A 115,343-nucleotide genomic window follows, 5' to 3' on the forward strand; every position below is an offset into this window, starting at 1 on the left:
TTTCAAAGGTTTAAAAAATGGTTCATCGGAGATGCGCCAGCCCAAACTTCCGCCCGGAAATAATCCCCATTCTTTGCCTGAGTAGTACAAGTAAGAACCATCATAACGACCCAGGATTTCCAACAGGTATTTCCCTTTATAGTTATAGTTCAAACGACCAATAAAACCTGCTCTTGCTTCATATAACCATTCATCGCCAATTCCACTAAGTTCGGAGATAGTGTTTACCAAAGGAATATAGTTGTTGGTTGGGTTGGAGCCGATGGTTGTAAGAGTTCGGTCCCAATCAGAGCGTTCGTAGCCTGCCATTACGGAGAAGTTATGATCGCCGATTTGCTTGGTATAATCCAGTTGAAATTGTCCGGATCTGGCTACGGCAACACGGTCGGTTTTGTAGCGCCATCTTGAATTGGTTCCGTTACTGCGTACGTATTGGCCATTTTCATACCGGTAAACGTCGTAGCTGTATTGAAAACCATCAAATTTGTTATTGGTGTAATTGTAAGATACGATACCTTTTGCTGTTAAACCAAATTTGGTTTTGTAGGTTGCGGTCATGTTCACATTTCCGCTCATAAAGCTATTGTCTTTGTATCCTGCAATATCGCGGCTAAAAATAGCCGGATTATAGGCAAACTCATTGGTTTGGTTAGGATAGAGCGGATTATCGTTGGCATAAGGCCCGACTGTTGGTCGGTTTTTGAAGATGGCCAGGATCGAAGAAAAATAACCATCTCCACCAGGTAGCCCCACATCCTGAGTCTTCTCCTGACGCGCTGAGATTTGTGTACCTATGGTAAGGCCTTCAAGAACTGTAGCTTCGAGATTGGCCTGTAAATTGGTGCGCTTGTAGTTAAAATCCTTGATCATTGCATCCTGCTGCAGATTACCTACCGATACAAAATAGTTAGATTTTTTGCCTCCACCAGTAATGTTGGCATTGATGTATCTTTGAGGGATGTCTTTACGGATGATCATGTCGGCATAGTCGTAACCCTGATAACCTGGTTCCGTACCGGCCTGCCATTTCGCGAGTTCTGCGCGGGTGTATACTGCATTCGGATCGCGGCCTTCATTCTGTGCTGCTTCTACCAAACCTCTGGTGTATTGGGCGGCTGTTGCCATTTCAGGGAAACGGGTGAGGTTTTGCCAGCCCAGGTATCCATTTACATTGATTTTTACCGACTCATCTTTTGAACCTTTTTTCGTGGTAATTAATACAACGCCTTTAGAAGCCCTGAAGCCATAAACGGCTGCGGCAGCATCTTTAAGGATGGATATACTTTCAATATCTTCGAGGTTTAAAGAGTTAAAAATATCTGCGCCTGAAGCATTTTGAGTTCCTACCCAGTCTGTTCCGGTCTGGCCGCCGTAGGCAACACCATCGATAACAAACAATGGATTACCCATATTACGGACTTCTATACTCGCACCACGTCCGGGGCGTGCATCTTTGGCACGAACAGAAATACCCTGTACCTTACCGGCAAGTGCCCCTGCGGTAGAAGTTGACGAGGTACGTACCACATCTTCTGATTTCAGGTTACTTACCGCTCCGGTGATGTTTCGTTTGGATTGTTTGCCGTAACCTACTACCACTACATCATCCAGTCCCTGATCGTCGCTTTCCATTTTAATGGTAAACTGCGTTCTGTCGCCAATAGTGATGGTTTGGTTTTTAAAGCCAATGTAGGTTACCAGGAAGGTACCCTTGCTTGCGTTAAGGGTAAATCGTCCCTGACCATCTGTTGTTGTAATTTCTTTCGGGACTGCACCAGGAACGACAATGGTTACGCCGGTTAGGGGTTCATTGGTGTCGCTCAGTACTTGTCCGGAAATCTTGCGTTGCGCATAAGTGTATGAAGGGATTCCCCATACCATCAGGCAGAAAAAGAAAATTTTCAGGATTCTCATGTTATATTTGGTTTTTGTTTAAAAGCGTACTGGTTATGCATTATTTATCCATACAGGCGATGTTTGATTCCATTCCGTAATTAAGGGAATCTGATCAACAGGAAAGCTTTCCAGGGGAAGAAGCAAACGACTCATCTGTGAAGGATTTATAATTGGTTATCGGAATCAAACATAGGCCATTGACCAATCTGCGGACATATACAAATCCGTCAATTAACGACTAATATTTCGTCAAAAACGGTGTTTTCTACGTTTGAGGCTTCTTTTTCTGGTATTCGGAGGGTAGCTGACCAAATTCTTCCCTGAAGCATTGCCGGAAGTAAATGGAGCTGTTGATGCCCACCATCAGGGCTACTTCGGTTACGTTATACTGGCCTGAACGCAGCAGCTGAGCAGCTTTCTGAATCCTGATTTTGCGTACCAGCTGGTTGATATTTTTACCGGTAAGTCCTTTTAATTTTCTGTAGAGTGTAGACTGGCTCATGTTCATTTTTTCGGCCAGGGTTGCTGCATCGAGTATCTCATCCTGAATGCATCCTTCTACGAGGTTAACAAATTCCTGTACAAAAGCATTTTCACGCCACAGGTTTTGTTCCGTTTCGGCACTTGCAGGGGTGACACCTTTTTTATCGGTAGAAAGCCGGCCCAGTACTTCAGCATATACGGCTCTGCGTTTGAGAAGCAGGTTTTCTATCCGTTTAAGGAGTAGTTTTGGACTCACGGGTTTGGTCAGGTAGGAATCTACGCCGAGGCTATATCCCCGTTCTTTGTCGGCTTCGGTGTCTTTTGCGGTTAAAAATATCGTTGGGATATGACTTGTTTCCATTTGTTGCTTCATTTTTTCGAGCATGGTAAAGCCATCCATGTCAGGCATCATCACATCACTTAAAATTAAATCAGGGATTTGACTCTTTGCCAGTTCAAAGCCCTGACTACCATTTCCGGCAGTAAACACTTCATAGTTTGCAGCGAGTACAGTGGTCAGGTACTCACGCAGGTCCATTTCATCTTCAACGAGCAGGATAACCGGGCGGCTATCGGCATTTTTTGCCAGAGCAGGTAAATCTGTTCCCGTTCCGGTTTCCGGTAAGGCAGGTGCAACGGCATTGGTGAGCAAGCGTACGCAAAATTCACTTCCTTTTCCAGGCTCACTTTTAACAGATATTTTGCCATGGTGTATCGCGGCCAGTTCTTTAACCAGGGAGAGGCCCACGCCTGTGCCGTGACTCACTGACTTAGGAACCTGGTAATAGCGATCGAATATTTTACCAAGATGTTCAGGGGCAATTCCACAACCTGTATCCTCTACACAAATCAGGGCACTGGTACTGAGCGGATCCTGTTCGTATCGCAGGCGGACTTCGATACTTCCCGATGTGGTATACTTGCAGGCATTGGACATAAGGTTATCCAGAATCAATTGCACAATTTCTGCGTCGAAAATAGTTTTAATATCTTCCTGTTCAATCTTGCAGCGAATTTCCAGGTTGCTGTTGGTATCGGCTTCGCTGTATTTCTGCACAATATGTTGTACCAGTTCACCTAAAAAATCTTCACCCAAAACCAATGGTTTATATTGTGATTCTACCTTACGGAATTCAAGCAACTGATTTACCAGTGAGAACAGCCTGTTGGCATTTTTCTGAACCATCAGCACGCCTTCTCTATGTTTTGTGGCCAGCTTCTCTTCATGAAGGAGGTCTTCGAGTGGCCCAAGAATGAGGGTTAAGGGTGTGCGCAGTTCGTGGGTGATGTTGGTGTAGAAATTCATCCTTTCCATGTTTAATTTCCCATCCTGCTCAATCTGCAGTTTTTTTACCCGAAGCTCGGCCTCGGCATATACTTTTCTGATGTGAAATAAAACCAGGGTGATGATAACTGAGATAAGCACCAGTGCGTAGATTATTATGGCCAGGGTACTGAGGTAAAAAGGGGGGGAAACCCTGATCAGGAGTTTTTTATAATCCTGCGACCAGGTTTCATTTTTTAGCCTGGTACGGATGCGCAGTTCATAGCTGCCGTGTGGGATGTTCCTGAAATCGAGGTTTTTCTCATCGCCCAGAAATACCCATTTTTCATCCCGTCCGTGAAGCTGATAACTAAACTCTACCATATCGTGCAGGGCATAGTCCATTACCGCCAGTTCCACACGGAAGCTGTTTTCATCATGATTAAGCGCGATTTCTTCGGAAATTCCCGGGTATTTTTCGGATTGTGCATGCGTTTCACCGGTATTGAATACCATAAAGCGGCTGATTTTAATAGGGGATTCTGGCAGGGTAAGTGGAATGTTTAAAGGATTAAAATGGCATACGCCAGCCGGCATTCCGAAGAAGATTTGTCCTGCCGGGTCTTTCCCCACGCTGTTAATGGTGAAACCACCGAGTGGTAAACCGAATGCCTGATCATAGCTTAAGAACCGTTTTTTTTCTGGAATATAACGCAAAATTCCTGAGCGTGTGGCGCACCAGATGTTTCCACCGGCATCTTCTGCAATGGCGTTTATGGTTAGCCAGGCATCGCCTCCCGGTGGGATGATGTTTTGGATATGACCTGGTAAGGTATTGGCTTTGTGGAATGCGATACCTTCGTTGGTGGCAATCCAGATGTTATTTTGTTTATCGGCAAAGAGCTGGTTGATGGTGTTGCTGTTGATGCCCTGACCCTTAGAAATTCTTTGAATCAGTTTTCCATCGTGGTTAAATATGTAAATCCCCTGTCCATAGGTACCAATCCACATGTTTCCCTTATTGTCTTCTATGAGTGTGCGGGGGGCATAATCTCCCAGCATGGGTGTGTTGGTTACAACTTTTTTGAAAGATCCGGTGCGGGGATTGTGAATGAAAAGCCCTTCTTCGGCTGCAAAACAAATATTTCCCTCTTTGTCTTCAACGATGGCCCTTACGGAAGACATTTTTTCTCCGGCATTGATTTTTTTCCAGGCTTGGGTTTTTGGGTCATAAAAGGATACACCACCATTCTGTAAACCATACCATTTGTTGTTATCGCTATCCTGCAAGCCGGAGAGCAGAAAGTCGTCTGCGATGCCACTGTTACGCATATTTTTCCTGCTCACTTTCCCATTGGCATCAATTTGGAGAATGCCATCACCAACAGTACCTAACCAGACACTATTGTCGCGATTATTAAGTATGCTCGTCACCGTAGCAGGTTTGCCTTCTGCCTGCATCAAATTTTCTGTTGATAATATGGAGAAGAAAGGTTTTACGTGACTGACGAACGCGATACCACCGCTGTATATGCCCATCCAGATATTGCCAAACTGATCGAGATCGATGCTTTGCACAGATGAGGTATTTCCTCTTTTAAGATAGAAAGGGGTGATGGAGGTGATTTTCGGCATCACTGCCTTTGCAAGGTCATTTGTTTTGAGGATGAACAGCTGCGATGATTCTGCGCCAATCCATATGTCCCCGTTAATTTCTTTGATGGAGTAGACAAATGGTTCGAGGCCATTTCTGCTTTTTTCTGAGAGGCTGACCCTTTGAATTTGCCGGGTTGAAGGATGATAGATGGCCAGTCCCTTTCTGGTTCCAATCCAGATGTTGTTGAACTTGTCGCAGAAAAGCGATTTGACTTCGTTATCAGGGAGCAAATTTCCAGCGGTGCTAAGCACAGTAACGGAATGGCTTTTGGGATCCAGGATGGACACGCCCTTATTGACATGGCCAATGTACAGTTTACCTGTTTGATCTTCTGCCAGCGACCAGATGCTATTTTCGGGTAAACCCGGAATATTTTTTCTGTTGAAACGTTTAAAGATTTTTTTTACCGGGTCGAATTGCTGTACCCCCTGATGGTAGGTTGCCAGCCATAGGTTACCATTAGCCGATTTGATGATGTCGGTAATGTCGTTTGTAGCCAGCGATTGGGGATCTTTATCGCTGTGCAGGTAATAGGAAAACTGGTTGGTTCTGGTATCGTAAACATTTAATCCGTTAGCACGGGTACCAATGTAGAGCTTATCGTTATCGTACAGCAATGTGTTGATTTCGTTGCTGTTTACAGAAGAACCATCAGATTTTTCAGACTTGTAAAAATGCTTGAAGGAATTGCTTGCAAAACGGTTGAGTCCCATTTCGGTGGCAATCCACACAAAGCCATCGTGATCGTGCACGACATCGATTACCTGCTGGCTGGACAAACCTTCCTGCAGGGAAAGATATTTCGCCTGGTTGGGCTGGGCCCACAGCGAAATGGAGTACATGCAAAGTACGATGATCAACCTCAACCTCATTTCCATAGCTTCAATAAATCGTAACCGGGTTTTTTCCGGCTATTTTCCTACCAATACTGTTCCGCCATCAGGCAGCATTTTGAATTTAACCTGCCGGGCTTTATTGAGCTTAATTTGTTTCAGCTGAGGTGAACGGTCTGCAGCATCATCGTAAACTGAAACGTCGGTACCGGTTAAGAATGGAAGGGTAACGGTGATGATCTTTTCAGTTTTTTCTGCATTGATTGCTGCTACGTACCATTGATCTCCATGGCGGCGGGCGATGACGCAATATTTTCCGGGGTATCCATCGATGAAAAGGGTGTTATCCCAGGTTGTGGGTACGTTTTTCATAAAATCTATTATAGGAGCCGAGACATCTGTCAGGTTATTTGGGGTAATGCCAAAGTTTTGCACCGGGCTTTGAAAAAGTACAGCGGTGGCAATCTGAAAAGTTTCAGTGGTTTTTCTGGTGGTGCCACCATCGTTTTTCTTATTGTGGCGCTTGTTTAAGAGTACGGGGCCGAATTCCATTGCCCCAACCGCATTGCGGATGAACGGGTGCAGGCTGGCATTGAATGCTTCCATATCATTGGCATGTTGGGTAAAGATGAGGTTCTCAGAAGCCAGCACCGCTTCGCTGCCCACATAATTGGGATACATGCGTTCCCATCCACGCGGAAGGGTACAGCCGTGGAATATTACGGTTAGGCCAAATGTATTGGCATCCGAAAGGATATCTTCGTAGAGTTTCATGGTTTCCTGCTTATCGCCACCGAAGAAATCTACTTTAATGCCTTTAACACCCATGCGCTGCATCCAGGCCATTTCTTGTTTTCTCGCTGAGGCCATATTCATCCGGCCTTTAGGGTCTTGAGGGGCATCATTCCAGAATCCGTTGGAATTGTACCAGAGGCATATGCCAACGTTTTTAGTTTTCGCATAGGCGATAAGCTCTTCCGTTTTTTTATAGCCAATATTTTTTTCCCATCCACCATCGATCAGGGCAAATTCATAACCCATATCGGCGGCCAGATCGATAAATGTTTTCTGGTCATCGTATTTAATACTGGCGTCCTGCCATAACAACCAGCTCCAGGTAGAGCGGCCAAAAGTATATTTTTTTGAAGCCTCGTACTGTGGTTCAACGACATCGAAAGGGATGGTTGTTTCTGCAATGGGCTTTAGGGTGCTGCCAACGGTAATGGTTCGCCAGGGCGTGTTTCCGGGGAGCGGAATGGTTGGATTTGCGCGGCCCATTCCATTATTTTCACCGGGTTCAGGGAAAGCTATTTTGTAATTTCCATCTGTTGTGCCTTCGCTTAGCTTTGATCCACAGTATAATGAATTCACGCCTGTTTCGGAGAGTAGTACCCACCCTTTGTCGCCAAGATGGAAAAGGGCAGGGAAGGTGTAACCTACACCATATTTTGATGGTACTCCCATTGCCTGATCGGGATTGTATTCTTCCTCATAACTGGGTTTGGTTTTCATCCACCCGATCATTGGTGTGGCCTGAGGGGTTAAAAAAGTAGTGGTTTGGGCTGGGAATTTATATCCGCTCAGTTCCTCTTCAATTACAAAGTTGGCTGGTTCGCCTGTTTGCGGAATCTGGTACCTGAAAGCGATATTGTTATTGCTTACCCGGAATACTACCTCAATTTTATTCTTTTTTGTATTCTCAAAGGTGCAGGTTAGTTCATTGGCCTGATAACTGACGTTGCTGATCTTGATTTTGGGCTCGGTATAACTTTGATCAATCTCCCGCAGCTTTTTACTGGTAAGTTTAAGACCTGATGATAAGTCCATCTGTTTTCCTTTAAGTCCTAATGGCGACCATTCCAGCATTTCTTTGCCGGCAAGGTTTACATTGTAAAAAAGTTTTCCCTGTTCAATGTTGATTTTGACCAATAGTTTTTGATCCGGACTTGTGACGCTCAGTTCCTGTGCAAACGACAGCGTATATGAACCATTAAGTACAAGGGCAAAGAGGATGAATTTCAGGTGTTTCATTTTGGTGTTTCGGTTAGGATGATTCCGAAAGATATTCATCGATTAAACGCGTTGGAAATGACCTGCGCATTCAATGATTTCTATCCTTTTCCGGGAATATTTGGTTTTGTTATCTGATCAGTTTTGAGAGACAAATATTAGGATTATTTTTAAATGTTATTGTAACGTTTATAACAATTTTTTTCGTTTTTGATATTGGGCTGCGCTTCAATTGTACGTTTACAGCGTCTGAGGCTAATATTGCCAACTACTAAAACGTTTAAACAAAAATTGCAATTCTGGTTATTTTATAAATGAAATCTCTTATTTTAGGCGAATCTGACAGCGCTCAATTTTCCGGATAATAACTTACACAAATGCTAAAGAAAACAATTACGATGTGTATTGCAGGCTTGATGACCTCAGCCGCAGTTTATGCACAGCAAAAATCCTTAACGAGTTACGTCAATCCTTTTATTGGTTCTGAAGACCATGGTCACGTTTTTGTGGGGGCGAATGTGCCTTTTGGTGCCGTACAACTTGGTCCTTCGCAAATAGGGCGGAGCTGGGATAAATTTAATGGCTGGGACTGGTGTTCGGGCTACAATTATCTGAGTCAGGAAATTCTTGGTTTTACGCATACCCACCTTAGTGGAACGGGTATAGGTGATTTAAACGACATTATGGTTGTTCCGGCAAATGGCGCTGTACAGCTTTATCCAATGAAGTTTGATCATCCTGAAACCGGTTACGGTTCAATGTTCAGCAAAAAAACAGAGGTATGCCACCCGGGCTATTATGCTGTTCACCTCGACAAATATGATGTTGACGCAAAGCTTACAGCGACAGAACGTGTGGGTATTCATCAGTATCATTACAATAAAACAGACAATGCTCACCTTTTAATTGATCTTGGTTTTTCGATGAACTGGGATAAACCGGTGAAGACCTTCATCAGAAAAGTAAACGACTCGACCTACACCGGCTACCGGTTTTCGAAAGGTTGGTCAAGCGATCAGCGCCTGTATTTTGCGATAAGAACTTCACAGCCTATTACTAAGTCGGCTTTTTACGCAGACAGCACACTTCAGGCATCACAGCAGGTTGAAGGTTTGCATTCGAAAGTGGCTTTGTTCTTCGATGCGGCTAAAAATCCTGATTTGACAGTGAAGGTAGCTTTGTCGCCGGTAAGTGAAGAAAATGCCCTGGCCAATATGAAGGCAGAGGCAGCATCCGGCAGTTTCAGTAAATATCAAAAACAGGCCGATCAGGTTTGGGAAAAGACCCTTTCTAAAATTAATGTATCCGATAAAAGTGAGCGGAATAAAGAGATCTTTTATACCGCACTTTTCCATATGTATTATGGTCCTACTTTATTTAATGATGCCAATGGGGATTACCGGGGTACGGATAAGAAAGTTTATTCGCGCGCGCCGTTTAAAAACCTCACCACCATGTCGTTATGGGATATTTATCGTGGATGGAGCCCGTTTATGACTATTGTTCAGCCTGACATGGTTAAACAGATTACCAAGTCGATGCTGGCCATTCATCAACAGCAAGGGCGGCTTCCGGTTTGGCCTTTGGTGGGTAGTGAAACCGATTGTATGGTGGGTAATCCGGCGATAATTATTCTGGCCGATGCCTTTGGAAAAGGGCTTATTGATGCTTCACAAAAAGAAGAAGTTTATCAGGCTATGAAACATACAGCTACACGGGATTCGATGGGGCTTCAATATTTGAATAAACTGAGCTATATCCCATCGGATAAAATGCATGAATCGGTAGCATGGGCGATGGAATATGCTGTTGCTGATGCAGGTATTGCAAAAGTGGCGAAGGCGTTAGGGAAAAAGGAAGATGCGGCATACTTTACGAAAAGAAGTGAACTTTACAAGCTTTACTTTGATAAGGCCGCAGGCTTTTTCAATGGTCGTTTAGCCGATGGCTCTTTCAAGCGCCCACTTGATCCTGTATTTTCAAAACCTGAAACTTCCGACTTTACTGAGGGAAATGCCTGGCAATACTTGTTTTTTGTTCCTCAGGATGTGAATAGCCTGATTAATGTACTTGGTGGGAAACAGGATTTCAAAAAGCGTTTGGATAGTTTGTTCACCATGTCGTCTAAGCAACATGCCAGTGCGGCACCTGATATTTCGGGGCTGATTGGTCAATACGCACATGGAAATGAACCTAGTCACCACATTACCTATATCTATAATTATATCGGCGAACCTTCGAGGACAGCTGAACTGGTGCGTGAGGTGATGGATAAGTTTTATACCACTAAGCCTGATGGCTTAAGTGGTAATGAGGATGTGGGACAAATGAGTGCCTGGTATGCTTTTAGTGCTCTGGGTATGTACTCTGTTAATCCTATTGAAGGAAAGTATGTATTTGGTTCGCCGTTATTTAACAGTGCAACGATCGATTTGGGAAACCAGAAAACTTTTATGATCACATCGGTGAATAATAGCGCTCAAAACAAGTATATCCAAAAGGTTGAATTAAACGGAAAGCCTTATCCTTACACCTATATTCTGCATAAAGATGTGTTGAAAGGTGGCAAGCTGACATTCTACATGGGTGCTAAGCCGGGGAGTGTTTACGGTGTAGGTGCCGGGGCGAGGCCGTAATGTTAATTGGGTCATTGGATGAATGAGATCCAGGTTGCTTAACAAAAAAATCCTGTAAGTTTTTGCTTACAGGATTTTTTTTTGAGCGCGTTAATTGCAGATCGATTGGGCTGGCATCTTCTGCCATCCCGTTATATTCTATTGCCATCCCGGGTTCTGTTTCAGATTGGGATTACGCTGCAAATCATTCAATGGAATCGGGTAGTAGTAATTGCGGTCGCTCCATTTTCTAGGGATTTCATTCATCCAGGTTAGTTCCCCTGATGTACCGTTTTTGAGTAGTTGTGAGTTTACCGCTGTACCTACTCTTGCTGAAACATTGACATAAGTTACGCCGTTTACACGTGGATCGGGAATAGTTCCCTGATAAAAAGCTACGTCGAGCACGCCATCTTCATTTAGATCGAGAGGGGTAGTTAAAGCCGGAACATAAAAGCCATTCCATTCCTGTTCCATTAGCGGGCCTCTTTTCCATCTTAACAAATCCGCAAAACGAAGACCTTCAAGACTCAGTTCAATACCGCGTTCTCTTCTCACTTCGAGAATAGTAGCATCGCTAATACCGGGGAAATAGTTAGCAACCAGATAAGGATCAACTATTGTAGGTTTGGTGGTTAGGCCTGCCGTAATTCCTGCTCTCGACCTTAATGCACCTACCGTTAACGCCCAGTCGGCATCCGTTAATGTTCCGAGTTCAGCTTTTGCTTCGGCGTAGTTTAAAAGTACTTCTGCATAACGGAATAGCGAAACGGCATTGGTATTTAAGGCACCAGCATCATAATAGGTATCATCAAGTGTCCATTTTATGGGCTGATAGCCTGTGAAGGTGTAAGAGAAAACAGGAGGAGCGGGCACTGCCACCCCATTTGTAATTCTTTTATAATCACCCAGACGGATGGTTTGTTTCAGGCGCAAGTCGCGGTTCTTTACTTCATCTTTAAACAACATGGTCCGGTAAGCCGGGTTGTTGGTGAAAGGCGTTCCGTCTAGATTTAAATAGGTATTGATAAAGGTGCGCGTGAAGCTGGCTTTGGCACCGTAGGTACCACTTGTCCACCACCAGTTGGCTTCATTAAGTACACCCAGGTTCAGGTCGGCTACCGCAGACTGGATTACTTCGCCTACAATAGGGGTATTGCTGTTGAATACCTGTCGGTAAGAAACACCGGGGCCTCCGTTGGTATTGATAGAATAAGTTTTGCTTTTGATAATCTGATCGGCAGCATTAACTGCTTCCTGTAGCCATCTGTTTGCTGTAGCGGTAAGACCAAGCTCATCATGATACTTTCTAAAAGTACCTTCGAAAAGGCATACTCTTGATTTGAAAGCACTGGCTACCGATTTTGTAATGGTTGTGCGGCTGGCATCATCCTGAGCTGAAATGTTTGCGATAGCGAAGTTAAGATCGGCCAATACTGAATCCATCACTAGTTCGCGCTTATCGCGACCTGCATATAACTGAGGGTCGTCGGCGTTTAAGGCTTTATTAATCCAGGGCACATCGCCAAAGCGTTTTACTTTCTCCATATAAAAGTAAGCCCTGAAATAGCGTGCGATACCGATGTAGTTATTGCGGATAGTTGCCGGAACTGCGGGATCGTTACAGTTCTGGATAAAGTAGTTGATGTTTCTTAAATCGGTCCAGGTCCATCCAGAGCTGTTGCTTGCACTGAAACCACCTTCACGAATAAAATCTTCAACTGCTTTTACAGCCAGATAATCAGACATGGCATCTTTGCTCGTGGAGTTTTTCGGCATAAAATCCATTCCGTAAAAGGAATTGGTATATAATTTCAATCCGTTTTCGGTACCAAAAACAGCTTGTTTTGTGGGTGTAGCCTCGGGTTGCTGATCGAGCTTTTTACAGGCCGCGAGTACTGTGCAGGCCAATAAAAAGAATATAGATAATTTTTTCATATTGATTGTGTAATGATCCTTAATTAAAATCCAATGTTTAAACCCAGTGAGAAACTTTTCATTAAAGGATAGTTATAGCCATCACCATTGGTATTACCGGCATTCAAATCCTGATCAGAAGGCACGGCATTCTCCACATCTATTGTGTTTTTTACGATTTTGTACATTGGTGAGTAAGTGAAGAGGTTTTCGCCTGAGAAGAATACTTTGGCAAAACGTGCACCTACTTTATTAACCCATTTATTTGGTAAGGTATAACCCACCTGTAAGTTCTTCATACGGATATAGGCTACATTCTGCAGGTAGCGCGTTTGTGCTACACCGAGCGTACGATTGGTGTTGCTGGACGCGGCCCTTGACATGGTACGCGGGAAATAGGCATCAGTGTTGGTTGGCGTCCACATGTTTCCCAAATGAAAGGTTGGGATGTTGTTGTATGGCCTGTTGTATTGCCCCCAGAACATTTCGCTCTCCGTACTCGGGTACCATTGCTGTTTTCCAACTCCCTGGAAGAAAACTGAGAAGGAGATGTTATTCCATTCTGCACCCAGGTTTACACCATACATATATCTTGGTGCTGAATTTCCGATGATTCTACGGTCGCCCGATTTACCTACCTTATTTTCGCCGACGTTAATAAAGCCATCACCATTCAGGTCTTTCAGTTTAATATCACCGGGGAACCACAGACCAGAAGGAGAGGCACGCATTTGTGGATCCTGTTTAGCATGTGATGCGATATCTGCCGCATCGATAAAGAATCCTTCGGTTTCATAACCCCATATTTCACCAAGGGTTTGTCCTTCATAGTAATCGCTTAACAGTTTATCCGGGTTATTGTATTTATCAATTTTTGTTTTGTTATCCGCCAGTGTGAGTCGGATGTTATATTTAAATGGTTTCTCATCATTACCAATTCTATCGGCCCAGGATATTGAGGCTTCCCAGCCGCGCGTGGTTAAATCGGCATAATTACCTTTTGGAGGATTAGCGCCGAATACTGCCGGAGGGGTAAGTCCGGTGGTAAACATATCAGTGGTTTTACGCACATAGGCATCGCCAGTGAAATTCAAACGTCCGGAGAGCATGGATAAATCTAAGCCAACGTTGGTGGTGGTAGAGGTTTCCCAGGTTAATCCATCTGGTAGAACCACCGGGTTTTTGGTTGTTTGCGGGCGTGAGCCGTTTAGTATGACCCCGGATTGTGTCACATTGAACTGATCCTGAAAAGCATAGGACGCAATGTTACCGTTTCCTAATGAGCCATAAGATGCTCTGATTTTGAGGTCAGAAATAAGTTTATCAGATACCTTCCAGAATGATTCCTTGTTGATTCTCCATCCGGCTGATACAGAAGGGAAAAATCCGTAACGTTGATTGGACGGAAATTTTGATGATCCATCATAGCGTGCATTTACTTCAATCAGGTAACGGTCTTTAAAGCCGTAGTTCAACCTTGAGAAGCCGCCAAGGATTGCCCATTGCTCATAGCCACCATTCGTGGTAATTGCTTGCCCTAAGGCCAGGTTTAAATCTGTAGCGTCTTCGAAAATGATCCCGTTTCGTTGAACGGCTACGCGGTTGTAGGTAGACTGCTCATAATTGTAACCCACCATTGCTTTAAGGTAGTGGTCTGCTCCGAACTTGTTTTCAAATTCAGCGAAAATGTTTGTAGCGATGTAATTGGTTTCCCGGGTATCGAATAATAAGTCGTTTGTGGTGGTACCTACAAAGGCTGTTACCCCTCGGGAATTGCTATAAGGTACCTGAACCCGCTTTTGTTCGATATTGTTATTGGTATTGCGGAATGTAAAATCGGCGTTTACGCGAAATTTATTGTTGAAAAAATTGGTTCTTAATCCGGTAATGTTTCTGAATACGGCACGTTTGGTATCGATTCCATTTTTGCCATAGAAGAAATCGCCTACGGTGTAGGCAGATGAGAATGTAAGTGAGCCATCGGGATTAAACAAGGGCATGGTAGGGTGGCCTTCATCTGCAATATTTCTCCAGATTCCACCACCTTCACCTACGTTGATTGGGTTGTGGTAATTCATTACTGAATAATCTGCATTGTTTTCTACGCTCAGCCATGGGAAAACCTGAATGGTTCCACGGGCACGGATATTTTTCATGCTATAGTCATCGCTGTTGTATCTGAACAATCCGTCCTGATCTAAAAAGCGACCAGATACCAGAAATGTGGCCTTGTCACTTCCGCCACTTACAGATAGATTATTTTCGAAAGCATTAGTATTGTCTTTGTACAACTCGCCGTAATAATCGGTACTGCCATAGTAAGTATACTGACCAGTAGTTGGGTTAACGTCGATTGTACTGTAGGGTTGTCCGGATTCCACGCGTCTTTTAAATTCATCGAGATATGCCTGAGAGAACACCTGTGTTTTATTGGCATTTTGTGGAAAGGCACCATCGCCATTTACAAATGCTTCGGCAAACATTTTTGCCCAGGTATAGCCGTCTGTTACCAGATCAGGCCGTACGATGGGAGATTTAGAGGCAAAGTTTGAGGTGTATGAAACGCTGGTACGTCCTTTTTCACCCTTTTTTGTTGTAATTAGAACTACTCCGAATACACCTCTTGCACCATAAATGGCAGCTGAGGCCGCATCTTTAAGAATGGATACGGTTTCGATGTCGTTTGGATTCAACAGTGATGGGTCGCCCTCAAAACCATCGATCAGCACTAAGGCATTACCACCCTGGCCAATAGAGGTTGTTCCCCTGATGTTGTAACTGGGTGACTGCGTTGGCTTACCATCCATCATTTTCAGGTTGAGGTTTGGCAGCAAACCCTGCAGGCCTTGTGAAAGGTTGGTGATTGGTCTGTTTTCGATACTTTTTGCGGTAATCTGATCCACGGCCCCCGTGGCATTTTCTCTTTTTTGCGTACCGTAACCTACTACCAGCACTTCGTTGAGTGTGCCTGATTCGCCTTTCAGGGTAATGCTTAAAGGCGTGTTTTCATTGTCTTTAACCACCACTTTATTGAAAGTGAGTGTGGTGTAGGAAATAAATGAAACAGAGATGTTATAGGTACCTGCCGGAACATTTACACTGAATGATCCGTCGCCAGCACTTTGTACTACTTTAGTTAATTCCCTGATCAGGATGCTGGCTCCGGGTAGGGGTTCTCCTTTTTCGTCGACTACTTTTCCACTAATGGTTCCTGTGGCAAGCTTATCGGCAGCATGATTGTTAATTGGTAAATTCACATTAGTCGCGGCAGAGGCGGGAATATTGTTCAAGAGCATACATGCAATGGAAGCATAAACCACAACCTTCTGCCTAGACAGTAAAGGTTTTTTCATTTTAATTAGTAATTAGTTAAAAAGGGAAATTTGTTATCGGTTTCCTTGGAATTGCTGCAAAGCTAGGGGACGTGTGTAAAGGGGAGGTTAAGTTACTTTTATCTTTACGGGTTTGTAATTTTAGTTTAAATCGATTTACTTCCGTGCAAAAGATGTCTTAACTGCAGAAATAGAAAGGGGGCCAGCAAGCTCGAAATTAAGACTGGCCTGGTTCAGCATTCAGGAGTAAGGTGAGCGTGAACTAATTTCCCATTCTATTTCTTTAGTAGGTTAATTTTATTATGTTAGTAAATCGAAATATCCTTATGCCGTTAAAAAAAGTCCAACATCACGAAACCAGTAGTATGGAATGGAGCTCCTTTAAGGAGGGCGATTGGAATGCCTATATGCAACTTTATAATGCTCATTTTAAGGCGCTTAATAACTATGGCTATAAATTTACCCGGGATGTAAGCCTGATTGAGGATGCAGTACACGATCTTTTTGTTCATCTATGGGCCAAAAGAAGTCAGCTGGGGGATCCGGTTTCGGTTAAAAATTATCTTTATAAATCGCTGCGGAACTTATTGTTCAGGAAGATGGAAACGCAGCAGCGCTTTGTAAAGATAGAGTCCGATGAAGATTATCCTTTCAACTTCGAAGTATCGTTTGATACGGTTTTTATAGCCAATGAGTCGAAAAAAGACTTACAGAGGAAGTTAAAGGAAGCGATTCAAACCTTATCTGCCAGGCAACAGGAAATTATTTATCTGAGATTTTATGAGGGTTTGAGTTATGAAGAGGCTGCAGATATCATGAATTTAAATATCAGTTCTACCTATAAACTGCTGTATAAGGCCATTGGTAAACTTCAGGAACGTGTTAAACTGGTTGATTTGATGATGATTTTGACTGTTTTCGCTTCTAAAAAAGCACTTTTAGAAATTAATTAATTTTTTTTAAAAAAAAGTAGGGATAATTTAGGCGGGTTCATGTATATAGGGAGTATAATAACTTGCTGATATGGATTTTTCTAGATTTACACATTATACTTTTGAGGATTTTTTGAACGATGATGTCTTCGTGGCATTTGTTATTGGGCAAAATGCTTCGGATTTAGTGGCCTGGGAAAAATTCAGAGCGGAATATCCATATAAAAGCAAAGTAGCTCTTGCGGCATTCGATACCATTTCCACTTATCGCAATCAAAGAGTATTTAGCAACGATGCTGCCCAGCAATCTGTTTTCGAAAAAATAGCTGAGACCATCACGGCAAGCCAGCCAACAGTCAAAAAACTTTCTTTCTCCACTTTCTTCAGGGTTGCTGCAGTTTTCGCTGTAGTGATTTTACCGGCTGTCCTTTACTTTACTTTTTGGAATAAGGATGCGGTAAAAACCGATTATGGCATGATCAAAACCATCACTTTGCCTGACGGATCGGAAGTAACGCTGAACGGTAATTCGAAAATCAGTTATGCCGCAGACTTTGGCCAGGGGGCAAGGGAAGTTTGGATTGACGGTGAAGCGTTATTTAAGGTTAAGCACATCAACATTGATACGAACAATATCAAGCCCTCAGAAAAATTTATCGTGCATAGCGGCGACATGAACATTGAAGTATTAGGAACCACCTTCAATGTAAAGCGCAGGCATGAAAAAACCAGTGTAGGGCTGCTGACGGGAAAGATCAGGGTGGATTACGATGACGAAGCCCAAAACCGGAAGCAGTTTGTGATGAAGCCTGGTGACCTGATAAAGTATGGTGGCGAAAGCAGTCTTGTTCATCAGAAAATGGTTAACCCGCAACATTTAACCGCCTGGATCAACCGTCAGCTGGTATTTGAAAATGCCAGTCTGGAAGAGATGATCGGCGTATTAAAAGACGACCTGGGCTACGATGTTATTTTGGGCGATGAGAAGCTCAACGGGCTCAGGGTTGAAGGAGAAATTAATGTAGGCAGTGTTAAAGAACTGCTTCAGATTTTATCGACCACCTTGCATGTAAATATTACAACACACAATAAGAAAATAACCATTACCCAGTAGTAAGGGTAGGATTTAAGTGCTTGAATCCTATCCTGGCTATAGAAACAACAAAAGAATTAACCAACAAAACCTAAACTAAACAGGATTATGAGATTACTCTACCTTAGGAGGGTGGCTAAATACGGCTGCCTTACTATGATGCTCTGCGCGTGTACGTTATTTTGTTCGGCCCAGCTGATGGCCCGCAACGTGGCCCATGCGAACGGCGTAAAAGCGCAAACCATTAATACTAATAAAATATCACTTAAAAATGCCGTACAAATTATTAAAACACGGTTTGATATTAAAATAGCTTACAAGGCTGGCATTCTGGAGAACAAAGACAGCAACCTTACTGAAACACAACTGATGGCGTTTGGAGATGCCAAGACGGCCTTAACTTTTGCTCTGGATGGCTCAACACTTGATTTCAATAAGATCAGTGATTCGCAGTACATCATTGTAAATGCCACAGTGGCTAATGCAGCTGATGTGATTAAAGGAACAGTGATTTCAGCCAGCGACAACCTTGCATTGATCGGCGCGACCGTTTATATTAAAGGAACCAAGACGGGTGCATCGACTGATACACAGGGACAATTCAGCCTTACTATCCCAAACGAACTGGTTGGAAAACCCATCATTTTAAGCATTGCATCGGTAGGTTATGAAACGCTTGAAGTTCCGGTAACTGATTTCAAATCGCCTGTGAGTGTGAAGTTGAAAGAGAGTGCCAGCAGCTTAAACGATGTGGTGGTTACGGCTTTAGGAATCAAACGTGACAGCAAAGCATTGGGTTATGCCGTTACAGAAGTGAAAGGATCGGAGTTTACTCAAGCCAGGGAAAATAACGTTGCCAACGCTTTAACCGGTAAAATTGCTGGTGTGAATGCTACTGGTTTGTCAACCGGTCCGGGTGGGTCGAGCCGGGTAATTATCCGTGGTAATGGTTCATTTAATGGTAACAATCAACCGCTATACGTAGTGAATGGTATGCCGATTGATAATAGTGTACCAGGGGGTGCTGCGACTACAAACGGACTGGCAACAAACGTTGACAGGGGAGATGGAATTTCCAGCATCAATCCCGATGATATTGAAAGTATAACCGTATTGAAAGGCGGTACTGCAGCGGCTTTATACGGCTCTCGTGCGAGTAATGGTGTAATTTTAATTACCACTAAAAAAGGAACCAAGCAAAAAGGCATTGGTGTAGATTACAATTCGACGTTTACAATTGAAAATGCGATTAACGATAACGATTACCAGTATGAATATGGGCAGGGGTTAAACGGAGTAAAGCCGATGACTAAGAATGATGCCATTGCAACGGGTCGTTTGTCATTTGGAGCGAAGATAGACGGTTCTGATTATGTGGCTGCAGACGGATTGACCCATCCATATAGCGCAGTTAAAAATAACATCGATAACTTTTATTCTACAGGTACAAACTTTACGAATACCGTTGCTTTTTCGGGCGGTACTGATGGCATTGTTTACCGTTTATCTTTATCGGATTTAGATAGCAAAGGGATCATCTCTACAACTAAATTTAAACGACAAACGGCCAACTTAAATATCAATGCAAAGATTACTGATAAGATCAAAGTTGAAGGTTTGGCCCAATACAACCTGGAAAGAGGTTATGGACGAACCTTGGCGGGGGACGCTTTGGGTAACCCGAACTGGACGCCGTATGAAGTAGCCAATACGGTAGATGTGCGCTGGCTGGCCCCAGGTTACGATGCTGCGGGAAATCAAACCCCGTGGAACGATGCCGGTATTGCTACAAACGGGTATTTTGTGATGAACAAATATCAGCAAAATGACGTGAAGAACAGATTTATAGGCCAGGGATCTATCACCTATGATATTGTTAAGAACTTTCAGTTAAAGGGGGTAATCAGCCGCGACTTTTACAACTATAACTATGTGAATATTTTGCCAACGGGGGATATTTATATTCCTAAGGGTCAGTATTCGGGTATTAAATCGGACGTTTCGGAGACAAACTCACTTATTACGGGAAATTATAAAAACCGCATTGCTGATAAAATCGGAATTTCCATTTTGGGTGGAGCGAACAGCCGCCGTTTCGAAAATAAACAGTTGAATATGGATGGAAATACTTTTACCATTCCATATTTCTACAGCTATAAAAACCTGGCTACTGCGAGTACCATTCCTACGTATCAAAGAATGAGAACAAATTCAGTATTCGGGTCGGCTGACGTAGATTATAAAAGCATTTTGTTTTTAACGTATACGGCACGTAATGACTGGTTTTCTACTTTAAGTCCTGATAACAACAGTATATTATATCAAAGTGTCGGGGGCAGTTTTGTGGTTTCTGATGCGTTTAAGCTTCCTTCATCCATCGATATTCTGAGGGTCCGTGCATCATGGGCTGAAGTAGGTGGTGGCGCTGCCGATCCGTATAAAATTAATTTAAGTTACAGTAATGTTCCAAGTGCCGGACAGCCGCTCCAGAATGTGACGACTAACGACATTACCAACCCGAGTTTGAAACCCTATACCTCCACCACTTACGAGGCTGGTGTAGAACTGAAAATGTTTAAAGGCCGTTTAGGTTTAGATTTTACGGCCTATAGCCGCAAAACCAGTGATGACATTCTCAATGCAGCCATCTCATCTACTTCAGGATATAATAATGCTGTATTGAACGTTGGTGAACTGAGTAATAAAGGAGTTGAGTTTTTATTAACAGGATCTCCTGTTCAGGGTGATAAATTTGGCTGGAACATCAGCTATAATGTTGCTTACAATAAAAGTAAAGTGATTAAGCTGGTTGAAGGTACTAATACTTTTCAAATGGCCACTTCTGTAGGTAACTGGGGTTACATTAATCAAACGGTTGGTAGTTCTTATGGAACGATAGTGGGGACTAAGATATTAAGGAATAACGCGGGGGATATTGTATATAATTCAGCAACGAAGCGTCCGGTTGCAACAGGTTTACAGGAACTTGGAGATGGCGTAGCGCCTTTAACCATGGGATTAACTCAGGATTTCAGGTTCGGTAATTTTAACCTGAGTTTTCTGATTGATGGTAAATTTGGAAATAAAGTATTTTCGATTAAGGAGGTTTACGCTACCCGTTTGGGTTTAATGAAGAGCACCTTACCCGGTCGGGAAAATGGCTTAACCATTTCAGGTGTTGACCAGGCCGGTAATCCGTATTCTGCTTTAATTCCGGTAAGCGATTTGCGTGCCTACTACAATGATATGCGTAATTATTCTGAATTGTTTGTGCATGATGGAGGGTTTATCAAGCTCCGTCAGGCCATTTTATCTTACAATATTCCGGTTAAAAAACTGGATTTCTTAAAGATACAATCGGCGAGTATTTCATTCGTTGCGCGGAATATCCTGACCTTCTATAAACGAACCGACAATTTCGATCCTGAATCGAGTTATACAAATGGTAATGCACAGGGTTTCGAATCAATCGGATTACCACGCACACGTACCTTTGGTTTAAACTTAATGGTCAAATTTTAATAATGAACGATGAAAACTTTTACAAATAAATATAAATCAGCTGCTTGCGTAGTGTTATTAAGTACGCTTTTAGCATCATGTACAAAAGACTTTCAGGAAATTAATACTGATCCTGAATCTTCAACATCTGTTCAGCCTGCTTTCATTTTCACGAAAGCGCAATATGACGGAGCCAAGAATAATCTTAATCTGTTATTGGGTACCATGCAATACACGACGAGTTTCAATGATGTTGCTGGTTTCGGTTCAAAGTATGTTTCCAGTCAGAGTCAGCAATCTGCGGCGCAGTTCAGCAATGCTTATTATCAGGAAATTAATGAACTTGCACTGGTAATTAATGCCGTGAAAGACAATCCGGAGCAGGTAAATTTACTGGCTGCTGCACGAATATGGAAAGCATACTGCTTTAGCCGCATTACCGATTTGTATGGTGATGTTCCTTATTCTGAAGCGGCCCAAGGCTATACCAACTCGAACTATAAACCTGCTTACGATGCACAGCGGAGCATTTATCTGGACCTGCTTAAGGAACTGGACGAATCGGCATTAAGTTTAAATGCAGCTAAAGGTACCTTCGGTCAGGCTGATTTGATTTATGCGGGTAATACCGTTAAATGGAAAAAATTTGCTTATTCACTCATGCTTCGTTTAGGCATGCGCTTAACTAAAGTAGATGTTGCCTTAGCTGAAACCTGGGTGAAGAAAGCGATAGCTGGCGGTGTGATTACTGATGATGCTGACATTGCTAAAATTACATATATGAGTGCCGGGCAGGATATTAACAAAAACCCGATTGCTTTAAGTTTGTATAACAGTGATTATATTAAGGCTGATGGTGTGAGCAATGCGGAGGGTGGGAAATACCAGAATACATTTATTACCTATATGAAAAACAACAAGGATCCGCGTTTAGGTATACTATCGGTTGTTTATGTAAATGGTGTTCCAGATACTTCACTGGCGGTACAAAAGGGAATGCCGGCTACCTTAAGCGCCAAACCTGCTGATTTCGTGACTTATTCTGAGCCCAACCAGAAAACAGTGCTCGCCCAGGGTGGTGCAAAACTGATTTATACCACCGCTGAAACCAATTTCCTTTTGGCAGAGGCTGTTTTGCGGGGCTGGAATACCGGTGGTGTTGCAGCTACGCTATACGAAACAGGTATCCGGGCTGCCATGAAGCAATGGGCAATTATCGCACCGGCGGATGGCATTATCAGCGATTTGCAGATCAATACCTATATCAAGTACCATCCGTTCAATACAGCGGGAACTTTTGAGGCTAAAATGCAGCAGATTTACACCGAGTATTGGCTGGCTGCCTTTCCGGACGCGCAGGAGGCTTTTGCCAGTTACAGAAGAACCGGTTACCCGGCTTTAGTACCGGTTGTGTATGTGGGTAATGCAACGGGAGGCAGGATCTTCAGAAGAATGTTATACCCGCTTTCTGAGCAGAATTTAAACCGCGCATCGCTTGATGCTGCTATCGCCCGTCAGGGAGCTGATGATTTTATGACCCGCATCTGGTGGGATAAACTGTAATATATTCATGATATCCGGCAGGGCTTTCCAGGCGCTGCCGGATTGATTAAAACATCCGAATGATATACCGAATATTTTTAATCTGCCTGTTTTTTGCGGGTACGGTTTCTGCGCAGCGTAATGATGTGGTGGAAGATGAAACCTCGAGCAGTTATAATTTAAACAAACCTGAGCGTGAGGAATGGCTGCGCAACACCGGTGCAGGTTTATTTATCCACTTTAATGTTGATGTCCAGCTGGGTGTAGTGATCAGTCACTCACTGGTTGGCGCCTCTGATGATTACACAGATCGTTATTTCAGCGAGCTGCCTAAAACTTTTGATCCCTCATCTTTTAATCCTAAAGAAATTGCCGAACTGGCCAAACTGGCTGGTATGAAATACATCGTGTTTACCACTAAGCACCATGCAGGTTTCTGTTTCTGGGATACCAAAACCACAGACTTTAAAATTACCAATACACCCTATAAAAAAGACCTGCTGAAAGAGTTTGTAAAAGCTACACGGGAAGCCGGACTGGATGTAGGCTTTTATTTTTCTCCGGAAGACTTCAATTTTCTTTATAAGCATAAGATTCCTATCAGCAGAAATATTACCAACCTTGACGCAGGTATAAAGAAAGAATATGCAGAATACAACCGTAAGCAAACGGAAGAGCTGATGCAGAATTATGGTAAGATAGATGTATTGTTTATTGATGGTGACCCCAAGGAAACGGTAAAGGAAACTGCATGGAAAATGCAACCTGATATTCTGATTACCCGTGGTGCAATATTAACCCCGGAGCAAACCCTGCCAGGCGCCAAGATTACTCAACCCTGGTTATCGCCGATTACCATCGGTACTGCGTGGCAGTACCAGCCCACCAACGAACGGTACAAGTCGGGTTCACAATTAATTGAGTTACTGATTGAAGCCCGCTCGAAGGGTGGTTCGTTGTTACTGAATGTTGGGCCTAAAGCAAATGGTGCTTTAGCAAATGAGCAGGAGGACCGTTTGCGTGAAATGGGGGGATGGTATTTTATTAACCATGAAGCTATGGATGATGTGCGCAGCTGGGTGGTGAGTAAAGAGCAGAATATTTATTTTACGCAAAAAGCACCTGGAACATTATTTGCCATTGTGATGGACGCTAAAAACTGGAAAGAGGGAGAACGTAGGACTTTTCTGCTGAAGTCTGCGAAGGCCACTAATGAGACCAGGATTAGCGTATTGGGGCAAAACAGCCGGATTATAGAATATAAACCCGATCTGGATGTGGCCTCAAGATTTAAACAAACAGCAAATGGACTTGAGCTTTCTGTGGTGAAGGCACAACGTATCTACGATGATCACCGGTGGCCGAATCCGGTTGTGATTAAACTAAAAAATGTTGAACCGGTTTTTGCGGATGCAGCGATGGTTCAGAGTGGCGACTACAAGGTTGCAGCAGGTACTGCATCGCTAAATGGCAAGGTGCTTAATTATACCAAAATTAAACCCCAGCGGGCAAGATTTTATTACCGCCCTTATCTTGGGCAGGTAGAAACACTTTACGCGGGCGACTGGAAAATGAGCCCGTGGGTGAATATTAAGGCGGATGGAACTTTCTCCGGAACGCTCACATTACCAAAAGGTGCATACGAATATAAAGCCATTGTGGAACAGCAAAATGTAATTATAGAAGGCGAAAACAAAGTTTTAAACTTACCTTAGGTGGTAGTAAAAGGTTTTACGATGAAATACCTTATGAATCAATTTCTGGCGAATAAAGTGAAATGCATTTCCTGGCTTTTGGTTTTGTGGGTTCAGGTTTTCGCAGCCCGGGTTTGTGCACAAAGCTTTAGCGGTTCAGGAATTATCCCTAAGCCTGTTGTTGAGCTGAGACAGTCGGGTAGCTTTTTGATTCAGAAAACAACCCGGTTGTATGTTGCCGGTGCTACGAAGCTGAGTACTTCATTTTTTGATCAGTACCTTGAAGATTTATCGGGTTTTTCATTGTTGCGAAGCAATAAAGCGGAGCCTAAGGGTATCAACCTGATCGTTGATGCGGGATTGAAGTTGAAGTCTGAGGCGTACCTGCTCGATGTTTCCAGTCGAAATATTACTATAAAAGCGATTGATGAAAGAGGTCTCTTTTATGGTTTACAGTCGCTGGTGCAGCTAATCAGAAATAAAGGGAAGGTTATTACCGTACCGGGATATCACATTGAGGACGCACCTCGTTTTGCTTACCGGGGTATGCATCTGGATGTGGCACGGCATTTTTTCAGTGTTGAAGTCATTAAAAAATGGCTGGACGTACTGGCTTTCTACAAGATCAATACTTTTCACTGGCATTTAACTGACGACCAGGGCTGGCGGATTGAGATTAAAAAATATCCCTTACTGCAAAGCCGGTCGGCCTATCGCAATGAGACCCTTATCGGGCATAAAAGGGCTAATCCGCACCGTTTTGATGGTAAAAGATATGGTGGCTACTACACACAGGAAGAAATACAAGACATTGTTTCTTATGCCGCTGCACGCCAGATTACGACCATTCCGGAGATTGAAATGCCGGGACATGCTCAGGCAGTATTGGCGGCCTATCCCAACCTGGGTTGTACAGGAGGCCCTTACCAAACCGCAACTTACTGGGGTGTTTTTGACGATGTTTTTTGTTCAGGCAATGAAGAAACCTTTCACTTTCTTGAGGGGGTGCTGGACGAAGTCATCCCGTTGTTTCCATCGGTCTACATTCATATTGGTGGCGATGAGTGTCCGAAAACCCGCTGGCATGATTGCCCGAAATGCCAGAAAAGAATTAAAGAGGAGAAGCTAAAAGACGAGCATGGATTGCAATCGTATTTTATCGCCCGTATGGAGCGATACCTGAATGCTAAGGGGAAAAAGATTATTGGCTGGGATGAAATTCTGGAAGGTGGACTGGCACCCGATGCTACCGTAATGAGTTGGAGGGGATTGGAAGGTGGCATTGCTGCCGCCAAACTGAAACACGATGTGATTATGACGCCTGAAAAGTTTCTTTATCTCGATTACTATCAGTCGCTCAACAAAAGTGAACAAATTGCTGCAGGTGGCTATCTGCCCCTACGGAAGGTTTATGATTACGAACCCATGCCTGCCGAATTGAATGCAGAAGAACAGCAATATATCAAAGGGGTGCAAGCGAATGTGTGGAGCGAATATCTTGGCGATGCATACAAAGCGGAGTATATGATATTTCCGCGTGTGATTGCCCTTGCTGAAACGGCCTGGTCGGCAAAAGCGCAGAAGGACTATCCTGATTTTCTGGCTCGCTTACTGGCGAATGGGCGGTTTTTGAAAAAACTGAACTATTCGACCGCTTATTATGACATCGCTTGTGAAAGTGTGGACGCTGCGAAGGGGTTTAAGCTCAGTACTGATTTGCCAAATGCCGAAATCCGTTATACTTTAAACGGTAAAAATCCAGGTACGACCAGTCAAATATATCGCAGTTTGATTGTAATTGACAAAACCGGAACATTGAAAGCTCAGCTTTTTAAGGCCGGTAAACCCGTTGGGAAGTTGTTTGAACAGGCGATAGTTAAAAGTATGGCTTCAGGTAAAAAAGTTATACTTAACACTGCGGGGCAGGGCAATTATAATATTGATCCCCAGCGCTTAACCAATGGTATTCAGGGTTCTTATTTATATAATAATGGACAGTGGCTGGGATTAAGCGGAGGTGACTTTGAGGCGATAGTTGATTTAGGTGAAGAAAAGACCGTGCGTGAGGTGGGCATCAATACATTGAATTATCAGTGGCAAAAGATGCATCCGCCTAAATTGCTTGTGGTGGAGGTTTCTACAAATGAGCAATCGTTTAAAGAAGTATCGAGGCAAACGGTTTTTAGCCAGGAAGGAATTAACAGGATTCTGCACCAGCTTAATCCTGTTCAAGCCCGTTACGTACGCATCAAAGCCAGCAATGTTGGCGTTATACCTGATGGTTTTTATGGTGCCGGAACAAAAGCCTGGTTAATGTTGGACGAAATTATTGTAAATTAAATGACTATACTAATCGTTTTGCTTTGCATTGCGCTGTTAATCGTACTAATCTCGGTTTTTAAGGTCAATGCTTTTATTTCTTTTTTGCTGGTGTCGTTTCTTGCCGGGCTGGCGCTGGGTTTACCGCCCGCAAAAATTCCTGCTAGCATAGAAAAGGGGATCGGCGACGTACTGGGATCATTGGCCATTATCATTACGGCAGGAGCAATGCTGGGTAAACTGGTGGCTGAAAGTGGTGCAGCACAAAAGATTGCCCAGGTAAGTATGCAGGTATTCGGGCAAAAGTACATTCAATGGGCTATGGTGCTCACGGGATTTCTGATTGGTATTCCGCTGTACTACGGTATAGGCTTTGTGCTGATGGTGCCGCTGATCTTTTCGGTAGTGTATCGTTACAAACTACCTGCCTTATACATTGGTTTACCCATGTTGGCTGCGTTATCAGTTACCCACGGTTTTTTGCCCCCGCATCCCTCGCCGGCTGCTTTGGTTGTGCAATTTGAAGCGGATATGGGGCTGACGTTGTTGTACGGTCTGGCGGTTTCCATTCCGGCGATTATTATTGGCGGCCCCATATTTTCGCGGACTTTAAAAAATATCACTGCGGTGCCTATTGCTTCTTTCAGCGCTGTTGAAATCGCTGACCAGGATCTGCCAAGCGGATTTAAAAGTTTTTTCACCGCCTTACTGCCGGTTATTTTACTGGCTGCAGCATCTTTCTTTCCGCTTCTACTAAGTGCTGATTCAGCCATTTTGCCTTATATACTATTTGCAGGACATCCATCTGTGGTGATGCTGATTGTATTGATTGTGGCTACCTGGTTGCTGGGTTTATCTCAAGGGAGAAAGATTAGTGAAATTATGGGGATTTACGGTGATGCGGTGAAAGACATTGCCCTGATTTTATTGATTATTGCCGGTTCCGGCGCTTTAAAACAGGTTTTGACAGAGAGCGGCGTGAGCAACCAGATTGCGGGTTATCTCCAGCATGTTGAACTGGAACCACTTTTCCTGGCCTGGCTGATTGCTGCGGTGATCCGCTTTTGTGTGGGTTCTGCCACCGTTGCGGTTTTAACCACTGCAGGGATTATTGTGCCACTGATGGAGCAAACACATACCAATCCAAACCTCATGGTATTGGCGGTAGGTGCCGGGAGCCTGATGTTCTCGCACGTAAATGATGCCGGCTTCTGGATGTTTAAAGAATATTTTGGCTTAAGTTTAAAAGACACTTTTAAATCATGGGCATTAATGGAATCAATAGTTGGCATTGTTGGTTTACTTGCCATACTTTTACTACACCTGATTATAGCTTAATTATAACACCTATATAAAAATGGAAAATTTAACTCCCGACGAACGCTTCGAACAATTAAAATTAAACCTGCCACCAGCACCAGCACCACTGGGTGTTTATAAGCCTTTTTTGGTTGATGGAAAATATTTGTATCTGAGCGGACATGGACCAGTTCAGGGCGACAAATCATTAATTATCGGCCGTATCGGGTCAGATTTAAATCAGGACGAGGGTAAGCTTGCAGCTTTGCAGGTAGGTTTAACCATGTTATCGACTATTAAAGCCAATTTAGGCAGCCTGAACAAAGTTAAACGGGTAATTAAAGTATTGGGTATGGTAAACTGCACACCCGACTTCGAAAAACACCCATTCATCATTAACGGATGCAGTGAGCTTTTTGCAAAAGTATGGGGTGAGGAAAACGGGATTGGCGTTCGCAGTGCAGTAGGATTTGGCTCTTTGCCAGACAATATCCCGGTAGAGATTGAGGCTTTATTCGAATTGTTTTAAAGATGGAAAAGGAGCAAGCCTGGTACCTGCTGCCTGATGAAGCGCATATTGAAACGCCATCCCTTATTTTTTATGAGGAGCGTTTAACGGCCAACATCAGTTTGCTGAAAAGCATGATTAACCGGATTGAGCGGTTACGGCCGCATGTGAAGACTTATAAGTGCAGGGAAATTACCAGGCTGCTGTTATCGGCAGGCATCAATAAGTTTAAGTGTGCTACCATCGCTGAGGCAGAAATGCTGGCTTTAGATAGGGTACCTGATGTTTTGCTTGCCTATCAGCCTGTGGCTGAAAATATGAGCCGGTTGTTTAAGCTTAAATGTCGGTACCCTGATACGGCATTCAGCTGCCTCGCAGATAACCTGGAAATAGCCCGGCAACTTTCTGCAAAGGCTGTAGAAGAGGGCGCTGAATTGGATGTGTACATCGATTTGAATGTGGGAATGAACCGAACAGGCCTACTTTCCGGAATGGCTTTAAGTTTAGTGGAAAACCTTCAGCATCTTCCGGGTATAACTGTTGTTGGATTGCATGCTTATGATGGTCATATCCATGATGCAGCGGTGGAGGCAAGGATGGAGAAATCGGCACCTGTTATCAAACAGTTACTGGATTTGCGGGAAAAGGTTGAAGCGCATTTAGGCTATGGCATTACCATTGTTGCCGGCGGTACGCCTACTTTCCCCATCTACGCTGCAGAAACAGATTTTGAGTGTAGTCCCGGTACTTTTATCCTTTGGGATAAAGGCTACCAGGATGCTTATCCGGAACAGCCTTTTCAAACCGCTGCGCTGGTAGCGAGCAGAGTAGTCTCACTTCCGGATGAGGGGTTGGTATGTACTGACCTCGGTCACAAAGCGGTTGCAGCAGAAAAGGAATTGAGGAACCGCGTGTTTTTTATTAATGCACCGTTGCTTGAGGTTCAAAGTCAGAGTGAAGAGCATCTGGTATTAAGTACTGCCGAACCTGAGGCCTACTTGCCTGGCGACATGCTATATGGATTACCTTATCATGTTTGTCCAACAGTGGCGCTGCACGAAAGTGCAATTTGCCTGAGAACAGATCGATCCCTTGATTACTGGGATATCATTTCCCGAAAAAGAAAAATTACCATTTAAGAAATAAGCATGTTTACAATAGACGCCCATTTGGATTTGAGCATGAATGCTTTGGAGTGGAACCGTGATTTAACACAGGAGGTTTCATCGATCAATAATCGGGAAGAGGGTTTAACTGATAAGCCCGACCGGGCATTGGCAACGGTGTCGCTTCCGGAGTTGCGAAAAGGAAATATTGGTTTGGTGGTAGCTACCCAGATTGCGAGATATGTGTCACCCGATAATCATCTGCCTGGCTGGCACTCGCCGGAGCAGGCCTGGGCCCAAACACAGGGTCAGTTGGCTTGGTATAAAGCCATGGAAGATGCGGGTGAAATGTTTCAGGTACATAACCTGGAGACGCTGGAGAAACACCTTTCTTTGTGGCAGAATGATCAGCCTGCAGGTGAAAAACCAGTGGGCTACATTTTGAGTCTGGAAGGTGCGGATTCTTATGTTACGCCGCAACATCTGGAACGGGCATGGGAGAATGGTCTCCGGGCAGTTGGGCCGGCGCATTATGGCCCCGGCAGGTACGCGCAGGGGACAGATACTACAGGTAAGATGACCCCATTGGGGCATGAATTGCTGAAGGAAATGGAGAGATTAAATGTTATCTTAGACGCAACGCATTTATGTGACGACAGTTTCTGGGATGCATTGGGCCGTTTTCGCGGACATATCTGGGCTTCGCACAACAACTGCCGTAGTCTGGTTAACCATAACCGGCAGTACAGCGATGAACAGATTAAAGCACTTGTTGACAGAGGTGCTGTGATTGGTGCAGCGCTTGATGCGTGGATGATGGTTCCGGATTGGCAAAGGGGACTTTCGCAACCTAGGACGATGAACTGTAATTTGGAGGTGATGATTGATCATATTGATCACATATGCCAGCTTGCAGGCAACGCATTGCACGTGGGCATAGGTTCAGACCTGGACGGCGCCTTTGGCAGAGAGCAGTGTCCTTACGACCTGGAAACCATTGCTGACTTACAGAAAGTGCCGGATTTATTTAAAAAACGAGGTTACACCGATACTGATGTCGAAAACCTGATGCATGGAAACTGGCTACGTTTCCTGAGGAAGGCCTGGGCATAATATTTAGCTGATATGAATAAAAAACTACAAATTACCCTATGCCTGAGTCTGGCATTTTCAACATTTAACATTCCGGGCTTTGCACAAACGAAAGGCACGCTTCCCTTATATAAGAATGCAAAAGCACCTGTAGAAAGCCGGATTAAGGATTTACTTTCTCGGATGACTGTTGAGGAAAAAGTGGGACAGATTTCCATGCCATTGGGCTGGCCTATGTATACCAAGAATGGTAATGAGGTTGAAGTAAGTGAGGCCTTTAAAAAATCGTTAAAGGAATCGTATACGGGAATGTTGTGGGCAACACTGCGTGCGGATCCCTGGACTAAAAAGACCCTGGCAAATGGATTAAATCCTGAACTTGCAGCAAAAGCAACGAATGCCATCCAGAAATATGCGATTGAAAATACGCGTTTGGGTATCCCTGTACTACTTTCTGAGGAGGCTACTCATGGTCATATGGCGATTGGTACAACCGTTTTTCCAACTTCAATAGGGCAGAGCAGTACATTTGATCCTGAGTTAATTGAGAAAATGGCTGAGGCAATTGCTGAAGAAACACGGGTGCAAGGCGGACATATTGGTTATGGCCCGGTGCTGGATTTGGCTCGCGAACCGCGGTGGTCTAGGGTGGAAGAAACCTACGGTGAAGACCATGTACTGATCAGCCGGATGGGTGAGGGTATGGTCCGTGGATTACAGGGGAAGTCGATTAATAGCGGTGTGAATGTAGTGGCGACCTTAAAACACCTGGCTGCTTATGGTGCTCCGGAGGGTGGGCATAATGGAAGCAGCATCAACCTTGGCTTGCGGACGTTACATCAGTTTTATTTACCCCAGTTTAAGGCTGCTGTAAAAGCGGGCGTACTATCGGTAATGACCTCTTATAATTCTATTGACGGTATTCCGTGTTCTTCTAATGAGATGCTGATGAAAGATGTTTTACGTCAGGATTGGGGCTTTAAAGGTTTTGTAGTTTCGGACTTAAACAGCATTTCAGGGCTAAAAGCCAACCATCATGTTGCGGCAACCGATGCCGATGCGGCTTCATTGGCCATTAATGCGGGGTTGGATGCTGATTTAAGCGGGATAGGTTATGGAAAATCCCTGCTGGATGCCATTAAACAGGGTAAAGTTTCTGGTCAGGTACTGGATACTGCCGTGAGCAGGGTGCTGCGGATTAAGTTTAGGATGGGTTTATTTGAAAATCCTTATGTTGATCCGCAGGTGGCCAAACAAAAGGTACGGGATGCTGAGAAAATCAGGATTGCCCGCGAGGTTGCGCGTGAATCGGTAATTCTATTAAAGAACCAGAATCAACTGCTGCCGCTAAGTAAAAAATTAAAAAGCATTGCGGTGATAGGTCCTAATGCCGACAATGTGTATAACCAGTTAGGCGACTATACCGCGCCGCAGGAAGAGGGTAATGTGGTTACCGTTTTGCAGGGTATTAAAAATAAGCTGGGTGAGACAACCAAAATCAACTATGTAAAAGGTTGTGGCATCCGTGATACGCTTTCGAGTAATATCGATGACGCGGTATCGGCAGCGAAGAAATCTGATGCGGTGGTGATTGTATTGGGTGGTTCGAGCGCGCGGGATTTTAAAACGGAATACATTGAAACCGGCGCTGCGAAAGTGGATGCAAAAGCACAAACGGTTAGTGATATGGAAAGCGGTGAAGGTTATGACCGTGCAACACTTGATTTAATGGGCGACCAGATGAAGTTGCTGAAAGCAGTTATGAAAACAGGGAAACCTGTTGTGCTGGTATTGATTAAAGGCAGGCCTTTAAACTTAAACTGGGCTGCTGAACATGTCCCTTCGATACTTGATGCCTGGTATCCGGGGCAAGAAGGTGGTAATGCCATTGCTGATGTCCTTTTCGGCGATTACAATCCTGCAGGAAGGTTAACGATTTCGGTACCTAAATCTGTTGGACAGCTACCGGTTTATTATAATGCGCGCTATCCTGAGAAACATGATTACATTGAAATGGATGCCAAACCCTTATATTCTTTTGGATTTGGTTTGAGCTATACCACTTTTGGCTACCAAAATCTTCAGATGGTTGCGAATAAGGGACAAAAAGCGGTGAGTGTTAAAATTGATGTAAAAAATACCGGATCTGTTGATGGCGAGGAGGTGGTACAGCTTTATCTACAGCATAAAAAATCGTCGGTTGTATTGCCTGGTAAACAACTGATAAAGTTTAAAAGAGTTGCTTTGAAGGCAGGGGAACAAAAGACGCTGAGTTTTATTTTGAATGAATCGGATCTTGAAATTTATAATCAAAAAATGCAATGGGTGGTAGAACCGGGTGCTTATCATTTAATGGTAGGTGGTTCGTCAGATGAAATTAAACTGGATGGCGACTTTGTGATTCAGTAGGCCATTTGGCGACGGTTCATTTGATCTTAATCCAGGGGGCGTAGCAAAAAAATAGGGCGATCAACCATTACAGCTGACCGCCCTTAAATTAACGCTCTCGGAACAAAGGTACAATTAATTTTGAATTATGCAAAAATATTAAATTTTGTATGATTAGTATTACTTTTAAATGAGAAGTAGCCGATGTGCCGATTTTTCTTTCTGCTCAGATTTCGCCTCAGAAACGTGATTTCGGCTTAATCTTTGTGAAGGGTATGACTTAATGTTTAAACCTATTTTATATCCAGAAGATGAACAAATTTCAAGCCCTATCCTGTAAAACATTCTCTTATTTTCTCATTTTAGCTGTGCTTTTCTTTTCTGCATGTTCAGAGACGCCGGAAAGATTTTTTGATATTGCCATATTGAACACGAATATGATCAATGATTTTGCCAGTCCGGATCTTGCAAGGCACATTAATGACGAAACCAAAGAATTCCCTGACATCCCATCGAGTAAAAAGAAGGGCAATGAAGCCGTTACCAACATCACCAATAAGATTTTATATCTGGAGCAGTCGCTCGACAAAGTGAAGAAGCTATCTGTTTCCGGCGATGAAGAACAGGAAATCAAAGCGCAGTCCACATCATTGTACGAACTGGTTATCCCGGTCTATAAAAATGAGTACATGGCTTATGCGAAACTTTGTGATGCTAAAGGCAGCCAATCGGCTAAAGAAGTATTGATCAAAGATATTGATCAGAAGTATGGAATGCGTTTTGAGCAAAATTATAATCGTTTGATGGAGAAGGGCAAAGCATATGCGCAGGAACATGGTATTCAGGTGAACTGGGGCCAGTAGGGTATAAAAAAATCCCTTACAGACATGTAAGGGATTTAAATTCGATTTTTGATGTACTCAGAGCGGGAATCGAACCCGCACGCCTGTTAAGGGCACAGGATTTTAAGTCCTGCGTGTCTACCAGTTCCACCATCTGAGCATTTGGTTGATTCCGAAACCGGAAGCCAAATTTAAAAATAAATGCCTCCTGGTAGGAAGGCATTTAGAGCGAAAGACGAGATTCGAACTCGCGACCCCGACCTTGGCAAGGTCGTGCTCTACCAACTGAGCTACTTTCGCATGAACAAAACCGATATGCTGTTTCGTTTTGGTGATGCAAATATAGAGAGATTTATATTTCTGTCAAGGGATTTTTTATTAAAAATTTAATATTTAATTTAAATTGCTGGCTTTCAGGGCAACAAAAATTAAATCATTTTCAAATCCTCTTCCCTGAAGATAGCTGATGAGTTTCATTTTTCTTTTCAAAGGGTTTGATTCTTTTATGGAAGCCGCTTTTTTCTCAGCCAAAAGCGTTAAGGTTTCCAGGTAATCTTCATCACTCATACTATATAAAGCTTTCTGAAGAATCCGGTCGGGAACACCTTTAAGCTTTAGACCCTGTTTTATTTTAACCCGTCCCCACTTTTTAATACGGAATTTTCCTGAAGCATATTGTAGCGCAAAGCGTTCCTCATTTAAGTAGTTATTGGTAATCAGGTCGGAAAGAATCTCTTCCAGCTCATCGCCGCGCATTCCCCACTCTACCAGTTTATACCTGACTTCTTTTTGAGACCGTTCCTGATATACACAAAAACTTTCAGCCTTGGCTGATGCCTGTTTTTTATCTAATATTGCTGTCTCTTCTTTACCGCTTTTCATAATTATTTACTGAAATTCGTAAAAATAAAAACCTTTAGCATATTTTTCTTAATATAATCACATGCCGGACCCAATATATACCCTCTCAACCGTAGCCGAAATTTTAAATGCAAATGCGCACCTGGTTGATCCAGAAGCAGTTGTTCAATACCTGGTTATTGATAGCCGTTCGATATTCATGCCTGAGCACACTTTGTTTTTCGCCTTGGCTTCGCACCGGAACGGACATGAGTTTATATCGGATGCATATAGTAAGAACATTAGAAATTTCGTGATCAGTGATGTAGCCTATGTTAGGGAGTATGTTGATTGCAACTTTATTGTTGTTGAAAATGTGTTACTGGCTCTTCAAAAACTGGCCATTGCCCACCGGAATTTTTTTAAACTCGATACTATTGGTATCACTGGGAGCAACGGTAAAACAATTGTTAAGGAGTGGCTCTATCAGCTGTTGGCTGCCGATTATAATATTGTAAGGAGTCCGAAGAGCTATAATTCTCAAATCGGTGTACCATTATCGGTTTGGCAGATTGATACTGATCATACACTTGGAATTTTTGAAGCAGGCATATCTGCCCTTAATGAAATGGAGTTGCTGGCCGATATCATTCAGCCAAAAATTGGCATTTTAACCAATATCGGCGAGGCACATGCGGAAGGCTTTGCTTCAAAGAAACAAAAGTTAAAAGAGAAATTGAAGCTGTTTGAAAACAGTGATCTCTTTATTTATTCGCCTGATTATGTAAATGAGGTGAACTTTAAGGCGCTGCCCGGCAAACGAAAGTTTAGCTGGAGCACTAAGGCTGAAGCCGATCTTCGTATCATTGCGGTTGAACCTATTGAAAGTAACTGTTACCTGAGGGCTATATTTGAGGATAGGGAGATTGAGTGTATGCTTCCCTTTAAAGATAAGGCTTCAATAGAGAATGGCATGATCTGCTGGGCTACTTTATTAGCTATGGGTTATAGCGCACAGCAGGCAGATTCGCGTTTGGAAAAGCTGAGTCATGTAAGTATGCGGCTGGAACTCAAAAACGGTATTAACCAATGTTCGATCATCGATGATTCTTATAGTGCTGACATTTCTTCGCTGGCCATAGCGCTCGACTTTCTCAATCAGCAGAATCAGCATGCGAAGAAAACTGTTATTCTTTCTGACTTATTTGAAACGGGCAGAGAGGATGAGGATTTGTATGGTGAAATTGCCGGTTTACTGGCACAGAAAAATGTGAATCGGCTGATAGGTATCGGAACGCAGATTACGCAGTTTTCGACACTTTTTGAAATGGAGACACAGTTTTTTGAGAATACTTCAGCATTTATAGAGGCGTTTCCGGGTTTAGTATTTAATCACGAAACGGTTTTGGTTAAAGGAGCCCGCCGTTTTGAATTTGGGCGGATCAGTAAATTGCTAACGCAAAAAATCCACGACACGGTTTTAGAGATTGATTTAAATGCCATGGTTGGCAATCTGCAGTTTTATCGTTCTAAATTAAAATCAGGAGTAAAAATTATGGCGATGGTTAAGGCCTTCTCTTATGGAAGCGGAAGTTTTGAGATTGCCAATTTGCTACAATTTCACAAGGTGGATTATCTGGCCGTGGCCTATGCAGATGAAGGGATAGCACTGAGAAAAGCCGGGATTAGCTTACCTATTATGGTAATGAGTCCTGAGGAATCAGCGTTTGAAGCGATAGTCAAATACAATCTGGAGCCTGAAATCTACAGCATCGGGATACTGAACAGCTTCCTTAATGCACTATCTGATTATGACTTTGATTATCCGGTACACATCAAAATTGATAGCGGTATGCATAGATTGGGCTTTGACGAGCGTGAAATTGATCAGCTCCTGATCTCAATTAAAGATTCTCAGCGGATAAAGGTAAAGAGTATCTTCTCTCACCTGGTAGCAAGTGCAGAAGCGGAGCATGATGGTTTTACGCAACTGCAGATTGATCGTTTTGGAGTTACTGCTGCAAAACTTATTGATAGTTTGGGCTACAGGCCTTTGCTGCATATTTCGAATACCTCGGGTATTAGTCGCTGGCCCGATGCACAACTGGATATGGTTCGTTTGGGAATAGGTTTGTATGGTTTCGATTCAGGTATTTTAGCGAATAAAGGCTTGCAAACCACTATGGTGCTTAAAACTACGGTGACCCAGGTAAAGGAACTTGCTGCCGGAGAAACAGTTGGGTATAGCAGGAGAGGGGTAATGCCGGACGGGGGGAAAATTGCTACGGTTAAAATTGGGTATGCTGATGGTTACACTCGTGCTTTTGGAAATGGGATAGGAAAAATGTTAATTAACGGTCAGCTGGTACCTACTATTGGTTCGATTTGTATGGATATGACTATGCTTGATGTAACCGGTATTGATGTAAAGCCTGGCGATGAGGCGATTGTCTTCGATCATGAGCACAATATCATGACGCTTGCTGAGGAAATTAATACCATCCCTTATGAAATACTGACCAGTATTTCCCAGCGTGTGAAGCGGGTTTACTTTTATGAATAGCTGCTTGTTCTGATGAACAATAAACCAATGCAATTTCTAAAGAATTTTTGAATAAGTTTGCAGCATGAATAAGATCGGGAAAGCTATTTTAAACTATATCATAAAAGGTTTATTAATTGTCGTACCCATTGCTGTGAGTATTTTTATAGTGGTGTGGGCAGTGACAACTGTAGATAGCTGGCTGAATGTGAATAATATTCTGGGGGTGAATCCTAAAACTGGAGAAAGCCGCAATATTCCTGGTTTAGGTTTACTTACTGTTTTGGCCATTATTTTAATGGCTGGTATTTTTGTAACGAATCTGGTTACTGAGCCGATGTACAACTGGTTTCAACGGATGATGCAACGAATGCCGCTGTTTAATTTTATTTATTCTTCCATAAAAGATTTAACTGAAGCGTTTGTTGGTGACGAAAAGAAGTTCAACCATCCGGTTTTGGTTGAAGTAGAAGGCGGGTTGAAGAAAATCGGATTTCTAACACAGCCACATCTCGAAAAACTGGATTTGCCCGATGAGGTAGCTGTTTATTTTCCGCTGTCATATTCTTTTGCCGGCCAGCTTTGTATTGTTAAAAAGGAGCGGGTTAAAGATTTAAATATGAGTGCTGCTGATGCGATGAAACTGGTGGTGAGCGGCGGTGTAAGCGGACTTTAAAAAATATTCCGTCCACTAAACAGGAGGATCGTGATGATGAGAAAAGCAAGTAAAATCCTGGTGTAGTATTCACGGATAAATAAGCCGGTTAAAACCAGCAAGTCATCATCGATATTGCTATGAATTAAACCGCTTCCTGACGATGAGTTGTAGATAATCTGTTTATCTGTATGGTTGTTCAATGACCACCTGCTTAACCAACTGTTTTGAAAACCCCAGTCAAATACTTCGCCGGAGGGGAACTGTACTTTGGCTTTAAAATTTAACCAGTCATAGCGGATAGTCGCGATGATCTCGTTCTGGTTGTTTAGAATCTGTGTTTCAGGATTTGAATAACCCTGGCTTCTCAAAAGATAAATTTCCTTTTGTGTAGTGGCAAATGCTGAATTTTTTAGCGAGTTAAAGTTGATTGAAAATTTAGGCGTAGCATGATCAAACACCTGATAATGGCTGTCGAATAAACCTTTTCTCCAATTTAATATTTGCTCCATCAACTTACCGTGCCTTTATTGTTAAGACTGCGGAATAAACGAATCGTTACAGAAATTGTTTGTTAAATAAAAAAGCCCCCATAAAGTGTCTGACTTTGTGGGAGCTTTATATCGATTAGCCTTTTACATCAGGAACATTCCAGTTTATTTTCCTGATTAGAAGTTAGGTTTAAGGACATATTTGTCGTAGAACCTGAAAATATGTTCGGCAGCTTCTTCAGCTGTGTCTACTAAACGGAAGAGGTTTAAATCTTCTTCGTGTATGTTATGTTCTTTCTCGAGCATGGTATTTTTAATCCAGTCGATTAATCCGCTCCAATAATCTTTTCCAAGCAATACGATTGGAAAGCGGGCAATTTTACCGGTCTGAATTAAAGTTAAGGCTTCAAAGAGTTCATCCATAGTACCAAATCCACCCGGAAGAACCACAAAGCCCTGGCTGTATTTCATGAACATTACCTTGCGGACAAAGAAGTAATCAAATTCCAATAGTTTATTGTGATCGATATATTTGTTATGGAACTGCTCGAAAGGAAGTTCTATATTCAGACCCACTGACTTGCCACCATTGGTATGTGCACCCTTATTTCCGGCTTCCATAATTCCCGGGCCACCTCCGGTAATCACCCCATATCCACGATCGGTTAATAACTTACCGCACTGTTCCGCCAGTTGATAATACCTGTTTGTTTGCGCGGTCCGTGCAGAACCATATATCGTAACACAGGGGCCTATCTTGGCCAATTTCTCGAATCCATCTACAAATTCGGCCATGATTTTAAAAATCTGCCATGAATCTGTTACTTTAATTTCCTGCCAATCCTTATTTTCAAAAGCACTTCTTATTTTTTCTTCACTCGTCATAAATTCTGTATTCTAATATTAAAATCTGGTTTGCGCGTCTGTTTTTTTACTGATGAAAAGCAAACCAATAAATGTGATTAAACCGTTGATTAAGATCAGTTCAACACTGAAAACGTAGCCACCAAATAACTCTTTGGAGTAGCTTGAAAGCAAGTAACATAAAAAAGGCGATAATACGCAAACAATTGGTACTATTTTATCGTGCAAACCTCTGTTTTTTACGAAGAGTCCGAAGCTGTATAAGCCCAAAAGTGGCCCGTAGGTATAGGAAGCGATGGTGAAAATTAAACTAACTACCGACGAACTGTTTACGGCATTGATTACTATTATCACCAGAAACATGAGTACCGAGAAAGCAACGTGTACAGTATGACGTTTCTTCACCGCGTCTTTCGCATTGATGTTATCTTTTTTCGCCATTCCCAGGAAGTCGACACAAAATGACGTTGTTAATGCGGTAAGGGCCGAGTCTGTTGTGGCAAAGGTAGCGGCCGTTAAACCCAGCATAAATATAATGGCGGGTATCGCCCCGAGGTTGTTCAGGGCTATCTCCGGAAATAATAAATCTGTTCTGGGCTTCCCGGTGATGTGATCAAGGGGAATATCTATTCCGTTTTTAGCAGCGAAAATATACAGTAGTGCACCAACGCTCAGGAAGAAGACATTTAAAATTACGAATACACCCGTAAAGGTGAACATGTTCTTTTGTGCTTCTTTGATGGTTCCCATGCTCAGGTTTTTCTGCATTAAATCCTGATCCAAGCCTGTCATGGCGATAGTAACGAAAATGCCACCTATAAACTGTTTACCAAAATAAAACTTGTTGGTCAGGAAATCTTCCAGAAAAAATATTTTTGAATAGCTGCTGTTTTTTACCGTTTCAAATGCCTGTGGGATATTGAAATCAAGGCTATTGCAAATGAAATAGATGGTTAAGAAAACTGATAAAACCAGGAAAAATGTTTGCAGGGTATCGGTGATGATAATGGTTTTTAATCCGCCCTTAAAGGTGTATGACCAGATGAGCGCCAGGGAAATCAGCACTGTTAACCAAAATGGAACATGATAATTGTCGAAGATGAAGCGCTGGAGCACGATTACTACCAGATACAATCTGGTAGCAGAACCAAGCGTACGGCTTAACAGGAAGATGGATGCTGCGGTTTTGTAACTGTAATGGCCTAATCGCTGCTCTATATAACTGTAAATGGAGGTTAAATTCATTCTGTAATACAGCGGCAATAACACTGTACAGATGATGATAAAGCCAACGGCATTCCCCAGTACGAATTGAAAATATTGAAACTGATTGCCTGCGGGGGCACCCACTTCACCGGGAACGGAGATAAAAGTTACCCCTGAAAGCGCAGTTCCAATCATTCCAAATGCAACCAGATACCATTTTGAGTTTCTGTTGGCAACGAAAAATGAATTGTTATCCGAAGAATCTTTAGAGGTGACAAAGGAGATGATAATGAGCAGTAGAAAGTAACCGATCAGGAAGCATAACAGTATGGTTGGCGACATAGATTTGTTTTAAGAAGATAAATGTATGAAATTACTAATTAAATCAATAGTTAGATAGTTCATTAATTCAATTGCTCATTAGCAATTTGTTCAATATTTCATTGAGCATTTAGCCGGCAAACTAATGCCTGTTCGATCAATGAACTAATAAACATTTTTACATATTTTTGCGCTATGAATTTTTCATCCAAACTGCTTGAAGATGCAGTAAACGAATTCTCGAAATTACCTGGTGTGGGACAGAAGACGGCGTTGAGGTTAGTTTTACATCTTTTAAATAAGGAACAGGAGGAGGTGAACCAGTTTGGAAATACGCTGATTAAGTTAAAGCAGCAGATTAAAAATTGCAGCATTTGCTACAATATCTCAGATCACACGATTTGCGAGATTTGCACTTCACATAAGCGGGATAAGGAAACCATTTGTGTGGTTGAAGATACGCGCGATGTAATGGCTATTGAAAATACCGGGCAATATTTTGGGGTGTACCATGTTTTGGGCGGGTTAATCTCTCCGATGGATGGCGTTGGTCCTGCTGATTTGTACATTGATTCGCTCGTTCAACGTGTTGGAACCGGTGATGTTAAAGAAGTAATCCTGGCCTTGAGCCCTAATATGGAAGGTGATACTACCTTGTTTTACCTGTATAAAAGATTGAAGGAATTTAATATTCCGATTACCACCATCGCCAGAGGAATTGCCTTTGGCGGAGAATTGGAATATACCGATGAAATTACCCTTGGACGTTCGATTGTTACCCGTGTGCCTTATGAAAATGCGATGATGAAGTAGTGTTGAAGATCAGGGGTAAATGCAGCAAGTAAAAACTAAACAACAACCATTTAATGAAAGATAAAGTTATCATCATCACCGGTGCATCAAGCGGAATTGGAAAAGCTTGTGCCGAGGAATTTGCTAAACGTGGCGCAAATCTTGTTTTGGCTGCCCGTCAATATGTTACGTTATGTGAAATTACCGCTGATCTGGAAAAACGATACGGTATAAGGGCTGTTGCTGTTCAGGCAGACGTAAGCAAAGAGGAGGATTGCGAACTGATCATCAAACAAGCACTTGTTTCATTTCAAAAAATAGATATTCTCGTTAATAACGCAGGATTATCTATGCGTGCTTTGTTTAACGATCTGGATTTATCAGTACTAAAGAATTTAATGGATGTTAATTTCTGGGGCACGGTTTATTGTACAAAATATGCTTTACCGGAGATATTGAAAGCAAAGGGTACTGTTGTGGGCGTTTCATCAATTGCCGGTTTCAGGGGATTGCCAGGACGTACGGGTTATTCTGCATCAAAATTTGCAATGAATGGCTTTCTTGAGTCCCTGAGGACAGAACTTTTGAAAACCGGTGTGAACGTATTAGTAGCCTGTCCGGGATTTACGGCCTCGAATATCCGCGTTACAGCTTTATCAAAAGATGGCGCTGCGCACGGAGAAACTAGCATGGACGAAGGAAAAATGATGACATCTGAAGAGGTTGCAGGTATTATAGCAGATGGTGTTGAAAAACGCAAACGCACTTTGGTGATGACAGGTCAGGGTAAGCTAGCCGTTTGGATGAACAAGCTGTTTCCTGCTTTTGTAGACAAAAAGGTTTTTGATTTATTTTCAAAGGAGAAAAACCCATTGATCTAGATTAAAGTTGAAGTGTTAGATGTGGGTTTTGGGCGTCTAGCCAAAAATGATTCCTGTATTTTAAAAGTTGGGGCAACCTGATTATTGCAATCCGTTTGCCGAACTTTTTCGTTTGTTAAGTGTTGACTGAAAAAAAATCAATATGCTTCAAAAACTAGTTTTAGTAATGCTCTTATTCCAAACCATTATATCCTCAGCACAAGTAAAAGCAGTTAAAAATATCAATTACGCGGGCACTACTGCCGAGAAAAATACGCTCAACATCTTCTATAAAAACGACAGCGTAGCGGATAAGCCTGTTTTGATTTTTATACATGGCGGTTCATGGAGTAGCGGAAAAAAAGAGACTTACTGGTGGCTGGGGCGTAATTTTGCCAGAAAAGGAATTGTCACAGTGATCATTAATTATCCTCTGGCTCCAGATGCTCAATATGGTAAAATGGCCGATGATTGTGCTTTAGCTGTAAAGTGGGTAAAGGAGAACATTTCCGGATATCAGGCCAGTGCAAATATGCTTTTTGTAATGGGTCATTCTGCAGGCGCGCATTTAGCAGAACTCATCAACAGTGATCCGAAATATTTTCAGCATGCCGGGATCAAAAACCCAATTAAAGGAGTGATTTTAAATGACCCTTTTGGTTTGGATATTCACGAATATTTGACTGAAGCTGAAAAGGATGACTATTATTACGATTTCTTAAGAACTTTTACCAACCAGCCAGCGGTTTGGAAAACAGCGTCTCCACTGGAATATGTTAGTCACATCAAAAATCCACATTTGCTTTTTTATGGCAGTAAAACCTACGGTGCAATTAAGCTGCAAACCCCGAGGCTGTATGAAAAATTAAAAGCGAATAAGGTTCCTGTGGAAATCAGGGAAATTAAAGGTAAAAGTCATGTGCCTATGATTAGTCAGATGATATTTGGTGGGAACGATTTGTACAAAGACATTGTAACGTTTATCAATCATCAATCCTAAGCTGTTCGGTACTGTCTAATAAGCTGTAGTCCATTACTGTTTTCCCCTCTTCATTATGGTAATGCATAATTCTAAATTTCGCGTTCCATTCTATGTCTTCATCCTGATAGCTTGTCCGGGTATGTATTGTTTGTGCAAAGGTATCATCGAACGCCCTTAAAATCACAAAGATCTCCACCTCCGCAATTTTGAGTTCGTCTAAACTTTTTTCAAAAACCGGACTGTCTTCATTAACCGGATGCACTAATGTCCAGTTCAGGGAGAGTACGCTGATTTTGCTACGCTCCAGTTCCAACGGATAAAAACTCCTTTTGAGTTTTCCATCAACAGTCTCATTATAGGTCATGAACATTTGTGCTTCTACATCAATCAGGGCATTTTTCCTGAGATTAGCCAAACGGCACATGAGTCCGGTTTTACCTTGGTATGGTGCAACAACCATTTTCTTGCTGAAGATGACTTTTGATGTCGGTCGGCTGAACCGTCCATACAGTAAGCCTGTAGCCAATGCAAAGGCCAGCAAACCGAGCATGCTTTCAAACGCCGCTAAAATACTGGTAATAAAACCCTGAGGTGAGATGTGTCCGTAACCCACTGTGGAAATGGTTTGTGCAGAGAAGAAGAATGCATCGAAAAACTGGTCGCGCAATGTTGTACCCTTGGCGCCATCTAAGTTTTCGATGCCTACAACATTATAGGCAAAGGCAAAAAAGGTATTTACTATGAGGTAAGTAACCAGAATAACCAGGAAAAATCTTGACCAGCTCATGGTGACCAGGCGCGTATAAGTATCATCAAATTTAAACCATGGTAAACCTGTACGCTCGATATTCGGCGTTCCATCGGTATTTAGCACGCGTTGATTTTTAATAACCGGACTTGAGCCGAAACCCAGATCATCATTGAACTGTACTTTTCTCTTGAAAAAAGCCATATATTTTTAGAAAGATTTTGGAATTATAAAAAAGTATGTCAATATTTGCTTTATACAAACATGATAATTAAAAACTTAAATAACAATTGGTGGTGGCATAACGAAATTCGTTAGGCACATTCTATTGTTATATATTTCAAAATATTTTACAAAAAACGAAAAGGATTGCCCAAAAAGCAATCCTTTTTTTATGCGATTTTTTTACAGGCCTAGGGTTCTGCAATCAAGGAATAAATTAATAAACGGTTTGAGAAATACGAACCAGCGCTTGAAAACATTAATATGAAAAGAATATTAAACCATTTATTTGAAAATAAGAGTTTCAGCAGAGAAGAGGCAAAGAATATCCTGATCTCGATTACACAGGGTGAATTTAATTCTTCACAGATTGCCGCGTTTATTACTGCCTATGCCATGCGTAACATTACCGTTGATGAGCTACAGGGTTTTCGGGATGCGATGCTCGATTTAGGGATCAAAGCTGACTTTTCTGATTATGAACTCATTGATTTATGTGGTACAGGTGGCGATGGAAAAGATACCTTCAATATTTCCACCCTGTCTTCTTTTGTGGTTGCAGGTGCAGGTCACAAGGTGGCTAAGCATGGTAATTATGGTGTATCATCGGGTTGTGGTTCGTCAAATGTGATGGAATATCTGGGCTATAATTTTACTAACGACCAGGATACGCTGAAAAGGAACCTGGATGCGGCAGGCATTTGTTTTCTGCATGCTCCTTTATTTAACCCGGCGATGAAAATTGTAGCCCCTATCCGTAAGGAATTAGGTGTAAAAACCTTTTTTAATATGCTTGGACCAATGGTTAATCCTTCACAGCCCAAATATCAGATGGTTGGGGTTTTTAGCCTGGAACTGGCTAGGTTATATGCCTATTTGTATCAGGATACCACGAAAAACTATACCATTGTACATGCACTGGAAGGCTACGATGAAGTTTCGCTTACCTGTGATGTAAAAACGTTTACGAATAAGGGGGAACAGATTTTAACGCTTAATGATATGGGTTTTGAAAAAGTTCCGGTAAATGCGATTAAAGGAGGAGATACCGTTGAATCATCAGCCAGAATATTCATGGATGTTTTAAACGGAACAGCAACGGATGTTCAGAACAATGTGGTTTTATGCAACTCGGCACTGGCCATCAGAACCATTAAGCCGACATGCTCTTTCGCCGATTGTTATTATGAAGCGGAAGAATCGTTAGCCAGCAAAAAAGCCCTGGAGAGTTTCAAAAAGCTGGTAGCGTAATGAAAGAAGTTAAGTTAAAGGTTTGTGGAATGACACTGGCCGCAAATATTGCCGCAGTAGCCAGTTTGCATCCGGATTACATGGGTTTTATTTTTTATGATCAGTCGCCAAGGATGATTACCGATGTTTCTGCTGAACTGATTAAATATATCCCTGCCGAAATTAAGAGTGTTGGTGTTTTTGTTAATGAGGAACTGGCGGTGGTGAAAAAGAAGGTTCAGGATTATCAATTAAAGGCAGTCCAGTTGCATGGTCAGGAAACTGTGGAGTACTGCGAAGACTTAAAAAACAGTTTTAACCAACTGGAGGTGATCAAAGCATTTGGAGTGGATGAGCACTTCGACTTTAGGGTTTTAAACGGTTATCAGAAAGTAACAGATTATTTTCTGTTCGATACTAAAACCAAAGCGTACGGCGGATCTGGTAAAACTTTTGACTGGAAGATTCTGGAGCACTACACCCTTGATCAACCTTACTTTTTAAGTGGAGGAATTGACCTGGAACATGCGGCGGCAATAGCTAAAATAGAAGATGTACGATTATATGCCCTTGATATTAATAGCCGGTTTGAAGTGGAGCCGGGCATCAAGAATGCCGGTAAAATAAAAGAATTTATAACAGCAGTAAAATAAGCAAGTTTATACTGATTCGCGACTATCAGAGAGCATTTAAAATAACTGTTCACATTAAATCTTCGCTTTTCAGGCTAACAAAATTTACAGATATGAAATACAAAGTAAACGAAAAAGGATATTACGGAGATTTTGGGGGCGCATATATTCCTGAAATGCTTTATCCAAACGTAGAGGAATTGCGTCAAAATTATTTAAAGATTATTGATGATGCTGATTTTCAGAAAGAATTTCATCAATTGTTGAGAGACTATGTGGGTAGGCCTTCTCCGCTATATCTGGCTAAAAGATATTCCGAGCGGTTCGGTGCCAATATTTTCCTTAAAAGGGAGGATTTAAACCACACGGGGGCACATAAGATTAATAACACGGTGGGTCAGATTTTACTTGCTGAGAAGCTTGGTAAAAAAAGAATCATTGCTGAAACAGGTGCGGGACAGCATGGGGTTGCTACAGCTACTGTATGTGCCTTACGTAATTTAGAATGCGTAATTTATATGGGCGAAGTGGATATTGAGCGCCAGGCACCTAATGTTGCCCGCATGAAAATGCTGGGTGCAAAGGTTGTTCCGGCAAGTTCGGGAAGTAAAACTTTAAAAGATGCCACTAACGAAGCCATGCGCGACTGGATCAACAACCCGGTGGATACCCATTACATCATCGGCTCGGTTGTTGGTCCGCATCCATACCCGGATATGGTAGCTATTTTTCAATCGATTATCTCTGAGGAGACTAAAAAACAGTTACTTGAACAAACCGGCAGCGAACAACCAGATTATGTATTGGCTTGCGTTGGAGGGGGAAGTAACGCAATGGGTATGTTTTATCATTTCATGGATGACGAAGATGTAAAGTTAATTGCTGTTGAAGCAGCTGGCAAGGGTGTTTCAAGCGGATTATCTGCTGCGACAACCTACCTGGGTAAGGAAGGTGTTTTACACGGCAGCAGAAGTATTTTAATGCAAACAGCAGATGGTCAGGTAGTAGAACCGCATTCGGTTTCTGCGGGTTTAGATTATCCGGGAATCGGCCCTCAGCATGCACATTTGTTTAAAACAGGCCGCGGGCAATATGTTTCCATTACCGACGAGGAAAGTTTAGATGCGGGTTTACTGTGTACGCAACTGGAAGGAATAATTCCGGCGATTGAAAGTGCACATGCATTGGCTTACCTCGAAAAAATGAAATTCAAGGGTGGGGAAAATGTTGTCGTCTGCCTGTCAGGACGAGGCGACAAGGATCTAGATACTTACATTAAATATTTCAATTTATAAGCCTAAATCCCTTCAAGGGGAATACAGTGGTTAATCTTTAAACAATTAAAAGCCCCTTTGGGGGTTGGGGTTATGAACAGAATTAAACAACTCTTCGAAGAGAAGAAAAATATATTATCAATTTACTATACAGCTGGTTATCCTAATACCGGCGATACCATACGAATTGCTGAAGCATTGGAGAAATCAGGTGCAGATATGCTTGAAATTGGTTTCCCATACTCCGATCCGGTTGCCGACGGACCAGTTATTCAGGCAAGCAGCAAGCAGTCGTTAGACCAGGGAATGACGCTCAAACTTCTTTTCGAGCAGTTAAAAGATCTACGTAAAAGTGTAACTATACCTGTTTTGCTAATGGGCTATGTAAATCCGGTGTTGCAATTTGGTGTAGAAAATTTTTGTAAAGCCTGTGCAGAAGTGGGGGTAGACGGGTGTATTGTTCCTGATTTGCCAATGGTTGAATACGAGGAGTTTTACAAAGGTTGTTTTGAAGAGCACAATCTAAGTAATGTGTTTTTGATCACACCGCAAACTGCTGAAGAACGAATTCACAAGATTGATGGATTAACCAATGGCTTTATTTATCTTTTATCGTCTTCAGCAACTACAGGAAAAAACCTTGAGGTAGGGGATACCACAGAAACTTATTTCAGCAGAATTCAAAATATGAAGCTGAAAAACCCTGCGATGATTGGTTTCGGAATCAGCGACAAGCAAACTTTCGATAAAGCGTGTTCATATGCTAATGGTGCAATCATTGGTACAGCATTCGTGAAAGCGATAGCGGATGGAAATATCGAGGAGAATGTTGATGATTTTATGAAGCAATTTAAGCCTTAGGTTACCCTGCAATTAAATTATAATGTTTCTATTTTTGACCCATAAAAGGAATGTAAGGTATATTTAAGCAGATTGGCTTATTAAAAACTTACATTCCTTATATGGTTAGTTAACTCAAGAACTAAATTCAAGTAGCCGATTCCGTGATTGAACAAGTGTCTATTTATCATTTCATCCATCTTTAACGTTTAGAAAACGATTTGACAATTCAATGATTGTGAATCTCTGAAATGGTTTTACCTTTGCTTAACAGTGTTAGATTATTTATCACTAAGCAATTCCAGTCATGGGAAGTAAGGAAAGAATTTTACGTTTAAAAGAAGAAACCAGAACCAGTATTCTGGATGCAGCCCTGAACATTGTTCAAACTGAGGGATGGCAGGCTTTGAGTATGCGTAAAATTGCTGATCAGATTGAATATACAGCGCCCATAATTTATGAATACTTTCCAAACAAGGAAGGGATTTTACTGGAACTGACCAGAAGGGGTTACCAGATTTTAGGTAAGGATATCCGTGAAGCCAGAGACAAATATGAATCAGCTGCAGACCAAATGGAAGCCATGTGGATTGCCTATTGGAACTTTGCATTTACCCACAAAGAATTTTATCAGCTGATGTATGGTGTTGATATGGTTTGTTGTACGGTGAAGAACTCTATGACTGAAGCGGAGCAGGTTTCTGCAATGCTAGGTGATGTGATTGAATCTTTATTTATCAAGCAACCTGTTTCTGAAAACGACATTTGCATGAAATATTACACCTATTGGTCGATTATCCATGGATTGATTTCTATTAACCTGGTTCGCCCGAATGGAAGAACTACAGACGAACTAAACCAGCAAATATTGAAAGATGCCATTAAAGGTATTACACTTTCTATTAATAGTTAATTTTTTTTTACCCGCTAATCTAACGCTGTTAGATTATTTATATACCATAAATCCACTATAATTTTTAATCATATGAATGCTATCCATCGTCTTTTCATGTTACTTAACAGTGTTAAACAGTTTAATCAGGTTAAGGCTCTAATTATTATTTCATCGCTCTCAATCATTTTGGTGAGCTGTAAATCTGCTCCCGATCAGACTGCAGCGGCTCCGCCACCGCCGGTTTTACCAGTTAGCCTTGTTAACGAGAGTACTGAAACCACTTTCATTGAATATCCAGCTGCTATTCAGGGTGCAGTAGATATTGAGGTTCGTCCTCAGGTAAGTGGTTATTTACAAAGTGTTTTAGTTAATGAGGGGGCTTATGTAACGGCCGGACAAACACTTTTTAAAATTAATGAAAACCCTTACCGCGAGGCTCTAAATAATGCAAAGGCAAGTTTACACGCTGCCGAAGCAGCAATATTAAATGCTCAGCTGGAAGTTGATAAGTTAACCCCGCTGGTACAAAACAAGGTAGTTTCTGAATTTCAACTGAAAACCGCAAAAACAGCTTACAAAATTGCGCAGGCCAATGCTGAGCAAGCCAAAGCAAGCGTAGCATCGGCACAGATTAATTTAGGCTATACCAATGTGAAAGCCACAGTGAGTGGCTACATCGGCAGAATTCCTAAGAAACAAGGTAGTTTAGTTTCTCCGTCCGACCAGGTTGCGTTAACCCAGTTGTCTGATATCCATGAAGTGCATGTCTATTTCGCTTTAGCTGAAAACGATTTCAATAGCTTCAATGCGAATTATCCTGGTAATAATCCAGCCGACAGGATCAAGCACCTTCCGGCGGTTGAATTGGTTTTGGCAGATAACTCCATCTATCCTATAAAAGGTAAAATAGACATGATTGACGGTCAGTTTGACAAAAATACCGGAGCAATTACGCTGAGGGCAAGTTTTCCTAATGCAAGCGGCAGTCTTCGTTCTGGCAATACAGGTAAACTCCGTTTAGGGTTGAAACACGACGATGCCATTCTCATTCCTCAATCGGCCACCGTAGAAATGCAGGATAAGGTTTTTGTTTTTGCACTAAACAAAGGTAATAAAGTAAGTAAAATGCCAATTACAGTTGTAGGTAAAAGCGGTAATAATTACCTGGTAAAGGATGGTGTGAAACCAGGCGACCAGATTGTGTTGAGCGGCCTGGACCGTTTACAGGAAGGTCAGGTGATCACACCGGAAAAAGCAACAGATAAAGCGGCAAAACTAAAGCGCTGATAAACCAGTGAGAATTGCTAAAGGCGAAATCAAATCGGTGGAAAGCCTGATGCACGAACAAATTACAAGAACAAATACTAAACAAATAAATAATGTTCAAGATATTTATACAAAGACCGGTACTGGCAACCGTAATCTCCATTTTATTGGTGATACTGGGGGTACTTGGTCTGGCGAAACTACCCCTTCAACAGTTTCCCGATATTGCCCCACCATCCGTTTTGGTAACGGCAGTATACCCTGGAGCGAATGCTGAAACGGTTCTACGTTCAGTAGCACCATCTCTCGAAGAATCGATAAATGGTGTGGAAAATATGACTTACATGAGTTCTACAGCCAGTAATGACGGTTCACTGGCGATTACGGTTTTCTTTAAACTGGGAACCAATGCTGACCAGGCTGCTGTTAACGTTCAAAACAGGGTTGCGCAGGCAACCAGCCAGTTGCCGGCGGAGGTTGTACAGCAGGGTGTAACCACTGCCAAACAGCAAAATAGTTTCATTATGGCTATTGGAATGTACACAGACGATGAGTCAAAATACGACCAGACTTTCGTAGCCAACTATGCTCAGATTAATATTATACCAGAAATCAAGCGTATCCCGGGTGTAGGTTCTGCAGCGATTTTTGGCGGAGTAAAAGATTATTCAATGCGTGTTTGGTTAAACCCATCGCAGATGGCAACTTATCAGGTTACGCCAAATGAAATTATGAGAGCCATTCAGGATAAAAGTTTAGAGGCTGCCCCGGGTAAGTTTGGGGAGAAAAGTAAAGAAGTTTTCGAATACGTAATCAAATATAAAGGCAAATTAACTAAACCTGAAGAGTATGAAAACATTGCTATCCGTGCTAATGCTGATGGTTCGATACTGCATCTGAAAGATGTTGCAAGAATTGAACTTGGTGCTTACTCTTACAATAGTATTACCAGAATCAACGGTAAAAAAGCGATTGTAATCGGGATCATTCAACTGGCCGGTTCCAACTCGAATGATATCCAGGTGGCGATAAACAAGCTCATGGAAAAGTCGGAGAAAACCTTTCCGGCAGGTATTAAAAAGAATATCTTTTATAGTACCAAAGTTTCTCTTGATCAGTCTATAGAGCAGGTTGAACATACATTGGTTGAAGCCTTTATACTTGTTTTCATTGTGGTGTTTCTCTTCTTGCAGGATTTCAGGTCTACCTTGATTCCGGCGATCGCTGTTCCGGTAGCCATTCTGGGTACATTCTTCTTTATGCAGTTGTTTGGATTTTCTATCAATCTGTTAACCCTGTTTGCGCTAATTCTGGCTATTGGTATTGTGGTGGATGACGCAATTGTAGTTGTGGAAGCCGTACACGCCAAAATGGAACATAAACATTTAGGTCCGAAAGCAGCAACGCACGAGGCTATGCACGAAATTACCGGGGCAATCATTTCCATCACCCTGGTAATGGCTGCGGTATTCCTGCCAGTTGGATTTATGGAAGGGTCAACAGGCGTTTTCTACCGACAGTTTGCGTTTACGATGGCGATTGCGATTGTGATTTCTGCAGTGAATGCATTGACGTTGAGTCCGGCGTTAGCAGCTTTGTTTTTGAAAGATAATCATTCTACCCATAGTGATAAACCTGAGGAAAAACCAAACTTTAAGCAGCGTTTTTTCAACGGATTTAATCACAGTTTCAATTCATTAACCAATCGTTATGTTGGAGGATTAAAGTTTTTAGTTCGCCATAAGTGGTTAAGTATGGGTGGACTGGCTTTAATTACCTTGGTTACCGTTTTTATGGTCAAAACGACTCCCGCAGGATTTATCCCGACGGAAGATCAGGGTTTTATTGCCATTGCAGTGAATACGCCGTCCGGAACATCATTGGATGGAACACAAAAAGTAATGACTCAAGCGGAGGATGTATTAAGCAAACTGGATGCTTCGAGAGATGTGACTGCAGTTTCTGGATTTAATCTCTTAACCAATTCAACCAGCCCTTCATCTGCTGTAGTATTTGTTTTGCTTAAGTCAAACAAGGAACGCGGGGCGGTGAAGAATATCGACGAAATTATGAACCAGGTTCGTGGTAAGCTTAGTGCCATTTCCGGAGGCAGTTTCTTTGTATTTAGTTTTCCAACCGTACCAGGCTTTAGTAATGTGGAAGCTTTGGATATGGTTCTTCAAGATAAAACAGGGGGTAAGCTGGATAAATTCAGTGGTATTTCGCAGCAGTTTATCGGGGAATTGATGAAACGTCCGGAAATTGCTGTGGCCTTTACCAGTTTCAAAGCGGATTATCCGCAATTGCAACTGGATATCAACGATGAAAAGGCTGATCAGCTGGGCGTGAATGTGAAAGACATTTTGCAAACCATGCAGACGTATTTCGGTAGCGCGCAGGCATCTGATTTCAACAGGTTTGGTAAATATTACCGTGTTGTTGTACAGGCTGATGTTCAGGACCGGGCAGACCCGTCCACTATCGATCATGTTTTTGTAAAGAGTAGCAGGGGAGAAATGGTACCCATTAACACTTTGGTAAAACTGAGCAGAGTTTATGGTTCAGAAACCGCCTCTCGCTACAACCTTTTCAACTCTATCTCGATTAATGCGATTCCAAAGCCTGGTTTTAGTTCGGGTGATGCGATTAAGGCAATCGAAGAGACTGCGGAGAAACAACTTCCGGCAGGATACAGCTATGAGTTTTCCGGACAAACACGTGAAGAAATCGCCTCAGGCGGTCAGTCGACAGTGATTTTCCTGTTGTGTTTGGTATTTATTTATTTCTTACTTTCAGCACAATATGAGAGTTATATTCTTCCCTTAGCCGTTATATTATCTATCCCTGCCGGAATATTTGGTGTATTCGTTGCCATTGGATTAACGGGTATTGAGAACAATATTTATGTTCAGGTGGCACTGATTATGCTCATCGGCTTACTCGCTAAAAACGCCATCCTGATTGTTGAATTTGCGGTGCAGCGGCGAAGAGGCGGTCAGCCTTTAGTTGCCTCGGCTTTAGAAGCAGCAAAATCGAGGTTGCGTCCGATCATCATGACTTCGCTTGCCTTCATTGTGGGCTTGGTTCCCATGATGGGCGCCACAGGGCCATCAGCTCAGGGTAACCACTCCATTAGTATAGGGGCTGCCGGAGGAATGATTTCGGGTGTTATCCTGGGACTGTTCATTATTCCGGTACTCTTCGTCATCTTCCAGGCTATCCAGGAGAAATTTTCAAAAAAATCACAAGAGGTAATTCATGACCATCAGGAATCACCTATAAATCACGTTGTTTATGAAACGGTTTAATATTATTGCCATTTTGCTCCTTGCACTAATCTGGAGCGGCTGTTCAGTTTCTAAAGATCTATCCCTGCCAAATGTGGTGCCGGGACTATTCAGAAACACCATTCAAAAAGATTCTTCAAGTGTGGGCGATTTGCCTTTGAAGAGCTTCATTAATGATTTAACGGTTCAGCATTTAATCGATACGGCTTTGGCTAAAAACTACGATATGCAGATTGCGTTAAAAAATATCGATGCTGCCGAAGTGTTGTTCAAGCAATCAAAACTGGGTTATTTACCAGAATTAAAGTTGCAGGTTGCAGCGAGTTCGAGTCGCCCATCTGATAACAGCTTAAACGGGTTAAGTTTGAACCAATTTACCGGATCAACCCATATTGAAGATTACAGTGCTAATTTAGGACTGATTTGGGAGGCGGATATCTGGGGTAAAATCCGTAATCAAAAAGCCGGCGCTTTGGCCAGTTTTTTGCAAACCGAGGAAGCACGCAAAGCTGTTCAAACGCGTTTGGTTGCCAACGTAGCCCAAGGCTACTATAATTTGTTGATGCTTGATGCTCAACTGGAGATTGCGCAGAAGAACCTGAAGCTGAGTGACAGTACCCTTAGGATCATCAATTTACAATTTGATGCAGGGCAGGTGACTTCTCTTGCTATTCAGCAAGCTGAAGCGCAACAATTGATTGCAGCACAGTTAATTCCCCGTTTGGAGCAGAATGTAACCTTGCAGGAAAATGCGCTGAGCGTTTTAATAGGTACATTGCCGCAGTCCATTACCCGTACCAGCCGACTGGATAAAATGTTGATTCCTCAGGAATTAAACGCTGGAATTCCTTCGTCATTGTTAAGCCGCAGGCCAGATATCAAATCGGCCGAATTGGCACTGAATGTTGCCAATGCAAAAGTTGGTGTAGCAAAAGCAAGCTTGTACCCATCACTTGTGATTACAGCCAGCGGTGGGGTAAATTCATTTAAAGCCAGCAATTGGTTTAGTATGCCGGCTTCATTGTTTGGATTGGTTTCAGGCGGGATCACTCAGCCTGTTTTCCAGCGAGGACAGTTAAAATCGAATTTAGCGCTGGCTAAAATAGACCGCGAGAAATCAGTTATTCAATTTCGCCAATCTGTTTTAAATGCAGTAGGAGAGGTATCGGATGAACTGACTAAAGTGGAGAAGCTGAAATCTCAATACAGTATTGCTGAAAAGCGTGCACGTACTCTACAACAGGCTTCGAAAAATGCAAGCTTGCTATTTAAAAGCGGCATGGCAAATTATCTGGAAGTAATTACTGCACAAGGTAATTTACTACAAAGTGAGCTGGAACTGGCTTCCATCAAAACTGAACAGCTTAATGCTGTTGTAGGCTTGTATCGCTCTTTAGGTGGCGGTTGGAATTAGGATTACTTGTTAGCTGTTCCAGCGGGTATTGACTTAACTGGCAGAAAACATATTACCAACTTCTGGAAATATTCGGGTTACGTTCGGCTGTTTTTTTGGAGGCAGCCGAATGTTTTCCGGGAACCATAGCTATACCATGTCCGGTCTTTCTTCGGTAAAAGAACTGTGATATTTTTTTGAATTTTGAGAAGGAAGTGGTAAATTAGAATATCATCCCACTGACTCAAGCTAAGTTACAAAAAAAATATATGGCAATAGCAAACGGGATGAACAGATTTCGCGGATCACTTAGCGATTTTGTATTTTACACAAGGGGCAAGAAACAGGTGGTGAGGAAAAAAGCCACCAGTTATAAGCTTTCTGAAAACACGATCAAAAGCGGTCGTGATTTTGGTGAGGCTACACGCAATGCCTCCTACCTACGCAAGGCTTTCAAAAGCCTGGTAAAACATTACGGTAACGACGACTTCCACAACCGGCTCAACAAAAATTTTACGCGCGTATTCAACAGTATTCCTTCTGAAATGCTCGGCAACAAGCATTTAAATCAGGGAAACCTGAAGTTGCTTGAAGGATTTCAATTTAATACCGGCAGAAAGTTTGCTTCGCTCTGTTATGCGCGATTGGGTGTTAATATCGATCCGGCAAATTTTATTACATTTACTTGGGAGAAACCAAAAGATGAGCACTTTTTTAGACTTGTTCCAAATGCTACAAGGACTTACATCCAGATGATGGTATTTCAATATGACCTGGACGATGGCGGGCAGTATGAATGTATTCGTCTGAATGATCTGGTGATTGAGCCAGGTAAACCTATTGATCCGAAAATAAGTTTAAAACTGGAAGTCGATCTCAAGGGCGAAAAGGCCTTAATTGTTGCTGCCGGGATTTATCACGATACCAAAGGTACCCGAAGTTACGATAAGCGTTACTTTGGCTGTATGATCACCCACGCGTTGCATTTGAAGGAAGGGGTGGAAGTACCTTTTGTTGAAGCGAAGGAAGAGAAAATTAAAGATAAGGAAGAAACAGGGGTTGGGACATGGGGTAGTTCGCTGAATTTGGAATGAGGTCCAATAGATTGTCTAATACAGAACATTGCAGACAGGCAGACCGCGAAAATTTATTTCCTTAATAGTTTCAGAAATAAAAATCCGGCCGTGCCTGATAAAACCGAAGCAGTTAGGATGGCAAATTTCGCCTCTGAAATTTGCAAAGCATCATCAAAAGATAGCATTGCAATAAATATCGACATGGTGAAGCCGATACCAGCCAGCATTCCTAATCCGATCAGGTGTTTCCAGTTTGTCTGGTGGGGTAAAATTGCCCATTTTAACTTTACCGCTAACCAGCTAAATGTGGTCACGCCAATTGTTTTTCCTAAGAAAAGGCCAGCTAGAATACCTGCTCCCAGCGGAGAAATTAAACCTGAAAGCATTCCTTTTACAAAGGTAATATTAGTATTAGCCAGGGCAAAAACAGGCATAATCAGGTAATTTACAGGAACCGTTAATGCATGTTCCAGATGCTCTAAAGGGGATAATTCAGTTGTATCGTTTGTGGGGATGGTGAAGGCTAAAAGTACACCAGCAATGGTGGCATGGATTCCGGAATGGTGAATAAAATACCAAAGAAATATGCCGGGCAGGAGGTAAAAAACTAAATGCTTAATTCCGAAATAATTCATCAGCATCAATATCACCAAAACTCCTCCAGCCATGGCCAGATAAAGGAAATGGATCTCACTGGTGTAGAAAACAGCAATAACCACAATAGCGCCCAAATCATCTACAATGGCCAATGCAGCAAGAAATATTTTTAAACCGGATGGTACACTTTTCCCTAATAATGCTATAATTGCCAGGGCGAAAGCAATATCTGTTGCCATGGGAATGCCCCAGCCTCCTGAAGATGGGGTACCCTGGTTAAATAACATATAAATCAGGGCAGGTACAATCATGCCACCTAAAGCAGCAATTACCGGCAATGTTGCACTTTTAACAGAAGAGAGCTCACCCCCAATTAATTCCCGTTTAATTTCCAATCCGACAAGTAAAAAAAATATTGCCATTAAGGCGTCGTTGATCCAGGCGAGAATACTAAACTTTATAGCTCCATAACCTATTTGGTTTGCCAGGAATTGCTCAAAACTTTCATGTAGAGGACTATTGGCGATCAGGAGGGAGAGGGCGACACAAAACAAAAGCAGCAAACCGCCAACCTGTCCTGATTTAAAAAAACGTTTGAATATCTCGAAGTTAATCCCTTTTGCCATGGACGTAAAAATAGGCAAAAGTTAAGGTGCGGACTGCAGATTGGAAGATTATTTATGAAAAAGCCGCAGACCCATAGATTAAAAATCTGAGAATCTGCGGCTTTAGGATGATCAGGTTGACTACGGTTTTTTCCCGATATTTACCCGGATATTCACTTCAAAATCCCCATCGGTATAACCACTAATTGCTGATGTTGCCGTATTATAGTAAGCCATGAAATATAAAGCAGATTTATAGTTCATTCCAAACCCAACTGTTGCGTTCTGCGTGTTGTGGTACATCGCCATTACATACAGTTTATCGTTAGCGAAGTTGGCGTTCAATCCTGCATCCCAAAGATTTTTGTAGTTCTTAATGCCTCTGAAAACAGCTTTGGGTTCTAAACTGATTCCATTGATTCCAGTCCCTAGACCAAACTTATAGCCTACTGCAGAATAAAATGTAGGCTTATCCGCAATGTTTAAGTCGTCGTTCCTGAAAACAGAACGCATGTTAGGAATAGCCCCTTCAACGGTTAAACCTTTTGAGGTGTAGGATACACCAAAATCACCATCGAAATAATAACCTCTGTCGTTGAAACGGGCTATGGAGGGATCATTGATATCGCTATTGCGAACGCTGCTTAAATCCAGCCTGTCCTGGCTGGCCCCAAACGAAATACCAAAGTTCAGCTTTTGATCTTCATTACTCAGAGGGAGGTGATAGGCGAATGTTCCAACTATTTTAGTGCGTTGAATTCCACCTGCTTTTTCATTGTAGAAGTTTGCTCCCCAGCCAACTTTACCTACCTGCTCATCGAGTGTTACACTCTGGGTAAGCGGTGCCCCTGGAATGTTCGACCATTGCTTACGGAAACTTCCATTGATGTTAAAACCTTCATTAATACCTGCCATAGATGGGTTGATGAGGTAACGGTTCTGGAAATATTGTGCGTTTAAAGGGAGGATCTGTGCTTTTATGCTGTTACAAAATAATGTGCCTGCTGCAAATAGAAACGTTACGCGACTTATTTGCTTTATGTTTTGAGTAATTGCTTTCATGTCTGTAATTAGTTTCTGATAATGTTGATGAATCCTTTAAATGTGCCTACACCTGTTCCGAGGTCGACTATGTAGTAATAGGTTCCTTCGGCGAGTGGGCTTCCGTTTACCGTTCCATCCCAATCGTTGACATAAGTTTGTTTGGTGTACAGTACACGTCCGGTTTTATCAAAAATGGTTACCTTATTGTTTGGATAGTAATCGATATTTTTAATGATGAACTTATCGTTATAGCCATCCCCGTTAGGGGTAACCAGCGTACTGGCTTCCAGCTTATAGTCGTCGATTACGGTAATTGAAATGCTTTGATCGGAAATGCAACCGCTTGCATTGGTAACCACCACTCTATAAGTACCGCTTTGTTTGGGGCGGATGGTTAATGCTGCGGTATTCTGGCCACTCACCACATCGGCACCTGTCCAGCTGTATTGTGTTCCTCCTGTTGCCGTTAATACGATGGCATCTCCTTTAGAAATTGAAATACCTTTGTTGCTGTTAATGGTAATCACGGGCAATGGATTTACCACCACTGTGGCCGTGCCCGTTTGGGTCTGGGATGCATAGGCATCGGTAACGCTTACCAGGCTGTACACAAATGTTCCTGCTGAGCCTGTCGGCACACTTACTGTTGCAGTGGTGCCACTTGCAGTTACCGTTCTGTTGCTACTGCCATTCACTGTATAAGTGAAAGTGTACGGAGCTGTTCCGTTTGAACCTGTAAAGGTAACTTGTGGGGAAGAACTGAAATTACATACGGAGGTAGTTCCGGAGACTGCTGCCAATGGCAAAGGACGGATGGTTACTGTAGTAGAGACATTTTGTACCTGGGTACTATACGTATCACGAATGCTGGTTATGGTATAAACAAATGTTCCCACTGCTGTGGTGGGTGCAGTTACGGTTGCTGTATTGGTTGTTGATGTCAACGTTCTGCTGCTTCCGTTATTTATGTTATAGGTAAAAGTGAAGGGTGCAGTACCAGCAGCAGCTGTAAAGGTGATTACAGGCGCAGTTCCGTTTAAAGGAGCTGAAACGCTGGCACTCAAAGTTGCAACCGGTTTAGCATAAATATGCAGATTTGCAGGTCTGTAATTAATGGCATAGTTTGTATTTAACCCCAGTGTACCTTGTGTAATCGCATAATCACCCGCTGTTTCTCCACCAATCCGGGTCAAGTTACCTGTAAAGGTATCGGCACCAACTAATGTTGGGGTTGAGGTGAAGGTGAAAGCCGGGTCAACGGTCGATTCGACTTTCGTTTTTGCATCAGCAGTTACCGTAATCGTTTTTGGCGATATGGTTAATATTTGTTGTTTTGCTAATGCAGGATTAAAAAAGGTATCGCCAGGCTGATTGGCAGTAATGGTTACTGTACCGGCTTTCAAAATATGCACATCACTGTTGGTTATCGTTGCAATATTGGTATCACTACTCGTATACGTGATATTAATGGCCGTGTTATCACTTGTTGCACCAGCAGCAAAATCGGGATCACCATAGGTTACCGTTTTAGTAGCTGTGAAAGTGATATTCTGATTTTTCTTTACTGTGGCATCATCGCGAGAATACCAGATTGGTGAGGTAATGATCCTACTACCATCGGCTTCTACTATATCTGCGTAATAATATCCTGTAGCTAAATTTGCTAGTGCATTGTCCGTGTAGGTCAAGTTTGTAGAAGAGCTTGTTGTTAATTCTACCGGGTTTACACCACTGCCTGGTGTGCCATAAAGAATTTTAATGCTGGTTACCGGACTGGTTGTAATGGAATTCACTTCAATTAAAGGTGCGCCTGCCGTTTTGAATACACTTCCAACCGGTTGTTTATTGATTGTGAAAACGATTTTAGCAGCCGAATCCTGTGATGCATAGAAACGCATTTTTTTAATAGCATCTAATAAATCATTCTCCGTAAGGGCGGGAGCCAGCACGACCAGGCGGGCTCTGGTATGCCGGCCAAATGTTAAGTTATGATTATCGTGATCGATACTTGCTCCCAGGTGATAGCCTCTGGCCAGCATGCGGTTATAATAGCTCAGGTAACTCATTGAGCTGGCCGGATCCGAGTAGGTAGTATTGGTGGAAAATGCAGGGCCGCTTTCCAAAGCGGTTCCAACGATTGCACTGTCGGCACTCAAATCGTAAGTAGCTGAAATATTGTTGAAATCTGTTGTATTCGGGTGAGCCAATGTTGCCACTGCGTTTAAGCCGTGCCTGTTGATAATTCTGAACAGTCCGGTACTACCCATATAAACACTTTTAGGCACATATATCTGGTTTTCTCCAGATTCCCAACCGATCAAAGAGTCGATACCATAAACAATGACGTGACCACCACCACTGATGACACCCCATTCCATACCATGTAATGCCACAAAATTGGATGTGGTAGCCTTTTTAGCTGCGTCAATTCCTGGCTGCCAGTTTGCTAATGACATTCCGGCCTGTGTATGATTATGTTCTGATATCCCCAGGAAATCAAGGTTCATTGAGTTCTTAGCGAAGGCATAATCATCTTCCGGTTTTTTTGTTAAATCGTCTTTATTTCCATCCGAATAGCTACTGTGACTATGTAAGTTACCGTAGTAGAAGTTTAGTTTATTTACATCGAGTATGCCCGTTTTAAAGGTTCCCTGTAAAGGTTGACTAGTTAAATAAAGCGGGCCACCTGCGCATGCGCTGTTTACAGCATAAACGAAAAAATAATAATTGGTATTTTGTGTTAAACCATTCCTGATAAATGTGCCACCTGCGCCACGTTTTACAACAACACCGCCACCGATCATGTCGCCAACATTATAAACGGTTTGGTTTACAGGGTTTGCTGATAATGAATTAACCGTGCTCATTACCACCAGGTACTCATCGCTTGCGCCGTTTGGCGTAAAAGCTGCCTGTATGAAATTGTAATTGGATGAGGTGATGGTGAAATTAGTTGGCTGAGCTGCTGGTGTTGTACAAGGTAATAATGTTCTGGTTGTTTGCGTACCAGAAAGGATATTTGAGGTCAGATATTTAGGTCCTCCTGTACATGAAAGGTTATTTAACGGAATAACAAAATAGGTATAGTTCGTTGAACTTGTAAGGTTATTATCGGTGAAGGTATTGGCTACAATTTTATTTACCACTATGCCACCACCAAAGGATGAGCCAATGGCATAAGCTGTTCCATCTGCTGGCAGGGCAGTTAATGTGGTATTCAGGCTCCTGATAATCAGGTATTCATTTGCGTCGGTTGATTTTACGAAAGTTCCGGTGATGCTACCTGTGGTTACACCAGTAAAAACTAATGAAGTGGCAGCCACCGTTGGTGCCGAACAAACGGGTAAATTTGGCGGAAAATGCACGCCCAGGCGATCTGCATCGTCATCGTCAATTGCATTCTGAACTGTTGCTATTGGTGTTCTGGTCCAATCACTTTCTAAAAATATAGGTGCCGGAGCAGTAACATTTAAACTTCTAACGTAGGAAACATCCTTCGCGTTAACACCCTGGCCAAAAGCATCAATAATATTGTTATTGGCATCAAGTAAAGCTACACCATCATTACCATTAAAGTTAATGACCGTGTTGCTGTTCAATATTGCACTTGATGAAGTTAAATAGGTAACTTCAGTCCCATTGCCTGTGTTACCCAGGAGGACAGAACCTTGTGCAGGTATCGTGAAATTCAGGTTGACAATCTGAGATGGCGTACCGGTGATGTTAATGTTTCCAGCGTCTCCCGAAATGTTATATAAAGCAAGTTTTAGCTGTGGTGAAGCAGTATTGACAGGTGCATTACTCAGGTTGGTCAGTTCAATCCATTTATTGACTGAGGTACCTTCGTAATACTGACTGATGATAACCGGGGCACTAACCAGCGGAGGGTTTGCTGTTGTAGCATCTACACTGGAAACAACGGTTTGTAAATTTGCAGCCGCATCCTGCGCCACAACGTATAGGGTATAAGAAGTGCCGACACTAAGACCTGTGATGGATGCTGAAGCATCTGTGTTGGCTGTGTTGGTGAAGCTTCCAGATTTTAAAGCTGTTGCGCCTGTTCCATCCTGTCCGGCTTTCACCTGGGCAGCTGTCGGGGCAGTGGTTGTTGTTAAGGCCAAAACATAGTAAGTCGTCCCGGCTTCATTGATGTTATTGGTGAAATCAACCGATGTAGTGGTAACGTTGCTGGTTTTAGGGTAGGTTGCTGCGGTAACTGGTGGTGTTACGTCGGCAGCCCCCAAAGTGCTAAAACTTAAAGTTGAAAAGCTGGTTTGCAGGTTAGCTGTAGCGGCTGCGTCTTCTGCAGTAACATAAATTCTGTAGGCAGTAGAAAGCGTTAAGCCCGCGATTGTTGTGGAAGCATCGACACCAAGAGTATTCGCAAAAGAACCTGATTTGAATGCATCATTGTTATTGCCATCTTTTCCAGCCTTAATCTGCGCAGAGGTTGTTGGAGCTGTTCCTGTAGCAGGAATGAGAACGTAGTACGTTTTTCCGGCCTCATTAATGTTAGAAGTTAAGTTAACCGTAGTACTGGTAATCAAAGAGGTTTTCGGGTATCCGGATGCATAAGTCGGAGGGGTCGTATCAACCGTACCAGATGCTGTAATGGTTCCGCCAATACTGAAACCGGCTCTGTCGGCAGCTGGCGAATTAAATCCCCAGCCACCTGTAGACGTTTGTCCACTGGCATAGTAACGGATTGTAATTGTAGTTCCTGCCTGTACATTTTGAAGGGCCGCAATGCCTGAAAGATTTACGGTTGGTGAGGCTGCAGGTGCTACTGTTGCTGCGGTAATGCTGATTGGACTTCCAATTAACGTAAAACTGGTGCCGTTGAGACTATAAGCATATTGAGTGCTTGCACCGGGACTGGCATAATAAGTTGCTGTACCTGCAAAAAGCGCATCAAGCGACGATAAAGAAATTTGTTTGCCAGCAGCAGCGGTTAGGGTAACCTGGAAGTAATCTGTATTTGTAGTAGAGATTCCGTTGTTCTGAAATCCCTGAGTTCTAAAAGAGTTATTTCCTGCGCTTGCAGGAGCTGTTGTTCCTCTGGTTAAAACCGGAGCTGCTGTTAAGCCTGCATCAAATTTGTTAGCGGTTGAGGTCGCAACCATAGTTTGTCCAGTGAAATCCCAGGAAGCTATTTGCGCAATAGTTACCGTTGGGAAATAAAAGACAATAATTAAGAATAGAAGTAAAATTTTTTTCATACAATTTTTATAGGGATATCAAATGTTTTGATAAATCAGTTTAAGGTGCAAATGGAATGCACCAAAGAAAACTCAGGCTTTGATTAACTTAGGGAGTAAAGTTTTACCATTAAGCGTGTTAAAGTGACTATTAGACGATTCAGATTTCATTCCATTTAGCACCGAATAAAATCTTAAGAATATTGAAATAAATTTGCCTTAATACTGCAAATGTTTCGGTATTGGATTAGGTTTTAGATCTTATTTTTTACCATAGGGAATGATTAGGATGTGAAAATAGGTCTTGATTGTTAAATGGGTATTAACATTGTATTAATGATAGGTATTTTCAGTTAGTTTGGCAATGATGCTTGTTTTCAAGACTAAATTTAGCTATTTTATTGGTGTTTCCTTATGGTGTTGATAACTTATCCTAATACAGCTGACTGGATTACAGAAAATCTTCAATATTTCCTTTTCCTTCACGAATCACTTCGAATTCTCCGGTAGTACAATCTATCACCGTAGAGGCTTCATTGTCGCCGTACCCTCCGTCAATTACCAAATCCACCAGATTCTCATATTTTTCATGAATCAATTCCGGATCTGTAGAATATTCGATCAATTCATCATCATCTTTAATGGAGGTAGATAGGATTGGATTGCCCAGTTCCTTCACAATGCATCGCGCTATATTATTGTCGGGAACACGTATACCAACCGTTTTCTTATTTGAGCTGAGTAACTTCGGTACGTTATTATTTGCGTTAAAAATGAACGTAAAGGGGCCTGGTAAAGCTTTTTTTAGTACTCTGAATGTGGTGTTGTCGATAGGCTTAATAAAATCTGATATGTGTTTCAAATCATGGCAGATGAATGAGAAGTTTGCTTTTTCCGGCTTAATTCCCCGGATGCGGGCAATCTTCTCAATGGCTTTGGGATTAGTGATGTCGCAACCTAAACCGTAAATGGTATCTGTAGGATAGATAATGATTCCACCTTTTTTCAATACGTCTACCACCTGTTCAATGGCCCTTTCATTTGGATTTTCCGGATAGATTTTAATAAGCATAGCGTAAAAATAACAATTTAATGGTGTTGGTTGTTTAATAATCCTAATCTTTGTATTAACAAAACATACGCTAATCTGTCATTATGAGAAAAGCTTTCGTCGCGATTGCCGCATTTCTAATCGCCCTTACCATTATGCTGGGCTTGTACCATCCTTTCTTATGGTGGACATTCATCTTCACAGGTCCTTTCGTGATCCTTGGAATCTATGATTTATACCAGCCTAAGCATAGTATTGTGCGCAACTATCCGGTATTTGGCCGTTTGCGTTATTTCATGGAAGAACTGCGCCCGAAAGTATACCAGTATTTTGTAGAAAGCGATACAAACGGTACGCCTTATAACCGTTTGAACAGGTCGCTAATTTATCAGCGGGCAAAAACGGATAATGATACGATTCCTTTCGGAACGCAATTAAACGTTTATGAAAACAACTATGAGTGGTTGAGTCACAGCATCGCTGCGATTTCGCACCATGAGTTAAACTCCGATCCGAGGGTGATGGTTGGAGGACCAGATTGCAAGCAGCCTTATTCTGCCAGTATCTATAATATTTCGGCGATGAGTTTTGGTTCATTAAGTCAAAATGCTATTCTGGCCCTAAATGGTGGAGCTAAACTCGGCAATTTCGCCCATAATACAGGAGAGGGCGGTATCAGTGATTATCACCGTCAGCCAGCAGGCGACTTAATCTGGCAAATTGGTACAGGATATTTCGGTTGCAGGAATGATGATGGTACATTTAACTACGAAGCTTACTCGGAACGTGCACACTCAGATCAGGTAAAAATGATTGAGATTAAGCTTTCGCAGGGGGCAAAACCGGGCCACGGAGGTATGTTGCCAGCCAAAAAAGTTACGGCCGAAGTTGCCAGGATTCGTTTGGTACCGGAAGGAAAAGACGTATTATCTCCACCTGCACACTCTGCGTTTAACACGCCTATCGGACTTTTGGAATTTGTAAAGCGCCTGCGTGATTTATCCGGAGGAAAACCTGTTGGCTTTAAATTATGTATTGGCCGCAAAAGCGAGTTTTACGCGATTTGTAAAGCGATGATTGAAACCGGTATTTATCCTGATTTTATTACTGTAGATGGTGGAGAAGGCGGAACAGGTGCAGCGCCGCAGGAATTCTCAAACTCTGTGGGTATGCCTTTACGTGAGGGAGTTGTTTTTGTTTATGATGTTTTAAATGGCTTTGACCTTAAAAAACACATCAAAATTATTGCTTCAGGAAAAGTGGCTACGGGTTTTGACCTGGTAAAAAATATCGCATTAGGTGCAGATATGTGTAATGCAGCCAGAGGAATGATGTTTGCCCTGGGGTGTATTCAGGCCCTGGAATGCAACAGCAATACCTGCCCAACAGGAGTTGCCACGCAAGACCAGAGTTTAATGAAGGGACTTGTGGTAGAAGATAAAAAAGTAAGGGTTAAAAACTTCCACAATTTAACTGTTGCCAGTGCTGTAGAATTACTTGGTGCTGCAGGATTGCGCGAGCCCCATCAGTTAAGCAGGGCATATATCAATAGGAGAGTAAGTTCGAGTGTAATGCAAAGCTATCTGGAAACCTATCCTTATATTCCTGCAGGAAGTTTACTGCAAACGCCTTATCCGACTCGTTTCGAATTAGGTATGGCCTTAAGTAGCTCAAAAAGCTTTGCGCCAACGGATTACAAGGTTTCTGCTGTTGATTATTCACACGCAAACCCTTATGGGGATACGATGAGTGAGAATTGAGATTTCAGACACTAGAGTTGAGCTGTTAAAAAATCATAAGGCCCCTGAATTGCTAAATTCAGGGGCCTTGTTGTATGTAGATATCTTAGTAAGTAATAACCTGTTCTTCCAGATGTTCCGGTAAATCGCGGTAATTGTATTTCTGTCCGCGTAACTGTGGTTGGAAGCCGGCGGCCTTTATGGACTGCTGGATACCGTTTGCTGTGAAGCGGTGTGGGGCTCCGGCTGCAGATACCACGTTCTCTTCAATCATAATGGAACCGAAATCGTTGGCACCGGCATGTAAGCATAGTTGCGCGGTCGTTTTACCAACAGTTAGCCAGCTTGCCTGTATGTTTTTAATGTTTGGAAGCATGATTCTGCTCAGCGCAATCATACGGATATATTCATCGGCTGTAACCGTGTTGCTGATGCCACGTAATCTCTTCAATAACGTGCCATCATCCTGGAAAGGCCAGGGTATAAAGGCAAGGAAGCCATTAGCATCAGCAGGCTTTTCACTTTGCACCTGACGGATCCAAACTAAATGTTCGAAGCGTTCTTCAATGGTTTCGACATGGCCAAACATCATGGTAGCAGACGTAGTGATGTCTAACTGATGACAGGCCCGCATCACATCGAGCCATTCCTGACCACCACATTTTCCTTTAGAAATTAACCTCCTTACACGGTCGTTTAAGATTTCCGCACCCGCGCCTGGTAAAGAATCCATGCCAGCTTCTTTTAAAACTTTTAGCACTTCGGTATGGCTGATGCCTTCCAGTTTAGCCACGTGTGCAATTTCCGGGGGGCCTAAAGCATGCAGTTTTAAATCGGGATAAAGTTCTTTCAGTTTTTTAAACAGGTCGGCATAAAATGCCAGGCCTAAATCAGGGTGATGACCACCCTGCAATAATAACTGATCACCTCCTAAACGGAAGGTTTCTTCAATTTTCACTTTATAGGTTTCGATGTCAGTGATATAGCTCTCATCGTGACCCGGGCGGCGAAAGAAATTACAGAATTTACAGTTTGCAATGCAAACATTGGTCGTGTTTACATTCCGGTCGATTTGCCAGGTTACTTTACCGCCTGGAACCTGTATTTTTCTAAGTTCGTTAGCTACGAACATCAGAGAGGCTGTGTCGGCATGGTGGTATAAATGTACACCTTCTTCAAGGCTCAGGAATTCAAAATGTAGTGCCCGCTGTAGTAAATCGGCTGTATTCATGGTACAAAGATAGTTAAAAGGGCTTGAAGGCGGAAGGTGTATGGTTGGCGGTTTGTAAAAAAAACGGTTAGCCACATTTAGCTGTTTCGTTTTGCCTTAAAATAATATCTTTACGGTTCTAAAAAATAATATGGTAGATTTTAATCGTTTTACACTCGCCAATGGATTAAAGGTTTTAGTGCATGAAGATGCCACTACGCCCATGGCAGTTTTAAATATTTTATATGATGTTGGTGCGAGGGATGAGGATCCGGAAAAAACCGGATTTGCACATTTATTTGAGCACCTGATGTTTGGTGGTTCGGTGAACATTCCAAATTACGACGAACCTTTGCAAAGAGTAGGTGGTGAGAACAATGCTTTTACCAGCAATGATATCACCAATTATTACATCACCCTTCCTGCGGAGAACATCGAAACGGCATTCTGGCTGGAGAGCGACAGGATGTTAAGTCTGGCCTTCTCGGAGAAAAGTTTAGAAACGCAACGGAATGTAGTTTCCGAAGAATTTAAACAGCGTTACCTCAACCAGCCTTATGGAGATGTTTGGTTGAAATTAAGACCATTGGCCTATAAAAAACATGCTTATCGCTGGGCTACTATCGGGAAGGAGCTATCCCATATTGAAAATGCAACAATGGAAGATGTAAAAGCATTCTTTAAAAAGCACTACACCCCACAGAATGCGATTCTGGTTGTAGGGGGAAATGTGAAAACTGAAGATGTTAAAAAGCTAGCTGAGAAATGGTTCGAGCCTATCCCGGCAGGCAACCAGTATGTGCGCAACCTGATTCAGGAAGATGTGCAGACTGAAGCCAGAACAGAAACGGTGAGGGCAAATGTTCCGCTGAATGCCATTTACATAGCTTTTAAAATGCCGGAGCGTTTGAGCAAGGATTACTACGCTTTCGACCTCCTGTCGGATATTTTATCACGCGGACAATCGTCACGTTTGTACACGAGTTTATTAAAAGAGCAACAACTGTTCAGTGATATCAATGCGTATATTTCGAGTAGCCTGGATGCCGGACTGTTTATTGTGGAAGGCAAACTGGTAGAAGGTGTAGCTGTTGAGGCGGCAGAAAAGGCAATCTGGGCCGAACTTGATAAACTAAAATCAGAATTGGTATCGGATAATGAACTTACTAAAGTTAAAAATAAGGTAGAATCAGTTCTGGTGTTTTCTGAAATGGGTTTGCTTGATAAAGCTATGAACCTTGCTTATTACGAACTGCTTGGTGATGCCAGCTTGTTAAACCAGGAAACAGAGGCTTTTCTGCAAGTTACCGCAGAAGACATCAAAAGAATTTCTAAGGATACTTTTGATCAAAATTCATCATCAACCTTGTACTATTTAACAGAAGAGCATGCTTAACCGACAACAAGCGCCTGACTTTAAACAGGTTTCAACTATAAATTTCATTCATCCGGAGAAACAACAGCTGGATAATGGCGTCCCTGTTTTCACAGTATATTCCGGAGAGCAGGATTTAGTCAGGATTGAATTCATTTTTAACAATGTAAACTGGAGTATTGATAAGCCACTGCAGGCCATCGCGGTTAGTGCCATGCTTAATAACGGTACCAAGAAGTTAAGTTCCAAAGAAATAGCTGAAAAGATTGACTTCTACGGTGCCTTTTTCCAGACGGAATATGTTCAGGATCAATCGAGCGTAACGTTATATACCCTGAACAAGCATCTGGCATCGGTCCTGCCGATTGTGAAGGAGGTGATTTCTGAAAGCGAATTTCCTCAGCATGAGCTGGATATTTACATTCAGAACCAGAAGCAAAAGCTTCAGGTAAACCTGAAAAAGAATGATGTTTTATCGCGTAAGGAGTTTGCCCATGCTTTATTTGGCGATACGGCTTATGGTGTTGATATTCAGGCCAGGCATTATGATGCACTTCAGCGCGATGATCTGGTTGAATATTTTAAAGCGGCTTACGCACCGAACAATTGTACGATTATTGTATCAGGAAAGTTTGAGCCTGAAAGTTTTGAACTGTTAAATGCAGCGTTTGGAAGTAACTGGGCACCGAGCACTGCGGTAAAAAACAGTTTTAGTTTTACCAGTTCTGAAAAGCAGTTTGTTTACAGAGAACGTCCGGAAGCTTTACAATCGGCAATCAGGATGGGGAAAATCGCGATAAACCGGAAGCATGAAGATTTTCCGGGTTTGCAAATTGTCAATACCGTTCTCGGCGGGTATTTCGGATCGAGGCTTATGAATAACATTCGTGAAGATAAGGGCTACACTTATGGCATTGGCTCTGGAATTTCATCTTTGAGCGATGCAGGATACCTTTTTATTGCTACTGAAGTAGGGGCAGATGTTTGTGCAGATGCGCTGAAAGAGATTTACAAAGAAGTAGATTTATTGAAAAACGAGCCGGTGGGAGCGGAAGAGCTTAATCTGGTGAAAAACTACATGCTTGGCTCCATGCTGGGCAGCCTGGAAAATGTATTTTCACATGCGGATAAGTTTAAAAATATCTATTTCGCAGGCTTGAATTACGACTACTACAACAGGTACATTCAAATTGTAAAAAACATTACTGCCGAAGAAATCAAAGCACTGGCCAATAAATACCTTACAACCGAAGATTTTGTCGAAGTTGTAACCGGAAAAAAATAGATTTGCTTATCAGCTAGTTTGCCGGTATATCAGGCAAACTAGCTGAAAAACAGTAGTTATCTATATTGGCATAAATATGCCGTTGGCGTAGTTGCTTTTACTTTGAAGGATGAATTTGCAGGAACTTCGAAACGAGTTCCTGCATTGAAAGTTTTCCAATCGTTGCTTTCCGGAAGAAGTGCTGTCAACTCACCTTCAATGACGTGCATCATTTTCTTTTGTGCAGTTCCAAATTCATATTCGCCCGGGTTAATTACGCCTACTGTAGATCTGCCTTCCGCAGATTCATATCCCAATGATTTCACGTTACCCTCGAAATATTGATTTTCTTTAATATTGCTCATATTCTTTATAGTGCTTTAGCTAATACTGCTTTTTGTTTATCGTTGCTGCGGTTTGCGCAAAGCTACTGTAACTGATTCCGGCGCATAGCAGTAGAATCAGAACTTTGAGAGCGGTTTTCTGCATTTTAATTAGTTTGAATGGTTAGTACAATTATAAAAAACATAATTAAGGATTTATAGCGTTTTAACATTTTATTCAGTTAGATTCCGGTTTCGTAGTAAATCCATAAGGAATAATTCAGAATTGTCAGCCGACGCTAATATTTATCCATATTTACTGCCACACTTTGATTTTCCTGGTTTTTTCGTATCTTTGCCTGGCAAATAATAAATCGTAATTTATTTGCTATGCAACTCGACTCCACAAAATTTATTGCTACAGGTTTAACATATGACGACGTACTTCTGGTACCGGCATATTCTGAAATTCTGCCCCGCGACGTAAATACATCCACTTTTTTAACAAAAAAAATCAAGTTAAATGTTCCATTGATTTCTGCAGCTATGGATACGGTAACTGAAGCTGAACTGGCTATCGCTATTGCACAAAATGGCGGAATTGGTATGTTACACAAAAACATGACGATTGACAGACAGGCGGATGAAGTTAGAAAAGTAAAACGCTCAGAAAGTGGAATGATTCAGGATCCGGTTACTTTACTTGAATCTGCCGTAGTTGCCGATGCTTTCAAAATTATGAAAGAACATAAAATTGGTGGTATTCCGGTGGTAAGCAGCGACAATAAGCTGGTGGGGATTATTACCAACCGTGATTTACGTTTTCAAAAAAATATGTCGAGACCAATTGCAGAGGTAATGACAAAAGAGAACCTGATCACTGCCCCAGAAGGAACGAATCTTGTGCAGGCTGAGGAGATTCTTCAGAATTACAAAATCGAGAAACTTCCGGTAGTGAGTAAAGATGGCTATTTAAGCGGCTTAATTACCTTCAAAGATATTTCAAAAGTTAAAAATTACCCCGTTGCCTGCAAAGATGAACGTGGCCGCCTTCGTGTAGGCGCTGCGGTTGGTGTAACTGCTGATACCTTACAGCGTGTAGACGCTCTGGTAGCTGCAGGTGTAGATGTCATTACGATCGATACCGCTCACGGTCATTCGAAAGGGGTAGTAGATAAATTAAAAGAAGTTAAAGCAAAATATCCAGACCTGCAGGTTATTGTTGGAAACATTGCAACCGGCGCTGCTGCCAGATTTTTAGCAGAAGCGGGTGCTGATGCCGTTAAGGTAGGTATCGGACCGGGTTCAATTTGTACCACCAGAATTATTGCAGGTGTTGGGGTTCCACAATTGTATGCTGTTTACGAATGTGCTAAAGCATTAAAAGGTACTGGTGTTCCGGTTATTGCCGATGGTGGTATCAAGCATACGGGTGATATTGCAAAGGCTATTGCCTCCGGAGCAAGTACGGTTATGGCCGGCTCGTTATTCGCAGGGGTTGAGGAATCACCAGGTGAAACGATCATCTACGAGGGACGTAAATTTAAGTCGTATCGCGGAATGGGATCAATCGAAGCCATGGAGCAAGGTTCTAAAGACCGGTATTTCCAGGATGTGGAAGACGATATTAAAAAATTGGTACCGGAAGGAATTGTTGGACGCGTGCCTTTCAAAGGAACGCTGGCAGAAGTAATGTATCAATATATCGGTGGTTTACGTGCCAGTATGGGCTACTGTGGTGCTGCAAGTATCGACGCTTTACAAGAAGCTCAGTTTGTTCAGATTACGGCTGCAGGGATGCGTGAAAGTCATCCACACGATATTACCATCACTAAAGAGGCTCCAAACTATACGAGGTAGTTTAAAGCATAAAAAGTGTTTTATCGTCCTTTAACGGGATAATCATAGTTATAAAGAACGGAGCATCATGATGATGTCTCCGTTTTTTTTGATCACCATTTACCCGCCAGTGTCCGCTATCCCTGGCTTCCATTAGCATCTTACCATGCCTGTTGATTAAATATTTGCAAAATAAAATTTGGCAATTGTGTTTTTTTAATATATTTGTCGACTAAATCCATAGAGTTTATCTAAACCAATATGAACCAATACATTTACTTTCCCGCAAATCGTTGTTGTTGCTGCTCAGGCGTGCTTAACATCCGTTTACGAACGGGCCAATAATTAAATATCTAAACCGAACATATTTTAACAATCATGAATAAAAACATACTAACGCTTCTAATCTTTTTACTGTCGGCAGGGATTGCTGCGGCACAAACGCCCATTAAGGGAATCATTAAAGCTGCCAATGGCATTACCATCCCGAATGCAACAGTGAAAATCAGGGGTACAAATATTACTACAAGTGCAGATGCTAATGGTGCTTTTACCATTGATGCAAAACAGCAGCCACCATTTTATATCCAGATTAGCTCTGTTGGTTATAAAGCTCAGGATTTTCAGGTTTTGAAGTTTCAGGAAACACCAATTGAACTGGTTCTTCTGGAAGATACGCAACTCGATGAAATTGTGGTAACCTCCCGCAGACGTTCGGAGGTGTTGCAGGATGTGCCTATCCCCATTACGGTAATAGGGGGGCAGGCTGCTGAGAATTCAGGAGCCTTTAACGTTAACCGTTTGAAGGAGCTGGTTCCATCGGTACAACTATATGCTTCCAATGCCAGAAACACTACCCTGAACATCAGGGGCCTTGGTTCTACCTTTGGATTAACCAATGATGGTATTGATCCGGGAGTTGGATTTTATGTAGATGGTGTATACCATGCCCGTCCGGCAGCAACTTCAACCGATTTTCTTGATATTGAGCAAATTGAAGTACTGCGTGGCCCTCAGGGTACGCTGTTTGGAAAAAATACAACAGCTGGTGCATTTAATATCACTACAACGAAGCCTACGCAAACACCTACTGCAAAAGTTGAGGTAAGTGTAGGTAATTACAATTTTATTCAGGCCAAAACCTCGGTATCAGGTGGTGTTGCAAAAAATCTTGCAGCGAAAATTTCCATTTCAGGAACCCAACGTGATGGTACGATCTGGAACACGAGGGAAGAAAGACTATACAGCGGTCAGAACAACCTGGGCTTTAAAGGTCAGCTGTACTACACCCCATCAGATAAGCTTAAAATTTTATTAAGCGGTGATGTAAGTGTTCAGCATCCTGCAGGTTATCCACTTGTAATTGCCGGGGTGACTACAACAGAGAGAAGTGCTTACCGTCAGTATGCAAGAATAGTTTCTGATCTTGGATATCAGCAGCCAAAAGTAGATCCTGCGGCGAGGGAAATTAATACTAACACTGCATGGAGGCATAACCAGTCCATTGGGGGAATTTCATTGAACGTAGATTATAAAATTGGTAACGGAACATTAACCTCAACAACAGCGTGGAGATTCTGGAACTGGGATCCGACAAATGACCGTGACTTTTCTGAATTGGCAGCATTGACCAAATCGCAAGGTAACTCCCGCCACGACCAATATTCACAGGAAATCAGGTATGCCGGTAACATTACTGAAAAGCTAAGCGGAGTAATCGGAGTATATGCCCTCAGCCAGAACCTGAAAGGTTTGGACCAAACTGAAGAGGTAGGTAAAGACCAGTGGAGATTTGTCCAAACCAGTAATACCGGTTCGCAAGCACTTTACTCTACTCCAGGATTGTTAGACGGATTTGGCATAAAAACCAATTCAGTGATTAAATCTTTAAGTACGGCTATTTTTGGTCAGGTTGATTGGGAAGTACTGGAGCACTTACACGTGCTTCCCGGATTGAGGTTTACCTATGATAAAAAAGATGTTGACTACAATCGTGTAACTTATGGCGGTTTGCAAACAACTGATGCCGCATTACTGGCTCTAAAAGCAGCAGTATATAGCAACCAGCAATTTGTAACCAGTACCGACAATAAAAATCTTTCAGGAAACTTTACCGTATCCTATCGTCCGACACACAGTTTAAATGTTTTCGGAACATTTTCTACAGCATACAAACCGGTTGGTGTAAACGTTGGTGGTTTACCAACTACTTCAAACGGCCAGGCAGATTTATCAGTGGCAGTAGTGAAACCAGAGTATGTGGAACATTATGAACTGGGAGCTAAAACCAAACCGTTTAAAGGTGCTATATTAAATATCACCGCATTTAATACCGATATTAAAGACTATCAAACCAACGTACAATCGCCACAGTTAGGCGTAAACAGAGGTTATCTGGCTAATGCAGAAAAAGTAAATGTTAAAGGTTTGGAGATTGACGGAACTTATCAGCTGGAAAGATTTTTAACATTAAATGCAGCTGTTGCTTATCTTGACGGTAAATATGTAAAGTTTACCAATGCACCACTTCCGCTGGAAGAAACCGGGCACACCGAAACTGTGAATGGCGTGGCTACACAGGTGGCATTTAAAGATGCTTCAGGCGGCCGTTTGCCAGGGATTTCGAAATGGAATATTTCAGGAGGAACAGAGTTAAGTACTCCAGGAAACCTGGCAACTAAACCAGGTCGTTATTTTATTGCCGGTGATTTCAGTTACCGTTCAGAATACTCTTCGAACCCAACGCCATCAAGTGTTTTAAATGTTCAGGGTTACGCTTTATTTAACAGCAGGTTGGGGTTCAAATCTGATAAATTCTCTGTATTTGTCTGGAGCCGGAACATTGGCAACAGAACCTACTATGAGCAGTTACAGGCAGCTGCAGGTAACTCAGGCTTATACGCAGGCGTTCTTGGCGATCCAAGAACTTATGGCGCTACTTTCCGATACAATTTCTAATAAAGGCCGGGATCTTTTTTCTCTTATATTTGGTTTAAAGGCGTCGGTTTATCCGGCGCTTTTTTGTTGACAGGACATTTACACCGTGTTAATTTTTGCGGTGTATTGTTCAGAATTAAAATTTATAGTAATGCGATAAAGTATTAACTTCGGTAAATTTTTATTGAATGAATAAGCTTAAAGCAGTTTGTGTTTACTGTGGTTCTAATTTTAATGGTGACGAGCAATTGCGTTCAGCCATTAAGCAACTTGCAGAGACACTTGTGAAACAAGACATCAGTTTGGTTTACGGCGGTGGGAGTGTTGGAGTAATGGGGATTTTGGCTAACGACGTGTTAGCATCCGGGGGTACCGTAACGGGGGTGATTCCTCAGTTTTTAATGGATAAGGAAGTTGGACATAAAGGTGTTACGGAAATGATCGTAACTGAAAATATGCATCAGCGAAAGCAAAAAATGGCCGATTTGAGCGATGGATTTGTGATTTTGCCAGGTGGGTTCGGGACATTAGAAGAGTTTTTTGAAGTGTTAACGTGGTTGCAGCTCGGACTACATAATAAGCCCATTGGTGTTTTAAATGTAAATGGTTTTTACGATCCTTTATTTGCGCAGATGGAAATGATGGTCCAAAGTAAATTTCTAAAACCGGCTAACCGCGACCTCGTATTTAATGAAGAAGATGCTGTTGAGTTAATCAACAAAATGGATAGCTTTTCGGCAGTGCCGGATGAGGTATGGTTCAGGGACCGGAATCTAACCTAAAAAACCTTCAATTAGTAACAAATAATTTTCAAACCACCATGCATCATGTGCAGGTGATAAAATATAACCACAATGCAAATCATTACATCGCACGCAGAATTTGAACAACACCTGGGCAAGGAGCTCGGAATCTCTTCATGGCATACCATAAGCCAGGAGCAGATCAATAAATTTGCAGATGCCACTTTAGATCATCAATGGATTCATTGTGACGAGGAAAAAGCCAAAAATGAAGGACCTTTTGGTGGAACAATCGCACACGGTTACCTTACCCTTTCTTTAATTCCTTATTTATGGAAAGAAATTGTTGATATTCAAAACCTTAAAATGGAAATCAATTATGGTATCGAAAACTTAAGATTTGCACAGCCCGTTCTGGTAAACAGTAAAATCAGGTTAAAAGCGAAGCTTGCTTCAATCGTGAACTTACGTGGTGTAACCAAGGTACATATGGGTATCGAAATGGAAATAGAGGGTCAGAAGAAACCTGCTTTTACCGGAGAAGTGGTATTTTTATATCACTTTATTACTATTTCCTAAAATCAGGTACTGAGTATAAAGTATCAAGTAAGCGATATGCAATGTATTTGTTGCCTGATACTTGATACTTTATAATATACTCTACGTCATCCGGTCTCGGTATTTGCTAATCAACCCGGTTAACGCTACTTTAAACTAATCTGCTTCCTCATCTGTGATTAACCTGATAGAGTCATCAGACAACATGATCAGTCGCTCTTTATAAAGTGAACCAATGGTTTTCTTAAAAGCACTTTTACTGATCTGGAAACGGTGGTAAATTTCTTCGGGTGTACTTTTATCTCCCAGTTCAATAACACCTCCGCTTTTCTTGAGGGCAGCCAAAATCATTTCTTTAGAATCAAGGATATGTCCGTAGCCGCTTGGCTGCAAGGTCAAATCTATTTTGCCCTCTACACGGATCTTTTTGATCCATCCTTTACGTTGTTCACCGATTTGAATATTGTCAAAAACTTCGTTATGGTAAACCAATCCGATATAGGTATTGTTGATGATGGCATTGAAACCTAAGTCTGTTTCTTCCGTAATTAATAAACTCACCTCATCACCTTCTTCAAAATCGAAGTCTTCTTCTTCAACAAAATCATATAGTTTCGAGGATGCGAGTAAGCGGTCGTTATTTTCATCCAGGTATACATAAACAACATATTTATAGCCTTTTTGCATCGGCCTTTTCTGTTCTCTGCTCGGTACGTAAACATCTTTATCAATCCCCAGATCCATAAAGACACCATCCTCACCATCAGAAACTACTTTTAAAAAAGCAAAATCGCCCACTTCAGCATAAGCTTTCTGAGTAGTGCCGGTTAAACGGCCATCTTTCTGGATGTAAACGAAAACGCTGACATTGTCGCCTATTTCCAGTCCGGCGGGTACGTACTGGTAAGGTAAGATGACCAGTTTATCACCATCTGTTAAATTTAAACCAGCCTCAGTTTTACTTAAAACTCTTAATTCATTGTATTTTCCTATTTCTATCATATTATGGGTTAACCATTTTCTTCAATGGTTTTAATGCAAAGTTAGCAATGTTTAGCTGGAATAGCATTTTTATAAAATAAACTAAACCACAAACTATTCAGATAAATGGGTTAAATTTGATTTTTACAAAGTATATTCTACAACATGGCAAAACCCAAAGAAGCTAAGAAACCCGGTGTTTTTAGTTTGCTTGCAGCGTATAAAGGCTTAATTTTTCTATTGATTTTATTTGCCCTGTTAAGCAACGGTATCAATTTATTACTTCCTAAAATTATTGCCCGTGGAATTGACTCCTATACAAACAAAACCTTCAATGTAGATGAAATCCTTTACCAGTTTGTTGCGGCCATAGTGCTGGTTTTCATTTTTACCTATCTGCAAAGCATCGTTCAAACCTACGCTTCGGAGAAAGTAGCAAAAGATCTGCGTAGCAAACTATCCGATCAGATTTCAAAACAAAGCCATGCCTATATTACTAAAGCGAATCCGGCAAAGCTACTGACCAATCTCACGTCAGATGCCGATTCAATTAAAATGTTTGTATCGCAGGCTATTGTTTCTCTGGCATCGTCCCTTTTCCTGATTGTTGGCGCCAGTATATTATTGCTTATGACAAACTGGAAACTGGCCTTGTGTGTGATTGCTATAGTGCCGGTTATTGGTGGAGCATTTTACTATGTTTTGAAAAAGGTTAGGGTATTGTTTATTAAAAGCAGGGAGGTAATTGATTGGTTAAACAAAGTAATCAGCGAGAGTATCCTTGGATCGGCTTTAATCCGGGTAATTAATTCACAACAACTGGAATACAACAAGTTTCTCGATGCCAATGGGAAAGCCCGTGATCTGGGGCTTTCTATTCTTCGTCTGTTTGCCAGTTTGATTCCAATCATTGTATTTGTAGCTAACTTATCAGGCTTAACCATCCTGGTGCTCGGCGGCCATTTCGTAATTACCGATAAGATGACCCTGGGAGAGTTTGCAGCCTTTAACAGTTACCTGTCGCTGATTATTTTCCCAATTCTGGTGATTGGTTTTATGAGCAATGTTATTGCGCAGGCAACCGCATCTTACCAGAGAATTGAAGGGGTGTTAAATGCCCCACCGGTAGCACACCCGGGAATGTTAACTAATGAATTGACGGGTGAAATCAATATTGAAGATGTTTCTTTATCTCTTGGACAAAAACCAATACTCAAGAATATATCTTTAAGTGCCAAGAGTGGCTCAAGAACTGCAATCATCGGCCCCACGGCTGCAGGGAAAACACAACTGCTTTACATCCTTACAGGCTTAACAAGTCCTGACTCAGGTGTTATACTTTTTGATGGGAAAGAAATTAATATGTACAATCAGGAAAAGTTCCATAAGCAGGTTGGATTTGTTTTTCAGGACAGCATTATATTTAATATGAGTATCCGGGAAAATATTGCTTTTAGTGATACGGTAACAGATGAATCGTTAGCGAAAGCCATTCAAACTGCAGAACTGAAAGACTTTGTCGATGCTTTGCCCGGGAAATTGAGTACCATTATTTCTGAAAGAGGAAACAGTCTTTCAGGGGGGCAGAAGCAACGGATTATGCTGGCAAGAGCTTTAGCCATCAATCCTAAAATCTTAATACTGGACGATTTTACTGCCCGCGTTGATACCAATACGGAAAAACGAATCCTGGAAAATATCCAGAAGAATTATCCTGATCTTACCTTGTTATCGGTAACTCAAAAAATAGCTTCAGTTGAACATTACGAAAATGTAATCCTGCTGATGCAGGGTGAGGTCATTGCTTTAGGAACCCATCAGCAGTTGCTTAAAAGCAGTCCGGAATACGTCCAGATTTACAATTCACAACAGAGTACCAGCAATTATGAACTACAATCTTAATCAGCTTAATCCCGGGCAAAACAAGCAATCTACTTATCAGGCGCTAAAAAGATTGCTGAAGCTGATTGAGGCTGAGCGCAAAAAGCTTTGGCTGGCGCTGGTTTTTATTCTCGCAAACTCAAGCTTGCTTTTGGTAGGTCCACTGTTGGTTGGTCATACCATAGATACCTATATACGTACTAAACAGTTCCATGGCGTGCTTGTATTTGGCGGAATCCTGCTGGTGATTTATTTGTGTGCCATGGTTACAGGCTATATACAAACCAAACTCATGGGTGGAATAGGGCAGCGGATGCTGTACACTTTACGCAATGCAATTTTCAATAAACTACAGAAACTACCGGTTTCCTTTTTTAACCAGAATAAGGCTGGCGACTTAATTTCGAGGGTTAATAATGATACGGATAAGCTTAACCAGTTTTTTTCTCAATCGTTAATGCAGTTTATTGGCAGTATTGTAACGATGCTTGGGGCGGGGATTTTTCTATTGTCCATTAATACCGAACTTGGTGTAGCAGCACTTTCGCCTGCAGCACTAATCATTGTGTTTACAGTTGCCTTATCACCCTGGGTTAAAAAGAAAAATGCAAAAAACCTGAAAAGTGTAGGTGGTTTAAGTGCTGAAATTCAGGAGAGCCTGAATAATTTTAAAGTGATTATCGCCTTCAACCGACGCGACTATTTCCGGAAACGTTTCGATGAAGCCAATCAGGAGAATTATAAAACTGCTATAGGTGCTGGTTTGGCCAATAATATTTTTGTTCCCGTATATGGACTCCTATCAAGTGCAGCACAATTGATCGTGCTCTTGTTTGGGATTTACCTCATCGCCCATGGCCATTTTTCTATAGGGTTGCTGGTGAGTTACATTTCTTATTGTACCAATTTTTATAACCCATTGCGTCAGCTTGCCGCTCTGTGGACCAGTTTTCAGGTAGCTATGGCGGGCTGGGACAGGATTTCACAAATTCTATTACTGGAGACGAATTTGAAGCAGATCGATGAAATGCCACAGGTTGGTTCGGATGCGTTGCTGGAATTTAAGGATGTTCATTTTTCTTATGATGATTCAAAAGAGATATTGCATCACGTTAACCTCAGGTTTGACAAAGGGAAAACCTATGCACTTATCGGGCCAACAGGAGGGGGTAAAACAACTACAGCATCTTTAATTGCCCGTTTATATGATGCAACGAAGGGTACCGTACTTTTAAATGGGAAAGACATCAGGACATTCAGTGCCGAAGCACGGACACAGAAAATTGGTTTTATTTTACAGGAGCCCTTTCTGTTTACCGGAACGGTTAAAGAAAATATTCTCCATGGTAACAGCCAGTATAAAGATGTAAGTGACGTTGAGCTGGAAAAGATTATTCAGGATGCCAGTTTAGGTGCGCTTCTGGCAATTTTCGATGAAGGATTAAACACTAATATCGTTTCCGGATCGGATGGCATCAGTTTGGGACAGAAACAGCTGATCGCTTTTATGCGGGCTGTGCTTAGAAGTCCTGAATTACTGATTCTGGATGAGGCAACCGCGAATATCGATACCATTACCGAGAAGTTGCTGGGCGATATCCTGAATAAACTTTCAAAGGAAACCACCCTGGTGATTATTGCCCACCGCTTAAATACCATTGAAAATGCCGACGAGATTTACTTTGTAAACGAAGGTGAGGTGCAAAAGGCCGGAACACTGGATCATGCACTCGATATGTTACTTAAGGGTAAGCGTGTAAGTTAAAACATCTACTATGAAAAAATATTTTCTCCTTTCATTCTTTATCTCATTTTCTTCAGTTGCTATCAGTCAGTCTACAGCTCCGGTTTTTGTTCAGGATAGTCTTAAGCTCATTTCTTCGCAGTTTAAATTTACAGAAGGAGCTTCTGTTGACAAGCAAGGTAATGTGTTGTTTACCGATCAGCCTAATGATAAAATCTGGAAATACGATACACAAGGCCAGCTCAGTTTATATATGGACAAATCGGGTAGGGCAAATGGTACGTACTTCGATAAAAAAGGCAATCTGATCGTTTGTGCGGATGAAAATAATGAGATATGGTCTATCGGCAAGGATAAGAAAGTAACCGTTTTGTTCTCCGATTTTGAAGGTAAAAAAGTAAACGGACCCAATGATATCTGGCTTGATGGAAAGGGCGGAATTTACTTTACTGATCCCTATTATCAACGCGATTACTGGACCAGGCAAAAGTCTGAACTTAACGGGGAAAAAGTCTATTATATTCCGAAAGGAAAGAAAACCGCATATGTAGTTGCCGAGGGCTTAACCAGGCCAAATGGTATTGTGGGTACACCTGATGGAAAATACCTTTATGTGGCCGACAGGGTGGCTGATGTGACGTACAGATATGATATCAACAAGGATGGATCCTTAAGTAACCGCCTGCTTCTTTTTAAGCAGGGCTCGGATGGAATGACATTGGATAGTAATGGTAATGTTTACATTACAGGAAAAGGGGTAGATATCTATAAATCAACAGGTGAAAAGATAGGGCATATAGATGTGCCGGAGAACTGGTGTGGGAATATATGCTTTGGAGGTAAAAACAGGAACATTCTGTTTATTACCGCGTCTAAGTCGCTCTACATGATACCGACAAATGCCCGGGGAGTAGAATAAGTAACAGGAAGTTAGCCTAACTTCCTTCCTGTATTAATTACGTTTACGCCGTTAAATCGCGTGGTGGCACTTCCGTGCGATACGGCACTTACCTGACCGGGTTGCCCTTTTCCATCAGAGAATGTTCCGCCTAAACGGTAGTCATTCTGATCGCAGCGCTGTACACATGAGTTCCAGAACTCCTGCGTATTTGCCTGATAAGCGGCGTCTTTGAACATCCCCACAATTTTACCTTCCTTTATCTCGTAAGCCAGTTGGGCGCTGAACTGAAAATTGTAGCGCTGCTGATCGATAGAGTAAGAATTTCGGCCAAACATATAGATGCCTTTCTCCACATTTTTAACCATATCGGCGGCACTTAGTGGTGCGTTTCCAGGCGCTAGAGAAACATTAGGCATTCTTTGAAACTGGATGCTGTCCCAGCTATCGGCATAACAACAACCCTGGGATGCTTTCAGTCCGAGGATATGCGCCTGATCGCGTATGGTTTGATAGTTAACCAAAATACCGTCCTTAATGATATCCCAGTTGCCACATTTAACCCCTTCATCGTCATAACCCACAGCACCTAAGGATCCTGGTTCCATTTTATCCGCCAGGATGTTAACTTCTTTGCTGCCAAAATTGAATTTTTTCGATTCCCATTTATCCAGGGTCAGGAAACTTGTCCCGGCATAGTTTGCTTCGTAGCCTAAAACACGGTCTAATTCTGTCGGGTGACCGACAGATTCGTGTATGGTTAGAAAAAGGTGAGAAGGGTCTAAAACCAAATCGTATTTTCCCGGAGCAACGGGTTTAGCTTTTAGCTTTTCATCGACGTGAACAGCTGCTTCGCGAACATCTTCGAGGATATCATAACGCTTTTTATACAGGGTTACCGGTCCGCCTTTAATTTTCTCTGTGTCTTTAGGATTTAAGTACTCAAATCCCATTCCCATTGGAGCACTTAATGCACTTCTGGTTTCAAATTTGCCGCTGGCTGAGTCCGTTTTTGTGAGGGTAAAAGTAGGCCAGATTCTATGAATATCCTGATCAATGTAAGACCCGTCTGTTGAGGCAAAATACTTTTGCTCATTGACCATGAATAGATTTGAATTGATGTATTTAGCACCGCCTTTCATGGCCTCATTGTTCACTTTCAGTAGCAGGTCGACCTTTTCTTTTATTGGAACCTCGAAGGCATTCACCTCTAATGGCGTTTTCCAGCTCACCTCACCGAACCCTTTTTGCGGGGCAAGTTGAACAGGCTCCTCCATGAGTTTGGAATTGCCTTTCGCGATAGCAACCGCCGCCGCTGCCGCTTTGGCAATGCTATCGTTATCGAGATTGTTTGTTGCCGCAAACCCCCAACTTCCGTTGGCAATTACCCGTACCCCCAAACCATAAGATTCAGCATTGGAAATATTTTCTACCCTGTTTTCTCTTGTGGCTACCACCTGATTCAAGTACCGTCCAATCCGAACATCTGCATAGGTTGCTCCTTTGCTTTTTGCAGCATTCAAGGCAACATCAGCCATTTTCTTTTTGAGGGCAACATCAACAGGTGTTAATGATTCTTCTACAGAAATTATTTTGCCAAATGCGGGTAAATTGGGCAGCATAGAGGTGCCCAGGCCCACGCCGGTCATGTATAAAAAATCTCTTCTTCTCAATTTTCGGTTTTTAAATTGTATGGTAAAAACGAGCAATCCAAACCTTGAGTTTAGATTGCTTCACTGCTTCGCCTCTCGATAATGATTCAATTAATTAAATCGCGTCAGACAGCGAAGTAAAGGTGAAATCTCTGATTTTCATTGGTGGGATCAACCCACTTCCGGTTCTCACAGGTTTACCTAGTGCTTCAACATTGTTTAACATAATCACCGGACTCTCGTTAAATCTGAAGTTTTTAATCGGGAACTTAATCTCACCATTTTCGATATAGAAAGTACCATCACGCGTTAAGCCAGTCAGTAGTAACGTTTGAGGATCAACAGAGCGGATATACCAGAAACGCGTAACGAGAATACCTTTTTCTGTACTTTTAATCAAATCTTCCAGCGATTGTGTTCCGCCTTCCATTACAATGCTTCTGCTGAACGGTACTGGCTGAACATTTTTCTGTGCGGCCCAGTAACGGGAATAAGAAAGGTTTTTAACCACACCTTTATCTACCCATTGTGTTCTTTTTAAAGGTAATCCATCGCCACTCCAGGTGGAAGAGGGCACTTCGGCGTTGAGGGGATCAGAGTAGATGTTTACATTTTCAGAAAAAAGCTGTTCGCCTAAACGCGTACCGCCACCATTTTTACTCATGAAACTTCTGCCTTCATCAGCACTACGGGCATCGAAACCCCTAAACATGTTGCCTAACATATCGCTGGCCGCAAGCGGCTCTAAAATGACAGTATATTTTCCTGGTTCAATGGCTTTTGCTCCTGCAGAACCATTGGCTTTGCCTGCTGCAATTTTACTCAGTGCCAGGGTATCCATTTTGGACAGGTCGTTAAAATCCTGCTCTACATATCCTGATCCCGTTCCCTGCTTATTTCTAACCGTAACAGAGAAAGAAACATTTGTGCCTTTATTGTATGCAAATAAACCTTTTGAGTTCATGATTGCATTAAAACTGGTAGAGTTTTCCAGAAAGCCGGCAGCATCTAATCCTGCTGCTTTGGATACACTTAAACTTTTTCCTACCATTTCCGCGCGGGTATCTGGTGTCATTGCCGCAGTATTCGCATTAAATGTTTTAGATTCATCAAAGGTGGCTGGCCCTAATAGTGGCATAAACTCAGGGTTCTCAGGAGCCAGCATCGCCAGCTCTTCCGCTCTGCGCACCACTTTTTCAAGTGAAGCATCATCAAACTCATTGATCGTTGCCGAACCTGTTTTCTTTCCATACGTTGAACTTACGCCCAAACTCATGGTACTGATTTGTCCTGCGGTTGAAACGGCATTACGGGCATAACGAATGTTTCCGCCATCCGAACCTCTTAAACTTACTTCGCAGAAATCGGCTTTTGAAAAGCCAACTACCTTTTTTAATATCGCCTGGGCTTCTTCTTTACTTAGTATAGCCATAATTATATCTTTCTTGCTGTATTAATAACATTAACTCCATTGAATCTTGCAGTTGAACTTCCGTGTGAAACGGCACTGCTTTGCGAAGGCTGACCTTTTCCATCGTTGAATGATCCACCTAAACGATAGTCACTTTCATCGCAAACCGCATTGCACGAATTCCAGAATTCCTGCGTGTTTGCCTGATACGAAACATCGTTTAACATACCTACGATTTTTCCTTCCCTGATTTCATAGAAAATCTGCCCTCCAAACTGGAAATTATAGCGTTGCTGGTCGATGGAAAAACTGCCATCGCCGATAATGTAAATGCCTTTTTCAACATTTTTAATCATATCATCAACGCTAAGCTTTTCTTTACCCGGCTGTAAGGAAACATTGGCCATACGCTGGAACTGAACATCGTCCCAGCCCTGAGAATAGCAGCATCCCTGTGATTCATTTAAACCAATGATGTGTGCCTGATCGCGAATGGCCTGGTAATTGACCAATACACCATCTTTGATTAAATCCCATTTCTTGCATTTTACGCCTTCATCATCATAGCCTACTGCGCCTAATGAGCCCACCTGGGTTTTATCGGCTACAATATTGACTTTATCACTGCCAAATTTAAATTTCTTTGATTCCCATTTATCCAAAGTAAGGAAACTGGTACCGGCATAGTTTGCTTCATAACCCAACACGCGGTCTAATTCAGTTGGGTGACCAACAGACTCGTGAATGGTTAACCAAAGGTGAGATGGATCCAACACGAGATCATATTTACCCGGTTCTACCGATTTTGCCTTAATTTTTTCTGATGCTACACGCGCGGCCTCTTTCACATCTTCAAGCATATCATAACGGCCTTTGTAGCGGGTTACAATACCACTTACTTTATCCTCCGGACGGGCGTGCATATACTCATAACCTTTACCCATGGGCGAACTTAAGGAGTTGCGGGTTTTAAACTGTCCCGAAGCCCGGTCTATTCTGGTGACATTAAAATTCGGATAAATCCTGTGTACATCCTGATCAATATAAGACCCATCTGTTGAGGCAAAATATTTTTGCTCATTCACGGCAAAAATTACCGAGTTGACGAAGTTCGCTCCGTTTTGCATGGCAACATCGTTCACGTTTAAAAGCAAATCTACCTTTTCCTTTACAGGTACTTCAAAGGCGTTGATTTCGATAGGTGTTTTCCAGCTCACCTCGCCGTAACCTTTTTGAGGTGCCAGTTGTACAGGCTCACCCTGGATCTTTGCATTTGCCTTTGCCACTGCAACCGCTTGTTCAGCACATTTGGCAACTGCATCTTTGCTTACATTATTTGTTGCGGCAAAACCCCAGCATCCATTGGCCAAAACGCGTATGCCCACACCATAAGATTCGGTATTGGCTACACCCTGCACACGCTTTTCGCGGGTGGCGACAAACTGGTTGAGGTAACGGCCAATGCGTATGTCGGCATACGATGCACCTTTTGATTTCGCAGCGTTGAGCGCTACATCGGCCAGTTCTTTCTTGATCTTAACATCAACACCCTCAAGTGCCTGTAAAGGATCTATGGGCGTTCCGAAGGCGGATAAGTCGGGAAGCATAAGCGCCCCAAAACCCATTCCTGATAAATAGAGGAAATCTTTTCTTTTCAATTGGTTCGGTTTAGGTGATTTACGATCTCAAGATAGCCATTAATGTGCTTAGATAGCCAATATATTTATAACATTTTAGTTTCAAACTGCAGTTAGGCTGAAAGGATTCTCGATTCGTACCATAAAAAGGCAGAAGCAAGTATAAATCCTGATAAAAACCACCATATTGAAACCTCTTTTTCTGAAAAGTTATTCGTTAGCGAGGTTTTTGTAGTGTGATGGTTTGCTTTGTTTGAAAGCTGTGAGGTTGAAATGATAGTTTGTTGATTTTTTAAAGCCAGCCAGTCTGTATTTTTATAAATAAAGAAAGTTTGAGTTGATTGGTTGACAGATAATGCCTTCCAGCCAGAGGTTTCTGGCCAAAAGGACGCCTGCCACTCAAACGGAAGCTCAATATTTTGCCCGGGTGCAAGCTTTACACCATTAACTTTTATTTGTGGCGCTTTACCCGATTCAGCTAAATCGACAATAAATTCTGTTTTCCCGTAAATTGATGGAAACTGCGGGAGTATTTGAACAGATTGAGCTTCATGTTTCTTTCTTGCTGCCGCTGATAAAACTGCAGACCAGTACCGAGTGTAATCTGTTATTCTACCGGATAGAATCCAGTTGAACGTTGAGGTGATTGAAGTGATGAGTATTTTTCCTGATCCCTGAAGGGTACTGCTCACTAAAGTTTTGCCGCTTCCATCAATAACCATAGGCTTATCATTCACAGTCGTCTTTAAAAATAAAGTCTGTTCCAGTGGAAGCTTGCCAAATTTGTAATCTTCGTCCTTTAACGATAGACTCAACTGTTTATCTTTCGAAGGAGGCAATTCAAACCTGCCAAATCTGGAGCTAAACGCAGAGGCAGGCTTTAGATCGGAAATTCTGATGAACAAACCCAATCCACCTTTAACGCCATCGTTTATGGCTGTTCTTTCGTCCGGTGCAATTGCTGCAAGTTCACCCTCATCTATGATTAAAACATCGAATTTTTTTAGGGAAGAGGCCGTGATCCGGTCGACGTTTAAACTATCTGTATTCAGGAAATCTGAGCTGTATTTATCTTTGCTGATCCTGGTCCGGAAAACCAGCGGATACTGGTTATCGAACAGCCATTTTTTCAAAAATTTATATTCAAAATCAGGATAGGAAGATAATATCAAAACTTTCATTTTGCCTTGTTCAGTCACAATAAAGGGTAGGGGCTCTTTAGCCAGGGTATCATTGTTCTGCAAACTAATCAACTCATAAACTGCCTTTCCAATTTGCTTTGGTTGGGTTTTGAATGAAAAAGGTTTGCTTGAATTTGGTGCAACTGAAACAGAATCAATTGAATTTCCCAGACCTTTAAGCAAAAGCTTTACACTTTCGCTACTGCTATTCTGATAAACTCCCTGAACCTGGAGTTGTTCGGTGGATTTGATTCTTCCTTGCCAGTCAGCTGAAATGATGCCGCCTGGTTTTGCAGCCGGATGGAAATTTATCCCGTAACCTGCTAAACCTTTCAAGTCTTGATCTGATAAACCGTAACCATAAATATTAAGTTTATTAATAGCCGGATGAGTGGCCAGGAAATAGGGTAGATCCTGAATCAGATTTGTTTTAACCCCCTTTATTGTAAAGGCCAGGGAATATTTCGTGCCGCTTATTTTTGTAACAGAATCAGGGTTTGTTCCTTTTGTAAGTAAGGTAATTTCATTTATGTTTTGGCTGGATGGGATGCGATACTTCACCGGAACAATCAAAAGGGCAAAACAAGTTACTGCCATCATGGAGGCAATAAGCCGCCAGATTAACCTTATCTTATCTGCTCTGGAAATCTCCTTGTATAACAAAAAGGAAAGCAGAATGAAGCTTAAAATGATAGCGATATATTTGAATTCCATGCCTATCTGCCTGCTTTGTTTAAGTTATTGAAATAGTTTTGATACAGGGCCGAAGCGGGAAGGGCACTTTGTATTTGTGGACTGGCCGTTTCACCTTTAATCATTTTTTGTATCGCTTTCTGGGCGATGTCGATATCTGAAACCTGTAAGCGGGTATTGCCTGACAATCGTCTCAAACTGGTCAAAGCATTTAAATAGGTTGTTGGGTTGTCGGCTGCGGCACCAATCATATACTTTTCAGTGTCGCTCAATAAAAAACGATCACCTTCAGTAAATTTCTTTCCTGACTTTCTACTTTCCAAAAGGGCCAGCGAAGCTTTTAACTGTACCATTCGCTGTTCCTTCCGTTCGGCCGACATTTTTTGAACAGGCTGCATAATCTTATCCAGTTCACCACTTAATCGTTTTTCGGGTTTTAGTGATGCGGTTTTGACTGTTGTTTTTGCCACGTAAGCCCTTGATTTTTGCTGAAGGTCTTTTAATAATCTTAGTGCCTTATATTCATAAGGCAAGGCTTCTTGTGGTTTATAAGTTCTCAAACGCAGTTCTGCATTCCACATTTCCGTTAAAACGGCTTTTAACTGTGCTTTCATTTCCGGTTCAAAAAACGTAGCATCTTCAGCAATATCATGTTTATGGGCGTACTTATCCATTATGGCGGTAACATCTCCAAATTTTTCAGGCTCCGCTGCATGCTCCGCATGTTCATCGTGATCGTCGTGGTCGCCGCCAATTTCAGTCTCATTTTCTTCGCCCAAAAACTGACCATAGCGAAGCCTTAGTAGTTTCTGGTCGATCCCCAGCTCGTTACTCCGGGTTTTGAAAGCCTCTGCAGATAAACCAGACTGTTCTTTTAACAACTTTTCTGTATCAATAATAATCTGCCGTTCACTTCTAAAATATTCCGGAACCAGGTTAACGCCGTTCGTCATACCAGCCATGCTCATGAGCTCGGTTGTATCTACAATTGAAACGAAATAAACGTCTGAACGACTGGATTGACCATGGTTGTCTATTGCCTTGATGAAAAAATAAAGTTCATCGCCAGGTTTCATACCTAAGCTTTTTAAATCGATTTCCTTGCCTAGAGCGATGTGCTTCTGGTTATTGAAACTGGTGTTGAAGCTTAACTTTTTTTCGGTAAAGCTTACACCTTCGCCTTTACCACTGGCCATAGTTGCTGAAATAAAAGCATCATTGATTCCATAGTCATCACTCAGGTTTAGTTTTAGATTAAACTTTTGCGGTTGACCGATATCGATTGTTGTACGCTGCTTTGGTTGTATGATCTTAATGTTTACCGGTAAATCGGGTATGACTTCCATTTGGTATAAATCTGACCTTCTGCCATCTATCTCCAGTTGATAGAAACCTGATTTCTCAATTGTCTTTGCAAAAGTCCACTTTGTAGCTTCGCGGTTTTGCGGTTTCAAAACAATTGTCTCCTTATCATTGAAAATAATCCTCAGTGTTTTCAGACTGATGTTTGTTTCGAATTGCCAGATTATTCGGGCACCTGTTTCTGCCTTGATGGTAAATTGCTTTTGTTTACGTTCAGGTTTACCGGTGTAGGCAGGGGGTATGATGGTAACGTCAAATGCAGAAACTTCTGCGGGGACTTTTTCCTTGATTATCGGTACCGGGTTTTGATTGGCGGAGGCCGTCTGATGTGCTTTGTGAATCTGGGGAATTTTTGTGATCCCGAAACTCATCAGCAAACCAGCCAATAGAATTGCTAAGCCTATATATAATTTTCTTAGCGGCTCTTTTTCGGGATTTATGGTATGGATTACTTTTTCGATTTTTGCCAGCTGTAATTGTTGCAGCATGGATAATCCTTCCGGATGTTGAAGCAGCAAATCGGCACTTTCCTCGAGTTCAGGATATTGATGATTGATGAATCTGGAAAAATCGCGATCTGAGCTTTTCCAGATAGGCTTAGCAACCAATAAAATGATCAGAATTATAGCCAGTACAATTACAAAGTACCAGGCAGCTAAATGAAGTACATGCACAAGAAATGCAGAAATTACCAATGCCATTGCCAGGCTAACCGCTAGTAAGCGAAGCAGATAAAGTGTTATCCACTTTTTCCTTAAGCGATGTATCCAGATTTGTCCCTCAGTTTTTGACATAAGCAATGGTTTTTTTTCTGAAAGATAAAATCCGCTCAATGGTAAAGAGCAGTAAAGCCAGCACCCAGTAAATATGGTTGACTGGTGCATTTGTAGTTTTTTGTACAGTGCCGGAAGCGGCATCACGTTTAACTACTGTTTGTTGTTCATCGGCCAATTGGCGCTGGTCTGCAGCATTATGCTTAAAACCAAAACCTTCCTGGTCTGGATCCTGAATCACAACAGGCATTAAAGCTTTTACAAATACCCCATTCCATACCAGTTGGTTCCATTGTGGATTAAAACGGCTAAAGAAATGATAGATATTCAGGTTACTTAATTGCTCATGACCCAAAATGGTATTGCCGAACCCATCAACCCAGATTTTATCAGGCGTTTCTGGTGATTGGATTCGTTTTGTTGAGGAAATACTTTCTCCCTCGATGCGGAGGAAAGAGGCCTCCGGAATTACCCTTCCTTTTTCATATTGGAATAGTGTGCCGTTATTTTCTATTGAAGATTTGAAATCACGAGAAACAGTTTCGTCAGAAAGCCAGAAGCCAATGTCGGCTTTACTTTCGGGATTTATTTCCAGCCGGCGGTTACTGAAGCCTGAAATGGCACGGAGTGCAGCAATCAGGTATTTGCTGTCGTTGTTGCCTGGGGGTTCATAAATTGCAATTTTTATAGCACTGGCGTCATTGTTTTTTACCCGGGTGTAAGTTGTATTTGAAGGATTTGATGTCGCTTCATATTTTATTCCTGCATAGTCGGCAATCCAGCTACTTGTCGTATCTGTTTCATTTAATGTCTTCCAGTTCAGGTTGTAATCAGTTTGAGGTATTCCCCTTTCAAGATTGGCAAGCCGGCGATCAGCAAAAAGCAAGACCTGGCTGCCTGACGGCAGAACGTCATTCAGCTGATTGAGCAAATGGCTATAACTTAGTGAAGTAACTGTTGAATGCTGAGTATCTGCTGTATCCTTCAAATTTAGCGTGGCAAATGCCGTATTAAATTCATGAAGTTCATAACCCCGATTGATCAATGAATCGATCATTCTGCGGTTATTTTTGTAAACCTGAAGTAGATTAGATTTTTGAACCAAAATCCAGCCACCATTCTTTATTGGTAAAGTTTTTTTAATTACTGGCTGTGCGAGGATAAAGGCAATAATGATCAAAAGTAAACACCGCAAAATGAGTAATAACCAATCGTTGATCCTGAAGCTTCTCGAGCTCGCGCTTGAACGTTCTCCTAAAAGCGCAATGCTTCCGATTTTTAATGTCTTTCCCTGCTTGATATTCCACAGGTGGATAATCAGCGGAACAATTAAGCCTGCCAGCGCCAGTAAACCTATGGGATATAAAAACTGCACAGTTAAATTCTAAGTTTGCTTCTTTGTTTTAAAAAATCTCTCAATGCCTGATCCAGCGGCTCATCAGTACAAATCGTTCTGTAAAATATTCTTCTATCCAGCATTTTAGTTCTGGTTTCAGCTAAGTAGTTTGCGAGTTTGGTTTTGTATTCCTTTCTGGCTTTAGACTGGTCAATCTGTATGGTTTCTCCCGTTTCCAGATCCTCAAAAGAGGTGTAGCCTTTAAAATCAAGCTCGAGTTCGTTTCTGGAAACCACATGGAAAACCACAATTTCGTGGCGAAGGGTATTTAAAGTATCCAGCAGATTAATGATTTCATCATCAGTTTGGTATAAATCAGTCACAAAAACAAATAGTTCCCGTTTTTGTGCACCTGCAAAAAGTTCTTTGTAGTGAATGGGTTTGGTGAATGTTCCATCAGGATGAATGGTTTCCAGTTGGTAAAACAACCTTGCCAGATGCTGAAAATCCTGTCTTGGTGTCAGGGAGAAAATACCCGAGTTTTTCAGCACATATAAACCAATGGCATCGCCCTGTAAGTTTGCCAGGTATGCCAATGATGCACCAAGATATCTGGCGTAGTCAATTTTAGTGAAATCACCATCGCTGTGATTCATGGAGGCACTTGCATCGATTACAATCCTGATCGCAATGCTTGTTTCCACTTCTGATTCGCGAATGTAATAGCGGTCGGACCGGGCAAACATTTTCCAGTCCAGCGAACGCAGGTCATCGCCCGGCTGATAGCTACGGTATTGGCTAAACTCCAATCCGGCACCTTTTATAGTGCTTTTATTAATGCCACTCATAAAGCCATCGATTGTCATTTTAGCTGACAAGCTCAGTTCTTTAATCGCCATTAAAACTTTCGGATCGAGTAGTTTACTCATTAAATATTTGCTTTGGGTTTTGAAATAGCTTTAATCAGTTCACTGGTAACCTGATCTGAAGAAACATTTTCAGCTTCTGCTTTAAAGTTCATCAACACCCTATGGCGCAATACCGGGTAGGCCATGGTTTGTAAATCTTCCAGAATCACGGCATACCTGCCTTTAAATAAAGCCCTTGCTTTGGCGGTTAAGATTAAAGCCTGACCTGCACGCGGCCCTGCTCCCCAACGCACCCACTCTTTAACAAAGGTTACAGCAGTGGTATCAGGCCTGGTGGCGCGGATCAGTTCACTGGTATAGCTAACCAGATCATCGCTGATGCTTACTTCTCTGGTTATGGCTTGTAATTCTTTTATTTCTTCAGCCCCGATAACGGGATTGATTACTGCTTTTTTACTTCCGGTTGTGCTGCTTAAAATTTGCGTTTCTTCGGCTGCCGTTGGATAGCCAATTTTAATATATAGCAGAAAACGGTCTAGCTGCGCTTCAGGCAAAGGATAGGTTCCAGCCTGCTCTATCGGGTTCTGGGTAGCCAGAATAAAGAATGGCCGCTCTAAGGGATATGTTTGTCCGCCGTAAGTTACTTCAAACTCCTGCATCGCTTCCAGTAACGCAGACTGCGTTTTGGGGGGCGTTCTGTTTACCTCATCTGCCAGTACAATGTTTGCAAACAAAGGCCCTTTGTTAAATTTAAAGAACCGCTTGCCGGTGACATGGTCTTCTTCCAGAATTTCCGTACCCACAATGTCGGTAGGCATGAGGTCGGGTGTAAACTGGATTCTGCGGAACGATAAATCGAGCGCCTGCGACATGGTGCGTACCATTAAAGTTTTTGCCAATCCAGGTACGCCTTCCAGCAAACAGTGTCCACCGGCCATTAAGGCAATCAGCATTTCTTCAATAATTTCATCCTGCCCAACAATTACTTTCTGTATTTCGCTTTTTAACAGGGAGATTTTACCAATCAATAATTTTAAGTTACTTTCTGTACGTTCCAAAACTTTAATTTTTTTAATTGTGCGGTATTGTGCCTCAATATAGGTCATAAACACAACCTTTTTTTATCTTAATCTGAGAATATCAAAAAATTTACAAGATAATTCCTTCAAAAATCTGAATTAATAAAAATTGGCGGTAATTTAGAACAATGCAAAGAGCCAAGTTTACGTTTGCGAGATTGAAGTATAATTCAGGAGATTGGGATACCGACCAGCGTATGCCCTCCAATGTACTAAATTCACTTTTAGAATACACCACAATTCCTTTAGATGAGGAAGAGAAGATCATTGAGTTGAGCAGCCGCGATTTGTTTAAGTATCCGTTTTGTTATTTGAGCGGACATAAACTGGTGCAGTTTAGTCAGCAGGAGGCCGTAAATTTCAAAACTTACGTACATAATGGAGGCTTTGTTTTCGTTGATGACTGCAACCACGATATCGATGGTTTGTTCGCCCGTTCCTTTGAAACACAAATGAGTAATTTATTCGGCGCTACGGCTTTGAAAAAGATTCCGAACAATCATGGTCTTTACCATTCGTTTTTCAAGTTTGAAAAAGGTCCGCCAACAACATCTTTTGAATTAAATGGTTGGGGAGATGATCTGGTACATGACTACTTAAAAGCGATAACCATAAACAACAGGATAGGGGTTTTATATAGCAATAAAGATTACGGCTGTGAATGGGATTATGATTTTAGAAATAAACGTTTTCTGGCTGAAGATAATACGAAGTTCGCTGTGAACATCATTTTATATGCGATGGGTATCAATAGTTAATGACTCTACATGCTCATTATCAGGTTGATGGATGTGATGCTGTATCTGATTTCTTCCCGTAAGAATCTGCGGAATGTTTAAGCCTGTTCGTGATTATTCATAAACTGTCCATTAAAACTTTTTTCTGTTCAGTTTATTCAACCCCCGAAAAATTAAAAGTCATTATATAGTTTTGTGACTCCTACTTATATAGGGATAGACGACTATAAAAAAGCCCTTTCAGGATTGAAGGGCTTTTTTACTTTTAAGCCGGAAATAATGATATTCAGCTCTATTACCGTTAAATTCCCAATCGTTACACGTTGCCTGTTTCCAGCCAGTGAGCCAGCAAAAGCATATTTGAGGATGTTAAAATCTTCACTTTTAAGTGCTTAATTTGTAGCTTTGACAAAATGTCCCCTGACTACCCCAACCATAATGATGAATTGAAATATCTCGAATACCTTAAAGAAGGTAAAAGGGAGGGTTTCGATTTTATTTATGCGAAGTACAGTAAGTTGCTTTTGCCTAAAATGCAGCGGATGATTAAAATTACTGAGGTGGTTGACGAACTGATGCAGGATGTTTTCCTGAAGGTTTGGCTGAAGCGGGAAGAAATAGACACCTCACTTTCATTTGCCGCCTGGATTTTTACGATTGCCCAGAATACTATTTATGCCTACTACCGTCGCGTTGCCCTGGATGTGAAAATGCAGCGGTACCTGCTGGAGACCTTTGCTGAATTTTATGAACAAACCGAAGATTACCTGTTCAACAAAGAGCGTGTCGAACTACTGAATCAAGCCATTGAAAAGTTGCCTTCTCAACGCAGGGAAATATTCAGGCTATGTAAAATTGAAGGTAAAAGTTACCAGCAAGCCGCAGAAATCATGTCGCTTAGCTCCTCTACGGTAAGTAATCAATTGGTTAGCGCCACCAAGTATATTAAAAGATATGTATTCTTCCACTCAAAGGAGTTTATCCTGCTTTGTATAGCGGCATATTTAAAAAAATAAAAAAAAATTAAAGTGCGAATAGTGTGTTTGTCCATCTCGTGCATATTATATATTGACAACGATGGAAAAGAGACCTTTAAGAGAACAATTGTTTGAGCGATTTATTGCAAATGAAAGCAACGCTGATGAGCTGGAACAGCTTTTTAGTTTTTTTGAGCATGCAGATCAATCTGAACTTGAAAGTTTAATTAAAGCAGAATTCGACAAGTCTGGGGCGGACTTCAGCGAGGGGGATAGCCCAAGGCTGGCGCTAATCCACCAGGAATTAACCCGCGAACTTTTTGCAAAACCTCAGCATCCGGTTTTCAAACTGATCAGAACAACAAACTTTTTTAAGATTGCTGCTGCTGTATTAGTGATTATCGCTGCGGGCCTGTGGTTTGCGAACCTTTTATTGTCTGCACCCCAGGTGATCCCTGGTTCTGCCAAAGCTTTTTTAAGTGTTGGTGAAAAACAGGATACCCTGGATACCAGGAAGGCTGGGCTAATTTATCGGCATGGAGGGCTAAGCGTAACCACAAAGCCCGATGGAACGATTGTGTACATGGCTGTAGATGCTGATTCGGCAAGTGCATCAAAACTGAACACCATCAGTACCCCTAGAGGCGGTGAGTACAAGGTTACCCTGAGCGACGGCTCGATGGTAATGCTTAATGCAGGTACAAAACTCACTTTTCCTATGGGTTTCCGCGGCGCAGAAAGAAGGGTGTATGTTGATGGTGAGGCTTTCTTCCGGGTGGCAAAAGATCCGCAGAAACCATTTATCGTTACTGTAGGCGGAAATGAGGTGAAGGTGTTGGGTACACAATTTAACGTGAGCAACTATCCTGAAAGTGATGGGGTGGAAACCACCTTATTAGAGGGAAGTGTGAACTTTTCCAATGCTAGCGGTAAAGAGGTGATTTTGAAGCCTAATCAGCAGGTACTTTCTGCTTATGGTAAATTATCGGTTAAGGATGTTTCTGCTGAAGATTTCAATGCCTGGACAAAAGGGGAGTTTCTGTTTAATGATGTTCCTGTATCGGTGGTGATGCAAAAGTTAGCCAGATGGTACAATGTAGATGTGGATCCTCAATCAATGCCGAAGAAAAACCTTTACATCAGAATATCCCGTCAGGCGGATATTGATGAGGTGCTAGACATGATTTCAAAGGCAACTGATCTGGAATTCGATTTAAAGGGAGAAAAGATTGTTTTTAAAGAGTAAGCTGATACCCGTCGTCGTCAATTAACAACCAACCAAACTTATTTTTATGACAAACCATTACTTTCGCCACGTCCGATCGGGATACGGCTATTTATTAAATTGGTGTGCTATTCTGGGCGTCTTGCTGATGTTTACAAGCGAGGCCAGGGCGCAAAACAACCAGTACAAGTTTTTCCAGGCACCGCTCAATACGGTGATCGCTCAGATTTCTCAGAAAACATCGTATGAATTTGTTTATGATGCAGTGCTTGTAAAAAAAGCTAAGCCGATTACGATTACTTTAACTACACCCGACATTCGGATTTTAATGGATGCTGTGACCAAAGGACAGGATTTTACATACGAAATCAGCAATGGACGGACAATCGTTTTGAAAGCAATTAGTGAGAAACAGGAGGAATACACATTGCATGGCATGGTGACTGACAGCGTAGGTGGTCCGCTTCCTGGAGCTTCGGTGAAATTGAAAGGAACCACACGGTATACCATGACCGATGGGAATGGTCACTTTAATATAAACTTAACCAATGAGTTTAATACGCTGGATGTTAATTATATTGGGTATTTGGCTGAGACACAAAAGGTGGGGAAATCAGATGCATTAAATATTTTAACAGTACGTTTAAAACCAAATTCATCGTTATTAGCTGATGTTGTTGTTAATGGATTTCAAACAATTAGTAAAGAACGTTCAACAGGTGCAGCAACAATTATTGATAACAAAAAATTAAACGAAAACATTAACGTTGATATACTAAGTGCATTGGAAGGTCGTGTAGCTGGTTTGGTGTACACGAAAAATCCATTTCTTCGTGGAGAAGCAGATCAACCAGTGCTAAGAGGACAGGCTACATTTTCAGTCAGTTCAGGCTCAAATGCACCTCTCGTTGTGATCGATGGATTGCCTTCCGAAACGGCATTGGAAGATATTAATCCATATGATATTGAATCAGTAACGGTTTTAAAAGATGGTGCTGCGGCATCGATTTATGGTTCAAGATCTGCAAATGGCGTAATTGTATTAACCACCAAGAAAGGAAACAACCCGTTAAAGATATCTTTAAATACTGACTTTTTTATTGATACGAAACCAACTTTTGGTAGCATGCACTATGCTTCAACTGCTGATATTGTAGATTTTGAAACCGATGTGTACAATCGCGAACGCGCCAAATATGCAAATACTGAAACGATGTTTGCAGCTTACGGAAATGTAGCGAATGGAAGTATCAGATATTACAGTCCGCTTTATCAGTTGTTTCGCGATAAAGATGCCAATAAAATTACCACTGATCAATTCAACCAGCAGCTGACTAATTTCAAAAATGCAGATTATTATGAGCAATACCGTGATAACGTTTGGCAAAATGCTTTCCGCCAACGTTACAACTTATCATTGAGTTCAGCAAGTTCGAAATCTAATACATTCGCCTCGATTAATTATGATCGGTCCGCTGAACGTGTTATAGGCAACACCAATCAAAAGCTGACATTATATTTTAAAAACACCTATAACATCAAAAAGTGGTTAACATCTACTATTGGATTTAATGGTTCATATTCAACTAATCAATCAACTGACTCTGACTATAATAGTTATCTTACCATATCACCAAGATATGCCTCTATTGTTAATGCAGATGGTAGTTTAGTTTATGCTAATTATGTAAATCTTCCAGATGGCATAGCAGGATCGGTGATTAATGGTGCGGTTGCCGGAACATTGCAAAACACACCCCAATATAAATCATATCGCTTCAATATTCTGGAATCGCTAAATGAAGGGATTTCCAATGCCAATACAGTTTCATTAAGGGCGTTTGCAGATGTGAATGCAAAAATAATGGAGGGATTAAACTTTTCCAGTCAGGTGCAATATGAAATGGGTACGACTAAAACAGAACAGATATATGATGTAAACTCTTATAAGATGCGTGCAGCATACAATGCGTTGGTTGGCTATACTCCATCTACTAATGTATACACATATGGTTTGCCAACTGGCGGAAGAATTAGTCAGGGTATGCAGCAACGTAATTCCTATACTTTTAGAAATCAGTTGAGCTACGATAAATCTTTCAGTGGTAAACACTCAATTGCGGCAATTGCAGGAACCGAAATGCGTCAGACTTTTTTACCTATCGGAATGAGTGACATCAGATACGGATATGATCCTGTTACGCTGACTTCGACAATTATTAACAATCAATCTGTTAGTCAAACGGGTTTGCCGAGTTATATATTTGGTGGAAACAGAACGTTGGGTATCGCTGCACGTTCGTTTCAGGAAACTAAACATAGATATTTATCTTATTATTCAAATGCATCCTACACCTATTTAAACCGTTACAACGTAACCGGAAGTTTTAGGGTTGATCAGGCAGATTTTTTTGGGGCGGACCCGGAATTCAAAAATAGACCGCTTTGGTCAGTTGGTTTAGGTTGGAATGCAAGCAACGAGAAGTTTGTTCAGTCTTTAGAGTGGATAAACCTGCTAAAAGTTCGTGCTACATATGGTGTAAACGGAAATCAAAATACTGAAACGACTAAATTTCTAACGGCTAGAAGAGTAAACGATACGTTATTTCCATCACTTCAATTTCTGAATATTGTTGGTTTACCAAATCCTAAATTAAGGTGGGAGAAAACTGAAACCTATAATTTAGGTTTAGATTTAGCGGTTCTGGGAAACCGTTTACGTGGTACTGTTGACTATTATGACAGGAAAAGTACAGATTTGATGGTTACAACCGACCTTGATCCAACAGTTGGTACAGCTTCTTTAGTTATAAATAACGGAATACTAAGAAACAAAGGTGTTGAATTTACGGTAAATGGCGATTGGCTTAAATCGAGAGATTTTAATCTGAGTTCAACATTCGTGATAGGATTTAATAAAAGTAAAATTGGCAGAGTGAACAGAGCGCTTTCTACTGCCAGTAATTACATCACCTCTCCATCAACATACTATACTGAAGGATCGGATTACAATACCTTATATGCTTACCGGTACGGAGGTATGATTAATGGTTATCCATACTTCTTAGATGAGAACGGTAAAGCTAACCTGGAATTTGATGCGAGCGGTAATCCGCTTGTATCAACAAGCAAAGACATCAATAATTACGCTGCTTTGGTGAACATGGGAACGCTGATACCTACCTATAATGGATCTTTTTCTCAACGTATATCTTATAAGAATTTCGATTTAAACGCACTGTTTGTTTTCTCTGGCGGTAACGTGATGAGAAAAGATGTTACCCCTTTGGGATCCAATGATATTTCTGATCTGGATATCACACAACGATATAAAAACGGAGTTACTCCTGAATTGCCAAGGCTATATGTTGATTATGCAGAGACGATGCTGAACAGAGCGTCTAACATTTCAACCATGTGGCAAAAAGCTGATGTAAATGTGGTGAAGGCTGACTATGTAAAACTCAGGTCAATTTCATTAGGATATAATGTCCCGAAGCAGGTTCTGAAGCGATTAAACATCCCATCGGCTAAGTTTACCGCACAGGTTAACAATTTATGGTATGTAAGTGCTGCAGGTGATGATATTGATCCGGAATCTTATTCTTTGAATTCAGGCACCAGGACCTTGCAAAATCCGAAATCATTCGTAATGGGTATCAATATAACTTTTTAACATCATGAAAAAACATATAGCAATCATTGCATCTTTTTTAATCGTATTTTCGATTTCGGGATGTAAAAAATTTACGGACATTACCCCAAGAGGATCTCAAATTGTAGAAACAGCCCAGGACTATTACGAGCTGGTTTCTTACCCAAACAGAGCATATCTCATTTCGAATTTCCAATATTTAGTGGATGATATGTGGATAAAAGAATCCAACTTTATAGGTATCACCCCCAACATCAATACGGTACATTTCAGCTTCAATGAAAACATCGATCGTGTTTCAATGATTACTAGTTCTAATTTTTACGAACGTGCCTATGTTTATATCAACCGTTGGAATACCATTATTTCCTCTGTAGATGAAAGCAAAGGTGAGTCGAGTGTAAAAGAACTGGCAAAAGCAGAAGCAAAAGCTTTACGGGCTTTCGATCATTTTCTGTTGGTAAATGTTTATGCAAAAGCTTACAATCCGGCCACAGCTGCAACTGATGGAGGTATCTGTATTATGGATAAATATGATCTGGAGGCACAACCTACCAAATCAACCGTTGCTCAGGTATACGATTTTATACAAAAAGACATAGATGAGGCGATTCCTTATCTGCAGGAAAAGCCACTCGATTCGTATCATCCTTCCCTTGCTTTTGCATGGGCGCTGAAGGCAAAGATTCATTTATTTAAAAGAGAAATTGCACAAGCCAAAGCCGCTTGCGAAAAATCGCTTTCCTACAATAACCAGATTTTTGATCTGGTGAAATACACCACTACGCAGGGTGGACCAACAGTGACACCTATTGTCGCACCGAATAATCCTGAGGTGTTAAGCTACATGTATATGCAAGGTTACAATGAAACCAATTTCGGATATACCTGGTTGATTAGTCCTGAGCTTAGGGCATTGTTCGGAACAAACGACGCACGTTTCAATATGTTCTTCAATACTACGAGTGCAAGTTTTCTGGACATTGGATCAAATGCTGCTTATTACAGCATTGCGTATACACGTTTCTTTTATCCGACTGTTGGCTTAAAAACCACTGAAGTTTATTTAATGCAGGCCGAATGTTTAGCCCGCGAAAATGATTTAGCCGGTGCAATGGCCGTAGTAAATACGCTAAGACAGAAACGTATTCTTTCGGGCACCATTAATCTGCCTGTTCCTGCAACGAGAAAAGAGACCATGGAGATCATTATCAACGAGCGCAGAAAAGAGATGGTGCTTGGTTTTAACCGATTTTTTGATCTTAAGCGATTAAATACAGAACCGGAATATGCAAAAACAGTAGTTCGTGTATATCCTGTAGTAAATAAAACCGTTCCTCAGCAAACCTATACGCTGCTGCCTAATTCGAGGTTGTATGTGATCCCGTTTCCTTTAAATGTGCTTAAAAAGAATCCAAACCTAACCTTAAATACCGACGAAAAGCTACCATTTTAACATGACCATTAAACCCATTATTTTACCGGCCCTGATTGCGCTCTCATTCACTGCATTCGGACAAAAGCCTGTTGCTAAAACTGACAGCGTGACCAAGAAAGTTCCTGTGGAGTATAGCAAAATAATCCCTGCAACTGCGCTGGCGCAAAAAGGATTGTTTAACGTGACACAGGTTGACCAGAAGTGGTTTTTTGAAGTGCCTGATAGTCTACTGGGACGTTATTTACTGGCTGTTACCAGATACGTAACTACGCCCCAGGGTTTTGGTAATTTCGGCGGAGAGAAAGTAAATGAGCAAACCCTTTATTTTCAAAAAGGAAACAATAACAATCTCTTTTTAAAAGGGGTTGTTTACCGCCAGGAAACGAAAAACACGGATGCCCCGATTTATCAGGCGGTATTGCAGTCGGAGGAGAGTCCGATTATTGCCAGTTTCGATATTAAAGCAAAAAATCCGGCTACCGGAGCATATGTTATTGATGTAACTGACTTTTTCAAAAAGGATAATCTTGTTGTTTCCATTCCAGCAGACGAAAAATCATCTAAAAAGCTGGGCGGACTTGCTGACGACCGCTCGTTTATCGAACGCATTTCCTGCTATCCGATTAATGCAGAGATCAAAACGACGAAAACCTATTCGACTTCCGGACCAGGTTTCACCGTCGGCGCATTGACCGGTGCAACTACGCTTCGCTTAAATACTTCCTTTGTATTGCTGCCTAAAATCCCAATGAGAAAGCGCTTATCTGACGAAAGGGTAGGCTATTTTGCCAACAAATACATTTTGTTTGATGAAGATGCTCAGCGCACGCAAACCAAATATCTGGTGCAACGCTACCGTTTGGAGCCTAAAAAAGAAGACCTTGCCAAATACCGCAAGGGCATCCTGGTTGAGCCCCAGCATCAGATCGTGTATTACCTTGATCCGGCAACGCCAAAAAAATGGCGTCCTTACTTAATTAAGGGTATAAACGACTGGCAAAAAGCTTTTGAGCAGGCAGGATTCAAAAATGCCATTATTGGCAAAGAATGGCCGGTAGGAGATACAACCATGAGTCTGGAAGATGCCCGTTTCTCTGTCATCCGCTATTACGCCTCCGAAACGCCTAATGCTTATGGCCCGAGGATCAGCGATCCGAGGAGTGGAGAAATTATCGAAAGCCACGTAGGCTGGTACCACAATGTGATGAAGCTGGTGCATAACTGGTACATGGTACAAGCTGGTCCGCTGGATGAAAGGGCACGTAAAATGCAGTTTGATGATGAGCTGATGGGGCAGTTGATTCGATTTGTTTCTTCACACGAAATCGGCCATACGCTTGGTTTGAGGCATAATATGGGCGCCAGCAGTCAAACCCCTGTTGAGAAGTTGAGAGACAAGGCATGGGTGGAAAAGAACGGTCATACCATTTCCATTATGGATTATGCACGTTTCAACTATGTGGCCCAGCCGGAGGATCATATTTCACCCGCAGGAATTTATGCCAGGATTGGTGCCTATGATAAATGGGCAATAAACTGGGGCTACCGGTACTTTGATGGCGGAAAAGATGAATTTGAAGAAGCCCGCATATTGAATAAAATTACAACCGACACTTTAACTAAAAACCCAAGATTGTGGTTTGGCGGGGAAGGCAAGGATGAAGATCCAAGAAGTCAGTCGGAAGACGTGGGAGATGATGCTGTTGCGGCGAGTGACTATGGAATTAAAAACCTGAAGAGGGTGGTAGCGCACCTGATTGAGTGGACAAATGAACCTGGCGACCAGTACGATAATCTCGATGAATTGCATAAAGATGTGGTTAAGCAATACGTCCGATATCTTTATCATGTGATGAAGAATATAGGTAACCGCTATGTAACGAAAAGAAGTGTGGAAGAGAAGGGTGTAGTTTATGCAGAAGTTCCAAAGCAAAAAGTAAAAAGTGTGGTGGGCTACGTTGGTCGCCAGTTATTTGAACCACCGCTGTGGTTGTATCCGAGCCAGATTTCGAAACTGATTGATTTAAAGCCAATGGAGCAGATTTCAGATCAGCAAACGCAGATTCTGAATATGTTTCTAAGTTCTGGTTTGTTATTCAACCTGAGTCAGAAAGCACTCACCTCGGCAAATCCTTATCCGGTAAGTGAGTTTTTGAACGACATTTTGCCAACAGTGTGGAAAAAGCCTGCTGCAGACCCAATGCAGGCTACGTATCTAAGAAGCCTTCAGCGTTCCTATCTTGAAAAAGTTGGTATGCTCATTAATCCGAAAGATGTTGCAGATGGAAAAGCCATGAACAGTGCACAGCGCAGCGATGTAAGACTGGAAGCGATTGCTCACATCCAATCCATCAGAAGAAAGGTAGAAGAAATTTTACCTCAAACCACTGGGATCGATGAAGTACATTTTAAAGATATCCGTACAGAAATTGATAAAATTCTTAAAAAGACAACCCTTAATCCATAAATATGAAACACTATGCACTGGCCATTTTATTGGCCACATCTGCTATCACTGTTGATGCGCAGGTAAAAACATCGGCACAGGAAGTGGCCACTCCGGAGCTTGCTCAAAAGCGGGAGGCGCTAAAAAATTTGATCGTGACCAATTATCTTGGAATGAAAAACAGTCTGGTGATTTCAGATGCGAAGAAAACATCAACATTTGCCGCGGGCTTTGCAGATGCCTTATCGCAGTTCAAGTTTAAAAAATTAACCCTCGAGGAAATGAATGCATCCACTGTAACAAGAGAAAGCATAAAAGCGCTGGCAAAGCACATTGCTGAATCTGCTTCCTTGAACGAGCAAAGAAAAGATATGGAAACTTTATCAGCGCAGCTATGGACAATCATCGACAAGATAAAACCTGAAAATATCACGCTTTATCAGCAAAAATGTCCGATGATGGGTACAACTTGGGTAAGTAACGATAAAAAAATTGAAAATCCTTACTATCCAAAAAACATGCTTACCTGTGGTGAAGTCATTGCAGAAAAGTAGAATGATTTAATTTTAGTTAGTTAATGATGGCTGCAGGATAACGGATGTTTCCTGCAGCTTTTTTTTCTTAAATATGGACAAATATCATTTGTCAATTACCTCGAGAAGTTTATCCAGATCGTTTTCAGTGTTGTAAAAGTGAAAGGAAAACCTGGTCCCTGCGCCCCTTGCAGAGCAGAGGATTTTTGCTTCTTCGAGCCTCGAAACGGTTTCGGTACTCAAGGCCAGACTAATTATAGTAGATTGAAATTCCCTGTTGTATAAGGCATCGGAAATAAGACCGCGTTGGTGTAGGGCCAACCGCGCCTGATCGCTTATTTTTTTCGCCGCATCCGAGATGGCCTGCAAGCCAACGCTGTTGATGTATTTCAAACTTTGATTCAGCGATCCAAAATTTAAGGTATCCTGATGACCAGGTTCAAAGGTGAGAAGAAAATGATCTTTACCTGCCAAAAACGGTGATTCGGGCAAATAGCTGTTCTTTTTGTGGTTAAACAGTTCCTCCTTCATTTGATTAGAGAGTAAAGCATATCCATTTCCAAAACCTGCCATCAGCCATTTGTATCCGCTACCTAACACGGCGTCGAATCCAGAAGTGTTGAAGTCGAACACTGTTGTGCCCATGAACTGTGTAGCATCACCTACAATTAATAAATCCGGAAAATCAGCTTTCAGCTTTTTGATAAATGAAGGGCTGATTCTGATTCCGCTGATATATTGAACTATACTAAACGCAAATACAGTTGGTTTGAATTCTTTAATACGACTTAGCAGTTGCTCTTCCAGCTGTTCATCGATAGAAACTTCAGTAAACTCAAAGCCACTGCTTTTGATGGGGTAATTAACGGAGGGATAATCTTCTTTTAGTAACAGGAATCGATGTGTTTTATCCAGTCCATTTAAGAGCGTATTAAATCCTATGGAAAAATTCTGTACCAGATAGGTATTGGCGAGATCAGATCCAAAGAGCTGAGCAACTTCCTTTCGGGTTTCGTCTAACACAAGATGATGCTCCAGTCGGAAATTGCTTCCCATCTCTACAAACTGCTGATCGTGGTTTCTTCGCCACGCCGCCAATTCAGTAGAAAGTAAACCGGCATAAGCCGTATTTAAATAAGTGCAGTTATTCAGTATCGGGAATTGTGATGTAGAGTCCATTTTCAAAATTAAAATATTTAAGCTATTTAAGATAAAATGTCTTTCTTATTTATGTCAGAATGTGGTTGACAATTCCAGGAAGCGTAAAGTGTAAAAATTTTGTTCATTAAACTGCGCCACTAGGGGAAAAGTTGAAAATTGTTTACATTTAATTGTACCTAAAACTTTATGAATATGGAAAAGAATGAAGAATACGTAAAGATTCCTAATTTCCTTAACCGCATTAAATCGGAGTGGCCAGGAAAAATTGATCATTTTGAGTTTAAAACCCCAACAGTGATCTACGTTTATTTAAAAGATGGTATATCAAGTATGGATTTCCTTGGGAGCTTATCCAGGAAAATCGAGCGGTATATCGACTTTACAATTCCCATTATCCTTTATCATATAGAAAGGGATGGTTTAAATCTTCGCTCACATCCAATCAATTGGTATTCTACTTTACAAGGGTCTGCTGAATAATTTATTTCTGAAATAATCTAAACTCCATCCTTACAAAAATTGAGGATGCAGGGTTTGCTGTATCTTTTTTTTGCATGCAAGTCACCCTAATCATTATCATTTAATTTCTTGATCTTTTGAAGCAGGATTCGTGGAGTTTAACTTCTCAGTGTTCAGAAAATATTAAGCTATCGTAAAGCGGTATATCCAACTCTAAATCAGTTTTAGTTTAATGTTGTATGTGTAATTATACATATTGTTGATTTTTATCAATAGTTATTTTTCAAAATCGTCCGTATTTTGTAATATTAGATAGACATATAGTTTTCTGTTAGTTGTATTCTCCATACCTTTGTCGAAAATTAATAAACATGAAAGCTGCTACATTTTTTTCGTTCTTTTCGGTCTCTATTCTCACGCTCACTTCGTTATCAACTGTTCACGCTCAAATAGGTAAATCGAAACGTAATGATCTTCATTTAAACGTCAATGTCGACAAAATTAACGGTGCTGAAATGATTGAAAGTTTAGCAATTCGCAGAAGTGAGTTTAATAAGACAAGTGCAAAAAATGGCTTCAGCTTATCTCAGATGCCTAAAGCAGAATATATTTTTGACCACAGCAATACTGTAAACTTTACATTTGATGGTCTGGATTTTTCTATCTCTAATAACAAGGTGATCGCGATTAAAGGATTTCAATTATCTGATGAGGTTTTATCACAGATCACAGAAAAATTAGTTTACTTAGATAAAGCACAATTCCTGTTTTCAGAAAAAGCAAACTATGTGCTATTAAATGGAGAGTCCAATGCTGCAGAACTTAAAACCATCGAACGCAGGTTTTTCAGTTCCCTTAAAATTTTAACAACCACGCTTAAAGATATTTCATCAATCACCAGAAAGAATGATAGTTCTTCGATAGTTGCTGTTAACCTGGCCAAATTGCCAATGCCAAATATTGATATGCCGGAGAATACTTCTAATACTCAGTCTTTGGTGCAACGGACTAAGTAAAATATATATAACAGGTATTGATTAAGTCTCGCTAAACGCGGGACTTTTTTGTTTACCAGGGATAGCAGTCTGTTATACAGATTTTATTTTACCTCTTGCTCTATCCATTTTTTAAGCACCCCAACGCGTTCTTTTAAATACCTGGTATTAAAGAACATGCTCGACCAATCATCATAATTTTCATACTGGAAGCCTAAATAAAATACCCAAAATCCGAAGCCGAAATACGCTACCGATGACAATTCTTCATCGCTAAAAGGCCGCACTTCTCCGTAGGATTCAACAAATACAGCAAATTGGCGGTCTGCCTCAGCTTTTGTAAGCTTTCCCAAAACCACCTCGATAAAGTAATGGACATAAAAGGAGGCGATATCATTTGCGATATATCCCTGCCCGGCGAAGTCGGAATCAAAAAAGGTGAGCTTGTCGCTACTTGCAAAGTGAAAGTTTTTGGGCAGAAAATCATACTGGCAGTAGCCGTAGTTAAAACCGGTACAATCAACTGCCTCCAGCTTTTGAAAGATTAAGTTGACCATTTTGATCAGACTAATACATTGTCTTTATCCTCTTTTTTCGGGTAGACCTGGAGTTGCTTATCCTGCTTTTGGTTTTGGTTTCCTTTTGTTTTTCTTCGACCGTAGTTCGACCACAAACTATAACTTATACATGGTCATGACTTGCCCTGAGCTCGGCAGCAACGTGTCGGGAACTACTAAAGACGTAGCAGACACGTTCCAGACACGTTCGAGACACGTACAAAGTACCTTCAAGTTATATGGAGTTATCCTTGTAATCTGTTCGTAATACCGGTCTATACTAGATTTAGTATCTGGTTTTGGATATTTAGATTTTAAACTTGCTTGCTTTATGTATTCGGTATCAACGTTTCCATTTTTAAATATCGAAAGGTTTTCGAGGTAACCATCAGCGAGCTTGTTTACTTTATTGAAATCGATAATAGCAGCACTAACAATGATGTTTCTATATGATCCGTTAAAGTTGGAATTTCAGTGCATGCAAATGACAATGCCACGGCAATAGTTAACAGGGTTTTAAATAGGTTATAACATGGTTTTTACTTGGTTCTCATTCGGTTAAAATCAAACAAAACCCAGTTTAAATGCTTCTAAACCCGCGTTTTGGAGCGAGAATACCTTTGACGTCAGTTTAAACCCGGTTGACAATGCATATACACAGTCTCTATTGATTTTTTAGGTCGTTAAATACAGGCAGAGATTATTTAAATGGATGATGAGTACTCTCTTTTCTTGACTTCTAAAGGTTATTATATTACTCCCAAAGGTTGTTTTGAGGATTTGTTTTCATGCTAGAATATCAGTGACCAATTTTTTTGGGTAGAATGTAATTCTTTACATTAAGTGAATCTTATTAATATCTTTTGAGATTAATCTTTAAATGAACTTAATTTGTTGCGATTATCGGGATGTTTCTTTTTCAATATCATTGTGAATCATCAATATAAATATGAATCCCACGTATCTATTTAGCTACGGTCAAATAGATATCAATTATTTAGAAAACGAAATATAGCTTTAACAATGATCAAGATTTGGACAATAACTATTCTTATTTTACTTATTTTATCTATCGAAGGTTGCAAAAAAGATAGTGAAATAACGGATGACTTCAAGTGTAAAGTAAATGGAAAGATTTGGAAGCCTTATAGCACAGACTTGAAATATGGACACACTGTCGATGCACATTTGATTGATGACGGTAAAACATTCTTCATTGCTGCTTATCAGGAAAATACAAGGCAGTCCATATCGTTTTCCATATTTCTTGATGCTGATGTCAAAGTAGGTAATTACAATCTCAATAGCACTAAGAATTCGGCTGATTTTTATGATACCCCGAATGGTTTGAAGTATATTACCCAGTCAGGTTATAACGGTACATTGAGAATTATTTCTTTAGATAAGACAAACAAGACGGTTACCGGAGAATTCTCATTTCGTGCTTTAGATACGTTAACAAATAGTTCCGTTGATATAACCGATGGAGAATTTAACATTAAATATAAAACTTATTAGGGTTCAATTATCATCTGTAAACTTCATTTAATTATTAAAGTGGATATTTCGGCGAATGTCGCGACTTATTCGCGCATTTAACGCGACCACTTGTTCCGGCTTTAACTTCCCCCCCCTCCATTTCGGATCAGACTGTCTCTTTTGGTCAATAGATCGAAGTTTTTAGAGGTAGTTCCACTCCATAAAAGGTCTTTTATGGTTCGAGCATGATCTGAGCTATTCAGCATTGGCAGGGCAACTGCCGTTGAGGTCAGTCAGTTTGAGGCCCAGCGTATTGCCACCCAGGGAAAGCAGTTTGAAATCCGTCAGGCCGTGAAGAGGGTAGAGAATGAGCTTAACTTGATCATGGGCAGGTATCAGGGGGAAATGCAACGTGACACCAGCATAATGACCAAGATTTGCCGAAGGAAATCTATGCCGGAATTCCATCGAAGGTTATTCTGGAAAGGCCGGACGTAAGGAAGCTGAGCTGGACTTGCTGCCTCGAAGGCTGATGTAAATGCTGCAAAACAAGCATTTTCCTTCGTTGACCCTTACCCCTACGCTGGCTACAATGCTTTTAAGCTTCCGATGGTGTTTTCGCCTGGATCTCTTGCTGCAGGATTCTTGGGTGGAATGAGTGGTCCTATCTTCAACAGAGCAGCGCTTAAAAATAGTAGCCTTATTGCAAACTCCGAACAGCTTTCTGCTTTTTACAACTATCAGCATAAGCTTATCAAAGCCTATCAGGAAATCTTCATCGAGCTTTCTGCTCTAGACAACTGTAAGCAGGCATACATTTAAAATCGAACGAGGTTCAGGAACTAAAAATGCCGTATCAACGCCAAACGACCTGTACCTATCCGGTTATGCCAGCTACCTGGCGGGATAGTTGCGCAGCGTAGTGTGCTCGAAGCAGAATTGCAGCAGGTAGATCGATCTTAAGCAGAAATCGTACTTCTCGCTCATCAACCTTTTTAGGGCGCTTGGGGGTTAAAATTATTTACCCTTGATAAATGATATGTTCCCGGGATTTCAGGCAGATTTCCCGGGTGTTATTGCTTTTAAGATCTAAGCCCATCAAAATTTTTGCTCCTTCCTGTTTTGATTTTGGGCAAAAGCGTTTATATCGATTGCCTGCGGTACAATTAGTGTTATCTTCAAAATTACTCCGAACTTTGTTCGTTACGAATTACATTGTATTGTGGAGAAAGCAACTCAATCCCCGCAAGCCCAAGTTCATCCTGGATATTTTCCAGCAGATGGCTGTAAATTATTGCCTGTTTGCCGGCTAATCGGGTGTAGGCATTGATCTGGTAGGATACATAAAAATCATCCAAACGGGTCTGCAGTACAAAGGGGCTCGGCTCGGATAGTACATCAGGAGTTTTCAGCGCCGCACTAGTCAATAGCTCATAAACTTTTTTCCAAGGAACATCATAGCCAATGGTAACGTCGTAATGCAAAATAAGTCCTTTTGATTCGGCCTGGGCGGAGTAGTTAACAGTGCTGCTGGAAAGCACCATGGCGTTGGGGACTGTTATGTCCTCATTTTTGATGGTCCGCACCCGGGTAACCAACATCGTTTTTTCAATAATATCGCCGGTCACATCTCCGATCTTAACCCGGTCTCCAATGCGAAAGGGGCGCATATAGGTTATAACAAGACCAGCGACAATATTACCGATGGCACTCGACGACCCGATGGAGATGAGTATTCCTAGAAAGACCGAGACGCCCTGAAAGGCCGCTGAACCCGAACCCGGCAAGTAAGGGAAAATAATGATCAGCATAAAGGCATACAGCACGAAACGCAGGATATTAAAAGTTGGTAAGGCCCAGTCTGCATGGAAGCCGCGTAGCTGCACATTCCCTCTCTTTACCTCATCAAAAAAATATTTGATGGCTTTTAGCGTATACCGGAAAATCAGGTGAATTACCAAAATGGTAAAAAGATTTGGCAAATAACCTGCGATTCCATTAAGCGCAATACGGATTGGCCCTAATATCCAGTTTAATAATGTGCTGGTCCAGCTTTCGGTTTCCGGAAAAATACTAAATAGCAAGGGCAAAGAAAGATAGACGGTCAGCAATATTACTATCAGACGCAATACGTTACTCACCTTAATTGCAAATAGTTCTAAATCTTTTGCCGGGATCATGCGTATACTTCCAAGTTTGAGCCCAACGGTACGTCTTCTGATTCGAAGAGTGATCATTTCTAAGAGTCTGGCGAATACCCATTTGATAGCCATCACCATTATGACCAATAATACCAGAATCAAAATGGCCAGGCCGATGCGTTTGGCCCAGTTTATAAGGCTGTGTGAATCTCTTTCCCGCTGGATTTCAGTACGGATGATGTTTAGATATTCACTAGCCATTTGAGCATTAGACTTTGAAAACCATGGTCCATCCAGATTAGATACCGAAAGGATAATTTCGCTGTTCTTATAGATTAGATCGTAGTTATCGCCTGTCTCCTTTAACTGCAGGGAATCTGCCGAAAAAAAAGCATCGTCATAAATCAAAGCGATTTTTCTGGATATCCCTTGTGCACGTTCGGCTGCGTTAAATGAACCGGTACGGGTAAATATATAAAAAAGCGTATCCTGGTTAAGCACAACAGGATAACCCTTAGCGTTTATCTTTAACCGACGGATTTCTGCTACCTGCTCGATATTTCTGACCGAATCATTGATGGCAATCTTTCGTAGTTTTTCTTCCAGATCGCGTGTTTTGCGCTGGTCACCTACAGCTGCCTTCAATTGCTTTTCGAGCTGAATTTTGACAAGAGAATCAATTTGCTTTTGCTGCTGGTCTTTGAGCAGCAGCGCCTCGCTGATGTTTTGAGTGGCGCTGGACAGGCTGTCACTTTGGAAGGCCTGCAGTGATATTGAACTCAAAAGGATGATGACGAAAGATGAAAAGATTTTAAGCATAGCAAGGAAATAATTTTTAACTGATTGCAAGATGCCGGCCGAAGGTAACAATAGTAGCAGACGACAACCCGCCAAGGAAAAATGTGTTACCAAAACGTTGGAGTAACGGTTCGGTGTTTTCGGTAAAAGGCATCCGGTCTGTAAGCACAAGCCTGCGCATTCCCATTACTTTAGATCGTAAGCTTTGGAGAGAACGCTCAATTCTGGTTAAAGCGCATAAAAAAAAGACAAATATCGTGCCTGCAGGGTGTATTGCTGTAAAATCTACGTTTGAATCGATTATTTTTGCCATTCTATACCGACAAGCAAGCAGGGCATAATGTTTTTATAAATTTAAAAATGGAGGTTGGCTCTTGAGGATGATTACTTGTATCTAAATATAGAAGCAATAAAGATTTACGAAAGTTAAAAGCTTAATAACCCGTAAATAGTCCAGGTAAAGCCGTGAATTGTCAAGTAGGCGCTTATTTATATTAGTGACCATTTGTAATGGTCTAAAACTACATAATCATCATATAAACCAAAAGAATTAATACCAGACAATATGAAATCAGAAAAAAAAGTATAAAAACTACAGTCGCAATTATAAGGGCAGATGTAGTGGGCTTAACGCTCGCTACTTTCTGCTATTTGTCAAAGGGTTAAGTCCTAAAAAGGTGAGTCAATTTCAAAATCGCATTGACTCACCTTTTTACGCACCTCACATATTCAATATTTTAACAAAAACACCACTAGATCGTAAAAACTAGAACCCTGCAAATCAGCGATTTGCAGGGTTCTAGTTTTTTTTGGTGAATTTTATTACCAATTCCAGTGGAGCCGAAGGGAGTCGAACCTTCTCAATTAACTCTATGTTTATTAGTGATTTAAATTTTTTTTTAGACATGATTGTCATAAAAACTCACCTCTTTCTTCTTTCGTTGCAAATCGTGTTTTAAAGTTAAATATTATTCTGCTATATAGTGTGTTTTTAGAAACCTATTTTCCACCTACTACCTGATACAATCGTTGCTCTTTCAATGTGACAAGTTGCAGTTGATTTCCGAATTATTCGAAAATTATTTTCAATTGAATATTTTATAAAAACGTTGGGTACTCCATTCCGGATACCTATACAGCATAAATCTTTTACGCCAAATTGCACTATAAAATTTCTAGCAACTTGATGTAAGATTATGAAATTAGACTTAATTACAACCGAAGATTTAGAAGTATTCAAAGAGGATCTACTAGCACAGATAGCTCAAATCGTTAAGTCCGGCGGTCGTTTAAATGAGAAAACGGAATGGCTGAGAAGTAAGGAGGTTAGGGAACTATTGAATATTTCGCAGGGAACACTACAAAACCTTCGTATAAATGGAACTATTAAATATAGTCTGATAGGGAAGACACTTTTTTACAAACGTCAAGATATTGTGCATGCTTTGGAAAATAATGTTCAAAATCTTTATCAACAATAAAATTCAGTTTTATGAAACCATTATTCCCGCTAGAACAGTTTTTAAAAAAGGCTGTATTGGATAAAAAGCTTTTCCCTACTCACATATCTCTTTTTACTGCTATTTTTCACTACAGTAAAGACGATCCAAGGTTGGAATTTCGCATTTGTAGGCGAAAACTAATGAACTATTCCCGAATCAAGTCTATAGCAACTTATCATAAATGCTTATCTGAGTTAGTGAAGGCTGGTTTTATTAACTACCAACCATCTTTCAATACAGTTGGTAGCCTTATTAAGAGACTTGAATTATTGCCAGAATAATACCAGAGCATTCGTTCAATGGTAGTAGGAATTATTGGTCTTTTTTCAATCCCGGATAGCAAATTCGAGAAACCTGGGAATTGATAAAATTGAGGACGAGCGGGTCCCACTTTTCACAGTAAGGAAATTTATCCCTCCTAAAGTGGATAGTGAGCATATAACAAATCCAGTCTGTACCATTGTATGCTGTATTTCACAAGCATAGGAGACAATAAAATACAGTGGAACAACTACCATGAT

Annotated in this window: 79 protein-coding genes and 2 tRNA genes (1 of these 81 cut by a window edge); 50 read left to right on the forward strand and 31 right to left on the reverse strand. The window is 41.6% G+C overall.

Features of this window, described 5'->3' with window-relative positions:
* From AC570I_RS14390 to AC570I_RS14400, 3 genes are all read right to left on the reverse strand, one after another.
* Window positions 1-1,914 carry the 5' portion of a SusC/RagA family TonB-linked outer membrane protein gene (locus tag AC570I_RS14390; RefSeq protein WP_497405976.1) on the reverse strand. The gene continues 1,218 nt to the left of window position 1, outside the view, so the window shows 1,914 of its 3,132 coding nt (coding positions 1-1,914); the start codon lies at window positions 1,912-1,914; its stop codon lies beyond the left edge, outside the window.
* A 247-nt stretch (window positions 1,915-2,161) separates the two neighbouring features.
* Window positions 2,162-6,178 (reverse strand): hybrid sensor histidine kinase/response regulator transcription factor, encoded by a 4,017-nt coding sequence (locus AC570I_RS14395; protein WP_497405977.1) that lies wholly within the window; start codon window positions 6,176-6,178, stop codon window positions 2,162-2,164.
* Between the two features lie 33 nt (window positions 6,179-6,211).
* On the reverse strand, window positions 6,212-8,164 hold the full coding sequence (locus AC570I_RS14400; RefSeq protein WP_497405978.1) for a glycoside hydrolase family 97 protein: 1,953 nt from the start codon (window positions 8,162-8,164) through the stop codon (window positions 6,212-6,214).
* A 356-nt stretch (window positions 8,165-8,520) separates the two neighbouring features.
* Here AC570I_RS14400 and AC570I_RS14405 point away from each other — a divergent pair, with 356 nt between their 5' ends.
* Window positions 8,521-10,779, forward strand: coding sequence for a GH92 family glycosyl hydrolase (locus tag AC570I_RS14405; protein WP_497405979.1), 2,259 nt, complete (start codon window positions 8,521-8,523; stop codon window positions 10,777-10,779).
* Window positions 10,780-10,917: 138 nt separating this feature from the next.
* On the opposite strand, the gene AC570I_RS14410 is transcribed toward AC570I_RS14405, so the two are convergent.
* Both AC570I_RS14410 and AC570I_RS14415 read right to left on the reverse strand, forming a co-directional pair.
* On the reverse strand, window positions 10,918-12,696 hold the full coding sequence (locus tag AC570I_RS14410) for a RagB/SusD family nutrient uptake outer membrane protein (protein ID WP_497405980.1): 1,779 nt from the start codon (window positions 12,694-12,696) through the stop codon (window positions 10,918-10,920).
* 23 nt (window positions 12,697-12,719) lie between these two features.
* On the reverse strand, window positions 12,720-16,028 hold the full coding sequence (locus tag AC570I_RS14415; protein ID WP_497405981.1) for a SusC/RagA family TonB-linked outer membrane protein: 3,309 nt from the start codon (window positions 16,026-16,028) through the stop codon (window positions 12,720-12,722).
* A 305-nt stretch (window positions 16,029-16,333) separates the two neighbouring features.
* Between AC570I_RS14415 and AC570I_RS14420 the strand changes: the two genes are divergently transcribed.
* The 12 genes from AC570I_RS14420 to AC570I_RS14475 all read left to right on the forward strand — a co-directional run bounded on the left by AC570I_RS14420 (window position 16,334) and on the right by AC570I_RS14475 (window position 34,344).
* On the forward strand, window positions 16,334-16,960 hold the full coding sequence (locus tag AC570I_RS14420) for an RNA polymerase sigma factor (RefSeq protein ID WP_497405982.1): 627 nt from the start codon (window positions 16,334-16,336) through the stop codon (window positions 16,958-16,960).
* 70 nt (window positions 16,961-17,030) lie between these two features.
* Window positions 17,031-18,053: a FecR family protein gene (locus AC570I_RS14425; protein WP_497405983.1), complete on the forward strand. Its 1,023-nt coding sequence runs from the start codon at window positions 17,031-17,033 to the stop codon at window positions 18,051-18,053.
* Window positions 18,054-18,140: 87 nt separating this feature from the next.
* Window positions 18,141-21,554: a SusC/RagA family TonB-linked outer membrane protein gene (locus AC570I_RS14430; RefSeq protein ID WP_497405984.1), complete on the forward strand. Its 3,414-nt coding sequence runs from the start codon at window positions 18,141-18,143 to the stop codon at window positions 21,552-21,554.
* Window positions 21,555-21,563: 9 nt separating this feature from the next.
* Window positions 21,564-23,096, forward strand: a complete 1,533-nt coding sequence (locus AC570I_RS14435) for a SusD/RagB family nutrient-binding outer membrane lipoprotein (protein WP_497405985.1) — start codon at window positions 21,564-21,566, stop codon at window positions 23,094-23,096.
* A 59-nt stretch (window positions 23,097-23,155) separates the two neighbouring features.
* The gene (locus tag AC570I_RS14440) at window positions 23,156-24,790 is read left to right on the forward strand and encodes an alpha-L-fucosidase (RefSeq protein ID WP_497405986.1); all 1,635 of its coding nucleotides are present in this window, start codon (window positions 23,156-23,158) and stop codon (window positions 24,788-24,790) included.
* Between the two features lie 21 nt (window positions 24,791-24,811).
* Complete coding sequence (locus AC570I_RS14445; protein WP_497405987.1) at window positions 24,812-27,109, forward strand: glycoside hydrolase family 20 protein; 2,298 nt, start codon at window positions 24,812-24,814, stop codon at window positions 27,107-27,109.
* Entirely contained in the window at window positions 27,110-28,426 is a 1,317-nt protein-coding gene (locus AC570I_RS14450) for a gluconate:H+ symporter (protein WP_497405988.1), read from the forward strand.
* 19 nt (window positions 28,427-28,445) lie between these two features.
* A complete protein-coding gene (locus tag AC570I_RS14455; protein ID WP_497405989.1) occupies window positions 28,446-28,916 on the forward strand; it encodes a RidA family protein in 471 nt (156 codons plus the stop codon).
* Window positions 28,917-28,918: 2 nt separating this feature from the next.
* Window positions 28,919-30,034, forward strand: coding sequence for a D-TA family PLP-dependent enzyme (locus AC570I_RS14460; RefSeq protein WP_497405990.1), 1,116 nt, complete (start codon window positions 28,919-28,921; stop codon window positions 30,032-30,034).
* A gap of 9 nt (window positions 30,035-30,043) precedes the next feature.
* Window positions 30,044-31,114: a dipeptidase gene (locus AC570I_RS14465; RefSeq protein WP_497405991.1), complete on the forward strand. Its 1,071-nt coding sequence runs from the start codon at window positions 30,044-30,046 to the stop codon at window positions 31,112-31,114.
* Between the two features lie 12 nt (window positions 31,115-31,126).
* Entirely contained in the window at window positions 31,127-33,502 is a 2,376-nt protein-coding gene (locus AC570I_RS14470) for a glycoside hydrolase family 3 N-terminal domain-containing protein (protein ID WP_497405992.1), read from the forward strand.
* Between the two features lie 290 nt (window positions 33,503-33,792).
* Entirely contained in the window at window positions 33,793-34,344 is a 552-nt protein-coding gene (locus AC570I_RS14475) for a hypothetical protein (protein ID WP_497405993.1), read from the forward strand.
* A 54-nt stretch (window positions 34,345-34,398) separates the two neighbouring features.
* Here AC570I_RS14475 and AC570I_RS14480 read toward each other — a convergent pair.
* The 3 genes from AC570I_RS14480 to AC570I_RS14490 all read right to left on the reverse strand — a co-directional run bounded on the left by AC570I_RS14480 (window position 34,399) and on the right by AC570I_RS14490 (window position 35,205).
* Window positions 34,399-34,483: transfer RNA gene (locus AC570I_RS14480), tRNA-Leu, on the reverse strand.
* Between the two features lie 67 nt (window positions 34,484-34,550).
* Window positions 34,551-34,623, reverse strand: a tRNA-Gly gene (locus tag AC570I_RS14485).
* 93 nt (window positions 34,624-34,716) lie between these two features.
* On the reverse strand, window positions 34,717-35,205 hold the full coding sequence (locus AC570I_RS14490) for a regulatory protein RecX (protein ID WP_497405994.1): 489 nt from the start codon (window positions 35,203-35,205) through the stop codon (window positions 34,717-34,719).
* A gap of 61 nt (window positions 35,206-35,266) precedes the next feature.
* Here AC570I_RS14490 and AC570I_RS14495 point away from each other — a divergent pair, with 61 nt between their 5' ends.
* The gene (locus tag AC570I_RS14495) at window positions 35,267-37,726 is read left to right on the forward strand and encodes a bifunctional UDP-N-acetylmuramoyl-tripeptide:D-alanyl-D-alanine ligase/alanine racemase (protein WP_497405995.1); all 2,460 of its coding nucleotides are present in this window, start codon (window positions 35,267-35,269) and stop codon (window positions 37,724-37,726) included.
* A gap of 64 nt (window positions 37,727-37,790) precedes the next feature.
* Window positions 37,791-38,381 carry a DUF502 domain-containing protein gene (locus tag AC570I_RS14500; protein WP_497405996.1) on the forward strand — a complete coding sequence of 197 codons (591 nt, stop codon included), beginning with the start codon at window positions 37,791-37,793 and terminating at the stop codon, window positions 38,379-38,381.
* Here AC570I_RS14500 and AC570I_RS14505 read toward each other — a convergent pair.
* The 3 genes from AC570I_RS14505 to AC570I_RS14515 form a co-directional block, all read right to left on the reverse strand.
* Window positions 38,378-38,872, reverse strand: coding sequence for a hypothetical protein (locus AC570I_RS14505; protein WP_047799209.1), 495 nt, complete (start codon window positions 38,870-38,872; stop codon window positions 38,378-38,380). The two genes, AC570I_RS14500 and AC570I_RS14505, sit on opposite strands and share 4 nt — an antisense overlap.
* A gap of 156 nt (window positions 38,873-39,028) precedes the next feature.
* On the reverse strand, window positions 39,029-39,736 hold the full coding sequence (locus AC570I_RS14510; RefSeq protein WP_047799208.1) for an LOG family protein: 708 nt from the start codon (window positions 39,734-39,736) through the stop codon (window positions 39,029-39,031).
* An 18-nt stretch (window positions 39,737-39,754) separates the two neighbouring features.
* A complete protein-coding gene (locus tag AC570I_RS14515; RefSeq protein ID WP_497405997.1) occupies window positions 39,755-41,263 on the reverse strand; it encodes a sodium:solute symporter in 1,509 nt (502 codons plus the stop codon).
* A 174-nt stretch (window positions 41,264-41,437) separates the two neighbouring features.
* On the opposite strand from AC570I_RS14515, the gene recR reads away from it, so the two are divergent.
* The 3 genes from recR to AC570I_RS14530 all read left to right on the forward strand — a co-directional run bounded on the left by recR (window position 41,438) and on the right by AC570I_RS14530 (window position 43,894).
* Window positions 41,438-42,055: a recombination mediator RecR gene (gene recR / locus AC570I_RS14520; RefSeq protein ID WP_497405998.1), complete on the forward strand. Its 618-nt coding sequence runs from the start codon at window positions 41,438-41,440 to the stop codon at window positions 42,053-42,055.
* Window positions 42,056-42,108: 53 nt separating this feature from the next.
* Window positions 42,109-42,915, forward strand: coding sequence for an SDR family oxidoreductase (locus AC570I_RS14525; protein WP_047799205.1), 807 nt, complete (start codon window positions 42,109-42,111; stop codon window positions 42,913-42,915).
* A 142-nt stretch (window positions 42,916-43,057) separates the two neighbouring features.
* The gene (locus tag AC570I_RS14530; RefSeq protein WP_497405999.1) at window positions 43,058-43,894 is read left to right on the forward strand and encodes an alpha/beta hydrolase; all 837 of its coding nucleotides are present in this window, start codon (window positions 43,058-43,060) and stop codon (window positions 43,892-43,894) included.
* On the opposite strand, the gene AC570I_RS14535 is transcribed toward AC570I_RS14530, so the two are convergent.
* Window positions 43,878-44,828 (reverse strand): ion channel, encoded by a 951-nt coding sequence (locus tag AC570I_RS14535; protein WP_497406000.1) that lies wholly within the window; start codon window positions 44,826-44,828, stop codon window positions 43,878-43,880. The two genes, AC570I_RS14530 and AC570I_RS14535, sit on opposite strands and share 17 nt — an antisense overlap.
* Before the next feature lie 282 nt (window positions 44,829-45,110).
* Here AC570I_RS14535 and trpD point away from each other — a divergent pair, with 282 nt between their 5' ends.
* From trpD to AC570I_RS14580, 9 genes are all read left to right on the forward strand, one after another.
* Window positions 45,111-46,097: an anthranilate phosphoribosyltransferase gene (gene trpD / locus AC570I_RS14540; RefSeq protein WP_047799202.1), complete on the forward strand. Its 987-nt coding sequence runs from the start codon at window positions 45,111-45,113 to the stop codon at window positions 46,095-46,097.
* Entirely contained in the window at window positions 46,097-46,729 is a 633-nt protein-coding gene (locus AC570I_RS14545; protein WP_497406001.1) for a phosphoribosylanthranilate isomerase, read from the forward strand. The genes trpD and AC570I_RS14545 overlap by 1 nt, the downstream gene beginning before the upstream one ends.
* A 92-nt stretch (window positions 46,730-46,821) precedes the next feature.
* A complete protein-coding gene (trpB, locus tag AC570I_RS14550; protein ID WP_497406002.1) occupies window positions 46,822-48,003 on the forward strand; it encodes a tryptophan synthase subunit beta in 1,182 nt (393 codons plus the stop codon).
* A 72-nt stretch (window positions 48,004-48,075) separates the two neighbouring features.
* Window positions 48,076-48,843, forward strand: a complete 768-nt coding sequence (gene trpA, locus AC570I_RS14555) for a tryptophan synthase subunit alpha (protein WP_047799551.1) — start codon at window positions 48,076-48,078, stop codon at window positions 48,841-48,843.
* A gap of 286 nt (window positions 48,844-49,129) precedes the next feature.
* The gene (locus tag AC570I_RS14560) at window positions 49,130-49,735 is read left to right on the forward strand and encodes a TetR/AcrR family transcriptional regulator (protein WP_047799199.1); all 606 of its coding nucleotides are present in this window, start codon (window positions 49,130-49,132) and stop codon (window positions 49,733-49,735) included.
* A 72-nt stretch (window positions 49,736-49,807) separates the two neighbouring features.
* On the forward strand, window positions 49,808-51,004 hold the full coding sequence (locus tag AC570I_RS14565; RefSeq protein ID WP_047799198.1) for an efflux RND transporter periplasmic adaptor subunit: 1,197 nt from the start codon (window positions 49,808-49,810) through the stop codon (window positions 51,002-51,004).
* Between the two features lie 92 nt (window positions 51,005-51,096).
* Window positions 51,097-54,291, forward strand: coding sequence for an efflux RND transporter permease subunit (locus tag AC570I_RS14570; RefSeq protein WP_497406003.1), 3,195 nt, complete (start codon window positions 51,097-51,099; stop codon window positions 54,289-54,291).
* A complete protein-coding gene (locus AC570I_RS14575; protein ID WP_497406004.1) occupies window positions 54,278-55,684 on the forward strand; it encodes a TolC family protein in 1,407 nt (468 codons plus the stop codon). Before AC570I_RS14570 ends, AC570I_RS14575 begins: the two co-directional genes overlap by 14 nt.
* Before the next feature lie 248 nt (window positions 55,685-55,932).
* Window positions 55,933-56,757: a hypothetical protein gene (locus AC570I_RS14580; protein ID WP_497406005.1), complete on the forward strand. Its 825-nt coding sequence runs from the start codon at window positions 55,933-55,935 to the stop codon at window positions 56,755-56,757.
* Window positions 56,758-56,810: 53 nt separating this feature from the next.
* Here AC570I_RS14580 and nhaA read toward each other — a convergent pair whose 3' ends face one another.
* From nhaA to AC570I_RS14600, 4 genes are all read right to left on the reverse strand, one after another.
* Complete coding sequence (gene nhaA, locus AC570I_RS14585) at window positions 56,811-57,962, reverse strand: Na+/H+ antiporter NhaA (protein WP_497406006.1); 1,152 nt, start codon at window positions 57,960-57,962, stop codon at window positions 56,811-56,813.
* Window positions 57,963-58,082: 120 nt separating this feature from the next.
* Window positions 58,083-59,003 (reverse strand): PorP/SprF family type IX secretion system membrane protein, encoded by a 921-nt coding sequence (locus AC570I_RS14590; RefSeq protein WP_497406007.1) that lies wholly within the window; start codon window positions 59,001-59,003, stop codon window positions 58,083-58,085.
* 8 nt (window positions 59,004-59,011) lie between these two features.
* Window positions 59,012-64,204, reverse strand: coding sequence for a CehA/McbA family metallohydrolase (locus AC570I_RS14595; RefSeq protein WP_497406008.1), 5,193 nt, complete (start codon window positions 64,202-64,204; stop codon window positions 59,012-59,014).
* Window positions 64,205-64,634: 430 nt separating this feature from the next.
* Window positions 64,635-65,255, reverse strand: coding sequence for an L-threonylcarbamoyladenylate synthase (locus AC570I_RS14600; RefSeq protein WP_497406009.1), 621 nt, complete (start codon window positions 65,253-65,255; stop codon window positions 64,635-64,637).
* 83 nt (window positions 65,256-65,338) lie between these two features.
* Between AC570I_RS14600 and AC570I_RS14605 the strand changes: the two genes are divergently transcribed.
* The gene (locus AC570I_RS14605) at window positions 65,339-66,994 is read left to right on the forward strand and encodes an FMN-binding glutamate synthase family protein (protein ID WP_497406010.1); all 1,656 of its coding nucleotides are present in this window, start codon (window positions 65,339-65,341) and stop codon (window positions 66,992-66,994) included.
* Between the two features lie 85 nt (window positions 66,995-67,079).
* Here the strand turns inward: AC570I_RS14605 and AC570I_RS14610 are convergent, their stop codons facing one another.
* A complete protein-coding gene (locus AC570I_RS14610) occupies window positions 67,080-68,204 on the reverse strand; it encodes a CofH family radical SAM protein (protein ID WP_047799190.1) in 1,125 nt (374 codons plus the stop codon).
* Window positions 68,205-68,334: 130 nt separating this feature from the next.
* On the opposite strand from AC570I_RS14610, the gene AC570I_RS14615 reads away from it, so the two are divergent.
* Window positions 68,335-69,579, forward strand: coding sequence for a M16 family metallopeptidase (locus tag AC570I_RS14615; protein WP_497406011.1), 1,245 nt, complete (start codon window positions 68,335-68,337; stop codon window positions 69,577-69,579).
* Window positions 69,572-70,843 carry a M16 family metallopeptidase gene (locus AC570I_RS14620; RefSeq protein ID WP_497406012.1) on the forward strand — a complete coding sequence of 424 codons (1,272 nt, stop codon included), beginning with the start codon at window positions 69,572-69,574 and terminating at the stop codon, window positions 70,841-70,843. The genes AC570I_RS14615 and AC570I_RS14620 overlap by 8 nt, the downstream gene beginning before the upstream one ends.
* Before the next feature lie 56 nt (window positions 70,844-70,899).
* On the opposite strand, the gene ppnP is transcribed toward AC570I_RS14620, so the two are convergent.
* Complete coding sequence (gene ppnP, locus AC570I_RS14625; RefSeq protein ID WP_497406013.1) at window positions 70,900-71,187, reverse strand: pyrimidine/purine nucleoside phosphorylase; 288 nt, start codon at window positions 71,185-71,187, stop codon at window positions 70,900-70,902.
* A gap of 348 nt (window positions 71,188-71,535) precedes the next feature.
* Here ppnP and guaB point away from each other — a divergent pair, with 348 nt between their 5' ends.
* From guaB to AC570I_RS14645, 4 genes are all read left to right on the forward strand, one after another.
* Window positions 71,536-73,005 (forward strand): IMP dehydrogenase, encoded by a 1,470-nt coding sequence (guaB, locus tag AC570I_RS14630; RefSeq protein ID WP_497406014.1) that lies wholly within the window; start codon window positions 71,536-71,538, stop codon window positions 73,003-73,005.
* A gap of 357 nt (window positions 73,006-73,362) precedes the next feature.
* Window positions 73,363-75,942 carry a TonB-dependent receptor gene (locus AC570I_RS14635; protein WP_047799183.1) on the forward strand — a complete coding sequence of 860 codons (2,580 nt, stop codon included), beginning with the start codon at window positions 73,363-73,365 and terminating at the stop codon, window positions 75,940-75,942.
* 167 nt (window positions 75,943-76,109) lie between these two features.
* Window positions 76,110-76,703, forward strand: a complete 594-nt coding sequence (locus tag AC570I_RS14640; protein ID WP_497406015.1) for an LOG family protein — start codon at window positions 76,110-76,112, stop codon at window positions 76,701-76,703.
* Between the two features lie 72 nt (window positions 76,704-76,775).
* The gene (locus AC570I_RS14645) at window positions 76,776-77,243 is read left to right on the forward strand and encodes a MaoC family dehydratase (protein WP_047799181.1); all 468 of its coding nucleotides are present in this window, start codon (window positions 76,776-76,778) and stop codon (window positions 77,241-77,243) included.
* 135 nt (window positions 77,244-77,378) lie between these two features.
* Here AC570I_RS14645 and AC570I_RS14650 read toward each other — a convergent pair whose 3' ends face one another.
* Window positions 77,379-78,224: a CvfB family protein gene (locus tag AC570I_RS14650; RefSeq protein ID WP_497406016.1), complete on the reverse strand. Its 846-nt coding sequence runs from the start codon at window positions 78,222-78,224 to the stop codon at window positions 77,379-77,381.
* Between the two features lie 144 nt (window positions 78,225-78,368).
* On the opposite strand from AC570I_RS14650, the gene AC570I_RS14655 reads away from it, so the two are divergent.
* From AC570I_RS14655 to AC570I_RS14665, 3 genes are read left to right on the forward strand one after another with little or no spacing between them, the layout of a single operon-like run.
* Window positions 78,369-80,105, forward strand: coding sequence for an ABC transporter ATP-binding protein (locus AC570I_RS14655; RefSeq protein ID WP_497406017.1), 1,737 nt, complete (start codon window positions 78,369-78,371; stop codon window positions 80,103-80,105).
* The gene (locus tag AC570I_RS14660; protein ID WP_497406018.1) at window positions 80,089-81,849 is read left to right on the forward strand and encodes an ABC transporter ATP-binding protein; all 1,761 of its coding nucleotides are present in this window, start codon (window positions 80,089-80,091) and stop codon (window positions 81,847-81,849) included. The genes AC570I_RS14655 and AC570I_RS14660 overlap by 17 nt, the downstream gene beginning before the upstream one ends.
* Window positions 81,850-81,859: 10 nt before the next feature.
* Window positions 81,860-82,747 carry an SMP-30/gluconolactonase/LRE family protein gene (locus AC570I_RS14665; RefSeq protein ID WP_497406019.1) on the forward strand — a complete coding sequence of 296 codons (888 nt, stop codon included), beginning with the start codon at window positions 81,860-81,862 and terminating at the stop codon, window positions 82,745-82,747.
* A gap of 11 nt (window positions 82,748-82,758) precedes the next feature.
* On the opposite strand, the gene AC570I_RS14670 is transcribed toward AC570I_RS14665, so the two are convergent.
* From AC570I_RS14670 to AC570I_RS14705, 8 genes are all read right to left on the reverse strand, one after another.
* Window positions 82,759-84,399: a TldD/PmbA family protein gene (locus AC570I_RS14670; RefSeq protein WP_497406020.1), complete on the reverse strand. Its 1,641-nt coding sequence runs from the start codon at window positions 84,397-84,399 to the stop codon at window positions 82,759-82,761.
* 94 nt (window positions 84,400-84,493) lie between these two features.
* Window positions 84,494-85,810: a TldD/PmbA family protein gene (locus AC570I_RS14675; protein ID WP_497406021.1), complete on the reverse strand. Its 1,317-nt coding sequence runs from the start codon at window positions 85,808-85,810 to the stop codon at window positions 84,494-84,496.
* A 2-nt stretch (window positions 85,811-85,812) separates the two neighbouring features.
* Window positions 85,813-87,447: a TldD/PmbA family protein gene (locus AC570I_RS14680; protein ID WP_497406022.1), complete on the reverse strand. Its 1,635-nt coding sequence runs from the start codon at window positions 87,445-87,447 to the stop codon at window positions 85,813-85,815.
* 92 nt (window positions 87,448-87,539) lie between these two features.
* Entirely contained in the window at window positions 87,540-89,321 is a 1,782-nt protein-coding gene (locus AC570I_RS14685) for a hypothetical protein (protein ID WP_497406023.1), read from the reverse strand.
* A 2-nt stretch (window positions 89,322-89,323) separates the two neighbouring features.
* Entirely contained in the window at window positions 89,324-91,456 is a 2,133-nt protein-coding gene (locus tag AC570I_RS14690) for a hypothetical protein (protein ID WP_497406024.1), read from the reverse strand.
* Window positions 91,443-92,810, reverse strand: coding sequence for a BatA domain-containing protein (locus AC570I_RS14695; RefSeq protein ID WP_497406025.1), 1,368 nt, complete (start codon window positions 92,808-92,810; stop codon window positions 91,443-91,445). Before AC570I_RS14695 ends, AC570I_RS14690 begins: the two co-directional genes overlap by 14 nt.
* 2 nt (window positions 92,811-92,812) lie before the next feature.
* Window positions 92,813-93,700 carry a DUF58 domain-containing protein gene (locus AC570I_RS14700; protein ID WP_497406026.1) on the reverse strand — a complete coding sequence of 296 codons (888 nt, stop codon included), beginning with the start codon at window positions 93,698-93,700 and terminating at the stop codon, window positions 92,813-92,815.
* The gene (locus AC570I_RS14705) at window positions 93,700-94,746 is read right to left on the reverse strand and encodes an AAA family ATPase (protein ID WP_497406027.1); all 1,047 of its coding nucleotides are present in this window, start codon (window positions 94,744-94,746) and stop codon (window positions 93,700-93,702) included. The genes AC570I_RS14700 and AC570I_RS14705 overlap by 1 nt, the downstream gene beginning before the upstream one ends.
* A gap of 101 nt (window positions 94,747-94,847) precedes the next feature.
* Between AC570I_RS14705 and AC570I_RS14710 the strand changes: the two genes are divergently transcribed.
* From AC570I_RS14710 to AC570I_RS14740, 7 genes are all read left to right on the forward strand, one after another.
* Window positions 94,848-95,477, forward strand: coding sequence for a DUF4159 domain-containing protein (locus AC570I_RS14710; RefSeq protein ID WP_047799167.1), 630 nt, complete (start codon window positions 94,848-94,850; stop codon window positions 95,475-95,477).
* Between the two features lie 392 nt (window positions 95,478-95,869).
* A complete protein-coding gene (locus tag AC570I_RS14715; RefSeq protein ID WP_497406028.1) occupies window positions 95,870-96,472 on the forward strand; it encodes an RNA polymerase sigma factor in 603 nt (200 codons plus the stop codon).
* A gap of 61 nt (window positions 96,473-96,533) precedes the next feature.
* Complete coding sequence (locus AC570I_RS14720) at window positions 96,534-97,679, forward strand: FecR family protein (protein ID WP_497406029.1); 1,146 nt, start codon at window positions 96,534-96,536, stop codon at window positions 97,677-97,679.
* A 46-nt stretch (window positions 97,680-97,725) separates the two neighbouring features.
* Window positions 97,726-101,334, forward strand: coding sequence for a SusC/RagA family TonB-linked outer membrane protein (locus AC570I_RS14725; protein ID WP_497406030.1), 3,609 nt, complete (start codon window positions 97,726-97,728; stop codon window positions 101,332-101,334).
* A gap of 4 nt (window positions 101,335-101,338) precedes the next feature.
* Window positions 101,339-102,769, forward strand: a complete 1,431-nt coding sequence (locus AC570I_RS14730) for a RagB/SusD family nutrient uptake outer membrane protein (protein WP_497406031.1) — start codon at window positions 101,339-101,341, stop codon at window positions 102,767-102,769.
* A 1-nt stretch (window position 102,770) separates the two neighbouring features.
* Window positions 102,771-105,218, forward strand: coding sequence for a zinc-dependent metalloprotease (locus AC570I_RS14735; RefSeq protein ID WP_497406032.1), 2,448 nt, complete (start codon window positions 102,771-102,773; stop codon window positions 105,216-105,218).
* Window positions 105,219-105,220: 2 nt separating this feature from the next.
* Window positions 105,221-105,751, forward strand: a complete 531-nt coding sequence (locus AC570I_RS14740; RefSeq protein ID WP_497406033.1) for a DUF3347 domain-containing protein — start codon at window positions 105,221-105,223, stop codon at window positions 105,749-105,751.
* Window positions 105,752-105,835: 84 nt separating this feature from the next.
* Here the strand turns inward: AC570I_RS14740 and AC570I_RS14745 are convergent, their stop codons facing one another.
* Window positions 105,836-106,909, reverse strand: coding sequence for an aminotransferase class V-fold PLP-dependent enzyme (locus tag AC570I_RS14745; RefSeq protein WP_497406034.1), 1,074 nt, complete (start codon window positions 106,907-106,909; stop codon window positions 105,836-105,838).
* Window positions 106,910-107,083: 174 nt separating this feature from the next.
* On the opposite strand from AC570I_RS14745, the gene AC570I_RS14750 reads away from it, so the two are divergent.
* Both AC570I_RS14750 and AC570I_RS14755 read left to right on the forward strand, forming a co-directional pair.
* The gene (locus tag AC570I_RS14750; protein WP_047799545.1) at window positions 107,084-107,371 is read left to right on the forward strand and encodes a hypothetical protein; all 288 of its coding nucleotides are present in this window, start codon (window positions 107,084-107,086) and stop codon (window positions 107,369-107,371) included.
* A 350-nt stretch (window positions 107,372-107,721) separates the two neighbouring features.
* Window positions 107,722-108,366, forward strand: coding sequence for a hypothetical protein (locus AC570I_RS14755; protein WP_497406035.1), 645 nt, complete (start codon window positions 107,722-107,724; stop codon window positions 108,364-108,366).
* Window positions 108,367-108,449: 83 nt separating this feature from the next.
* On the opposite strand, the gene AC570I_RS14760 is transcribed toward AC570I_RS14755, so the two are convergent.
* Complete coding sequence (locus AC570I_RS14760; RefSeq protein WP_497406036.1) at window positions 108,450-108,902, reverse strand: hypothetical protein; 453 nt, start codon at window positions 108,900-108,902, stop codon at window positions 108,450-108,452.
* A 1,023-nt stretch (window positions 108,903-109,925) separates the two neighbouring features.
* Here AC570I_RS14760 and AC570I_RS14765 point away from each other — a divergent pair.
* Both AC570I_RS14765 and AC570I_RS14770 read left to right on the forward strand, forming a co-directional pair.
* Window positions 109,926-110,420, forward strand: a complete 495-nt coding sequence (locus tag AC570I_RS14765) for a Riean_0653 family protein (protein WP_497406037.1) — start codon at window positions 109,926-109,928, stop codon at window positions 110,418-110,420.
* 570 nt (window positions 110,421-110,990) lie between these two features.
* Entirely contained in the window at window positions 110,991-111,203 is a 213-nt protein-coding gene (locus AC570I_RS14770) for a hypothetical protein (protein WP_497406038.1), read from the forward strand.
* Window positions 111,204-111,565: 362 nt separating this feature from the next.
* Here AC570I_RS14770 and AC570I_RS14775 read toward each other — a convergent pair whose 3' ends face one another.
* On the reverse strand, window positions 111,566-113,341 hold the full coding sequence (locus tag AC570I_RS14775) for a mechanosensitive ion channel family protein (protein WP_497406039.1): 1,776 nt from the start codon (window positions 113,339-113,341) through the stop codon (window positions 111,566-111,568).
* Between the two features lie 16 nt (window positions 113,342-113,357).
* A complete protein-coding gene (locus AC570I_RS14780) occupies window positions 113,358-113,633 on the reverse strand; it encodes a hypothetical protein (protein ID WP_497406040.1) in 276 nt (91 codons plus the stop codon).
* 883 nt (window positions 113,634-114,516) lie between these two features.
* Here AC570I_RS14780 and AC570I_RS14785 point away from each other — a divergent pair.
* Together AC570I_RS14785 and AC570I_RS14790 are read left to right on the forward strand one after the other, a co-directional pair.
* Window positions 114,517-114,801 (forward strand): helix-turn-helix domain-containing protein, encoded by a 285-nt coding sequence (locus tag AC570I_RS14785; protein WP_497406041.1) that lies wholly within the window; start codon window positions 114,517-114,519, stop codon window positions 114,799-114,801.
* Window positions 114,802-114,812: 11 nt separating this feature from the next.
* Window positions 114,813-115,103, forward strand: coding sequence for a hypothetical protein (locus tag AC570I_RS14790; protein ID WP_497406042.1), 291 nt, complete (start codon window positions 114,813-114,815; stop codon window positions 115,101-115,103).
* Window positions 115,104-115,343 lie beyond the last annotated feature (240 nt).

It is taken from the genome of Pedobacter sp. A2324 (genome assembly GCF_059693705.1).

Excerpts from the sequence above, each read along its gene's own strand:
- AC570I_RS14745 (WP_497406034.1), bottom strand. The coding sequence starts at position 106,909 with ATGGACTCTACATCACAATTCCCGATACTGAATAACTGCACTTATTTA.
- AC570I_RS14675 (WP_497406021.1), bottom strand. The coding sequence starts at position 85,810 with ATGGCTATACTAAGTAAAGAAGAAGCCCAGGCGATATTAAAAAAGGTA.
- trpA (WP_047799551.1), top strand. The coding sequence starts at position 48,076 with ATGAACAGAATTAAACAACTCTTCGAAGAGAAGAAAAATATATTATCA.
- AC570I_RS14515 (WP_497405997.1), bottom strand. The coding sequence starts at position 41,263 with ATGTCGCCAACCATACTGTTATGCTTCCTGATCGGTTACTTTCTACTG.
- AC570I_RS14430 (WP_497405984.1), top strand. The coding sequence starts at position 18,141 with ATGAGATTACTCTACCTTAGGAGGGTGGCTAAATACGGCTGCCTTACT.
- guaB (WP_497406014.1), top strand. The coding sequence starts at position 71,536 with ATGCAACTCGACTCCACAAAATTTATTGCTACAGGTTTAACATATGAC.
- AC570I_RS14570 (WP_497406003.1), top strand. The coding sequence starts at position 51,097 with ATGTTCAAGATATTTATACAAAGACCGGTACTGGCAACCGTAATCTCC.
- AC570I_RS14590 (WP_497406007.1), bottom strand. The coding sequence starts at position 59,003 with ATGAAAGCAATTACTCAAAACATAAAGCAAATAAGTCGCGTAACGTTT.
- AC570I_RS14605 (WP_497406010.1), top strand. The coding sequence starts at position 65,339 with ATGAGAAAAGCTTTCGTCGCGATTGCCGCATTTCTAATCGCCCTTACC.
- AC570I_RS14765 (WP_497406037.1), top strand. The coding sequence starts at position 109,926 with ATGATCAAGATTTGGACAATAACTATTCTTATTTTACTTATTTTATCT.
- AC570I_RS14685 (WP_497406023.1), bottom strand. The coding sequence starts at position 89,321 with ATGGAATTCAAATATATCGCTATCATTTTAAGCTTCATTCTGCTTTCC.
- AC570I_RS14475 (WP_497405993.1), top strand. The coding sequence starts at position 33,793 with ATGAACAAATTTCAAGCCCTATCCTGTAAAACATTCTCTTATTTTCTC.
- AC570I_RS14710 (WP_047799167.1), top strand. The coding sequence starts at position 94,848 with ATGCAAAGAGCCAAGTTTACGTTTGCGAGATTGAAGTATAATTCAGGA.
- AC570I_RS14635 (WP_047799183.1), top strand. The coding sequence starts at position 73,363 with ATGAATAAAAACATACTAACGCTTCTAATCTTTTTACTGTCGGCAGGG.
- AC570I_RS14650 (WP_497406016.1), bottom strand. The coding sequence starts at position 78,224 with ATGATAGAAATAGGAAAATACAATGAATTAAGAGTTTTAAGTAAAACT.
- AC570I_RS14560 (WP_047799199.1), top strand. The coding sequence starts at position 49,130 with ATGGGAAGTAAGGAAAGAATTTTACGTTTAAAAGAAGAAACCAGAACC.
- AC570I_RS14575 (WP_497406004.1), top strand. The coding sequence starts at position 54,278 with ATGAAACGGTTTAATATTATTGCCATTTTGCTCCTTGCACTAATCTGG.
- AC570I_RS14405 (WP_497405979.1), top strand. The coding sequence starts at position 8,521 with ATGCTAAAGAAAACAATTACGATGTGTATTGCAGGCTTGATGACCTCA.
- AC570I_RS14640 (WP_497406015.1), top strand. The coding sequence starts at position 76,110 with ATGAATAAGCTTAAAGCAGTTTGTGTTTACTGTGGTTCTAATTTTAAT.
- AC570I_RS14415 (WP_497405981.1), bottom strand. The coding sequence starts at position 16,028 with ATGAAAAAACCTTTACTGTCTAGGCAGAAGGTTGTGGTTTATGCTTCC.
- AC570I_RS14790 (WP_497406042.1), top strand. The coding sequence starts at position 114,813 with ATGAAACCATTATTCCCGCTAGAACAGTTTTTAAAAAAGGCTGTATTG.
- AC570I_RS14715 (WP_497406028.1), top strand. The coding sequence starts at position 95,870 with ATGTCCCCTGACTACCCCAACCATAATGATGAATTGAAATATCTCGAA.
- AC570I_RS14770 (WP_497406038.1), top strand. The coding sequence starts at position 110,991 with ATGGTGTTTTCGCCTGGATCTCTTGCTGCAGGATTCTTGGGTGGAATG.
- AC570I_RS14700 (WP_497406026.1), bottom strand. The coding sequence starts at position 93,700 with ATGAGTAAACTACTCGATCCGAAAGTTTTAATGGCGATTAAAGAACTG.
- AC570I_RS14490 (WP_497405994.1), bottom strand. The coding sequence starts at position 35,205 with ATGAAAAGCGGTAAAGAAGAGACAGCAATATTAGATAAAAAACAGGCA.
- AC570I_RS14615 (WP_497406011.1), top strand. The coding sequence starts at position 68,335 with ATGGTAGATTTTAATCGTTTTACACTCGCCAATGGATTAAAGGTTTTA.
- AC570I_RS14760 (WP_497406036.1), bottom strand. The coding sequence starts at position 108,902 with ATGGTCAACTTAATCTTTCAAAAGCTGGAGGCAGTTGATTGTACCGGT.
- AC570I_RS14460 (WP_497405990.1), top strand. The coding sequence starts at position 28,919 with ATGGAAAAGGAGCAAGCCTGGTACCTGCTGCCTGATGAAGCGCATATT.
- AC570I_RS14780 (WP_497406040.1), bottom strand. The coding sequence starts at position 113,633 with ATGGCAAAAATAATCGATTCAAACGTAGATTTTACAGCAATACACCCT.
- AC570I_RS14740 (WP_497406033.1), top strand. The coding sequence starts at position 105,221 with ATGAAACACTATGCACTGGCCATTTTATTGGCCACATCTGCTATCACT.
- AC570I_RS14600 (WP_497406009.1), bottom strand. The coding sequence starts at position 65,255 with ATGCTTATTAAAATCTATCCGGAAAATCCAAATGAAAGGGCCATTGAA.
- trpB (WP_497406002.1), top strand. The coding sequence starts at position 46,822 with ATGAAATACAAAGTAAACGAAAAAGGATATTACGGAGATTTTGGGGGC.
- AC570I_RS14395 (WP_497405977.1), bottom strand. The coding sequence starts at position 6,178 with ATGGAAATGAGGTTGAGGTTGATCATCGTACTTTGCATGTACTCCATT.
- AC570I_RS14500 (WP_497405996.1), top strand. The coding sequence starts at position 37,791 with ATGAATAAGATCGGGAAAGCTATTTTAAACTATATCATAAAAGGTTTA.
- AC570I_RS14535 (WP_497406000.1), bottom strand. The coding sequence starts at position 44,828 with ATGGCTTTTTTCAAGAGAAAAGTACAGTTCAATGATGATCTGGGTTTC.
- AC570I_RS14410 (WP_497405980.1), bottom strand. The coding sequence starts at position 12,696 with ATGAAAAAATTATCTATATTCTTTTTATTGGCCTGCACAGTACTCGCG.
- AC570I_RS14420 (WP_497405982.1), top strand. The coding sequence starts at position 16,334 with ATGCCGTTAAAAAAAGTCCAACATCACGAAACCAGTAGTATGGAATGG.
- AC570I_RS14610 (WP_047799190.1), bottom strand. The coding sequence starts at position 68,204 with ATGAATACAGCCGATTTACTACAGCGGGCACTACATTTTGAATTCCTG.
- AC570I_RS14470 (WP_497405992.1), top strand. The coding sequence starts at position 31,127 with ATGAATAAAAAACTACAAATTACCCTATGCCTGAGTCTGGCATTTTCA.
- AC570I_RS14645 (WP_047799181.1), top strand. The coding sequence starts at position 76,776 with ATGCAAATCATTACATCGCACGCAGAATTTGAACAACACCTGGGCAAG.
- AC570I_RS14440 (WP_497405986.1), top strand. The coding sequence starts at position 23,156 with ATGATATACCGAATATTTTTAATCTGCCTGTTTTTTGCGGGTACGGTT.
- AC570I_RS14400 (WP_497405978.1), bottom strand. The coding sequence starts at position 8,164 with ATGAAACACCTGAAATTCATCCTCTTTGCCCTTGTACTTAATGGTTCA.
- AC570I_RS14705 (WP_497406027.1), bottom strand. The coding sequence starts at position 94,746 with ATGACCTATATTGAGGCACAATACCGCACAATTAAAAAAATTAAAGTT.
- AC570I_RS14660 (WP_497406018.1), top strand. The coding sequence starts at position 80,089 with ATGAACTACAATCTTAATCAGCTTAATCCCGGGCAAAACAAGCAATCT.
- AC570I_RS14455 (WP_497405989.1), top strand. The coding sequence starts at position 28,446 with ATGGAAAATTTAACTCCCGACGAACGCTTCGAACAATTAAAATTAAAC.
- AC570I_RS14505 (WP_047799209.1), bottom strand. The coding sequence starts at position 38,872 with ATGGAGCAAATATTAAATTGGAGAAAAGGTTTATTCGACAGCCATTAT.
- AC570I_RS14495 (WP_497405995.1), top strand. The coding sequence starts at position 35,267 with ATGCCGGACCCAATATATACCCTCTCAACCGTAGCCGAAATTTTAAAT.
- AC570I_RS14435 (WP_497405985.1), top strand. The coding sequence starts at position 21,564 with ATGAAAACTTTTACAAATAAATATAAATCAGCTGCTTGCGTAGTGTTA.
- AC570I_RS14725 (WP_497406030.1), top strand. The coding sequence starts at position 97,726 with ATGACAAACCATTACTTTCGCCACGTCCGATCGGGATACGGCTATTTA.
- AC570I_RS14565 (WP_047799198.1), top strand. The coding sequence starts at position 49,808 with ATGAATGCTATCCATCGTCTTTTCATGTTACTTAACAGTGTTAAACAG.
- AC570I_RS14785 (WP_497406041.1), top strand. The coding sequence starts at position 114,517 with ATGAAATTAGACTTAATTACAACCGAAGATTTAGAAGTATTCAAAGAG.
- AC570I_RS14595 (WP_497406008.1), bottom strand. The coding sequence starts at position 64,204 with ATGAAAAAAATTTTACTTCTATTCTTAATTATTGTCTTTTATTTCCCA.
- AC570I_RS14620 (WP_497406012.1), top strand. The coding sequence starts at position 69,572 with ATGCTTAACCGACAACAAGCGCCTGACTTTAAACAGGTTTCAACTATA.
- AC570I_RS14580 (WP_497406005.1), top strand. The coding sequence starts at position 55,933 with ATGGCAATAGCAAACGGGATGAACAGATTTCGCGGATCACTTAGCGAT.
- AC570I_RS14450 (WP_497405988.1), top strand. The coding sequence starts at position 27,110 with ATGACTATACTAATCGTTTTGCTTTGCATTGCGCTGTTAATCGTACTA.
- AC570I_RS14730 (WP_497406031.1), top strand. The coding sequence starts at position 101,339 with ATGAAAAAACATATAGCAATCATTGCATCTTTTTTAATCGTATTTTCG.
- AC570I_RS14445 (WP_497405987.1), top strand. The coding sequence starts at position 24,812 with ATGAAATACCTTATGAATCAATTTCTGGCGAATAAAGTGAAATGCATT.
- AC570I_RS14530 (WP_497405999.1), top strand. The coding sequence starts at position 43,058 with ATGCTTCAAAAACTAGTTTTAGTAATGCTCTTATTCCAAACCATTATA.
- AC570I_RS14735 (WP_497406032.1), top strand. The coding sequence starts at position 102,771 with ATGACCATTAAACCCATTATTTTACCGGCCCTGATTGCGCTCTCATTC.
- ppnP (WP_497406013.1), bottom strand. The coding sequence starts at position 71,187 with ATGAGCAATATTAAAGAAAATCAATATTTCGAGGGTAACGTGAAATCA.
- AC570I_RS14545 (WP_497406001.1), top strand. The coding sequence starts at position 46,097 with ATGAAAGAAGTTAAGTTAAAGGTTTGTGGAATGACACTGGCCGCAAAT.
- AC570I_RS14720 (WP_497406029.1), top strand. The coding sequence starts at position 96,534 with ATGGAAAAGAGACCTTTAAGAGAACAATTGTTTGAGCGATTTATTGCA.
- AC570I_RS14425 (WP_497405983.1), top strand. The coding sequence starts at position 17,031 with ATGGATTTTTCTAGATTTACACATTATACTTTTGAGGATTTTTTGAAC.
- AC570I_RS14465 (WP_497405991.1), top strand. The coding sequence starts at position 30,044 with ATGTTTACAATAGACGCCCATTTGGATTTGAGCATGAATGCTTTGGAG.
- AC570I_RS14525 (WP_047799205.1), top strand. The coding sequence starts at position 42,109 with ATGAAAGATAAAGTTATCATCATCACCGGTGCATCAAGCGGAATTGGA.
- AC570I_RS14775 (WP_497406039.1), bottom strand. The coding sequence starts at position 113,341 with ATGCTTAAAATCTTTTCATCTTTCGTCATCATCCTTTTGAGTTCAATA.
- AC570I_RS14510 (WP_047799208.1), bottom strand. The coding sequence starts at position 39,736 with ATGACGAGTGAAGAAAAAATAAGAAGTGCTTTTGAAAATAAGGATTGG.
- AC570I_RS14750 (WP_047799545.1), top strand. The coding sequence starts at position 107,084 with ATGGAAAAGAATGAAGAATACGTAAAGATTCCTAATTTCCTTAACCGC.
- AC570I_RS14655 (WP_497406017.1), top strand. The coding sequence starts at position 78,369 with ATGGCAAAACCCAAAGAAGCTAAGAAACCCGGTGTTTTTAGTTTGCTT.
- recR (WP_497405998.1), top strand. The coding sequence starts at position 41,438 with ATGAATTTTTCATCCAAACTGCTTGAAGATGCAGTAAACGAATTCTCG.
- AC570I_RS14690 (WP_497406024.1), bottom strand. The coding sequence starts at position 91,456 with ATGTCAAAAACTGAGGGACAAATCTGGATACATCGCTTAAGGAAAAAG.
- trpD (WP_047799202.1), top strand. The coding sequence starts at position 45,111 with ATGAAAAGAATATTAAACCATTTATTTGAAAATAAGAGTTTCAGCAGA.
- nhaA (WP_497406006.1), bottom strand. The coding sequence starts at position 57,962 with ATGGCAAAAGGGATTAACTTCGAGATATTCAAACGTTTTTTTAAATCA.
- AC570I_RS14755 (WP_497406035.1), top strand. The coding sequence starts at position 107,722 with ATGAAAGCTGCTACATTTTTTTCGTTCTTTTCGGTCTCTATTCTCACG.
- AC570I_RS14665 (WP_497406019.1), top strand. The coding sequence starts at position 81,860 with ATGAAAAAATATTTTCTCCTTTCATTCTTTATCTCATTTTCTTCAGTT.